The 113,657-nt window shown below is 69.2% G+C and carries 103 protein-coding genes and 5 pseudogenes; 52 read left to right on the top strand and 56 right to left on the bottom strand.

Annotated features, from left to right (window positions below; genetic code table 11):
• The first annotated feature begins 97 nt into the window (after positions 1–97).
• On the top strand, positions 98–619 hold the full coding sequence (locus tag AS594_RS33650; protein WP_069931950.1) for an HAD domain-containing protein: 522 nt from the start codon (positions 98–100) through the stop codon (positions 617–619).
• 167 nt (positions 620–786) lie between these two features.
• Here AS594_RS33650 and AS594_RS33645 read toward each other — a convergent pair whose 3' ends face one another.
• On the bottom strand, positions 787–1,308 hold the full coding sequence (locus AS594_RS33645) for a hypothetical protein (RefSeq protein WP_069931951.1): 522 nt from the start codon (positions 1,306–1,308) through the stop codon (positions 787–789).
• Complete coding sequence (locus tag AS594_RS44890) at positions 1,284–1,559, bottom strand: hypothetical protein (protein WP_167368072.1); 276 nt, start codon at positions 1,557–1,559, stop codon at positions 1,284–1,286. Before AS594_RS44890 ends, AS594_RS33645 begins: the two co-directional genes overlap by 25 nt.
• A gap of 318 nt (positions 1,560–1,877) precedes the next feature.
• On the opposite strand from AS594_RS44890, the gene AS594_RS33640 reads away from it, so the two are divergent.
• Complete coding sequence (locus AS594_RS33640) at positions 1,878–2,381, top strand: hypothetical protein (protein WP_069931952.1); 504 nt, start codon at positions 1,878–1,880, stop codon at positions 2,379–2,381.
• The gene (locus tag AS594_RS41510) at positions 2,378–3,091 is read left to right on the top strand and encodes an excalibur calcium-binding domain-containing protein (RefSeq protein ID WP_240509149.1); all 714 of its coding nucleotides are present in this window, start codon (positions 2,378–2,380) and stop codon (positions 3,089–3,091) included. The genes AS594_RS33640 and AS594_RS41510 overlap by 4 nt, the downstream gene beginning before the upstream one ends.
• Positions 3,092–3,326: 235 nt before the next feature.
• On the opposite strand, the pseudogene AS594_RS33630 reads toward AS594_RS41510, so the two are convergent.
• A pseudogene (locus AS594_RS33630) lies at positions 3,327–3,860 on the bottom strand (hypothetical protein).
• A 173-nt stretch (positions 3,861–4,033) separates the two neighbouring features.
• Between AS594_RS33630 and AS594_RS33625 the strand changes: the two are divergent.
• A complete protein-coding gene (locus AS594_RS33625; RefSeq protein WP_069933751.1) occupies positions 4,034–4,570 on the top strand; it encodes a DUF4240 domain-containing protein in 537 nt (178 codons plus the stop codon).
• Between the two features lie 859 nt (positions 4,571–5,429).
• Positions 5,430–5,945, top strand: coding sequence for a hypothetical protein (locus AS594_RS44035; protein WP_141747190.1), 516 nt, complete (start codon positions 5,430–5,432; stop codon positions 5,943–5,945).
• Between the two features lie 355 nt (positions 5,946–6,300).
• On the opposite strand, the pseudogene AS594_RS46505 reads toward AS594_RS44035, so the two are convergent.
• Positions 6,301–6,456 (bottom strand): annotated as a pseudogene (locus AS594_RS46505) (NF041680 family putative transposase); the annotation flags it as partial.
• Positions 6,457–6,526: 70 nt separating this feature from the next.
• Between AS594_RS46505 and AS594_RS33615 the strand changes: the two are divergent.
• Complete coding sequence (locus AS594_RS33615; RefSeq protein WP_069931954.1) at positions 6,527–7,333, top strand: nucleotidyltransferase domain-containing protein; 807 nt, start codon at positions 6,527–6,529, stop codon at positions 7,331–7,333.
• 907 nt (positions 7,334–8,240) lie between these two features.
• The gene (locus tag AS594_RS33610) at positions 8,241–8,516 is read left to right on the top strand and encodes a hypothetical protein (protein ID WP_069931955.1); all 276 of its coding nucleotides are present in this window, start codon (positions 8,241–8,243) and stop codon (positions 8,514–8,516) included.
• A gap of 450 nt (positions 8,517–8,966) precedes the next feature.
• On the opposite strand, the gene AS594_RS33605 is transcribed toward AS594_RS33610, so the two are convergent.
• Both AS594_RS33605 and AS594_RS33600 read right to left on the bottom strand, forming a co-directional pair.
• Complete coding sequence (locus AS594_RS33605; protein WP_069774839.1) at positions 8,967–9,389, bottom strand: GntR family transcriptional regulator; 423 nt, start codon at positions 9,387–9,389, stop codon at positions 8,967–8,969.
• Positions 9,382–10,176 carry a hypothetical protein gene (locus AS594_RS33600; RefSeq protein ID WP_069774841.1) on the bottom strand — a complete coding sequence of 265 codons (795 nt, stop codon included), beginning with the start codon at positions 10,174–10,176 and terminating at the stop codon, positions 9,382–9,384. Before AS594_RS33600 ends, AS594_RS33605 begins: the two co-directional genes overlap by 8 nt.
• A 732-nt stretch (positions 10,177–10,908) precedes the next feature.
• Here AS594_RS33600 and AS594_RS33595 point away from each other — a divergent pair.
• Positions 10,909–11,319 (top strand): DUF6281 family protein, encoded by a 411-nt coding sequence (locus AS594_RS33595; RefSeq protein ID WP_240509148.1) that lies wholly within the window; start codon positions 10,909–10,911, stop codon positions 11,317–11,319.
• A 1,429-nt stretch (positions 11,320–12,748) separates the two neighbouring features.
• On the opposite strand, the gene AS594_RS33590 is transcribed toward AS594_RS33595, so the two are convergent.
• Positions 12,749–13,306: a TetR/AcrR family transcriptional regulator gene (locus AS594_RS33590; protein ID WP_069774845.1), complete on the bottom strand. Its 558-nt coding sequence runs from the start codon at positions 13,304–13,306 to the stop codon at positions 12,749–12,751.
• Between the two features lie 95 nt (positions 13,307–13,401).
• Here AS594_RS33590 and AS594_RS33585 point away from each other — a divergent pair, with 95 nt between their 5' ends.
• Positions 13,402–14,010: a DUF2867 domain-containing protein gene (locus AS594_RS33585; protein WP_069774846.1), complete on the top strand. Its 609-nt coding sequence runs from the start codon at positions 13,402–13,404 to the stop codon at positions 14,008–14,010.
• Positions 14,011–14,597: 587 nt separating this feature from the next.
• On the opposite strand, the gene AS594_RS44030 is transcribed toward AS594_RS33585, so the two are convergent.
• Positions 14,598–15,008 (bottom strand): hypothetical protein, encoded by a 411-nt coding sequence (locus tag AS594_RS44030; RefSeq protein WP_141747189.1) that lies wholly within the window; start codon positions 15,006–15,008, stop codon positions 14,598–14,600.
• 528 nt (positions 15,009–15,536) lie between these two features.
• Here AS594_RS44030 and AS594_RS33570 point away from each other — a divergent pair.
• Both AS594_RS33570 and AS594_RS33565 read left to right on the top strand, forming a co-directional pair.
• Positions 15,537–16,757, top strand: a complete 1,221-nt coding sequence (locus tag AS594_RS33570; protein ID WP_069931460.1) for an IS256 family transposase — start codon at positions 15,537–15,539, stop codon at positions 16,755–16,757.
• Between the two features lie 379 nt (positions 16,758–17,136).
• Positions 17,137–17,694 (top strand): DUF3291 domain-containing protein, encoded by a 558-nt coding sequence (locus AS594_RS33565; protein WP_069931957.1) that lies wholly within the window; start codon positions 17,137–17,139, stop codon positions 17,692–17,694.
• Between the two features lie 791 nt (positions 17,695–18,485).
• On the opposite strand, the gene AS594_RS33560 is transcribed toward AS594_RS33565, so the two are convergent.
• Both AS594_RS33560 and AS594_RS33555 read right to left on the bottom strand, forming a co-directional pair.
• Complete coding sequence (locus AS594_RS33560; RefSeq protein WP_240509147.1) at positions 18,486–19,262, bottom strand: hypothetical protein; 777 nt, start codon at positions 19,260–19,262, stop codon at positions 18,486–18,488.
• Positions 19,263–19,515: 253 nt separating this feature from the next.
• Positions 19,516–19,713 (bottom strand): hypothetical protein, encoded by a 198-nt coding sequence (locus tag AS594_RS33555; RefSeq protein ID WP_069774851.1) that lies wholly within the window; start codon positions 19,711–19,713, stop codon positions 19,516–19,518.
• 140 nt (positions 19,714–19,853) lie between these two features.
• Here AS594_RS33555 and AS594_RS33550 point away from each other — a divergent pair, with 140 nt between their 5' ends.
• Entirely contained in the window at positions 19,854–20,321 is a 468-nt protein-coding gene (locus AS594_RS33550; RefSeq protein WP_069936032.1) for a hypothetical protein, read from the top strand.
• 397 nt (positions 20,322–20,718) lie between these two features.
• Here AS594_RS33550 and AS594_RS33545 read toward each other — a convergent pair whose 3' ends face one another.
• The 5 genes from AS594_RS33545 to AS594_RS48030 all read right to left on the bottom strand — a co-directional run bounded on the left by AS594_RS33545 (position 20,719) and on the right by AS594_RS48030 (position 27,232).
• A complete protein-coding gene (locus AS594_RS33545) occupies positions 20,719–21,423 on the bottom strand; it encodes a hypothetical protein (protein WP_069930128.1) in 705 nt (234 codons plus the stop codon).
• A gap of 315 nt (positions 21,424–21,738) precedes the next feature.
• Positions 21,739–23,112 carry an MFS transporter gene (locus AS594_RS33540; RefSeq protein ID WP_069935709.1) on the bottom strand — a complete coding sequence of 458 codons (1,374 nt, stop codon included), beginning with the start codon at positions 23,110–23,112 and terminating at the stop codon, positions 21,739–21,741.
• Positions 23,109–23,756, bottom strand: a complete 648-nt coding sequence (locus AS594_RS33535) for an ArsR/SmtB family transcription factor (RefSeq protein WP_069935708.1) — start codon at positions 23,754–23,756, stop codon at positions 23,109–23,111. The genes AS594_RS33540 and AS594_RS33535 overlap by 4 nt, the downstream gene beginning before the upstream one ends.
• A gap of 1,462 nt (positions 23,757–25,218) precedes the next feature.
• The gene (locus AS594_RS33530) at positions 25,219–26,700 is read right to left on the bottom strand and encodes an MFS transporter (RefSeq protein ID WP_069935707.1); all 1,482 of its coding nucleotides are present in this window, start codon (positions 26,698–26,700) and stop codon (positions 25,219–25,221) included.
• 40 nt (positions 26,701–26,740) lie between these two features.
• Positions 26,741–27,232 carry a YxiG-like protein gene (locus AS594_RS48030; RefSeq protein ID WP_079148796.1) on the bottom strand — a complete coding sequence of 164 codons (492 nt, stop codon included), beginning with the start codon at positions 27,230–27,232 and terminating at the stop codon, positions 26,741–26,743.
• A 413-nt stretch (positions 27,233–27,645) separates the two neighbouring features.
• On the opposite strand from AS594_RS48030, the gene AS594_RS33525 reads away from it, so the two are divergent.
• The gene (locus tag AS594_RS33525) at positions 27,646–28,125 is read left to right on the top strand and encodes a DedA family protein (protein ID WP_069935706.1); all 480 of its coding nucleotides are present in this window, start codon (positions 27,646–27,648) and stop codon (positions 28,123–28,125) included.
• A gap of 63 nt (positions 28,126–28,188) precedes the next feature.
• On the opposite strand, the gene AS594_RS33520 is transcribed toward AS594_RS33525, so the two are convergent.
• The 3 genes from AS594_RS33520 to AS594_RS33510 all read right to left on the bottom strand — a co-directional run bounded on the left by AS594_RS33520 (position 28,189) and on the right by AS594_RS33510 (position 33,384).
• Positions 28,189–29,625, bottom strand: coding sequence for an NF041680 family putative transposase (locus tag AS594_RS33520; protein ID WP_069774663.1), 1,437 nt, complete (start codon positions 29,623–29,625; stop codon positions 28,189–28,191).
• A gap of 527 nt (positions 29,626–30,152) precedes the next feature.
• Positions 30,153–31,229, bottom strand: coding sequence for a PP2C family protein-serine/threonine phosphatase (locus AS594_RS33515; protein ID WP_240509146.1), 1,077 nt, complete (start codon positions 31,227–31,229; stop codon positions 30,153–30,155).
• 946 nt (positions 31,230–32,175) lie between these two features.
• Positions 32,176–33,384 (bottom strand): flavin-containing monooxygenase, encoded by a 1,209-nt coding sequence (locus AS594_RS33510; protein ID WP_079148795.1) that lies wholly within the window; start codon positions 33,382–33,384, stop codon positions 32,176–32,178.
• A 136-nt stretch (positions 33,385–33,520) separates the two neighbouring features.
• Between AS594_RS33510 and AS594_RS33505 the strand changes: the two are divergent.
• The 4 genes and pseudogenes from AS594_RS33505 to AS594_RS33495 all read left to right on the top strand — a co-directional run.
• Positions 33,521–33,819, top strand: a pseudogene (locus AS594_RS33505) (transposase); the annotation flags it as partial.
• Positions 33,816–33,989: a hypothetical protein gene (locus tag AS594_RS48025; RefSeq protein WP_176733035.1), complete on the top strand. Its 174-nt coding sequence runs from the start codon at positions 33,816–33,818 to the stop codon at positions 33,987–33,989. The pseudogene AS594_RS33505 and the gene AS594_RS48025, both read left to right, overlap by 4 nt.
• Before the next feature lie 197 nt (positions 33,990–34,186).
• The gene (locus AS594_RS33500; protein WP_069774860.1) at positions 34,187–34,729 is read left to right on the top strand and encodes a DapH/DapD/GlmU-related protein; all 543 of its coding nucleotides are present in this window, start codon (positions 34,187–34,189) and stop codon (positions 34,727–34,729) included.
• A gap of 161 nt (positions 34,730–34,890) precedes the next feature.
• Positions 34,891–35,310: a RidA family protein gene (locus tag AS594_RS33495; RefSeq protein ID WP_069931961.1), complete on the top strand. Its 420-nt coding sequence runs from the start codon at positions 34,891–34,893 to the stop codon at positions 35,308–35,310.
• 125 nt (positions 35,311–35,435) lie between these two features.
• On the opposite strand, the gene AS594_RS33490 is transcribed toward AS594_RS33495, so the two are convergent.
• From AS594_RS33490 to AS594_RS44885, 3 genes are all read right to left on the bottom strand, one after another.
• Complete coding sequence (locus AS594_RS33490; protein WP_069774862.1) at positions 35,436–36,662, bottom strand: DUF418 domain-containing protein; 1,227 nt, start codon at positions 36,660–36,662, stop codon at positions 35,436–35,438.
• Complete coding sequence (locus AS594_RS33485; RefSeq protein ID WP_107357843.1) at positions 36,659–37,720, bottom strand: alpha/beta hydrolase family protein; 1,062 nt, start codon at positions 37,718–37,720, stop codon at positions 36,659–36,661. The genes AS594_RS33490 and AS594_RS33485 overlap by 4 nt, the downstream gene beginning before the upstream one ends.
• A gap of 174 nt (positions 37,721–37,894) precedes the next feature.
• Positions 37,895–38,050 carry a hypothetical protein gene (locus tag AS594_RS44885; RefSeq protein ID WP_167368071.1) on the bottom strand — a complete coding sequence of 52 codons (156 nt, stop codon included), beginning with the start codon at positions 38,048–38,050 and terminating at the stop codon, positions 37,895–37,897.
• A gap of 293 nt (positions 38,051–38,343) precedes the next feature.
• On the opposite strand from AS594_RS44885, the gene AS594_RS33480 reads away from it, so the two are divergent.
• The 4 genes from AS594_RS33480 (at position 38,344) to AS594_RS33465 (ending at position 43,364) form a co-directional block, all read left to right on the top strand.
• Positions 38,344–38,931 carry a pyridoxamine 5'-phosphate oxidase family protein gene (locus AS594_RS33480; RefSeq protein WP_069774864.1) on the top strand — a complete coding sequence of 196 codons (588 nt, stop codon included), beginning with the start codon at positions 38,344–38,346 and terminating at the stop codon, positions 38,929–38,931.
• Positions 38,932–39,107: 176 nt separating this feature from the next.
• Entirely contained in the window at positions 39,108–39,560 is a 453-nt protein-coding gene (locus AS594_RS33475) for a hypothetical protein (RefSeq protein ID WP_141743731.1), read from the top strand.
• Positions 39,557–42,481: a tetratricopeptide repeat protein gene (locus tag AS594_RS47340; protein WP_069935704.1), complete on the top strand. Its 2,925-nt coding sequence runs from the start codon at positions 39,557–39,559 to the stop codon at positions 42,479–42,481. Before AS594_RS33475 ends, AS594_RS47340 begins: the two co-directional genes overlap by 4 nt.
• A 163-nt stretch (positions 42,482–42,644) precedes the next feature.
• Positions 42,645–43,364, top strand: a complete 720-nt coding sequence (locus AS594_RS33465; RefSeq protein WP_141747188.1) for a hypothetical protein — start codon at positions 42,645–42,647, stop codon at positions 43,362–43,364.
• Positions 43,365–43,401: 37 nt separating this feature from the next.
• Here the strand turns inward: AS594_RS33465 and AS594_RS33460 are convergent, their stop codons facing one another.
• The 4 genes from AS594_RS33460 to AS594_RS33445 all read right to left on the bottom strand — a co-directional run bounded on the left by AS594_RS33460 (position 43,402) and on the right by AS594_RS33445 (position 49,194).
• Positions 43,402–44,373 carry a hypothetical protein gene (locus AS594_RS33460; RefSeq protein WP_107393247.1) on the bottom strand — a complete coding sequence of 324 codons (972 nt, stop codon included), beginning with the start codon at positions 44,371–44,373 and terminating at the stop codon, positions 43,402–43,404.
• Positions 44,374–44,820: 447 nt separating this feature from the next.
• Positions 44,821–45,099: a GlsB/YeaQ/YmgE family stress response membrane protein gene (locus AS594_RS33455; RefSeq protein ID WP_069774872.1), complete on the bottom strand. Its 279-nt coding sequence runs from the start codon at positions 45,097–45,099 to the stop codon at positions 44,821–44,823.
• A 299-nt stretch (positions 45,100–45,398) separates the two neighbouring features.
• Entirely contained in the window at positions 45,399–47,819 is a 2,421-nt protein-coding gene (locus AS594_RS47605) for an ABC transporter substrate-binding protein (protein WP_167368070.1), read from the bottom strand.
• A gap of 355 nt (positions 47,820–48,174) precedes the next feature.
• The gene (locus tag AS594_RS33445; RefSeq protein WP_069931965.1) at positions 48,175–49,194 is read right to left on the bottom strand and encodes a helix-turn-helix transcriptional regulator; all 1,020 of its coding nucleotides are present in this window, start codon (positions 49,192–49,194) and stop codon (positions 48,175–48,177) included.
• Between the two features lie 136 nt (positions 49,195–49,330).
• Between AS594_RS33445 and AS594_RS33440 the strand changes: the two genes are divergently transcribed.
• Together AS594_RS33440 and AS594_RS33435 are read left to right on the top strand one after the other, a co-directional pair.
• Positions 49,331–49,726, top strand: coding sequence for a RidA family protein (locus AS594_RS33440; protein ID WP_069774875.1), 396 nt, complete (start codon positions 49,331–49,333; stop codon positions 49,724–49,726).
• 398 nt (positions 49,727–50,124) lie between these two features.
• Positions 50,125–52,401: a serine/threonine-protein kinase gene (locus AS594_RS33435; protein ID WP_069935702.1), complete on the top strand. Its 2,277-nt coding sequence runs from the start codon at positions 50,125–50,127 to the stop codon at positions 52,399–52,401.
• A gap of 499 nt (positions 52,402–52,900) precedes the next feature.
• Here AS594_RS33435 and AS594_RS33430 read toward each other — a convergent pair whose 3' ends face one another.
• Complete coding sequence (locus tag AS594_RS33430) at positions 52,901–53,668, bottom strand: hypothetical protein (RefSeq protein ID WP_069931967.1); 768 nt, start codon at positions 53,666–53,668, stop codon at positions 52,901–52,903.
• 335 nt (positions 53,669–54,003) lie between these two features.
• Here AS594_RS33430 and AS594_RS33425 point away from each other — a divergent pair, with 335 nt between their 5' ends.
• The 4 genes from AS594_RS33425 to AS594_RS33410 all read left to right on the top strand — a co-directional run bounded on the left by AS594_RS33425 (position 54,004) and on the right by AS594_RS33410 (position 56,894).
• Positions 54,004–54,522, top strand: a complete 519-nt coding sequence (locus AS594_RS33425) for a MarR family winged helix-turn-helix transcriptional regulator (protein ID WP_069930961.1) — start codon at positions 54,004–54,006, stop codon at positions 54,520–54,522.
• Positions 54,523–54,669: 147 nt separating this feature from the next.
• Positions 54,670–55,257, top strand: coding sequence for a hypothetical protein (locus tag AS594_RS33420; RefSeq protein ID WP_240509145.1), 588 nt, complete (start codon positions 54,670–54,672; stop codon positions 55,255–55,257).
• On the top strand, positions 55,254–56,120 hold the full coding sequence (locus tag AS594_RS33415) for an SDR family oxidoreductase (RefSeq protein ID WP_069935701.1): 867 nt from the start codon (positions 55,254–55,256) through the stop codon (positions 56,118–56,120). The genes AS594_RS33420 and AS594_RS33415 overlap by 4 nt, the downstream gene beginning before the upstream one ends.
• A gap of 366 nt (positions 56,121–56,486) precedes the next feature.
• Positions 56,487–56,894: a hypothetical protein gene (locus tag AS594_RS33410; protein WP_069774881.1), complete on the top strand. Its 408-nt coding sequence runs from the start codon at positions 56,487–56,489 to the stop codon at positions 56,892–56,894.
• A gap of 115 nt (positions 56,895–57,009) precedes the next feature.
• Here AS594_RS33410 and AS594_RS33405 read toward each other — a convergent pair whose 3' ends face one another.
• On the bottom strand, positions 57,010–57,894 hold the full coding sequence (locus tag AS594_RS33405; RefSeq protein WP_069930125.1) for a hypothetical protein: 885 nt from the start codon (positions 57,892–57,894) through the stop codon (positions 57,010–57,012).
• Positions 57,895–58,131: 237 nt separating this feature from the next.
• On the opposite strand from AS594_RS33405, the gene AS594_RS33400 reads away from it, so the two are divergent.
• From AS594_RS33400 to AS594_RS33380, 5 genes are all read left to right on the top strand, one after another.
• The gene (locus tag AS594_RS33400) at positions 58,132–58,839 is read left to right on the top strand and encodes a class I SAM-dependent methyltransferase (protein WP_069774882.1); all 708 of its coding nucleotides are present in this window, start codon (positions 58,132–58,134) and stop codon (positions 58,837–58,839) included.
• A gap of 186 nt (positions 58,840–59,025) precedes the next feature.
• Positions 59,026–59,694 (top strand): HEAT repeat domain-containing protein, encoded by a 669-nt coding sequence (locus AS594_RS33395; protein WP_069774883.1) that lies wholly within the window; start codon positions 59,026–59,028, stop codon positions 59,692–59,694.
• Positions 59,695–59,700: 6 nt separating this feature from the next.
• Complete coding sequence (locus AS594_RS33390) at positions 59,701–60,699, top strand: MerR family DNA-binding transcriptional regulator (protein ID WP_069774884.1); 999 nt, start codon at positions 59,701–59,703, stop codon at positions 60,697–60,699.
• A gap of 342 nt (positions 60,700–61,041) precedes the next feature.
• Complete coding sequence (locus AS594_RS33385) at positions 61,042–61,455, top strand: hypothetical protein (RefSeq protein ID WP_069774886.1); 414 nt, start codon at positions 61,042–61,044, stop codon at positions 61,453–61,455.
• Positions 61,456–61,677: 222 nt separating this feature from the next.
• Entirely contained in the window at positions 61,678–63,801 is a 2,124-nt protein-coding gene (locus tag AS594_RS33380; protein ID WP_069774887.1) for an ATP-binding SpoIIE family protein phosphatase, read from the top strand.
• A gap of 236 nt (positions 63,802–64,037) precedes the next feature.
• On the opposite strand, the gene AS594_RS33375 is transcribed toward AS594_RS33380, so the two are convergent.
• Positions 64,038–64,520 (bottom strand): cupin domain-containing protein, encoded by a 483-nt coding sequence (locus AS594_RS33375; protein WP_069774889.1) that lies wholly within the window; start codon positions 64,518–64,520, stop codon positions 64,038–64,040.
• A gap of 138 nt (positions 64,521–64,658) precedes the next feature.
• Positions 64,659–68,117: an NACHT domain-containing protein gene (locus AS594_RS33370; protein WP_069774890.1), complete on the bottom strand. Its 3,459-nt coding sequence runs from the start codon at positions 68,115–68,117 to the stop codon at positions 64,659–64,661.
• A 1,171-nt stretch (positions 68,118–69,288) separates the two neighbouring features.
• Between AS594_RS33370 and AS594_RS33365 the strand changes: the two genes are divergently transcribed.
• On the top strand, positions 69,289–71,343 hold the full coding sequence (locus AS594_RS33365; RefSeq protein ID WP_069935700.1) for a pectinesterase family protein: 2,055 nt from the start codon (positions 69,289–69,291) through the stop codon (positions 71,341–71,343).
• Positions 71,344–71,518: 175 nt separating this feature from the next.
• Here AS594_RS33365 and AS594_RS33360 read toward each other — a convergent pair whose 3' ends face one another.
• The gene (locus AS594_RS33360; RefSeq protein ID WP_240509306.1) at positions 71,519–73,078 is read right to left on the bottom strand and encodes a sodium/solute symporter; all 1,560 of its coding nucleotides are present in this window, start codon (positions 73,076–73,078) and stop codon (positions 71,519–71,521) included.
• Positions 72,960–73,550: a DUF485 domain-containing protein gene (locus AS594_RS46470; protein ID WP_240509305.1), complete on the bottom strand. Its 591-nt coding sequence runs from the start codon at positions 73,548–73,550 to the stop codon at positions 72,960–72,962. Before AS594_RS46470 ends, AS594_RS33360 begins: the two co-directional genes overlap by 119 nt.
• 719 nt (positions 73,551–74,269) lie before the next feature.
• On the opposite strand from AS594_RS46470, the gene AS594_RS33350 reads away from it, so the two are divergent.
• From AS594_RS33350 to AS594_RS33340, 3 genes are all read left to right on the top strand, one after another.
• Positions 74,270–75,382, top strand: a complete 1,113-nt coding sequence (locus tag AS594_RS33350; RefSeq protein WP_069774894.1) for an ABC transporter substrate-binding protein — start codon at positions 74,270–74,272, stop codon at positions 75,380–75,382.
• A gap of 327 nt (positions 75,383–75,709) precedes the next feature.
• Positions 75,710–76,327, top strand: a complete 618-nt coding sequence (locus tag AS594_RS33345) for a hypothetical protein (protein WP_141746807.1) — start codon at positions 75,710–75,712, stop codon at positions 76,325–76,327.
• 643 nt (positions 76,328–76,970) lie between these two features.
• Positions 76,971–78,197, top strand: coding sequence for a PP2C family protein-serine/threonine phosphatase (locus tag AS594_RS33340; protein WP_069930960.1), 1,227 nt, complete (start codon positions 76,971–76,973; stop codon positions 78,195–78,197).
• A gap of 381 nt (positions 78,198–78,578) precedes the next feature.
• On the opposite strand, the gene AS594_RS33335 is transcribed toward AS594_RS33340, so the two are convergent.
• Entirely contained in the window at positions 78,579–78,890 is a 312-nt protein-coding gene (locus AS594_RS33335; protein WP_069774896.1) for an NIPSNAP family protein, read from the bottom strand.
• A gap of 156 nt (positions 78,891–79,046) precedes the next feature.
• Here AS594_RS33335 and AS594_RS33330 point away from each other — a divergent pair, with 156 nt between their 5' ends.
• From AS594_RS33330 to AS594_RS46465, 3 genes are all read left to right on the top strand, one after another.
• Positions 79,047–80,783 (top strand): SpoIIE family protein phosphatase, encoded by a 1,737-nt coding sequence (locus tag AS594_RS33330; RefSeq protein ID WP_069774897.1) that lies wholly within the window; start codon positions 79,047–79,049, stop codon positions 80,781–80,783.
• A 265-nt stretch (positions 80,784–81,048) separates the two neighbouring features.
• A complete protein-coding gene (locus AS594_RS33325) occupies positions 81,049–81,342 on the top strand; it encodes a hypothetical protein (protein WP_069774899.1) in 294 nt (97 codons plus the stop codon).
• A 348-nt stretch (positions 81,343–81,690) separates the two neighbouring features.
• Positions 81,691–82,428: a hypothetical protein gene (locus tag AS594_RS46465; protein WP_240509144.1), complete on the top strand. Its 738-nt coding sequence runs from the start codon at positions 81,691–81,693 to the stop codon at positions 82,426–82,428.
• Here the strand turns inward: AS594_RS46465 and AS594_RS46460 are convergent.
• From AS594_RS46460 to AS594_RS33310, 4 genes are all read right to left on the bottom strand, one after another.
• A complete protein-coding gene (locus AS594_RS46460; protein WP_240509143.1) occupies positions 82,423–83,295 on the bottom strand; it encodes a hypothetical protein in 873 nt (290 codons plus the stop codon). The two genes, AS594_RS46465 and AS594_RS46460, sit on opposite strands and share 6 nt — an antisense overlap.
• A complete protein-coding gene (locus tag AS594_RS46455) occupies positions 83,295–83,468 on the bottom strand; it encodes a hypothetical protein (RefSeq protein WP_167368069.1) in 174 nt (57 codons plus the stop codon). The genes AS594_RS46460 and AS594_RS46455 overlap by 1 nt, the downstream gene beginning before the upstream one ends.
• A gap of 343 nt (positions 83,469–83,811) precedes the next feature.
• Positions 83,812–84,972 (bottom strand): alkaline phosphatase PhoX, encoded by a 1,161-nt coding sequence (locus AS594_RS33315; protein ID WP_069774900.1) that lies wholly within the window; start codon positions 84,970–84,972, stop codon positions 83,812–83,814.
• Between the two features lie 490 nt (positions 84,973–85,462).
• Positions 85,463–86,341 carry an aminotransferase class V-fold PLP-dependent enzyme gene (locus AS594_RS33310; RefSeq protein ID WP_240509142.1) on the bottom strand — a complete coding sequence of 293 codons (879 nt, stop codon included), beginning with the start codon at positions 86,339–86,341 and terminating at the stop codon, positions 85,463–85,465.
• On the opposite strand from AS594_RS33310, the gene AS594_RS41465 reads away from it, so the two are divergent.
• Positions 86,322–86,666, top strand: coding sequence for an aminotransferase class I/II-fold pyridoxal phosphate-dependent enzyme (locus AS594_RS41465; RefSeq protein ID WP_240509141.1), 345 nt, complete (start codon positions 86,322–86,324; stop codon positions 86,664–86,666). The two genes, AS594_RS33310 and AS594_RS41465, sit on opposite strands and share 20 nt — an antisense overlap.
• Before the next feature lie 125 nt (positions 86,667–86,791).
• Here AS594_RS41465 and sigJ read toward each other — a convergent pair whose 3' ends face one another.
• On the bottom strand, positions 86,792–87,745 hold the full coding sequence (gene sigJ / locus AS594_RS33300; protein ID WP_069774904.1) for an RNA polymerase sigma factor SigJ: 954 nt from the start codon (positions 87,743–87,745) through the stop codon (positions 86,792–86,794).
• A 171-nt stretch (positions 87,746–87,916) separates the two neighbouring features.
• On the opposite strand from sigJ, the gene AS594_RS33295 reads away from it, so the two are divergent.
• Both AS594_RS33295 and AS594_RS33290 read left to right on the top strand, forming a co-directional pair.
• On the top strand, positions 87,917–88,321 hold the full coding sequence (locus AS594_RS33295) for a hypothetical protein (protein WP_069774905.1): 405 nt from the start codon (positions 87,917–87,919) through the stop codon (positions 88,319–88,321).
• A gap of 64 nt (positions 88,322–88,385) precedes the next feature.
• A complete protein-coding gene (locus tag AS594_RS33290; protein WP_069774906.1) occupies positions 88,386–88,835 on the top strand; it encodes a DUF4267 domain-containing protein in 450 nt (149 codons plus the stop codon).
• 224 nt (positions 88,836–89,059) lie between these two features.
• Here the strand turns inward: AS594_RS33290 and AS594_RS33285 are convergent, their stop codons facing one another.
• From AS594_RS33285 to AS594_RS33275, 3 genes are all read right to left on the bottom strand, one after another.
• Positions 89,060–89,944 carry a GAF and ANTAR domain-containing protein gene (locus AS594_RS33285; protein WP_069935697.1) on the bottom strand — a complete coding sequence of 295 codons (885 nt, stop codon included), beginning with the start codon at positions 89,942–89,944 and terminating at the stop codon, positions 89,060–89,062.
• A gap of 228 nt (positions 89,945–90,172) precedes the next feature.
• Complete coding sequence (locus AS594_RS33280; RefSeq protein ID WP_256097062.1) at positions 90,173–90,421, bottom strand: DUF5133 domain-containing protein; 249 nt, start codon at positions 90,419–90,421, stop codon at positions 90,173–90,175.
• A gap of 208 nt (positions 90,422–90,629) precedes the next feature.
• Positions 90,630–91,409, bottom strand: a complete 780-nt coding sequence (locus tag AS594_RS33275) for an arylamine N-acetyltransferase family protein (RefSeq protein WP_069774909.1) — start codon at positions 91,407–91,409, stop codon at positions 90,630–90,632.
• A 342-nt stretch (positions 91,410–91,751) separates the two neighbouring features.
• On the opposite strand from AS594_RS33275, the gene AS594_RS33270 reads away from it, so the two are divergent.
• The 4 genes and pseudogenes from AS594_RS33270 (at position 91,752) to AS594_RS33260 (ending at position 95,049) form a co-directional block, all read left to right on the top strand.
• On the top strand, positions 91,752–92,270 hold the full coding sequence (locus AS594_RS33270) for a histidine kinase (RefSeq protein ID WP_069774911.1): 519 nt from the start codon (positions 91,752–91,754) through the stop codon (positions 92,268–92,270).
• 82 nt (positions 92,271–92,352) lie between these two features.
• Entirely contained in the window at positions 92,353–93,201 is an 849-nt protein-coding gene (locus AS594_RS33265; RefSeq protein WP_069774912.1) for a DUF4097 family beta strand repeat-containing protein, read from the top strand.
• Positions 93,202–93,282: 81 nt separating this feature from the next.
• Positions 93,283–94,261: pseudogene (locus AS594_RS41460) on the top strand (ATP-binding cassette domain-containing protein).
• On the top strand, positions 94,258–95,049 hold the full coding sequence (locus AS594_RS33260) for an ABC transporter permease (protein ID WP_069931971.1): 792 nt from the start codon (positions 94,258–94,260) through the stop codon (positions 95,047–95,049). Before AS594_RS41460 ends, AS594_RS33260 begins: the two are co-directional and overlap by 4 nt.
• A 204-nt stretch (positions 95,050–95,253) precedes the next feature.
• On the opposite strand, the gene AS594_RS33255 is transcribed toward AS594_RS33260, so the two are convergent.
• The 3 genes from AS594_RS33255 to AS594_RS33245 form a co-directional block, all read right to left on the bottom strand.
• Positions 95,254–96,651: a diacylglycerol/lipid kinase family protein gene (locus AS594_RS33255; RefSeq protein ID WP_079144268.1), complete on the bottom strand. Its 1,398-nt coding sequence runs from the start codon at positions 96,649–96,651 to the stop codon at positions 95,254–95,256.
• A gap of 62 nt (positions 96,652–96,713) precedes the next feature.
• Positions 96,714–97,214, bottom strand: coding sequence for an SHOCT domain-containing protein (locus AS594_RS33250; RefSeq protein WP_069774916.1), 501 nt, complete (start codon positions 97,212–97,214; stop codon positions 96,714–96,716).
• An 80-nt stretch (positions 97,215–97,294) separates the two neighbouring features.
• Positions 97,295–97,540, bottom strand: a complete 246-nt coding sequence (locus AS594_RS33245; RefSeq protein ID WP_069774919.1) for a hypothetical protein — start codon at positions 97,538–97,540, stop codon at positions 97,295–97,297.
• Positions 97,541–97,629: 89 nt separating this feature from the next.
• On the opposite strand from AS594_RS33245, the gene AS594_RS33240 reads away from it, so the two are divergent.
• Both AS594_RS33240 and AS594_RS33235 read left to right on the top strand, forming a co-directional pair.
• Positions 97,630–98,202, top strand: coding sequence for a potassium channel family protein (locus AS594_RS33240; RefSeq protein ID WP_107393277.1), 573 nt, complete (start codon positions 97,630–97,632; stop codon positions 98,200–98,202).
• A gap of 42 nt (positions 98,203–98,244) precedes the next feature.
• Positions 98,245–99,657, top strand: coding sequence for a DUF2252 domain-containing protein (locus AS594_RS33235; protein ID WP_069930956.1), 1,413 nt, complete (start codon positions 98,245–98,247; stop codon positions 99,655–99,657).
• A gap of 101 nt (positions 99,658–99,758) precedes the next feature.
• On the opposite strand, the gene AS594_RS33230 is transcribed toward AS594_RS33235, so the two are convergent.
• The 3 genes and pseudogenes from AS594_RS33230 to AS594_RS33220 form a co-directional block, all read right to left on the bottom strand.
• Complete coding sequence (locus AS594_RS33230; protein ID WP_069774920.1) at positions 99,759–99,956, bottom strand: hypothetical protein; 198 nt, start codon at positions 99,954–99,956, stop codon at positions 99,759–99,761.
• Between the two features lie 156 nt (positions 99,957–100,112).
• Positions 100,113–101,738 (bottom strand): annotated as a pseudogene (locus AS594_RS33225) (MFS transporter).
• 192 nt (positions 101,739–101,930) lie between these two features.
• Complete coding sequence (locus tag AS594_RS33220; RefSeq protein WP_069774922.1) at positions 101,931–104,600, bottom strand: winged helix-turn-helix domain-containing protein; 2,670 nt, start codon at positions 104,598–104,600, stop codon at positions 101,931–101,933.
• 351 nt (positions 104,601–104,951) lie between these two features.
• On the opposite strand from AS594_RS33220, the gene AS594_RS33215 reads away from it, so the two are divergent.
• Positions 104,952–105,419, top strand: a complete 468-nt coding sequence (locus AS594_RS33215) for a site-specific integrase (protein ID WP_069935696.1) — start codon at positions 104,952–104,954, stop codon at positions 105,417–105,419.
• 19 nt (positions 105,420–105,438) lie between these two features.
• Positions 105,439–105,648 carry a hypothetical protein gene (locus AS594_RS44870; RefSeq protein ID WP_069774924.1) on the top strand — a complete coding sequence of 70 codons (210 nt, stop codon included), beginning with the start codon at positions 105,439–105,441 and terminating at the stop codon, positions 105,646–105,648.
• A gap of 276 nt (positions 105,649–105,924) precedes the next feature.
• On the opposite strand, the gene AS594_RS33205 is transcribed toward AS594_RS44870, so the two are convergent.
• The gene (locus tag AS594_RS33205) at positions 105,925–106,287 is read right to left on the bottom strand and encodes a hypothetical protein (protein WP_069774925.1); all 363 of its coding nucleotides are present in this window, start codon (positions 106,285–106,287) and stop codon (positions 105,925–105,927) included.
• A gap of 292 nt (positions 106,288–106,579) precedes the next feature.
• Here AS594_RS33205 and AS594_RS33200 point away from each other — a divergent pair, with 292 nt between their 5' ends.
• Complete coding sequence (locus tag AS594_RS33200) at positions 106,580–106,948, top strand: VOC family protein (RefSeq protein WP_069774926.1); 369 nt, start codon at positions 106,580–106,582, stop codon at positions 106,946–106,948.
• A gap of 46 nt (positions 106,949–106,994) precedes the next feature.
• Here the strand turns inward: AS594_RS33200 and AS594_RS33195 are convergent, their stop codons facing one another.
• The 9 genes from AS594_RS33195 to AS594_RS33160 all read right to left on the bottom strand — a co-directional run bounded on the left by AS594_RS33195 (position 106,995) and on the right by AS594_RS33160 (position 112,401).
• Entirely contained in the window at positions 106,995–107,378 is a 384-nt protein-coding gene (locus AS594_RS33195; RefSeq protein ID WP_069774927.1) for a VOC family protein, read from the bottom strand.
• 210 nt (positions 107,379–107,588) lie between these two features.
• Positions 107,589–108,326: an NIPSNAP family protein gene (locus AS594_RS33190; protein WP_069774929.1), complete on the bottom strand. Its 738-nt coding sequence runs from the start codon at positions 108,324–108,326 to the stop codon at positions 107,589–107,591.
• A gap of 94 nt (positions 108,327–108,420) precedes the next feature.
• Positions 108,421–108,849, bottom strand: coding sequence for an Rrf2 family transcriptional regulator (locus AS594_RS33185; RefSeq protein ID WP_069774930.1), 429 nt, complete (start codon positions 108,847–108,849; stop codon positions 108,421–108,423).
• A gap of 134 nt (positions 108,850–108,983) precedes the next feature.
• Positions 108,984–109,280, bottom strand: coding sequence for an antibiotic biosynthesis monooxygenase family protein (locus tag AS594_RS33180; RefSeq protein ID WP_240509139.1), 297 nt, complete (start codon positions 109,278–109,280; stop codon positions 108,984–108,986).
• A gap of 117 nt (positions 109,281–109,397) precedes the next feature.
• Positions 109,398–109,886 (bottom strand): MSMEG_6728 family protein, encoded by a 489-nt coding sequence (locus AS594_RS33175; protein WP_069774933.1) that lies wholly within the window; start codon positions 109,884–109,886, stop codon positions 109,398–109,400.
• A 61-nt stretch (positions 109,887–109,947) separates the two neighbouring features.
• Positions 109,948–110,709: a hypothetical protein gene (locus AS594_RS33170; protein WP_069774934.1), complete on the bottom strand. Its 762-nt coding sequence runs from the start codon at positions 110,707–110,709 to the stop codon at positions 109,948–109,950.
• A gap of 31 nt (positions 110,710–110,740) precedes the next feature.
• Complete coding sequence (locus tag AS594_RS44865) at positions 110,741–110,890, bottom strand: hypothetical protein (RefSeq protein WP_167368068.1); 150 nt, start codon at positions 110,888–110,890, stop codon at positions 110,741–110,743.
• A 126-nt stretch (positions 110,891–111,016) separates the two neighbouring features.
• On the bottom strand, positions 111,017–111,598 hold the full coding sequence (locus AS594_RS33165; protein ID WP_069930955.1) for a fasciclin domain-containing protein: 582 nt from the start codon (positions 111,596–111,598) through the stop codon (positions 111,017–111,019).
• Between the two features lie 200 nt (positions 111,599–111,798).
• Entirely contained in the window at positions 111,799–112,401 is a 603-nt protein-coding gene (locus tag AS594_RS33160) for an RNA polymerase sigma factor (protein ID WP_069774935.1), read from the bottom strand.
• 169 nt (positions 112,402–112,570) lie between these two features.
• Here AS594_RS33160 and AS594_RS33155 point away from each other — a divergent pair, with 169 nt between their 5' ends.
• Entirely contained in the window at positions 112,571–113,608 is a 1,038-nt protein-coding gene (locus AS594_RS33155; protein WP_069774936.1) for a MerR family transcriptional regulator, read from the top strand.
• Positions 113,609–113,657: the final 49 nt, after the last annotated feature.

The raw sequence follows: 113,657 nt of genomic DNA, 5'->3' as shown, positions 1-113,657 counted from the left end.
TGTCCACGAGGAATAGCAATGGGCGGAGCGGCAGCCGATTGCGGGGCCTTGGTCATCGAGTCGGTCCCCGGCGGGGACCTGTCGCTATCGTGGTCCTGTGACTGGCTCTGTGCAGCGTTCCCTGCTGTTTCTCGATGTCGACGGGCCACTCATCCCGTTCGGCGCGGTGTCCCAGACGTATCCGACCTGTGCGACGGGCCCCGACCTCCTTGACGTCGATGCGAATCCGCTCCTGACCAGGGTCAATCCCGAGCACGGACCCCGGCTGGCGGCGCTCCCGTGCGAGGTGGTCTGGGCGACGACATGGATGGCTGACGCGAACGAGTGCATCGCCCCCCGCATCGGTCTGCCGCAGCTGGCAGTGGTGATCTGGCCGGAGCCGGGCGACCTCGATCACCAGGACGAGCGGAACGGATTGCACTGGAAGACCCGTGCACTCGTTGAATGGGCTGCGGGGCGTCCGTTCGCCTGGGTCGACGACGAGGTCACGGACACCGATCGGGCCTGGGTTGCTGACCATCACCAAGGACACGCCCTGCTCCATCGTGTCGATCCGTGCCAGGGCCTGACTGACGGCGACTATGCGGCTCTCGACTCGTGGCTACGACAGCTGAGCTGATGAGCGGCGGGAGAACGTGAAGGGGCCGCGAGAAGGACCCCCGCCGCATGGGCGTACAAGCTCGCGCATCTTCACACCAGCCGGTGATCACGCCGAATCGCCACCTGCAACTCGACCTTGGACCTCTGCCACATGACCGGGCCCTTCCAAAGCTTGCTGGGTCGCAGTCAGTCCAGATAGGGGCGAAGGAGCCCGTAGTCCGACCGGTCGCCGCGGAGTGCCGGCCTGGGACGATTGTCAGGGTCCAGGGGCTGAGTCGAGTGCCCACTCCTGCGCGGACGGATCTGCGCGAGGATCCTCTCAGCTTCGTCGCGGACGCCGTCGTCGTCATCCGTCTTCAGCTCCCGCAGCTGCTTGATCAGCCGGTCCGCTCCCTCGGTCGTCATCCAGTCGGGGTCGGCATCGAGAGCGGCGCTGATCTGATCTGCCGTGTCGAAGCAGGCGGCGCAGCTCCTGGCCAGCAGCACGTGCCGCAAGCCAACAGTGTCCTTGCGGGCAAGCAACGCGTCGGCGGTGTCCTGGGTCACCCCGGTGTCCTGGGCGTCCAAGAGGAGGCGGAGGAGGACATCCGCGACTTCGTCGATCTTGGCCGATGCCGCGAGCTGTCGACCGGCAGCGGCACGAAGGGACCAGGCCGGCGCATCTGCGTTCACGATTGCCTTGCTCAGGTCTTGGTCGAGGGACTCCATGTCCTCAGCTTGCCAGTGAACGGGACGGCGTTGTCTGCGAGGTCCGGCGGCGGGGAGTAGGGAGCAGAGCTGCCCCTGGTCTTCGCCCACTGGGTGGTGCTCAGCCGGCGGTACACGCGGTATCCGGCGAGGTCCAGCCCATTGGCACCGCGGCGACCCGCAATCTCCGCATCGACGGCACCTGGCGCGACCACCGCCTCCTCCGGCGTGTCCTGCACGACGATCCGCCGCCGCGGGGTTTGGTCAGCCACAACGCGAACCGGGGCTGAGGTGCGTCAGGTTCGGGTGGGCCGTCGGGGTGCTGGGGCTCCACTGGGCAGTAGGTCGCGTCCGCGCGAAACCGTTTCGCACAGCGCCCGGACCAGTACAAACTTCCCTTGCTGGAACCGATTTGGCAGTAAGCAGGGACCTGTTTGAAGCCTGAGATCCCGTCAGCATCCAGCAGAGCGGCGCATGTCCCGGTGTTGTCCGCGGGCTTTCTGCCTCAATCCGGTACGGACAGGCAGCACCTTATGACAATCTGTGCAACTTGAACGCCGATCAAATCTACCGCTCCGCAGGAGAACGCCTTGTCCGTCCCCCCGTACCAGCCTCCGCCCTACCACCCTCCGGCGCCGCCGAACCAGTTCAATGGCAAGCACAAGACCATCCTTGGCTGTGGCGGTCTGCTCTTCATGGTCGTCCTTGTCGGCAGCATCGGCGCCGCGTGCTCACCCCAGGCGAGCGTGAAGACGCGAGCGGTGCCCGGTCCGACCGTTACCGAGACCGTCACTGCCACGGTGACCGACACGCCAAGGCGCGCACCCAAGGAGACAGTTCCAAAGGAGACAGCCTCGGCCGCGGAGAGGACGAAGCTCTCCAATTACGCAGGGCAGCAGCTCCAGGCGGCACAGGACGCCGCCCAGGCCGAGGGCTTCTTCGTCCTCACCTCACACGACGCCACTGGCGCCGGCCGCATGCAGTTGCTGGACCGGAACTGGAAGGTCTGCTCCCAGAAGCCCGGGCCGGGCAAGGTCGACCATTCGACCACGATCGATTTCGCCACCGTCAAGCTGGAAGAGACCTGCCCGTGACTTCGCCGTACGGACCAATTCCGCACACGCCGCCCGCCGACGGGGCACTCAACGCGACGCAGAAGACGGTGTTCGGTTGTGGCGGCATGGCCGCCGTCGCGTTGGTGATGCTGTTGATCGCCGGCGCCTGTTCGCCTGCCCCGCAGGTCAGGACAAAGGCCGTCCCGGGCCCGACCGCCACCGTCACCGCGACTCGGACCGTCACCCCCTCCCCCACGCCGTCGAATAGCCGGGATCCCGAGATGCCCAAGGTCGTCGGCGGAACGTTCGACGAGGCGGAGCGGCGGATCGAGGCGCTGATCGATGGTGAGTTGAGGGCGTACAGCGCCTACGACGACGTCGGACTCCGCAGCGACCACGGCGGCTGGACGGTTTGCTTCCAGGGGCCGGGCAAGGGAACAAAGCTGGTCGCCGCCTACGCCGACCCGAGCGTGCACTTGGTCGCGCCGGGCAGGAAGTGCCCGAAGGTGAAGGGCACCGACCTCCACACGCCTACGCCTACGCCAACGCCCACGCCCACGCGAGACCGTTCCGAGGGCTCCTCCAGTTCCACCGGAGGTGGGAGTGGAGGCGGAGGCGGAGGCGGCAGCGTCCATTACCGGAACTGTGACGCGACCAAGGCCGCCGGCGCGGCTCCGGTTCACCGGGGCGACCCTGGATACGGCCCGCACCTCGACCGGGACGGCGACGGCTCTGCCTGTGAGAGCTGACCCTCCCATCCAGCCCAAGGCGATTTCCTGAAGGGCTCAAGACGCGCGGCGCAGCGTTTCCCGTCGTACGCAATGTTCGGTAGGACTCGCTGTACGCGGTCGTAACTCGGTCGGTCCGTTCGCTCGTACTGGGGTGCTGTCGGCCCATTATGGGGTTCCACTTGCCGGTCGGGCAGCGGATTCTCTTGCTGCGGCGGCGTGTTCCTGAGCGGTGCCTCGGGAACCAGCTGTTCAGTCAGTCCAGGGCGGCCGCCCACGCTGTCAGCGTGGCGAAGTCGTCGAGGGTAAGGCCGTACCGGGGTCGACTCGGTGCAGTAGAGCAGGACCGTCGTGGTGCTGTGTGACCCAGGTGCGGTCCGCCTCGGTGATGTCGTCGTCGATCCGGGCGAAGGCCCGGCCTTTCGCCCAGGCAACGATCTCAGGCGTCTTCCAGTACACGTCTCCCCCGGGGTCGGGCAGCGGCGTAGGCCACGCTATGAAGGGCAGCTCGGGCAATCCGAGCACGGGTGCGACGTAGGCGTTGGCTTCTTCCTCTCACATTGTTGCCCACACCAGGTCGAACGGGAGCGCGTCCATGGCCGGGCCGTGATCCGGGTTGAGCCACACCCGCAGCGGTTTCACCCCCTTCTGCGGAAGGCCCCACGCAGCCAGGCGGCGCTCGGCGGCTTCCCAGCGCGGTGAGAAGCCGATGCGTCTCATAGCCGGCGGGCCTCCGGTGCAGCTTGGCGGCATACGGATTCAACGGTCCGTCCACATCCACCAGCAACATGGGGCGCACCGGCCCACCCTTCCCTCGGGTCCTGGGTCGCACAGTAACGGCCGATAACGACAGGGCCCAGCGGAATTCCGGCAGCCCGGCCGGTGCTCGGCTGTCACGGAGGGCCGGGTACAGGTGACTTCAGGCCGGTCTCGTTGTCCGACCTGGGTGCCATGCTGTGCATCATGCATACCGAACAGTTCTGGAACCTCATCGAACAAGCTCGTATCCAAGCCGTCGACTCTTGCGATGCCGACGAAGTCGCAGCCCAGGCCACCGCGCTGCTGGCCACCCGTGAGCCCCAGCAGATCCTCGACGCCCAGCAGATTCTGTGGGATCTCATGGCCACTTCCTATCAAGCCCCGCTCTGGGCTGCGGCGTACCTCATCAACGGCGGGTGCTCCGACGACGGCTTCGACTACTTCCGCGGCTGGCTGATCGCCCAGGGCCGCACAGCCTTCGAACAGGCCGTCGCAGACGCCGACCGTCTCGCGAAGCTGCCCGCTGTCCACGCGGCAGCAGCCGAAGAAATGGAGCTGGAGGGCGAGCAGTCCCTGAGCATCGCCTGGGACGCCTATGAGAAGGCAACCGGTACGGATATGCCCGACGATGCCTTCACGATCAACTATCCCGCCCTCGATCCCGCCTGGGACTTCGACTTCGGCAACCACGGAGAAGTGGCCGCCCGGCTGCCCCAGCTCGCGGCGCTCTACCCGCAATGACCGGCCAGCCGGGCACCTCGTCCGTCACAGCCCCGTCCGTTCTCGTCGCGGGCAGCGGTGACTGGCTCCACCGTGCGGTGGTCGGTGCCGCCGGACCTGATCCATCGGCGGTCGCCGCCGCTTGAGGTAGGCCGCCAACGGGTCGTTTGGATCCCCACCGACGGCACGGCCCGTGACGGCTAATGCCGTGGTCCTGGTCGGCTGTGCTTGCGGCGCAGCTGATCATCCAAGGTGGGGCCGGGATGATCCGGTCCGTTCGGGGCGCCAACGTGCCAGGGAGCGTGTTCGCGGATGAACACTCCCAAAATTTGGGTGACGTCGGCCGGTCCGCCAGGGAGTTCTTGGCGACACGCTCCAAGGCGTAAATGCCCCCTGACCGAACAGCAAGCGTGTCACTACCCAGATGATCGATGGCCCGCGTGAAGCGTTCCGTTATCTCTCCCTCCCGGGCGAGACGGAGTTGTTGCCAGCCGACCGCTGCACCAGCCACGACCACCAAGCCGGCCCGTGCTTGGAGTAGTTGGCTGCGGAAGCCGTTCTGGACCTTGGACTGCGCTTGTCGCAGCTCCACCCGCTTCTCTCGACTGGCCACCTGACCCAGCTCGTGCGACGTATGTGACGGATAGACCGGGCCAGGGAGCCAGACGACCACAGCCAGAACCTGCTCCGCACAGTGCACCAAGCAATCGTGGACGCAACCGCAGCGATGCCACGTTTCCCTCTGCCGTCCCGGTCGACTGGCCACCTCCCATCGTGCCCATCGACGCGACCGCCCACCCTCGGTTTGGTGACTGCGTTTGGCGGCAGATGCTGACTTGGGGCTGTTGCGAGCAAGCGTGAAGAGCCACACTGCTATGTCATGGGGGACGCAGGGCTGTGGGTGGCGGTGCTTACAGGTGGCACAGCGGTGATCGCCAGCTGGGTGACGAGCCGAGGACACACGCAGGCCGCTCGGTTACAGGCAGAGGTGGCGGCGGCAACGCAGGAAGAGGCACGACGACGCGAGACAAGGCGGGCCTCGTATCTCGCGTTCATCGAGCAGGCTCATCTCATGGGTGTCGAATACCGCAAAACGCCGCCTCTTCTGGAGATCGAAGACCCAGAGCATCGTCGATTACGCCTCGAAGAGCACCGGGAACGGCTTCGAGAAGTCTTCGGGCCCTTTCGGCATCGCTGTCAGGTTGTCGCCCTCGACGGTCCAAGCATGACAGTCGACGCAGGTCACAGAGTGTTCGTCACATCTCGAACGGTGTACATGACGCTCGGAGACATAGCCGCCGGCATTTGTGAGCCGTCGGCGTATTTCCAGGCCATAGATGATTACTGGACAAGCATGAGCGAGTTCGTCGAGGCGGTTCGTCAAGAGGGGGCCTAGCCGCTCCGGCCCTTACCCCTGTCTGCCAGTACGCGATGACCGGTCCTGGATGGTCACTGCCGAGCAAGAGCGATTCCCGCCAGCGGTCGGGTCCCACAACGGTTCGTGCGCCCTTGAACACTCCCGAGTGAGATGAGCAGTACCCAACTCGATAGCCTGCCCAGGGCCGTGCAGAGGTTGTCGCTTGTTTCTCCCACCCAGACCCCAGGCCCAGCGCTGGCTGCCTGCGGGTGAGCCAAGTCATGGCGGGTGACAGCAACCCAGCAGACGGCTGCTCACGGTGGCTCATCGGCGACCGCCCCTGAGACGTATGTAGACATCAATACCCCCTCCGGCGAATGCTGCAACTATGCCCGTTTTTGAACCCTCGACGGACCCGAGCGGGCATGAGTTTGTTCGGCTGGCGCAGCTGGGCATAGGCGGCGAACACCCGTTAGGTCCATCGGTCGGCCGTATCCGAAGTGCGGAGCCGGGGCTTAGCCCACCCGAGCGTCTGCTTGAAAAGGCGAAAGACTCACGGACGGCATACCGTGTCGGAAATCCGCTCGGCAGCACGTAACAGCACGAGGCACAGTAGCCGCATGGATGAACGAGGACTGAACCGCGACGGGACGATCGCACGCGAAGGCGCACTGGACCGAGTGCGGGCAGCGTTCGTTCCCGTCGTCGATGCCGCCCGCGCTCGCATCACCGAGACGTTTGACGGTACGCGCCTGCACAGCGCCTACCTCTACGGCAGCATCCCCCGTGGCACCGCCACCCCTGGAGTCTCCGACCTCGACCTCCAGCTCGCCCTGTACGGTGAGCCCACCGAAGGCGACCGTGCTGACGCCAGAGCCATCGAGGTCGTGCTCGACGGTGCATTCCCGCAGCTTGATGGCGTCGGGATCTTGCTGACCAGTACGCGGTCTCTGCTCAGCGACGTCGACCGGCACGATGGCGGGTTCTTCATTGCGTGCCTCTGTACCCCGTTGCTGGGCCCTGACCTCGCAGAACAACTGCCCCGGTACCGACCTACAGCCCTACTCGCGCGGGAGACCAACGGTGACCTTGCCCGCGTGCTGCCGCGCTGGCGTGCCAAAGCAGCTGAAGCCACGACGGACGCCGACCGCCGGTCCCTCAGCCGTCTTGTTGGTCGTCGCATCGTCCGCACAGGTTTCACCCTGATCATGCCCCGTTGGGGCGGCTGGACCAGCGACCTCGACCAGTCCGCCGAGCTCTTCGGCCGCTACTACCGCGAGCGCGTCGATCAAATGCGTGTCGCCGCGTCCACTGGACGTGTGCCCTCATCCGACCCGGCGGTGTTCGAGATGCTCATCAACGACCTTGGCTCTTGGCTCGCGGCCGAATACACGGCCGTGCATGGTGAGAAAGCCCCGCGTCCCTGACAGGCGCCCCGCGCCGTAATCGACCTTCTCAAAGTGCCCAGGAGTCAGGCGCGGTCTTCATCGGTCAGGGCTGCGGGGTGACGGGTGAGCCAGCCGGTTACCTGCCGCACTGTTGGCTGCAGGGGCTCTACCCGAACGGCCCGCCTCCGGCTTGAGCCGGGGTAGGCCACGGACGAGCAGAGTGCGTGGCCAGCCGGGACGAAGGACACCAACGCGCCTGGGCCCGCCGCATGGCCCAGGACTTCAACGTGTCCGGCTCGTCCGACGAGATGACGGCCCGCTCATGACGGGGCGGCACACCGGGGCTGGACGGCCGCAGCCGGAGCCGGCCGACGCCGCCTGTCCGGCGCTCCCCAGCAAGGTCCGGAGCGGGGACGCACCCGGCGCCCACGGGGACGACGCGGGCCCCGGCGGCTTTGTGAAGAAGCTGGCCCTGTGGGCCGGACTCACCCTCTGCATCGCCTTCATCGCCTGGGTGGCCTGGGGTCCTCCAGTTCGACCACGACGTCGAGCATCCCCGCGAAGGCGGCTTCTCCGGCTAGCAGTGCGGCGCCGGACGCGACTGCCGCTACTGACGACGCGCCGGCCCGGTCCCGGCTACCTGAAGGCAGACCTCCCCGAACCCCTCGCTGGCCCATGCGGGCTACGTGGGGCCAGCCCACGGATGGCCCAATCCACTGCATGGCGCACCCGAAATGTTGCTCTACCGCCCCTTCTCCGTGCTCACCCCGCTGAGGCGAACGATGGCGTCCGCGATGTCGGCTGGCATTCAGGGAGCAAGTCGTTCGGAGTAGCTGAGCTGGACGTCAGCAACCAGCCGCACGAGCCTGGAAGTCAAGTCGGAGCCGGGTGGAAACAGCCGCGTCGACGGCAACGCAATCGATCACTTCGGAGAGAGGACTCGAGGATGGCCGCCCAGAATACGGTTCGGCTCGAAGACAAGGAACTCGAGCACGTGCGCGCGTTGACGCGGGAGGTCGATGCAAAACTCCGGGAGATCCACGAGATCACCATGGGGCATGTGCGGGGCGAGGAGGGCAAGTACCGACCGAAGCAAGCACGGTTTGTTTTCGACAACATCCGGATCATCATGGAGGGTGACGGCACGTGCGGGGTCTACGAAGACCCGCCTGGGATCTGCCGACCGTGCACGCTGGAAGAGACGATTGTGAATGACCGCTGAACGTCAACACTGTCGGATGGCCCCAAGCACCTAGTACTCCAGCAGCGTTTCGCTATCTGGCCTGGTCAGAGGTGTCGTTCGAAATGTAGTGCCCTGAGGGTGCGCCAGGGGCGGTCTTGCCGGACCGTCCTTCCAGCGAGTGGAGGCGTCGCCGGTAGCGGCCGTGGCGGGCGATGGCTTGGTGCCTGCGCTGCCACTGCGACCAGCTCACTGCGTGGATGCGAAGCAGGGCCTTGGGGCAAGACCCCGCCCTTGCCTGCCCCGTGCCCCGAACGCCTGGGCGAACTCGGCATCCGGGAACAGCTCTCCGAGCTCGTCGCGGACCTCCATCGCCAACGGATACGGCCCCTTCGCCGCCGAGGCCGCGCTGCGCGCCCGGTGCACAGCTCAGGAACATGACACGGCGCACCAGGCGCTGTGACTTGCGCCCACGCCTCGGCCTTCTTGGGGTTACCCGTTCCGCTGTCGGCTGTGGCCGAAGGGGGGAGGGCGGGTCCCTGGGTCAAGTGCGTCGCGGACGGCTGTCAGGATGTCCTCGGTGTCGGCGCCGAGCGCTCGGGCGGCTGAGGTGAAGTCTCGTGCGAGAGTGCTGAGTTGGTTGGCATCGGGCGCGTGCGGCTTGGACGGGAGTACGGCGACCCGGGTGCCGGCGCCACGGCGGGTGAGGATCAGTTCCGCGGCCTCCAGCTCGCGGTAGGCGCGGGCCACGGTGCCCGGCGCCAGACCGAGATCGGCGGCGAGTTGGCGCACGGTCGGCAGGCGCTCGCCCTCGACCAGCCGGCCGGTGCGGATCAGCGCGGCCATCTGGGCGCGGATCTGCTCGTACGGAGGTACCTGGCTAGTGGTGTCGACGCGGACGGCGGGGTCACTCATGGTCAAAAGTCCAATCGGCGACTGCCTTGTCGTCAACCGCTCGGGGTGCCACCACGGTGACCAGGGACCATCCGAAGGTGAACAGGCTCAGCAGGCCCAGGGGGCAGATCACCACGACGGTGGCGGCGCCCAGCGGGCCGGCGCAGGCATTCTCAGTAAGCGCGACGAAGATCATGAGAACGACGAGCAGCACCTGGCTCGACACCAGCAGCCCCCAGGCTCCGGTGATCGCCCACGCGCGGTCGCGGCGCTGTTGGTCGTCGCCCGGGCCGTGGGCGATACGGCGCAGGGCCCAGACGCAGACGGGGGTTGCGACCGCGAGGGCGGCGAACATCGGGCCGCTGTAGTACAGGCCGGGCCAGGGACCGAGGGATGCGCCCATCCCTTCGCAGGTGACGGTGATGACACGCCCCGCTCTGCCTGTCCGGTCCGAGCCGGAGGAGGCCGTGACCGCGCAGATCACCAGCAGAGCGACGAGGGACGCCGCCTGCACAATGAGCAGGGGCGCCATACGGGGTGGCACTTGGTCTCGGACCAGACGCGGGGCGAGACTCGCGGTGCGTACCGCTTCCTGGGGGCGCAGGGTCAGGGCGTCGCCGAGCATGACACCGCCCACCGCGCAGAGGCCGAAAGCGGTGATGGCGAACACGAGGGGCATCGTGATGTCGTCGCTCTCCATCGTGACCAACTGCTGTGCGGACACGATGCCGATGGCCAGACCGGACCAACGGGCGTAGTGGTCAGCGTGGTCGAGGAACCGGGACTGGAGCGGGACCGTGTCGAGCATCTGGAGATCCCCTCAGATCGTCTTGTATCAAGTGATGGGTACAAGATGACCTGGTCGCGATCTTGTGTCAAATGATCGATACAAAGCGAAGGCAGGACTGAAGCCACCAGCGCAGAGCTTGCGCCATCCCCCGGCAGAGCTCCCGCAGGACCAGGTGGGGACTGCGAGGGCGGGCGGCGCCTGTCGCCCCTCCATGGGGGTCTTCGTCCCCTCCCCGCAATCGGGTCGGTGACCGGCTGCCTACAGGCCGGGGCGTAAATGTCCCCTCCCTCCTCGGTCAGCACGGCGCGCCCGTCGCCGGGAAGGCGGGTGGCCTGCTCGCTCATCGCGGGACTCCCTGGTCGGCGCGCCGGGCGCCGCAAGGCCCGAAGACGACACCTGGCCGCAGACCGGCCGCGCGGCCGCACAGTGCCGCCGCGCGTCACGCGTTCCGCCGGCGGGAGCGAACAACGCACCCTCGTGATGGACATCCCGCCTGGCGGCAGCACCCCAGCGGAGCGAACAGCCAGGCATGGCCGTGTCCTGAGGCTCGGACGCGCGGCTTCGCCGTCTATGGCGGCAGCCTCGGACCAGCGGCCCGTCCCGCGCCGCGTCGTGGCGGGCGCGGCGCGGACGGGCCGACGACTGGTGGACTCCCCGGCGGCGCAAACTAGAACCGCCGGCAAGGGTTACGCCCTTAGCCTTCGCAGCAACTACTGAGCCGGAGCTGATGCTCCTGGAGGAGTTGAACCAATGAAACCGGTACTTCTATTCGGCAATGCCAAGTCTGCGTGGATGCTGGTGGCGGCAGCCATCACCACGTTGTCCGTGGGCTGCGCGTCCTCGTCGGGCGGCGGCGGTGAATCCGCGTCGACCTGCGCGTTCATGGTCGAGTACGACAAGCGTAGGTACATTGCCGACAACACCGATATCTCTGTCGGGGACGAGCTCGGCGCCGCTTCCCGTCCGCCGTGCGACGACACGCCGAACGACAATTCCGATGGCAAAACCACGGCCTCGTCGACTACCGCCTACACAGTCGAGGGCGTAGACCCTGCCCTCGCCATCGCGGTGGGCGACTCGCCAGACGACGTCCGCCTGGTCGTTATCGACTCCGGCAAGGAGCTGCCTCCCGAGATCAAAAAAATGATCAACCGCTCCTGACGACAAGCGACGCGGGACGTCGGTGCCGCACGGACGGTCGGCCGCGGCCGCGTCGTACGCATCCGTTCGGAGGCTCGCAGTTCACCAGGCGTGCACTCGCGCAGTTAACGGCCGTGCGTGCCGATGATGGCGAGCTGGCCCTGCCCGTAGTCCAGTTGGAGCGCCGGCCGCGCCGGGCATCCTCCTCGCCCAGGCGGAGCTCTTGAGGGCCAGGTGGGGACTGCCGGCGCCGGTGCGGGGGCGGTGCCCGTCTCTCTCACCAAGGGGGCCTGTCTTGAGTCGACAGCTCCAAGGGCTTGCGCCGTACCGCGAGCATCCACGAGCCGCCGCTGCACCTCTGACACCAGATGTTGCAGTCGTCCGGACCGCAACCTCTCGCTCTCCATCCGCTGGTCCAGGCGCGGACGCATATACCGCACCATGCCTGGTCCGTGGCGACGCAGCACAGCGCGGCGACGTCGACCGCCAGTACGGGTGCTGGCCAGCTCCTTAGAATGGGCCGCCCACGAAAGAGCAAGCTGCCGTGGTGGCGCGGGCGGCCGCCTCGTTCGTGGGCCGCGTCGGAGCGGTCGGCGGGGGTTGAGCGCCGAGCGAGGTCTCGGAGGGGCGTCAGCCCCGCCGGCACAACGTCCCGGTTGCCCGCGGACTTCATCCAGGCCGGCAGCCTGGCGAATAACTCCCTCGTCGTAGGGCCACAGGCTCCATCCAACGCAGCGGTCCCCATGGAGGCGACTCTGCCTCGGGCTGGGGCGGTGCTGGCGGTGGGTGCGCTCATGCGGCCCGCCTCGGTGGGCACCCAGCGGCGCGCCTGCTGAGGCGAGTCGGGGCACGACGCTGACCGCCGGGCAGCCATTTGCCGGTCGCTTCCCGTGTGTAGGTGCTGTACCGGGACCAAGCCGGGGCGTCGCCCCCGGCGGCGGTCTCAACTGCTCCTGGGGGCTTCGCTGTGGTGCAGGCGCCGAATGTCCGGATCGCCAACTTCCGCCACCGGCGCGCAGTTCGGACGGCGACTGCGGCGCCTTGCGCTTCGGCGGGCGCGTCTGGTCAGCGGCCTGCCGGTCCAGTGCGCAGGCGGCCCGCTCCCCCGGCGGTTACCCGCGGACCTCTTCGTAGTCGGCCACGAAGACGGGCAGCGCGTCCGCGATCTACTGTCGGCGGGTCGGCTGCCGGCCGATGAGCCGCCGGTCGACCCCGGCGAATGCCCGTCCTGCGAGGGGACTTCATCCTTGAGCGTTCCGTCTCGGTGATGCTCCGCTTGCGGCCCTGTCCCCCATGGGCTTCCAGCTCGTCCGGGCCCAAGCTGATGGAGCCGTGCAACCAGCGGCGGACCGTCTTGGGGCCGTGGCTTTGTCGAACAGTTCCCGGAAATCAACATAGCCAGAAGTCCGAGTCGCCCGGGCCGGATGCGTGCCGCTGTGAGTCAGATCGTTCAGCTCAACAACCTGTTCCTGACCGCGGCGAGGACTTCCGCGCGGCTGCGCGGGCCGTTGTCGGCCGCGATGAGGTGGTCGCCGATGCGCAGTGAAAAGGTGATCAGGCAGCGGGCCTCGACATCGTCCTCGTCGGGGCAGAAGGCCCCGTACAGCTCGCGCAGGTAGTCCATGCGCCGGTTGTCGGCGCGGCGCAGGCAACCCGCGGCGCCTTCGTCGCGCCGGGCCCAGTCGCGGATCGCGAGTTCGACCCCGGCACTGGTCACAGGAGTCTCACCTGACCCCACGAAGTCGAAGAGACGCCCGAGCCGCTCGCGGGCGTCGCCCCCGTCGAGCTCGACCCGCTCGATGACATCATCGGTGACCCCGCGCTCCCAGGTGTCGAGCATCTCCTCCAGGAGGGCGGCGCGGTTACGGAAGTAGCCGTAGAAACCGCCCTTGCTGACGCCGAGCGCCTGGGCGAGGACCTCGATCCGGACAGCCTCCGGGCCGCCGACGGCGAGCGCCCGCAGCCCCTCCTCGATCCACTTGTCCCGCGGCGTACGGATCGCGCCCATCCCGTGTCTCTCCTTACGTGCCCACCCAACTATACGGAGCCGTATAGACGGGTCTATGCTCTGTCTATACGACACCGTACAGACAGGGGTCTGCGATGAGCGATCTGCGCCTTTCCTCAACCGACCACACGTTCCGCCCATGGCGGATACACGATGTGGCCGACGACTTCCGGCTCGAGGACGTGTGGGTGCTGCCGACGCCGGGTGGCCCGGACGACCTGCACCACCTGGTCCAGCAGATGGCGGACGGCGATGACGGCCCGCACGGCGGCAACCCCGTGGGCCGCTTCCTCTTCGCGGTGCGCTGGAAGCTGGGCGCGCTGCTCGGCTGGGACAAGCAGGACTCGGGCGTCGGCGGGCGGGTGGCGACGCTGCGCGACCGACTGCCGGACGACCTGCGCGAGGGGCCACAGGGGCCCGACCTCGTCGGGGCGCCTTTCACCTCGGTCTTCCAGACGCACGACGAGTGGGCCGCCGAGTACGCGAACAAGACCATGCACGGGGTGATGCACATCGGCTGGGTCGCCGACGGGGAAGGCGGCTACCGCGGCCAGATGGCCGTCCTGGTGAAGCCCAACGGACGCCTCGGCTCCCTGTACATGCTCGCCATCAAGCCTTTCCGGTACCTGGGGGTCTACCCCGCCCTGATGCGGTCGATCGGCCGGGAGTGGCGAGAGAACACGGCGCGCCGAACGGCATGCTGACGCCTACGGAGAAAGCGCGGGTCAGGCTGGCGGACTCCGACAGCTCAGGTGCGGCGAAGTTGCGCGGGGTCGCGGTCGTGAACAGGCGGCGATCCGCGCGGAGGGCCGCACTGGGCTGAGGGACGGATGACCGGTCCGTGCCGAGGAGCTGCTCACGGGGGGCCCGGCTTCGATCTCCCGGAGTGGTTCCCCGTCATCGCTGTAGAGCTCAAAGCCTGAACCGCAGGCCGAATCGGGTCAGGAGTGCTGCCAGATCCACGAGCCGTTGCGGATCGACAACTGCGTTCAGGAGCGTGACCCTGTCAGTCGGGTCGACCTCAAAACGAAATCCTGGCCGGGCTATGGCGCACCGGCACACCTCTGGCGAGTCACCACTGGGACGGGTGCGAAGCCGACCTGGTCATCCTGCCCAAAGGCCTGGGTGCCGGCCAACGTCGGTGTCGGCGCGGTGCTGATGTCGCCGGAGATCGCGCCGCTGCTGCGGCACGAGGACGTGGACCCGCTGCCCGCCATGGGCACCTTGGCCACCCGCCTCATCGAGGGTCCCATCACCAAGACCGGTCTCGACTTTCCGCCGCCGTCCGCCGCTAAAGATCTCTGGTCAGAATGCAGTGGGGATCGTCGTTGTCTTCGTCGCCCACGCGAGTCCAGAGCATCAGCGTCTTTCCATGCCGCAGAGCGCTAAGGACGTCTCCCACCTCATCCCCCTTGGGGCCTTTGGCGTCGAACGACCGCCACACGGCGGTCCCTGTCTTGCTGGACTCGTCTTTCCAGGTGCCCGATCCTGACCGGGGTTCTGTCCAGTTCCAGTCCGAGGCGCCCATCCAGTCGCCGCATACGTTGTTGGCGGTGAATGTTCCATCTGGCTTCAGCGTCAGAGTGCCGCCATCGGCGTCGGTCCATGTGGTCGTGAGTTCAGTTGGCTTCAGCGCGACGGATTCACCCTCGGGCGGCGGCCGGTTCCAGATCCTGCCGCAGGCCGTGAGTGCGAGAGCCATGGCAAGGAGGACCAGCGAGGTCCGGCAGGAACGCAACACACTCCACCTCCAGCGGTCTTTACAGGTCGCGTGCGCGACCGGGGAGATCAAGGACGTGTGCCGCAGCCTGGCATAGAATTTGAACACGTTCAAGTCTGAGTTGGAGGGGGCGGAGCCCCACGGGTCGTCACGGCCGTACCGGAACGAAGTACCGCAACCGCAGCGGCTGATGACGGTCGACCTAGACCCTGGCCGGCGATAGAGCCGGGTCACCGCCCTAACCGCGTCGGACCCTTGGCTGGAGTAGCCACCCGAACCCCGACGCCAAGATTTCCCCTTTGGCAGCGCGGACCCAGTCGCTGCGTCATCCAATCCAGTCGACGCCGCCGGATGGCGTCCCGCTGTGTGGTGTAGGGGATCTCCGCGGTTGAGTGCGCGGGTTCTGCTCCCTCGGGTGCACCGTCTGCCGGTGACTGCTCCCTGCTCAACTGGCAGGCCACCGTGCAACTGTCCTGAGTGAACGGGCAGTTCGACCCCAGGGGGTGCACGGTGGCCTTGTCCCAGCATGACCTACTTCGCCTGCTTGAGTCACTACGTTCGGCCGATGGTCTTGAACTTGTCCGAGAGGTCGCCGAGCGGCTGCTTCAGGAACTGATCGAGGCCGAGGCCACCACAAAGATCGGCGCCGAGTGGGGCGAACACACCGGAACCCGCACCACCTGGCGCAACGGGCACCGGGAGAAGACGGTGACCACGCAGGCCGGCGACCTGGAACTCGCCATCCCGAAACTGCGGGCCGGAAGCTTCTTCCCCAGCCTCCTCGAGCGTCGGCGACGCATCGACCAGGCCCTCTACGCGGTCATCATGGAGGCATACGTCCACGGCGTCTCCACCCGCTCCGTCGACGACCTGGTCAAAGCCCTCGGCTCGGACACCGGGATATCCAAGAGCGAGGTCTCCCGGATCTGCGCTGAGCTGGACGAACAGCTCGACGCTTTCCGGACCCGTCCGCTGGACCACATCCGGTTCCCCTACCTGTTCCTCGACGCCACCTACGTCAAGGCCCGTGTCGACCACCGCATCGTGTCCCAGGCGATCGTCATCGCCACCGGCGTCACCCAGGACGGCGGCCGGGAAGTCGTCGGGGTCATGGTCGGCGACAGCGAGACCGAAGTGTTCTGGGCCCAGTTCCTGCGCTCCCTGCGAGAACGCGGTCTGACCGGCGTCCGCCTGGTCATCTCCGACAGCCACAGCGGCCTGGTCAAGGCGATCCGCAAGGTCATGCTCGGCGCCGCCTGGCAGCGCTGTCGTGTCCACTTCGTCCGCAACGTTTTCGCAGTGATCCCGAAAGGGTCGGCGGAGATGGTCGCGGCGACGATCCGCACCGTCTTCGCCCAGCCCACCGCGGACGCGGTCCGCACCCAGCTCGACACCGTCGCTGACATGCTCGGCCGACAGTTCCCCAAGGTCAGAAAGATGCTGCTGGAAGCCAAGGAAGACCTGACCGCGTTCGCGGACTTCCCCCACCAGCACTGGAAGAAGATCCAGTCCACGAACCCGCTGGAACGGCTGAACCGGGAGATCAAACGCCGCACCGACGTCGTCCAGGTCTTCCCGAACCCAGCCGCCGTCCTCCGCCTTGCCACCGCAGTCCTCGCCGAACTCCACGACGAATGGATCGCCTTCCCCCGCCGCTACCTCTCCAACGAGAGCATGGACGCCCTCTACACCGACACCCCGACCGTCCTACCCGCCACGTCAAACGACTGATCGCCTACACCACGAGAAGGGGACATGACCCGCCGCCGGCGTAGCCCCGACCCACCAGCCTGAGGGGAGACGCCGATGCTGCTCCTCCGCAGTTGCTGGGCCGATGCGGACTTCCATGAGGGCAGGCAGCGCCGCCGTCACAGCCCCCGCAAGGACCTGTGCAGGAGGCCACTTGGACAGGCAAAACGCAACTTCGACATGGCCCTCAGAGGCAGCTACCTTCACCTGGTCTTCGGCGATCGCCCACGGTCGCGCAGGGGTTTCTTCAGGCTGAGCCGCCCGCGACGCGGTGAGTTCGTCACGCCCCAGGAATCCTCGCCCCCATGCCCAAGCCACCGATCCGGGTCCACACCAGGCACCCCCAACCAGGGAGAGACGCATGCCCCATCTTGCGCTGTACACATTCGGCGTCCTGAAGTCACCTCTCGCCGATCCCGCACCTCTCATGCGTGAGTTCTACGACCGTGGCGAGGCCGTCTACCGGAAGATCGGCCAGCATCCCGGATACCTCGCGCGTGCTGAAGCGGCAGACGGTGAGCGGGGCATGCTCTTCGAGGCGGACTGGGGTGCGTGGGGAGAGTTCGCCGTACCGACTTGGTACGGCAAGGGCCGTACTGTGGAAACCACCGCCCTGGCCGCGACCCTCTCGCTCTGGACCGACGTGCGCCCCGCCTTCGACGCCGTTTACGCAGGTCTGCACCGTGAGGCGCTCAACAGGCGCTATGACTGGTTCGAGCGGACAGGGCACCCGAGTTACGTGTTCTGGTGGGTCTCCGACGGCGTGATACCCACTTGGCAGGACGGGGTTTCCAGGCTGGAACACCTCCACGACCACGGCTCCGCGCCGCACGCCTTCACCTTCCACCACTCGTTCGCTCCGGACGGCACTCCGACCCGGATTGAAGGCATCGGGCCGAAGAACGACCAGGTTCGCTGACAAGGAAGCCTGAACGACTGGGTTCGCTGTCAAGCACCGCGGCTGAATGACGGCGAGCAGATGCGTCTGCGCTGAGGCGGATCCGCCAGTACCTGGGGCTTCGCCGTCTACCTCGCGAGCACCAACGATTGCCAAGACGCCATCCTGCCCACCAGCGGCTTCGCCGGACCCCCGAAGACGCCCTCGACTGCGCCTGCGGCCATGGTGGAGTCCACCGACATGTCCCATGTCGATCTCACCCGCCACGTCGGCGGCGGCCTGAACCTGCCGCAGCAGAAGTTCCCACGTCCCGTCGCCAGACCACAGCCGAAGACGTTCATACACGGTCTTCCACGAGCCCGAACCGTTCCGCCAGGGACGCCACTGCACACCGGTCCGCACCCGGTGGCAGAATCCCGTCGATCACCTGCCGGTGGTTCCCGCCACCGGCCACAACGCCTGTTGCTGACCGGTGGGAACGGCCGCAGCCGTTCCCATTCAGCATCACTCAGATCACCTCGCCCCTGCCCAGATCAACGACGTGGGCCCGAAGCACTCACGTGATCGTCCGGACAAGAGCTGATTGGCAAGAGCGCTGACCCCTATTTGGCGAACCACGGTCCCGGAAGAAGCTCCTGCGGATTTGCGGGTAGTGCCTCGCGCTGCCGGTCACAGCTGGCCTGCCTGATACCGCTGGGTGTCCGCCGCGTCGGGCTGGCGGCGCGGCGGTAGAGGGCCGTCCGGCCCCAACGAGTAGGAACTGGAATGCACTCAGCTCCAGGGCTGCGAAAGGGAGCCAAGGCGGCTCGTCATCAGTGCGCCCAGGGCAGACGAATCGCCTCGATTTCAGAGTCGTTCAGCAACGCGTTGACGAGGGCTGGGGAACCGGCGATCTTGGTGCCCCACAGGTCGTAATCGGTGCACAGCACCCAGGAGCGGTCGTCGGCCCAGAGGTCGGACGGGCTGAAGTCTGCTTCGGATTGGTCGTAGAGGATCTCGGCATCACCGAGTCGGCCCGCACGTACGTGAAGGTTGTCGAAGTCGGCGGCTCCAAGCGTCAGCGGGTTGTAGTAGGCCAAGCAGCGGGTGTCGGGGCCCGCGGGACTGTACTGAGTGAGGATGGCGATCAGCTGGTTCCAGGTCTCACGGTCCAGGCTCCCTTCGGTCGGCGGAACCGCGCCCAGCGGCCAGCTTCCCTCGTTCTTGGCTGAGGGGAAGCAGCGATAGGAGGGCATCAGCCCGTCAGGCACGATTAGGTCACCGGTCCGCCGGGCAAGCTCGGTCCAGAGCAGCCGCCGCCAGCCGGGGCCGGGATGCCGGGCGCGGCCCAGACCTCCTCCCGTAGTGATGCTCACGGCGAGATCGACGCCCTCGACAACGTGCGGCTGGGCGCTCCCGTCGGCAAGACATGCCTGGCTGTGCTCGTGGTACGACACATCGACCGGCCCCTGCTCGTACTCGTACATGGCGTTGAGCACCCACACCGCGTCAGGCATCGCCGGAGGCATGAACCCGGTCAGGCCGTCGCCGCACAGCTCCAGCAGCCAGGTGGTGGCCCTGGAGGGCACGAGCGGCCACAGGCTAGACATCGGTTTCGGTTCCTCGGACATCCGCTCATGGTCTTAGGTGCGAATCCGCCTCACTGCGAGGGGCCGACATGACGCCGCCCCGGACCCCGCCGCCCGAGCCCGTCTCCAGGTACCTGGCCGGGACCTTTCCGGCGCCTGCGCCGGCCCCGCACGCTGGATCTCGACGACATCCAGGCGACCTTGCTGCGGGCCCGGCCCGAGCCCTACTAGCGCACGTGCTCGGTTGGTTCATTCTGAGCCGCGTCGCGCTGGTTCATGCGGCCTGCTCCTCCCGCTCGACCAGGACGCCGTTCTCGAACCTGGCGCCGCCGCGAACCAGGGGGACAAGGTGAACGCCGCTGATCGCACGCCAGAGGCACGAACTGGCGATCACCGTATGGGACACCTTCGCCGACGAACCGACGGCGAGGAAGGTCGAGGCGCGAGCTACCGCATCGTAGGGCTCGTCCACTGGTAGAGAGCCCACCAGTCCGAGCTCAACACGAGTTACTGGCCCTTACCGCAGATCGCATTCTGGCATTCTGGCATTCTGGCATTCTGGCATTCTGGCATTCTGGTGAGAGTCATGTCCGCTGAGTCGAAAGGGTGCTCGTGGCGCAGGTTGTCCGGCGGCAGCGCGTGAATGCGTACCTTGGGTACTTCGCGTTCGGGTTGCAGGATTCCGACGATGCGGCCTTGCCGGTTTCGTTCCCCGACGACTTTGCTCGCGGTGTTTTCGTCGGCAGCCATCCGGGGCGTCTGGACATCACCAGTGGCGGCCACACGCACACCGCTACGGTGGACGTCGAGGTATGGGACGCGGCTCCCCCGCCGCAGGACCCAGCCGGCTGGGACGAGCAGGCCGAAGCCGATCTCGAGTCGACGAGCGGGCAGTTGGTGGTCTGGTCCATGCACACGGGCCGTACGGACGACGTCATCACGCTGGCGGAGTCCGGCGGTTCCTGGCAGGTGCGGGTCAGCTGCAGCGGCCGGGCCGAGGCAGCCGCCTTGTCTGAGGGTGAAGGAACCGGGGTCGGGGTGGAACGCTACCTCCTACAGTTCTGGCCGGCCGACGCGTAGAACCTCGACGGCCTGCGCCCGAAGTGCGCCCCGTAGCCCCGGCAGCACAAATGTCCGGCCGTTTCCCCGCCCCACAGCAACGTGTGGGTCGAATGCCCGGGCCTCCAAGAGCTCGGTCGGAGCGGTGTCGAGGCCGTCCCTACGCCCCGCGGCATAGGTGTGGATGCCGTCACTGACAGCGCAAGCCCCGAGTCGTTCCTTGTGGCCCCACTGCGGGCCGCTTCAGGTTCGGAAGCCGTGGTCTAGTTTCGGTGGAAATAGTCGGGGGCAGCCGACATCCGCGTCATTCGGTCGGACACATACACCGGTACGCGGCCATTCCGGTACGGCGCTACGTCCTCACCTTGAATGCCACGGTGGGCGCGCACCGGCACCGCATGCGATGGCCCTTGATCGGTCAAGTTCCGGGCGTGAGGCAGCGCTCCAGGGCGGCCCGTTGGGTGCCGGGCAGGCCCTCGCCCAGGGGGTCCGATCGGGGACTGTGTTCACCGTTGCAGGTCCAGCTGCGCTCGTCGTGGTCGTACGACCATGACGAGGTACCCCACATGGGATGGGCTCCCAACAGATGCCGGGCCAAGGCCTCGCAGTCGTCCGGCGCACCCACCGTCCTGAGCGCGTTCACCAGCATAGTGACGGCCTGGGCCGGGACGTTGGCGTCGCCCAGCACCGGTAGGAGCAGGAGCAGCCGTTGATGCGTATCGGTGACGCCGACGGCTCCGGGCGGGCTCTGGAGGAGTGCTGCGAGCTCCGGCCAGCAAAGGCCGGGGCCGATGCGGTCTTGGTCGGTGCTGGCCAGGACCAGGTCCCAGCGCCAGTCGGGATGGACGAGGAAGTAATCCGTGGACGAGTACTCCTCAGCGTTGTTGTAGTGCACGATGATGCTGTGGCCCTGGGCCAGCGGCACCGTGAGCACCGGCCAGGCCGCCTTGCTCTCCAGGCGCTCCAGCACAGCACCGGCGTCCGCGGCATCAACGCCGAAGCCCTCCACCGGCAATCCCTCGCACAGCTCCGCCAGGTGTGCGGCCCAGAAGCCCGGTTCGTTCAGCAGCGGCAGACCGTCCACGACGGGCGCTGAGGCATACAGGTGTCGTGCCATGACCATGCCGTGATTATCGCTGCACCCGTCCCCCACTGTTCGACTGCCTCCGGCGTTCTGGCGGCCGCCGAAGGGGGTGATGCTACATACCCCGGCTGGGGGCACAAGCGTGTACGCCGACACCCGCGTTCGAAGGGCAGGAGGTTGGTGGTCGGTGCGGCGTGTTTCCGGCTGGGACTGGGCGTTCAGGATGAGGTGGGACGTAGGAGGGTGCCCGGGCGGCGGCGGTGCGTGCCCATATGTGCTCGAGGCGGCGTGCGCGCCAGGGTCGTCAGCACCCACGGCGTCTGAAGCCGAGGCCCTCCTCGTTTGGTCTTCGGTTCACTGGTGGGTCTTTGGACAATGCGAGTCGGAGCCGCCGGCGCTCGGGGAAGGCGACACGGCGTGCGGCTGACGCGTTGCTGCCGCAGCGATGGAGGCAGTTCCGCTGCGGTGAATCCACAGAGCAGCTCCTGCCAGCAATACGGTGCCTCCCAACAGCCAGGGCAGTCGGCCTGGCGGAAGAACACCAATGATCAAGCCGGTGAGCGCTCCTGCCAGTTGCAGAGCGAGAGACTGGACGGACAGCGCGGTGGCCCGACCGGAACTGGAGACACGGCGGTGCAGAAGGTCGTTCTCGTTCGGCCCCGCCGCACCGATTCCGAGGTAGACCAGGCCATACCCCATGGCAGCGAGGGCCATGGAACCCGCTCCTGTGAACGCTGCGGTGGCACCGAGCATAAGCAGGCCGCCGGAGCTGATGCTGAGGCTCACCATGACGGCACGCTCGCCACTGCCTGCAAGACGGGCAGTCAGTGTTGCAAGGTGGCTGCCGACACCGGAGCAGATGAATCCGGCGCAGGCGAGTACGGCAACGAGCACCGCCCCCAACTCTGGTGCGCCCGAGAGGGCCGCGGCTCGGCCCGGCGTGAGCAGTTCGATCACTGCCATGGCGCTGCCAGCGGCGCCTGCGCTGAGGAACACTCGGCGGACCAGCGCATCGCGGCCCCCCAGCCGTAGTCCGCCCCCGATGGTCGCCGGGATACCTCGCAGTACGTTGCGCAATGTGGCCACCGGCCGCGCCGGCTCCCGCAGAGAGGTAAAAACGTACATCACAAAGACGATCTCGACCGCTGCTCCCAACAGCATCGGAACAGAAAGGGGCAGCACCAGCTCGGACGTTGCCTCGCTCAGTCGGGCGCCGAGGTCAGGACCGAGTCCGAGCAGCCAAGGAAGGGTGCCGCCGAGCAGGGTGCCCGTGGCGAGCGCGGCGGAGGTCGCGGAGGAGCCGCGGGCCAGGCCGGTGCGCAGGTCGGCGTCGGGGCCGGCGTGTGCCTGGACGGTGTCGACGTACCAGGCTTCGGCCGGTCCGCTGGACAGTGCGCGGCCTGCGCCCATGAGGGCCATGCCGAAGCCGAGCAGCCAGGGAGCACTACCCAGGGCCACGATGGTTAAGGCGGCCAGGTTCAGCAGTCCTGCGGCGGCCAGAACAGCGCGGCGCCCCAGGGCGTCGGACAGCCCTCCGGTGGGCAGTTCCAGCGCGGCGGCGGTCAGGGAGTGCACGGCGAAGAAGCCCGCGATGGCCGCCATGGCCATGCCGCGCTCGGTGAACAGCAGGATCAGGGGAGCGATACTCAGTCCCAGTGGCAGCCAGAACAGAACGCAGAGCGTGACATAGCGGCGGCGTGCGGTGCGTATGTCCAGCGTCCCGGTCATGACGCGTCCTTGGAATCTGTTCCCACGGGGGCGGAGCCGCCGCCGGCCCCAGCGGCGGGGTCGCGCGGTGCCAGGGGGAGCCCTGCGGTGAGGAGTACGACCTGCGCTGCGCGCGGATCTTCTGCGTCGCGGGTAGTCAGCTCTGCCAGCTTCCGGTCGAGCACGTCCCAGAGTTCGGTGAGCGACTCGGGGGTCAGGCGGGGCATCAAGTCGTTGATCCCCGACGGCTCCATCCACTCCCGGGCCAGCCGCCCGTCGGCGATGTCGGCCTCGTACCGGGCGAGAGACACCTCCAGGTGTTCGATCTGGGCCCTGCGGGACAAGCGCACATAGGCACGGTTGCCTGGTTCGGCTTCCATTGCCTTGTTGCTCCAAGAGGTTACGGAGTGCACCGCCTGCCAGCGGCGCTCCCGCCCGTCACGATGCTCGGCCTCAGCGACGAACGCGTACTTCGCCAGCACGCGCAGGTGATAGCTCGTGGAAGCGGATGACTCCCCTGTCCTGACCGCGAGTTCACTCGCGGTGGCTGGGCCGTCCTGCCGCAGCATCCCCAGCAGCCGGATGCGCAGAGGGTGCGTGAGGGCCTTCAGTGCTGCAGCGTCCCGCTCGGGATCGAGTACGCGTTTCTGCTCTTCGCTGACCATGATCGAGAGAGTAGAGCGACCCGGATGTTTTCCAAAAGTACTTTTGCAGAATTTATTTTGGAATCTGTCAGGGCTCTGCGTCACCGACGACCCCGGCAGAACCGGCAGCCGACACACACTCTGGTGGCGTTCACCGACGAGTGACAGGAGGGCGGCCCGGGCGGCGGTGGTGCGGGCCCGGATCTGTTCCAAGCAGATTGCGACCGGCACGCCTGCCCGGGGGCACAACCGCCGGCTCGCTCCCAGCCCACATGTGAAACACCCGCCCGTTCCCCCTAGACGCAGCAGACCCTCTCCGGCGAATGTGCTCTGCCGATCGCAGTGCTACAAACCGCCAGTGCAGCCTCCGCAGGCGTATGGCCGATGCGCTACGCGCGACGCCGTGACCGAGACCCGGCCTTCCACACCAACGCCCGACACGGCAGTGGCACTTCCCCCAGGGAATGTGGTGCGTATCTACTGAGGCGAGTCGGCGAACGAGGCCGACCGCCAGGGAGCCATTTGCCCGTCGCTACCCGGGTACAGGTGCTGTACCGAGATGACACCGCAACACCAGGCGTCCGCAGCCACCCTTGATGCCGCAGCCTGGATCGCATCCTCGACTATCTGGGTCGGGCACAAGAACGACCCAAACCAATCCATATCTCGTACGCGCGCTCCGGGGTGGCGGTGCGCCCGGAGCTCCGGCATCTACATAACTGGCCAGCCTCACAAGGCAGCCGCCCCGCACCTTGCATGGTTCGGGGCAGCTGCGGCGCTATCCGGGAGGCGGGCTGTGCCACGTCTGCTCCTGGCGCCTACTTGGGAGTGCTGGTGGACCCTGGGGGGCGCCATAGTCGGCAGGTGCGGTATGCACTGGCAGCGGTTCCTTCCCCTCTTACGTGGCGCTCGTGCCAGACGGCCGACGCCTGGCACGAGTTGGTCGTCAGCGACGCTTGAGCCAGGCCCGCAGTCCAACGCCTGCAGCGACGACGGCTATGAGAGCGAGCACGAGGGTGATGACGGGTCCTGGTCCCATGGTCTGGAACATGCGCGTTCTCCTTGAGTGAAGTCGCGTTGGCCTGATGGGTGCCGCAGATAGGTGCGGCGACTGCGGGAGCTCGAACTGGCTGCTTGAGACGGACGGTTGCACTGGATGCGACGCTGTCGAGAAGGAGCCCGGACGGGCAGTCCATCCTCGCAGTGGCCTCGTAAATGACTATTGGACGCATGCCCATTTTGCGGTGGAACATGAGGGCTCCGGGACGTTGGCACGTCTGCTGGCCGCCGGGACTGATCCCATATCCGGCCAATGGTCCAGCGCGGTTTCGCCGACAGCCGAGAGCTCCCAGGCCCGGTCGACCACCAGGCCCGTGGGTACGGCTGCGAACCCGCTCGGCTCCCGCCCATCGCGCCGCACGACGCTGTGATGACGGCGGCGCGGAGTGCGGGAAGCCTTCTTTGGGGTATGCACGAGGGTGGTTCAGTCGGCCTGACTGTTCGCTTGCTTGGGCAGGCAGAACATCAGGACCCACATCACAGCGAGCGTGCCGCCGACCCACCAGAGAACACCGGTGAAAGCGGTGCGGTTGATTGCACCGTCGGGTGAGCCGCCTGTGGCGGAGAAGAACACGAGGGCAGTCAGCGCGGTGCCGAGGGCGATGCCCAGATGCATTGCGGTGTTGTACAGGCCCGAGGCGGAACCTGCGTTCTCGTGCGGGACCTTGGCGAGCGACATGTCGGCGAGCGGGCCGCCAACCATGCCTAGGCCGAAGCCCAGCAGTACGACCGGGACGGTCATCGCGAGGAGGGCCAGGTCGGCCTGTCGGCTGCTGACCTGGAGCCCGTAGGCCGCCATCGAGGCGAGGGCGATCAGAGCTCCCGCCTGGGGCAGGCGGCGCCCGAAGCGCCCGGCGGTCTTCATCGCGGTCGTCGCACCGGCCAGTTCTCCGAGCGCGAGCAGCACGAAGGCCGCGGCCGCCATCAGCGGACTCATTCCCAGGCCGCGCTGGAGGTACAGCGTCCAGGTCATGAAGAACAGGCCGCAGAGCAGGCCGAGCATCAGCTGCGCGGACAGGCCGCCGGAGAACTGCTTGCCCCGGAAGAGGGACAGCGCCACGAGCGGGGCGTCGTCCTGCCCGCGCTGCTGGTGGCGCAGGAAGACACATAGCACGAGGAGACCAGCGGCCAGCATGGCGAAGCACCACAGAGGCCAGTGGTGGGTGTGGCCCTCGGTGAGCGGAAAGATGATCAGGACGAGGGCCAGTGCGGACAGCAGCATGCCGGCGAGGTCGAGCCCGCCGGCCTTCTTCGCGGCTGACTCGGGGATGAACTTGCGTCCGAGGATGATCACGGCGAGGCCGACGGGCACGTTGATCAGGAAGATCGGCCGCCAGGACAGTCCGAACAGGTCCGCCTCGGTGAGCGCGCCGCCCAGCACCGGCCCCAGGACGTTGGCGAGCGACAGGACGGCCCCGTACAGGCCGAAGGCCCTGCTGCGGTTCTCGCCGTCGAAGGTGACGTGGAGGGTGGCCAGGACCTGCGGGATCATCACGGCGGCTCCGGCTCCCTGGAGAACGCGGGCGGCAATCAGCACACCGGGGCCGTTGGCGATGCCGCACAGCAGCGAGGCCACGGTGAACACGGCGGTGCCGACGAGGAGCATCTTGCGTCGGCCGTGGATGTCGCCGAGCCGCCCGCCGGTGATCAGCCCGACAGCGACGGCCAGCGAGTAGCCGGCGGTCAGCCACTGCACCGCGGCCGGTCCGGCGCCGGTCGACTCCTGGATGGCGGGCAGGGCGGTGAGAACGACCGACTGGTCGAGGATGTCCATGAGCTCGGCGATCAGGAGCACCACGAGGGCGATCCGGGCGGCCCGGCTCACCTTCGACGACCGGCCGGGTACGTCGTGAGCCGAGGGCTCGGCGGTGTGCTGCGGCTCGTTGCCGAGCGCGGGAGAAGGCACTGTGGATCTCCTGATTCAAGGAATCGGGGGAGCCTTGCCGTCAGCCGCGCCGGGGCCGGAAAGCACCAAACCCGAGGCAGTCGGCAGAGCTGCACCCGGGAAAAGACAGGAAACTGCGGAGGTGGGTGACGCGACTCAGGCCAATGCGATGTCCGCCCCCGGACACGTTCGAAGACTCAGAACGTGGGGAAATGCGGACCGCTACAGGGCCTGGGGGATGCGAAGTCACCTCAAGATCGCCACAGAAGGAACGGGAAGAGTCACGCTGCCGCCGATGTCTGCGGCGGAGCAACTGGTCACGGTACGACACCCCCAGCCCCCTCCGCACATCAGCTAATGCCTCCGCCCCCACCCGACCCTCCCGGCACAAGGCGACGCCCACCTCACTGTCTGAGACGGTCCTTGGCCCGAGCAGAATCAAAAGAGACCGCCAGGTCTCAGCCTGCACTGACGTTTCGCACCGCGCCTCAAGGCAGTACCTGAAGAGATACCGCAGGTGGACAAGCGGCCCTGCCGACGCTGAGTTGAGCATCAAAGCTGTCCATCCGGGCCAGGTACCGCGCTCGTCACAGGTGTGGTCGTGGCTGAGCACGCCAGATGGCCCGGCTGAGCAACTTTGATATTCAAAGGTCGCTGCCCCTGGGGCGGCGAGGGGGCGATCAGCCAGAGCGAGACCTGCCCCACCGGCAGGGGCCTGCGACGTTGGCTGATCTCGCCTGTCGTTCCTACGGCGCCCTGCACCCCGTATGCGCGTTCGGTTAGGCTGACCTTGCCTAGCTGCAGTTCCGATGCCGCAGGTGGCAACCCAGGACGGACGGGCAGAGGCAGGGACGCAAATGAGAGACGGTGACTGGGCTAGTACGCCGTCGTGGGCCCGCTGGGGCGGGACGCCCCTACGGGTGACGAGCGTCCAGGGTTCCGGCCCGGAGCTCGGGACGAGGCATCGTGGATAGGATCGCGCTCACGGCCGGAGCCCTGTATGCCATTGTCCTGCTCCGCGCCGGAGGGACGTTCGCCGTCGGGTGGCTCGCCGGCGCCGGTGCCCGGCGCAGCAGGTTCGCCAAGCGGATCTCCTCGGCGAAGTTCCGGCGCGCTGAGCGGGCGATCCAGCGGTGGGGCGCGCCGGTGGTGGCCGTCTCCTTCCTGACCGTCGGCTTCCAGACCGCCGCCAACTTCCTCGCGGGCAGCATGCGCATGTCGTTGCCGCGCTACCTCCCCGCCCTGCTCGTGGGCGGAGCGGCCTGGGCGCTGATCTACGCCACCGCAGGGCTAGGCATGCTCAAAGTGATGGGAAGGCTCTTCGCCGAGCCGGCCCTCGGGGTGTCCGCCGTGGCCGTCCTCCTCCTCGCGGTGTGCGGGGTAGTGGTGTACCGCAGAAGGAGGGCGGCCCTGTCCTCCGGTGACACCGTGGCCGAGGAATCCTGACCCCATCCAGCGAAGGCGGGTGCCGCGGCGTGCGAAATTGGACGCACGCCCTAAGCTTGACGTTTATCCAGCTCTGCTGCTTGTGATGGTTGTCGTGAGGTCCGGTTGGCCCTGTTTCCCGACGGTGCGTTCGCGTGCACGGTGCTTGTTCTTCGTGCCGATTGGTCGGCCTGGGCCTGCGGTGCTGGGTTTCGGTGCACCGGCCGGTTGAGGGGCCTTGCCGTGGAGGCGGCGAAATCCTCGGCGGACCCGTGCAGGGGTGAGACGTCCTTGGCGTGCGGGCCGCTCCCAGGGTCTGCGAAGGTCCTCGGCAAGGGGCCGGGCCAGGCGGAGTTGGGTGTGGGCGGCGATGACCAGCCAGGTCCAACGGTCAGCGGCGGCCGGCTCGCGGAGTTTGGGAGCCGTCCAGCCCAGCGTCTGCTTGAACATCCTGAAGGTGTGTTCCAGGTCGAATCTGCGCAGGAACGCCTGCCAGAGCCGGTCCACGTCCCCGGCGGTGGCATCGGTGGCCGACCACCACAGCCAGATCGGCCGGGGGTGGCGGTCGCCGCGAAGGTGGTCGACCCGCAGACGGATGACGGTGCCTTCGATGATCGGCAACTCTCCGGGATGGTCGGCCCAGGCCGAGCGCCGGGTCAGCAGTGGATGCAGGCGGTCCCACGCCGTGGCGACGGCCTGCCCGTAGTGAGTGGTGTCGGTCACCGTGGTGATGGACGGGACCGGCAGGGTGGCCGGGTACTCGAAGGTGAACTCTGCCCCGTGCTTGGGTTTACGCCCGCGCTTGCCCGCCGGCTGGGGCGTAGGCGGAAAGTACAGGACTCGGTCCGAACGCATCCGGCCCAGTAACTCCACGGGCAGGTCCGCGAGCAGGAAGGCCAGGCGGGTCACGTCGTAGCCGGCATCAAAGACGACGAGGACGGGCGGGTCGCCGATCTGCCACTGGCCTGCCACATACAACCGCTGGAACACCTCTCGGACCTGGCCGGCGGTGACGGCGATCGCGTCGTCCCAGGGCCGCAGCCGGAGCACGTCCAACACGGCCGTCCACGAGGTCCGGCCCGGCTCCACAGCGGCAACGAAGGAGTAGGGCCAACCGGGGATCATCTGGGCCGAGCCTCTGCCTCGCCCGTATGTGTGGCAGAACATCCGGTCCGGGCTGGTATTCGCGTCCGGCCGCAACCAGTTGCTCACATCGACCGCCAGGACCAGCCGCCCCGACGCCGTGCGGGGAAGCGGCAGCCCTGCCAGCGTCCTGCGCAGGCGTGCCACATCCAGATCCCCGCAGTTCAGGCCGCCGTACAAGGCGCCATGCCCACGCCGGTGCTCAGGCTCCAACGACAGCTCGACCAACGTCCTCACCGGACCATCCGCGCACAGCAGGGCATCACTCAGCTCGAACAGCGCATCGCGCCGCCCGGTCAGACAGGCATAGAGCTCCGTCCGGAAGCATGACAGTTCGGCAAACGCATCCCGCGGGACGCCGTGTTGCAGCACACTCATATCTACGGCCTTCGTGTTGATCCCATGCCTCTGTGACGGAGCACAGGATCAGGCGAAGGCCGCTCTTACGTCCGGAACTCAGGCAAACCCATCAGCAAGTTCGAGGCCGTGTTCGACGGCAGACCATAAACGCCAAGCTAAGCTCCCGTCGAACGGCGTCCGAGGCGGACGGAGTGCTGGAGCCGGCCCTGGGCACGCCGAAGCAGGGGCACCCAGGTCCTCTTCACCGAGGAGCAGGAGCCGCAACAACGACAACGCCCGTGCCGACGTGTCGGCTTCAGGTATCGGGTTATCGGCTTGGTGGGCACGGTGACTGACCGCAGCTGTGGAGCTTCGTGAAGCGGCACTTCGTGACCTGGTGGAGCAGGTTGATCACGACGGGCCCCAGCGCTGCCGAGAACGCGTCATCCGGCCGTGAAGCCCTGTTGAACCGCAGCACATCGGCGGTCGACCGCGACGACACCTACGCCTCCCTCCATCACTCCCCCGCACTCTTCGCCGGCTGCCCAAGCTTCTGGTCCGGGCGGCTAGGGCAATTCGCTTTGTTCGCCGGCTTCTTCCGCGAGCCGGTCAACGAGGAGCATCGCCACATCGTCCGCCAGGTGGCCGTCAGTGTGCCGGATCAGTCCTTGGTGAAGTTGTTCCAGGAACTCGTGCGGAGTACGGGTGTACAGCGCCTCCACGGCCTCCGGCAGAGAGAAAAAGTCGCCGTGACGATTGCGCGCTTCGATCACACCGTCGGTGTGTAGCAGCAGACGGTCGCCGGGTACGAACGGATAGCTGTCCGTCTTGCCCGAAGGACCGATGATGAGCTCTTCCAAGCCCAGTGGCGGGAGCGGTGAGCTGGGCATCAGGGCCTGAACCGTGCCCTGGCGCAGCACCAGCGGAGGGGGATGGCCGCGGTTGACCAATTGAATCTCGTGGGTGTCAGGTACCTGGGCCACGAGAGCGGTGACGAAACCCTCCAGCACAACAATCTGATCCACCGCCCCGCGCAGGGCGACCTCCCGTCGCAGTGCGGCCGCGCAGTGGTTGATGACTTCCACGAGATCATCCTCGTAGTGCACGGCTTCCCGGAACGCACCCAGCACTGCTGCGGCCGCGCGCACGGCCGGCAGACCCTTTCCCCGGACATCCCCCACGATCATGCGGACCCCATACCGGGTCTGCACAGCCTCGTACAGATCACCGCCGATCTGCGCCCCCGTCTCCGCCGCGAGGTACATGCTGGCCGCCCGCACCGGGCCGAGCCGAGCGGGCACAGGCCGCAGCAGGACCTCCTGTGCTGCCACGGCGATGCGTCGGACCTGGTGGAGTTCCTTCTCCCTGAGCGTGCGCACGGCACTGCTTCCCATGACAGCGGCCACGGACACCACGAGAACCGCCAGGAAGTTGGTGTAGACCAGTTGGGTACCCCATGCCTGGTTGTAGGTCGCGGTGGTCACACTGACCGCCAACGCGAAAGCGGCTGCCGCGGTGGTGCCTTTTGGGCCCATCGTCACCGCGGCCAGCGCCGGCGTCGCCGTGAGCATGGGGCCCGTATACAGAAAGTGCAGGGGCGAGAGCTCGATACCCACCACGACCAGCGTGATCGCGAAAGGCACACACTTCGCGAGCGTGAGGGCGACCCCGCTATGGCCGCCCGCCCCCGACCGAAGAGAGCGGAAGAGCGACCGCATGGCTACAAGCCTGCCCCGCGGACGCTCAACGTTCCACTCGGCTCGCATTCGGCCGGTCCCGCGAAGATCGCCGTCTCGGAGTCGAAGTTCGGCGTCACTTCGACCCTTGATCAGCAGATGTCTCACTCCACCGGCACCGACGGCGTTCCCCTACGGGCGGTCATGCTGCGCTCCGATCATGGCCGGCACAGTGTCCGACGTCAGGCCGCGCTACCGCCGGATTGTCGAAGGCCGACGAGCATCTCAGCGGGCCCGAGCGGACGGCCCACCGCGCCGCCCTCCCAACCCTTCAGACCTCCGTACGCGCCCGCGACGAGCGGCGTCCGGCGTCCGCCGACGACTCCGTAGTGCCGAGCCATCCGAGGAGCACGGCAGCCGGACCGAGACCGGCCTCGGGCGGGAACGGATACCAGTCGAAGGCCTCGTATGGCCACAGCGCATACGCGGTCCGGTGAGGACGGTGCAGAGCGTCAGCCAGGTCGCCGCGACGCCCAGCGAGGAGGTGACCAGGAACTCGACTTGACAGCTGCGGGCGGCCGCCGACAGCGTCACCCCGCCCACGCACAGGACGGCGACAGCGGTACGAAGGGTCCCCGCCTGTTCCGTCTCGGTGAGGGGGCGCTTGGTCGGGGCCGCCTGACCCGTTCGCGTCGACCGCACCGATCCTCTCGCCGCCGACGACGACGGCGGCCGCCGCGAATCCGGTCGTGATCGGCAGGAGGCAGAAGGCGCCCGTCAGCCCCACGGCGATGCTCGTGGACCGTCGGGCAGCCCGCCCGCTCCGTGACGCGGCGACGCGGCGACGCGGAGGATCAGGTGCGGCATCATCGCCATGCCCAGGATCACGACCCGATGCGATCGCTGATCGTGTTCAGCGGTCCGAGGCCCCCCGGTCGCCCACGCGGGGGGCGGGAAGGGGTGCCCGCGCCGTCTCGCGTCGGAGCGCGTGGGCGATGGCGCGCGCTTCGATGCCCGCCTGGCGAAGGACACCTGTGAGGGGATTGGTGTAGCCGGCGAAGTACAAGCGCGAGGCTTCGGGATGGGTCTGTGCCCCTACGGCGAGAGGTTGCCCGGCCTCGTCGAGTACGCCCAGGGCCCCGACCAGGCCGTGCAGGTTGGGTCGGTACCCGGTGGCGGCAATGACCGTGTCGGGCCGCAGTCGGGTGCCGTCGGCCAACAACACGTCGGGGCCTTCGAACGCCTGGACGGCCGCGACCGGCTCCACCCGCCCGGACCGGACAGCATCCACGAAGCCATGGTCGAGCACCGGGTTGACCCCTTCGCGGATATTGCGGGTGTACAGCCCCGTGCGGGGCCGCGGCAGTCCCCGTGACGTCAGATCGGACACCGCGAAACGTTGTGTGAGCAGGGAGGTGCGGTCGCGCCACGCGAGCGGGAGGACTTCTGTCATCCGGCCGACTGCGTGCCATCGGGCGCTGGAGCGGGGCAGGATGTTGGGTGGGGTACGGACCGCGATCCGTATCCGCTTGGCCCCGGCCCCGGCCAGGACGCTGGCGATCTCGGTCCCGCTGTTGCCGGCGCCGACCACCAGGACGTGCTGACCGCGGTAGCGGGCGGGAGACCGGTAGTGGGCCGAGTGCAGCAGCGTGCCCGTGAAGGTCGAACGCCCTGGCCACTGGGGGAGGTTCGGCGTATGGCAGCGGCCGGTGGCCACCACGACCGCACCAGCAGGCACTGGGCCGTCGGGGGTGTGGACCAGCCAGTGTGCTCCCGAGCCGGGGTCAGCCCGTTCGATGCGCTGCACCGGGGTGGTCACCCGGACGTCGAGTCGGTGATGGGCGACGTAACGCTCCAGGTATCGCACATAGTCGTCCCGGCTCACCCACGGGCCCGCCCGGCGCGGCACCGGCAGGCCGGGGAGTTTCGAGGCGCCCGGAGTGGTGTGCAGGCTCAGATGGTCATAGCGCTGCGCCCAGGTGGCTCCTACTCGGTCCGACCGTTCCAGGATCACGGTCGGCGCGCCGGAGCGGCGCAGTAGGGCGGCGGCCGCCAGGCCGTGGGGACCGGCTCCGATCACGATCGTGGGAGCGCTGAAGTCTCGCTGTGGTGTCAGGGGCATCACCTCCTACAACGGCAGACCGCGGCCCACGTCACGCTCAACGTGGAGGCGCCCGTAGAGTGGCGATACTGACATGTTCACCAGAACAGCGGTGGCTTGCCGTTACACCGGCGGCACGCACTCGTCCTTGTCCGTCGCGGGCCCGCTCCGCAGACGGCCGGCGAAGCTGCATGCGGACAAGGGCTACGACTACGACCACCTGCGGCGATGGCTGTGTTCACGCGGTATACGCAACCGCATCGCCCGCCGGGGAGTCGTCCTCCACCCGGCTCGGCCGCCACCGCCGGGTCGTCGAACGAACCGTGTCCTGGCCGGCCGGCTGCCGACGCCTGAACCACCGCTACGAACGCAAGCCCGAGCATTTCCTTGCCTTCGTCTGCACGGCGGCCCCTGCGCATCTGCTTCCGGCGGTGTCGCTCAACCGGGTCACCATGACCCCCACTACGGTCGACACCAAGAACATCCCCTTGCAGCTCACCGAGCCCGGGGCCACGGCCTTCACCCACACCTTCGGCACCAGCCCCACCGAAGCGGGCAAGCCCTTGTTCCTCTTCGACGCCCACGCGGAAGTCATCAACCCCTTCAGCGACCTGCCCCAGCTGTAACCACCCACCGGTGATGCTGCGGGGCCTCCTCCCCCGCAGCATCACCAGCACATGGCCAACTGGCGCGTCAGCGGCCTACCCTGGCCGGCAGGGCGGTCGGGAATGGCGCAGCTGGCGGGAACAGCCGCGGGCACGGCGGCCGGGAGGTGGGTGACTGGATCTTGTCCGGTTACTCGTACACGCGACAGGATCGTGGCATGCCCAGCGACCGTTTGATGCGCATCCACAGCGCCGAGTTCCAGGCGATGGCCGAGAGGGTCCTGCGGGTGACCGAGCTCACCTCCCGCCTCAACGTCCTGCCGTTCGAGGACGAAGCAGGTAAGGCCGAACTGTTGGAACAGATCCTCGGCAGGCCACTGCCGTCGAGAGTCACGATCTATCCGCCCTTCTACACGGACCATGGTCTGCACCTCGACCTGGCTGAGCGCGTGTTCATCAACCAGAACTGCACGTTCCTGGACTACGCCGGTATCCGGCTCGGCGAGCGCGTGATGGTCGGCCCGAAGGTCACCTTCATCACCAGCGGCCACCCGGTCGATCCCGAGGAGCGGCGGCTGTACCTCACCGGCGCGCCGATCGACGTTGCGGAGAACGTGTGGATCGGTGCCGGTGCCACGATCCTGCCCGGCGTCACCATTGGCCGTGATGCCGTGATCGCTGCCGGCGCGGTCGTGGCCGATGACGTTCCACCGGCAAGCCTCGTGACCGGCGCGAAAGCCACCGTGCACCGACGGTGGTGATGACCTTTCGGAAGCCCTGCCAACCGCAGGGATTGAGGTATAAAGCACCGGGCAGAAGTGGCTGCGCTGTTGTGGGCCGGTGAAGAAATGGGAAGCCGGGAACGGGAGGGCGTTGGCAGGATGTCCGGGCCCAACACTCGACGGAAAAGGACCCGATAACCGTGGCTCGAGCCATCACTTTGATCCGCTCCACCTCTCTGTCCGACATCGCCGAGTACGCCTACGCGGCCACGGCGCCCGCCGAGTCACGTCTGATCTTCCTCGCCGGGGCGTGTCCGCTGAACGATGACGGCTCCACGGCAGCGATCGGAGACTACGCGGGTCAGGCAGTGAAAGCCGTCGAGAACATGCAGGCTGCTCTCGCCGCGTCGGGTGCGTCGCTCCAGGACGTCATCAGTACCAGGGTTCTCGTCGCGTCGGTACGGCGCAAGGACCTGGTGGCCGCCTGGGAGGTAGTCCGGGACGCGTTCGCCGACCATGACGTCCCCAGCACCTTGATGGGCGTCACCGTGCTCGGCTACGAGGATCAACTTGTCGAAATCGAGGCAGTCGCCGCCGTGCTCGATTCTGGAGACCGTTGACATGCTCGGCAGCCGAACACGGCTGTGGGCCGGAAGTGCCTCAGCGAATGACGACAAGCCCTTGCGAGCCCTGGCGAAGCACTGCGGCCCCTGCGCGCCCGAAAAGTGTTGAGCCGGGGTAGCGGTCAGCGCGGGGCGGCCCCGCCTCGACGGAGGGGCGGCCAGGTCAGAGTGGTCCAGGCGCGCAGCAGCCATTCCAGCGGGCCGTAACGGTACCGGCGCAGCCACCAGCGGCTCACGACGGCCTGCGCCGTGAAGAGCACGAGGGCGATGGCCAGGACACCCAAGGGAGGCACATCGCCGACCAGGGCTGCGCCGTAGCCGGTGAACAACAGGGCGCAGACGAGGGACTGGGTGAGGTAATTGGTCAGGGTCATGCGGCCCGCCGGGGCGAACAACGCGATCAGCCGGTCCGCGTGCCGGCCGCTGGCGAGCCGGAGGACCGTTGCGGCGTAGGCGGCGGCCAGCAGCGGGGCGGTGACGACGTCGATGCCCATGGCGAGGATCTGGTACGCGCCGCCCGGGTGCTCCAGACTCGCGTGGGCGTAGACGACACCGCCGAGCAGCCCCAGGGTGAAACCCGTCCACTGGAGCATGCCCAGCGTTCTGCGATGGCGGGCGATGTCCCCGAGGGCCTGGTGCCTTCCTGCCGCGAGGCCGAGAAGGAAGGCTGCCAGGGCGGCCGGGGCCTGGAAGAAGACGAGCAGGATCAGCACGTCGGGCAGCTGTTCCAGGTGGGCGGCGACCACTGACGCCGGGCCGCCGCGCAGCGCCTCGGCGGCCTGCTCGGCACCGGCCGCCGTGGCCGGGTCCACTCCGTAGCCGCCTGCCGCGTGGGCGGAGAGCGCGAGCACGACGTACGCGGCGGCGGTGAGGACGAAGAGGGCGACGGCGGTGCGCATGGCGATACGGGGTCGCAGGTGACGGGCGGCGAGGAGGATCAGGCCGAGCACCGCGTACGTGGTGAGGATGTCTCCGGGGAACAGCAGGACCGCGTGCAGGGTGCCCAGGACGAACAGGCCGGCCAGACGCCGCATGAAGCGGGAGGCGAAGCGTGCCCCGTGCCGCTCGGCGGAGGAGAGTTGGAGGGTGAAGCTGTAGCCGAACAGGAACGAGAACAGCAGGAAGAACTTGGCCTCGAAGAACACCGCGACGAACCATCGGACCGCGTTGTCGAGCGGCGAGGCGAAGCCGGGGTCCTCCAGGCCCGTGCCGTGGTAGGTGGAGGCGAGGTAGCCGATGTTGACGATGAGGATGCCCAGCAGCGCGAAGCCGCGCAGGGCGTCGACGTGGGCGAGGCGGCCGGCCGTCCGGGACGGGGGCGCGGTGGTTGCGGTGGTTGCGGTGTTCACTCGGTTCCCTTGCGGTCGGTGATCTGCTCGAGGAAGTTGCGCTGGTCGGCGAGGAATCCGGCGGCGTACAGGCGCCGGGGGGCGAAGACGGCTGTGAGGGTGAGTCGCGGCTCGGAGTTTTCGACGGCGTTGTCGACCAGTGAGTGGGTGGCGTCGGCGTAGTGCCGCACCGTCAGGGAGGCGGGCGGCAGGATGCGGCGGTAGGCGGCCTCGGTGTCGGCGACGTCGACGTTGATGTCGTGCCCGGCCAGCACCAGGAGCGTGGGTGTGCCGCGCATGGCGCGCAGGTCCTCGCTCGCGTTGGAGCGGTAGTTCTTGGCGATGAACCGCCAGCGTTCGGCGGTCATGCCGTCGGTGTCGCCGACTGCGGTGCGGTACTGCTCGAAGGTCGCGCCCTGCCGCAGCAGGCGCAGGGTCGTTTCGCGCCGTCGCAGCGCCGTGTGTGTGTCGTCCTGGGAGGCGCCGTCCCTGCGCAGTCCGGCGAGGAGGTTGTAGCGCCCTTGCTGTTGCCAGTCGACGGCCGGTGAGACCGCGATGACGAACTGGACAGCGCGGTCGCGGGCCGTGACCTTGGGCAGCACCCACCCGGCCTGGCTGGCCCCCCACAGGCCGATGCGCCGGTCGTCGATGTCGGGACGCGTACGGGCCCAGGTGATCGTGGCGAGGGTCTCGTCCGCGCGGTCGTCCATGCTCTGGTCCTGCCAGTTCCCCTCGGAGGCGCCGACGCCGGGCTTGCTCAGGGAGAGCGAGGCGTAACCGGCCTTCGCGAACGACTCCCACAGGGGCCGGTAAAAGGTGTCGTGCGTGGCGTCGACGGGGCCGTCGCCGTGGACGAATACCACCAGGCCGAAAGGGCCGTCGCCGGTCTGCGGCCGCGCCAGGACACCGTCCAGCAGCCGCCCGCCGTGCCGCATGGTGATGCGCTCCTCCCGTAGCGCGTAGGTGTTCTGCCAGACCGCGACACCGCCGAGCCCCGCGCCCAGCAGCAGCACGGCGACCAGTGACCACACGAGGACGCGCCAGCGACGCCGCGCAGGCGGCACCATCTGTCGGCTCATCTCTCCCCCAGAAACTATCGATCTCAATACGTTCGTATCTAATATGAGCGTAGTGAAGTCGATAGTGCAAGCAGGCGGGCGCCTCGGCCCACCGCGCGGAAGGAACCCCGAGGGAGCCGACGGAGCCGATGGGCACCCCAAGGAAGGGGACGCAGGCCGGAGAGTGGGACACCCTCATACGGGGACTGCGCCTGCCGCGGCGCGGACGCGGGGCAACTCGTCGGCGTGAACGGTGAGATCGATGAGTTTGGTCAGTTGCCGGAACGTGTCGGCTTCGTACGGGCTGACGGGCCGGATCGCGACGTCGCGGTACTGGGCTCCCGTGGCCATGGCGGGGTGTTTCTCATTGCCGGGTGGGCGAGTTGGGCATGAAAGCTCGCCCGCGACCGCGGGACTGCAAATGCCGGACCGCGCGCGGCACCGCGAAGAATGGGGTGTGCGTCGCGCGGCCCGGTGGTGGCCGGTCGCCGCACGCGAGTCCAGGGGGTCTCCTCGCCGCACAGGGAATGCTCCCGCAACCGCGCTCCCCGCAAGCCCTGTTGCGGGCCACGATGCCAAGGTCCGCGACCGGGCCGGCCGAGTTCGTTAGACAGGCGAAGAGTTTCCCTCCATAATCCTTAGGCATGGGAAAGACTTACGAACGCATCGACGGCCGGCTGCGCGCCTTCATAGAGCAGCAGCCAATATTCTTCACCGCGACCGCCCCGCTGGCCGGCGACGGTACGGTCAACCTCTCCCCCAAGGGCCTCAAGGGCTCCTTCGCGGTGCTCGACGAGGAGCGGATCGCCTATCTCGACTTCGCCGGCAGTACTGCCGAGACCGTCGCGCACCTGCGGGAGAACGGCCGGATCACGGTGATGTGGTGCGCCTTCCAGGGACCGCCCAACATCGTTCGGGTGCACGGCCGCGGCGAGCCCGTCTTCCGTGACGACCCGCGCTTCAAGGAACTGCTCGCCCATTTCCCGGGCATCGACCCGTCCCAGCACGGACTGCGCGCGATCATCGTGGTGACGGCCGAACTCGTCCGCGACTCATGCGGATACGGCGTGCCCTTCATGTCGTACGACGAAGATCGCGACCTGCACGGCAAGCGCTTCTCGCGTGAGGACGACGCCTCGCTGAGCGCGTACTTCACCAAGAAGGACCACATCGCACAGAGCATCGACGGCCTGCCCGGGCTGCCTCTTCCGCTGCCGCCCAGTAACTTCTGAGCAACCGCCCCTCCCCCCTTCGAGGCTCGCCGACGTGGCCCTCACACCTGCCGATGTCGCGCTCTTCGGGGCGTCCCCGCCTGGGCGCTGCATCACCGACCAGAAACCCGGCTCGCCGAGATGCAAGTTGTCCCGAACTCGGCGCGCATCGGCGCGAGTCCGGTCATCATGGGCAAGTGAACGGATCGATGCGCGTGTGGGCGTGGGCCGGAGCCGTAGCCGGTATTTGCGTCGCGGTGGCCCTGGTGCTGGTCGCCGTTCTGGTGGATCTCGACACTGGCGACCGAGTGGCGAGCGTCGTGGGGGCGGTGGCCGGTCTCGCCGGATGCGCGGTGGCCTTGGTCGCCCTCCTCCGGGAACCCGCGGCCGACGCCGAGCCCGGCATCGACGCGTCGGGCGAACGGGCCGTGGGCGTCGGCGGCGGCGTACGGGGAATCGTGTCCACCGGGGACAACGCCGCGTTGCGCGCGCCGGATGCAGGCCCGCCCCCACCACCGGCCGGCACACCGAGCCCGGGGCCGAGCCCGAGCCCGGGGCCGGTCAGCGCGCCCGGCGACCGCGCGATCGCGATCGGGGGCGACCTGGATGGCATCGCGTCGACCGGCGACGCCGCCACGACACCCCCGTGATCGAGGCGTCGCCCCCCGTACCGGAGCGCGGCAGGGAGCTTGACGCCGAAGACGGCCGCACCGAAGCCCACTGCTCCCAGGCCCGCAACTCAGGGGCCGCCGCGGCGACGACGGGCTCGGGGCCCGTCCAGGTCACTGCCTCGGGCCGGCGTGCGGTCGCCATCGGCGGCGACAACTTGGGCATCGTGTCGACCGGCGACGGGGCCACGATCCACCTGGAGATCCACCCTTACGGACCCGCTCCCATGGCACTGGCCTCCCTGCCCCCGGTACCGGCCGGCTTCACGGGCCGGGACGAGGAGCTGGCCGTCCTCAGGGACCTGCTCCGGCCGGCCACCGGTTCCGGATGCGCTCAGGTGACCGCCCCCCGTGACGGGAGGGCTGCCGACGACGACGTACCCGAGCCCGTTGCCGTGGTGGTCGCGGCGGTGACAGGCACGGCGGGCGTCGGAAAGACGTCGCTCGCCGTGGCCGCCGGCCACCTCGCCGCGCAGCGGGGGTACTTCGACGCCTTCCTCTTCATCGACCTGCACGGGTACGACACCGCGCCGGTCCTGCCGACCCAGGCCCTGGACGCGCTGCTGCGCTCCCTCGGCGTCGAGGACGCGTACATTCCGCCCACGCTGGAGGAACGTGCCGCCTTGTACCGTTCCCAGCTCGATGCGATGGCCGCCGGTGACTCGTCCGTGCTGGTGATCGCCGACAACGCCTCGACGCCCGAGCAGGTCCGCCCCCTCCTGCCGGGCAGCGGGTCGCACCGGCTCCTGGTGACGTCCCGGCACACGCTGCCGACCCTGGGCGCCCGCCTCCTGGACCTCGACGTCCTCACCCCTTCCAGCGCCCTGCGGCTGCTCGATACCGCCCTGCGCATCGCCGACCCGGCCGACACACGCGCCCTTCGCCAGGAAGCGGACGCCCTGGACGTCGCACGCCGCTGTGGGCACCTGCCTCTGGCTCTTCAGATCGCCGCGGCTCTCCTCATCGCCGACCCGCAGCAGCACTTCGCCGAGCTCGCCGCCGAGCTCGGCCGCACCACCGGCCCCCTGGATTACCTGGACGACGGCGAGCGCGCTCTGCGTTCGTCGTTCGATCTGTCCTTCCAGTCGCTGACCGAGCCGCAGGCCGACACTTTCCGGCGACTGGCGCTCAGTCCCGGGCCCGACATCTCCACCGCCGACGCCGCGCTTCTGCTGGAACGTGACGACCGGGAAACCCGCGCGCTACTGGCCGCCCTCACGCGGGCACACCTCCTCGTCCGGGGGGCGGTGAGGGACCGGTGGCACATGCTCGACCTCATCCGTGCCTACGCCCAGGAACTGGCCGCCGGTCACTCCACGACAACGGCCACGACAACGGACGTCTACCGCCGGGTCCAGCGCCTGCTGTTCGACCATCGCGCCGCCACCGCGAAAGCGGCCGACGACCACCTCAAAGCGCTTACCGGACAGCCCGTGCCGGACGCCTTCGCCGGAGAGCGGGAGGCAATGGACTGGCTGGGCGCCGAGCGGACCAACCTCCTCGCCACCCTCGAAGCGGCCCACCTGCTCGGCCACCACGACGTCGCCTGCCGTCTCCCGCGGCTGCTCGCCGAGTACCTCGAACGGGGCCGGTACGTCGACGACTGGGTGGCCGCGGCCACCACCGCGCTCGCTTCCGCACGCGTCCTCGCGGACCGGCGGGGCGAGGCAACGGCCTGGATCTGTCTGGGGGCGGCCCTCGACGCAGCACGACGGTTCCACGAGGCGGCCGAGGCCCACCGGCAAGGTCTGCGCATCAGTCAGGAGGCGGACGACCGGGAGCTCGAAGGCGTGGCCTTGAGCAACCTCGGCTGTGCGCTGCTCGAACTGGGCGAATACGAGGAGGCGGCCGACGTACACCGGCGGGACCTGGCGATCTGCCAGGAATTCGACGACCTGCACGGGGAGGGCAAGGCATGGCACAACCTCGGCAATGTGCTACGCCACCTGAGACGGTTCGACGAGGCCCTCTACGGCCACCGGCATGACCTGCGCATCTGCCAGTCCCTCGGCGACCGGCGCGGTGAGGGGGCGGCGTGGCAATGCCTCGGCGTCGTCCTCTCCGAAGTCCGCAGGTTCGACGAGGCGGTCGACGCCCTTGAGGAGGCCCTGGCGCTCTTCGTGGCGACCGAGGACAGATTCGCCGAAGCCGGTGCGCTGACCGACCTCGGTATCGTGTTCCGCGAGATGAGACGGTACGAGGAGGCGGCCGAGGTCCACCGTCAAGTCCGGGCGATCTACGAGGAGTTCGAGGACGATCACGGTGTGTCCTGCGCATGGGGCAACCTCGGCAGAGCTCTCACGGGACTGGGTGAGTTCGAGGAGGCGCTGGACGCACACCGACGTGACCTGAACATGCGTAAGGAAGCGGGTGACCGGCTGGGCGAGGCGCAGGCATGGTGCAACCTCGGCGTCACGCATGCCGCGGCCGGACAGTACCCCGAAGCCGTCGAGGCGCATCTGCGCGATCTGGCTCTCTGCTTGCAGGGTGAGGACCGGCCGGGCGAAGGCGCCGCCTGGAACGGGCTTGGCATCGCCTACGCCGGAGTCGGGAGGTTCGACGAGGCCGTTGAGGCCCACCGGCGTGACATCGCCATCTGCCAGGAGGCCGGAGACCAGTACGGCGAGGGCGTGACCTGGAACGACCTCGGCGCTTCCCTCACCGCGTCGGGGAAGTACGACGAAGCGGAACAGGCCCACCGGCGCGCCATCGGGCTCTTCCGGAGAACGAACGCTCCGTACGAGGAGGGCGAGGCGTTCGCGAGCCTCGCGGCGGCGCTGGCCGCGGACGGGCGCGACCAGGGCGCGGTCCGTGCCGCCTGGGAGGCGTCGGCCGCGGCCTTCACCACAGCGGGCGCCGCATCTGAGGCTGCCGCATCGCGGGACGCCGCCGCAGTGGCCTGAGCGGAGTTCCGCCAGCGCCAGGACCGAGGCCCGGCCCCGGTCCCGTCCGCGCCGCAGATCACCGCCCGGAACCGGGGTTCCTCAGGGGTGGAATCCGCTGGTGTCGGTGATCGCGGCCAAGTAGCCTCCGCCTGATCATCCGCACCGTTCCGAGGGACAGGCCATGCCGATACATGCTGTACGACGAGTCTTTGGCCTGCCGGCCCTGGTGGCGGTCGGCGCGCTGGCCGTCGTCGGCTGCGGGGCGGATCCCGGGAGGCCGGCGTCCGCGCCCGCCGCCGCGTCCCCCTCCGCTCCGGCTCCCGCGGGCCGCCCTCTGACCGCCGAGCAGTTGGTGGCGGCCGCACTGCCGGGCGAGGAGAGCCCGGACGCGTACGGGCACCCGGTCTTTGAACGCAAGTCCCGGGTCAACGACCCGAGATTCCAGCCGTCCGACCCAGCCTGCGGACCGACGCTCGCAGCCGCCCGTGCCTGGCAGAACTCCAGCCCGGCCCCGGCGGTGGCCCAGCAGACGTTCAACTGGAAGGGCGACATCTACGGCGGCATGTCGATCCTGGCGTCGTACAGGGGCATCGGTGCGAAGGAGGCGTTCGCGCAGGTCAGCGAGGGACTGAAAACCTGCCGGTACTACGAGATCGCCGCCACGAGGTACAAGGGCACGGTCACTGTCGCCCCAGCCCCGCGGCACGGGGACGAAGCGGTGCAGTTCGAGGTCACTGCCCCCACCGATTTGGGTCCGCACGTGAACCAGTTCACGGTGGTCCGTGTCGGGAGCGTCGTAGTCACGTTCACCAAACTGTCGGTCGGCGGCCACGTCGTACGCGCCTTTCCGCCTGCCCTGATCGACCAGCAGGTCTCACTCCTCCAGCAGGCACAAAACTGAGGCCCACCCATGCCGTCAGCAGTTCAAGGCCGGTCTCTCAGCGGCGCCGGTGGCGGCTCCAGTACCAGAGCCCGCCGACCGCTGCGGATGCCGCGGCGAGGGTGATGCCGAGGACCGGCCAGCGGCTGTCGGCGATCCGCAGGCCGGTCAGGAAGACCATGGCGATCAGAACCAACGGCATGAGGAGAGAAAGGAGCGCGCGGAGTGCGGCCGCCGATGCTCCGGGTTCGGCTCGGAAGGTCCGACGGTGGGGGGCGGGTGCGGTCTCGGCAAAGTAGTAGGCGAGGACACGGTCCGCCAGGCGGGCGTCGGCGCGCCGGTAACTCACCGCCATGTACGGGAGCCAGACAAGGGGGGCGACCATCCCGACCAGGAACACCACACCGAGGAGCAGCCAACGCCAGGCGTGGACGACTGCCCGGCGTACGCCCCGGCCTTCATCCTGACTCTCTTCGCCCGGCGTGAGCACGCCAAGGAGGCGGGCCATGCGCAGGGTCACGTCCCACAGGGCCACCCATCGCCTCCAGCGGGCGATTGCGCGGGCGGCCCGTCCTCCGGCCGTCCGGACGAGCGCGTCCTGCGTCTGCCGGGTGTCCTCGTACACGCCCTGGAGGACGAGAAGCTCTCCGGCTCGGGCGCTCGCCGTAGGGTCGCGGCCGTCGAGGGCGGCCAGCTCCAGGACCGTACGAGTCTGGGTGAGGAGCGCCGCGCAGAACGCGACGGGAATGAGCACGAGGAACGGGCCGCCTACGAAGGCCCCCTCCGATACGACGGCCCGTCGGCCGCGGGCGACCACCCGGTCCCGGAGCTCCGCCTCGGAGGCGTCGGGGTGCTTCTGCCGCAGGCCGGCGATTGTTGCGGGCACGGCCGGACCGATCCGGCGGACGGCGAATTCGGCGAGGACTTCGGGGAGGTGCCCCGGATCGGCGACGACCGACGCCAGCAGCGAGCGTTGTGGCGAGGGATCCTTGGGGGAGCCCGCAGTGTTCGGAATCTCCAGGTGCGACACAGCCCGTATCTACCACGAATCACCACTAACTGGGCCATACGGGCGGTTCTCGTATCTTTCGTCGAGGTGCGACGCGCCCCCTGTCGCACTCATGCGCTGCGAGACGCTGTGGGCGGCCGGTGGGGCAGGAGGACGGTCGGTGGACGCCGGCCATGGCAGCACCCACCGCGCTGTCCGGACCGGCCGGGGCACAGGAGGGCAGGACGCTCGCGATGTGGGTGCGGTCCCTTTGAGCTGGTTACGTTGGGGTGGCGGCAGTCGGTGGCAGCAGAGAAGGATCGTCGGTTCATCCAGTCCACACCGCTGCTCGCCGCCGCAGCTTGACGCGGCCGTGGCCGTGGCCGGTGTTCCTTCACTTGGTGTCCGGCGGGCCTGATGCGCGCAGCGACGGAACGGCTCCGCCCTCGGAGAGGGGGAGCCGTTCCGCCCGGCGTATGAATTTGTCGCTCAGGCGTGGCTGTGGCGGCGCTTGTTGCCGGTGATCAGACGGTAGAGGGCGAGGAGGATGACGGAGCCGATGATGGCGGCGATCCAGGTAGACAGGTCGAAGAAACCGTCGATGGAGTCGACGCCGAAGATGACCTTGCCCAGCCAACCGCCGAGCAGGCCGCCCGCGATACCGATGAGCATGGTGATGATGATGCCGCCCGGGTCCTTGCCCGGCATCAGCGCCTTGGCGATGAGGCCCGCGAAAAGCCCGATGAGAATCCAAGCAAGAATGCCCATGACGCGTCTCCTACCTCGATGAATAAAGTCGGTGTTAACAACCGTCTTCACCGCGCGGAGGTTTCCAAACGTCCCCATCGCTTGATCATTTCACTTGCGGAAGGTGCTGGACGGGCAGCAGGTGGACCGGTCGGCAACGGTCGAAGAAAACGTGCGGGCGGGCCGGGACCCGACCCGCGATGACGAGGAGACCAGCCACGTCACCTCCGAGCTGTTGCGACGATCCCGCGCAGGCGGTCAGGCGAGTCATGGCGCCCCTGTGCCGAAGCTGCTGCCGGGCCGCGTCACCCCGGCGGGCGTCAGCGAGTGGCGGGTCCGCTCGTCACTGTCGCCCAGCTGCCATCGTTCACCGCGTACACCGTCAGCCGGCGGTTGACGGTGTCGCCGGCCTCGTCGAAGGCGACGCGGCCCGTGACACCGTCGAAGGCCACCCGCGCCACGGCTTGCGGCAGTTTCGCCCGGGTGTCGCGGGGAAGGGTGCCGCCGTTGGCCGCCACGACTGCCTTCACCGCCTCGATGAGGGTCCAGGTGGCGTCGTACGCGTGGGGGCCGTACCAGCCGGCCGCCTCCGGGTACCCCGCCTTCCGGTACCGGGCGAGGAAGTCGCGCCCAGCCGCCGACTCCTCGGCGGGTACGCCGATGTTGGTCGCGAGGTCGCCCTCGGCCTTCGGGTTCACCGTGAGGTACTGCTGGTCGAAGATGCCGTCGCCGCCCATCAGGGGGACGTCCACCCCCGCCTGCTTGAGCTGCTCGGAGAGCGGCGCTGCGGTGTCGTAGTAGCCGCCGAAGTAGACGGCGTCGGCGCCGGAGGACCGTACCCTCGCCGCGAGGCCGGCGAACGCGCGTTCCGCAGGGTCGACCTGCTCGGTACCGACGACGGTCCCGCCGAGCTTCGTGAACTCGGCCGTGAAACCGGAGGTGAGGGCGATGCCGTGGGCGCTCGCGTCGTCGACCACGTAGACCTTGGTTTTCTTCGCCTTGCCGTGCAGGTACCTGGCGGCGAACGGCCCCTGGTCGACGTCCGTGGCGACGGTGCGGAAGTAGGTGGAGTACGGACGGGACTTGGTGCCCGCAGCCCAGTCGGGGCCCAGCGTCAGCTCGGGGTCCGTGTTGCCCGGTGACACGTTGACCACGTCCGCCCGCGCGAGCGGTGCCACCAGGGTCCGGGCGACACCGGAGTTGAGGGGGCCGACGACCCCCAGCACCTTCTCGTCGGACACGAACCGGGCGGCGTTGGTCTCGCCCCTGGCGGGGTCGGCTCCGTCGTCCAGGGCCTTGATCTCGAATTTCACGCCGGGGACGTGACGGGTCTTGTTGGCGGTCCTGGCCGCCAGGTCGGCGGAGTTCCTGATGCCGACGCCCATCGAGGACAGCCCGCCGCTGAGCGGTGCGTCCACCCCGATCAGCACCGTGACGGAGGAGGCCCCCGAACCGCTGCCGGCCGCCCCGCCACCGCCGGGTGCGTCATCGTCACGGGTGAGGGTCCAGGTCAGAACGGAGCCCGCGGCCAGCGTGGCCAACGCCGTGCCCAGGACCGCGAGGCGCCAGGTGAGGGCCCGCCGCCGGGAGGACGCCCGCTCGCCGTGCTCAGTTTCGGCCGTCGCCCCGAGTGTGACCGGGTCCTCGGCCGGGGGTACGGGCTCGGGCGGGCCGGTCGGCCGGTCCGGCACGGGGAGCTGCGGGGTGCCGGCGGCGGACCCGGGGTCCAGGACCGTGGGGGTCTGCGGTGACGGCGTCGTCGGAGCGGAAGCGTGCTCCGTAGCCGCGTCCGGTGCCGGTACGGGGGTCGCTCTCGGATCGGGCTCGGGCTCGGGTTCGGGTTCGGGAGTGGGTTCGGGTTCGGGCGCGGGCTGGTGCCCTGGCCCGTGCCCGGCGGACGCGTCGGCCCGGGGCAGGCAGGACCGCAGCACGGACGCCAGCATGTCGGCCGCTTCCGCGGCGCCCACGCGCTGCGCCGGGTCCTTGGTGAGCAGCGCGTCCAGCACGGGCGCCAGCGGACCCGCGTGAACCGGCGGCCGGTGCGGGCGCGTGAACACGGCCACGGCGAGGGCGTGGAGCCCTTCCGCATCGAACGGCGGGCGCCCCTCGACGGCGTGGTAGAGCGTGGCGCCGAGCGCCCACAGGTCGTTGGCGGGGGTCGGGCGCTTGCCCTCCAACTGCTCCGGCGGCATGTACTGCGGCGTGCCGATGACCATGCCGCTGTGGCTCAGCTTGGTCGTGGCGTCCGCGAGGTGGGCGATGCCGAAGTCGGTGAGGACGACGCGGTCCTTGGTCAGGAGCACGTTGTCCGGCTTGATGTCGCGGTGGATGATCCGCGCCCCGTGCGCTTCGGCCAGCGCGTCGAGCACGGCGGCGCCGATTTCGGCCACCCGCCGCACGGGCAGCCGGCCCCGGCTGCGGATGGCGGCGGCCAGGGACTGCCCGCGGATCAACTCCATGACAATGACTGGGGCGCCGTGGTGCTCCACGACGTCATGGATGGTGATGATCCCGGGGTGGCTGAGAGTGACCGCTGCGCGGGCCTCGCCGGTGAACCGCCGGAGCAGGGCGGCGCGGTCGCCGTCGTCCATACCTGGCGGGAAGAGGATCTCCTTGACGGCGACCTCACGTCCGAAGAGCTGCTGGTCGACGCCACGCCAGACCCGGCCCATACCGCCCTGGCCGATGCGTTCGACGAGCTGGTACCGGCCGGCGACGAGCTCGGGATTTTGCGCGGTCACGCGCACACTCTAAGTCCCGCCGAGCCGATCAGGTGACGGAACGATGACTTGATCACGCCCATGGTGACGAGGGCACGGTGGCCTGGGGTCCGCAGATCCACACGGAGCGGCGATAGGGCGCGAGGCCGGGTTCCGTACGACGATGCCGAGCCTGGCCCGGGGGTGTGATGGCTGATCCCCCGGAGCCCGTACCGTGCTCGACTCGGGGTCAGGTACCCCGGGCTGCCGGGTCGGTGGCCAGGTTCCCGCAGCTCATCAGGCAGCTCATCATGCACAAGATCACCCGACACCCGCAGCCCCTGCCAGTGGCAACTTCTGCCATCGGCGACCTCGACCGCCAACCCCTGCACGCCACTCATTCCGAAATGACTGGCTGGTCCGCTGAGTTGGCTTCTCGCTCTCGGGACGCGTCTTCGTAGCGAGTGACAATCGCGGCGGCGCGGCTGCGCAGGGAGGTGCGCAACGACTGCGGGGACAGGGCTTCCGCGTCCGTGCTGAGCTGCCACAGCGCCCATTCGGCATGCCGGCAATCTTGGAAGGTCGCCTCCAGCCGCAGCCAGCCGTCTGCGTCGGATTCCTCTGCCCGGACGGCCAGCGCGGTGTCCAGCAGGTCCTCCCGCCGCGCCGGGTTCACCCGTACCAGCACGGTCATGTAGTCGCCGCCGGAGAGGAACCGCGCGGAGCGTTCCCGCCAGATCCGGTCCAAATCGACATGGCCCGGCCGCTGCGCGGCTTCAGGGAGCTCCTCGGCGGCCAGCACCCGCGAAAGCCGGTAGGTGCGGTCGGAGCCCGATCTCGTGGCCAGCAAGTAGCCCTGGTCGCGTACGGTGACGAGGCCGATCGGGTCCACTGTGCGCCACTGTGGTGTCCGACCTGTGGCCGCGTAGTGGATGCGCAGCTTGTGTCCGGCGAGCACCGCGCGCCTGACCTCGATCATTGTGGTGTCGGGTACCTGCTCAGTGACCAGCCGGCGTGAGAGCAGGTCGGTCTCCGGGTCGACGAGGAATCGCTGGGCGGCGTCGCTCGCGGTGGCCCGGTGGCTTTCAGGCAGCGCGTCGACCACCTTCCGCATCGCCGAAGCGAGCGCCGAGCCGAGGCCGAATACCTGCTCGCCGCGCGTCGATCCGGCGGTCAGCAGGGCGAGGGCCTCGTCGTGGTTCAGTCCGGTGAGCTCGGTCCGGAAACCGGGCGACAGCACGAAACCGCCGTGCCGGCCGCGTTCGGCGTAGACCGGGACGCCGGCCGCGGACAGCGCCTCGATGTCGCGGAGCACCGTGCGGGTGGATACCTCCAACTCGCGGGCCAGCGTATCCGCAGTCAACCGACCGCGCTGGCGCAGCAGTAGCACGAGTGAGACCAACCGGTCGGCGCGCATGCACGAACTTTATCGAAATACATGACTGAGGGTGTCGTGAATTGTTGGGAGGCTCGTTGCCGCGACGTCAAAGCCGGCAGTTGCCGAGCCGATGGACGCACGTAATCCCGATGAATCGAATGGAGCTGTTGTGGCAGTGGAACGAACGGCGGTCAACCCCGTTACGTGGTCGGTGGAGATGGGGTTCAACCAGGGAGAGGTCGTCTCCGGGCACACCCGGACCCTGTACATCTCCGGGCAGACCGCCATGAACGCCGATGGCAAGCCCCAGCATGACGGCGACATGCCGGCGCAGTTGGCGCTGAGCGTCGGCAATCTGGAGGCCGTGCTCGGCGAGGCCGGCATGTCTCTCGCGCATCTCGTCCGGCTCAACGTCTACACGACCGATGTCGATCTAGTCTTCCAGCACTACGGCGTGCTGGCGGCGCGGTTGGGCGCCGCCGGGGTGGCGCCGACCACCACGATGCTCGGGGTGACGCGGCTGGCGATCCCCGGCCAGATGGTCGAGCTTGAGGGAACCGCCGTCGCGTGATGCGACTCGCCGCCCTCCTGCTGACCGGGATTCGCACACAACGCCCTGGTCGTCGGCAGGTACAACCTGCTGCCCGACGACGACCAGGGCGGTCGCGCTGCTGCGGACATGGCAGCGCCGCCCATACCCCTGGCCGAAGAAGTCGACCCCGTACGTGGGCGTGGTTACGGGTCCCTGGCGGGACGGCTTTCCGGTGCCCGCACCGCCGGCGGCTCCCTGCGAAGCCTGGACAGCAGAGGAAGGGCCCACCGGGTCCTCCCCCCAACCTCCCAACCCCACCAGCTCACATCACCCCCACCAGCCCCACCAACATCACCTGTTCAAGGCTCCCCTACTGTTGGCTGCCGACAACGGCAACAGCAAAACGCGCAGCGTGCGCGAACGGGGTGAGGGCGGCCATGGAGCCACTACAGTCGGACGATCCGCGGGAACTGGGAACCTACCGACTGCTGGCGAGACTCGGCGCCGGTGGCATGGGCCGGGTGTATCTGGCGCGCTCTCCCGGTGGTCGTACCGTCGCGGTGAAGGTCGTACGTCAGGACCTCGCCACCGACCAGGCGTTCAGGCAGCGGTTCCGGCACGAGGTCGACATAGCCAGGGCCGTGTCCGGCCGCTACACCGCGCCCGTGGTCGACGCCGCGCCCGACGCCCCGCTGCCGTGGCTCGCGACGGCGTACGTCCTGGGGCGCGACCTCACCGACGTCGTCGCCTCGCACGGCGCCCTGCCCGAACCGACGGTGCGCGCGCTGGGCGCGGGGCTCGCGGCCGCGTTGCAGGAGATACACGCCGCCGGGCTGATCCACCGCGACCTGAAGCCGTCGAACGTCCTGCTCGCGGCCGACGGCCCGAGGGTCATCGACTTCGGCATCGCGCGGGCGGTCGACGGAAGCCGTATGACCCAGACGGGAGTTGTGGTCGGTTCGCCCGGCTACATGCCGCCGGAGCAGGCGCTCGGCAGGGACGTCGGGACGGCGGGCGACGTGTTCTCGCTCGGCGCGGTGCTGGCCTTCGCCGCGACCGGCCGCAGTGCGTTCGGTGACCTGGCCCCGGCCGCGATGCTCTACCAGGTCGTCCACGAGGAGCCCGACCTCGCCGGTGTGCCGCCGATGCTCACGGGCCTGATCCGTGCCTGCCTGGCCAAGAACCCGGCGGCCCGGCCGAGCCCGGCGGAGATCCTCCAGTCGTTGGCACCGGGCGGTACGGGCGAAGTCCTCGCCGACTGGCTCCCCTCGGCGGTCTCTTCGACGATCGCGACGCACGCCTCCCGCATCCTCGACCTGGACACCCCGGCACAGGGCACCACCCCCGCCGCCTACGGCCCGCCCCCGACAGTCCTGGACGCCTCGTCCCGGAACCACCCGGCCCAGCAGCCGACATCCACCCAGGACGCCGCAGCCCCTCAGGCTCCGACGACCCCACAGGCGCCCACTTCCACCGGGTTCCCTGCCCCCTCCCGCCGCCGCTTCCTCGGCCTGGCCGCAGGCGGCGTCGCAGGCGTGGCCGTCGCCGGCACGGGCGGTACGTGGTGGCTCACCCGCGACGGGAGCAAGAAGAAGCCGAAGGCCGACGGCAAGGACGGCGAGGCCACGAACAACGCCGAGCCCGAGGTCTTCAAGACCCCGCCGAACGGCGTCGCCCCGCAGCCCCTGTGGCACAACCAGGCGGCGAGCCTCTCCCGCAACTACGACGTGCCGCCCCGGGTGTTCGGCGACTCCTTCCTGGTGCTCGGTGACACCACTGCGGCGTACGACGTCAGGACGGGCAAGCGGAAGTGGGCCCGCAAGGAGATCAGCGGGCCCGCCGACACGCTCACCGTCTCCGGCAACACGCTCTTCCTGCCCGGCCCCGACTACGACGGCACGGTCATCGGCTACGACATCCGCACCGGCAAGGAATCCTGGCGCACCAGGCTCGGCGGCAAGATGGACGGGGAGGTCCAGGTCGCCGCGGTCGACGACAAGCGGGTGTACGTCGTCGCCGTGCTCACGGACGACGACATCGACAAGCGCCTGAACGCCATCGCGGCCATCGACATCCGCACCCGCGAGATCGTCTGGCAGGAACAGCGCGACGAGGGTACACAGGACGACATCGCGCTCACGGTCGGCGACGGTCACCTCATCTACACTCACGGCGCGATCGACGACGACCTGAAGAACCTCACCGTCCGCGACGCGCGCACGGGCACACAGCGCTGGAACCGCAGGATCGCCGACGACGAGGTCCAGCCCACCATCTTCGGCGGCATGGTCTTCCTCGGCGGCGAAAACCTCCTGCGCGCCGTCGACCTGAAGACCGGCCGCGACGTGTGGAAGCTCTCGCCCAACGGCCGTCGCGGCTTCCACCGGCCGTCCGTGCTACGGGGAGTGCTGTACGTCATGGACTACGACCGGGGGGTCTGGGCGATCGAGCCGAAGACGAGCAAGAAGATCTGGATGAGCGAGGAACTGGGCAGCCGGGAGTTCGGCGAGTGGATGGTCCGTACGGACGACTCGCTCTACATCGCCTCGTACTTCGAGCAGGGCGGCGTCTACGCCCTTTCGGCCAAGGACGGCTCGTACCGCTGGAACTACAACGACGGCGTCAAGGACGACGGCGAATGGCAGATCACCGAGGCGGGCAGCCGCCTCCTGGTCTCCCACGCCGACCACCTGTACACGCTTCCGGCGGTCTGACGTGCCTGTGAACTGACTGCCGCGTCAGTTGGGTTGGGGCTGACGCGATCACACCGCACTGCCGGCCGGGGGCGTCGTCCTGCGGCGGGCGGGCGTCACCGAGGTCGGCGAGGGTGGCGTGGACATCTCGCTCGCACGAGCAACCGGCGCAGGAATTCCGGAGCCGTACCCCGCCCGCGCCCCCGTCGGCCACGCACGGCCCGGGACCTTGCGTGACAAACAGATGCCGCTAATGTCTCCGCAGGGTACTCGGAATGAGCGTCGGGCCTGGTGAGTGGGGTGTTACGCTTCGAAGCGCCTTCCCCTTCTCTTGCTGACACTTGTGAAGGTTGATGCAACGGCCCCTGCTTCGGCGGGGCCGTTTGCTTGTCCGCCGGCACATACCCGCGCGCCGGGAACAGCCGACCCGGCGAACCGCCCTGCCGTGAAGTCGCGCGCCGCGTGATCCGAGGTCGCCGCTTGCAGCCCCGTCACGGCGGGGCCGCAAGCGGTCGAGTCGTCAGCGCACGTCGACGTAGTCGCCGGCGGCATTGGCCGTCGACGTGGTGGACGTGCCCGCGAAGGACCAGCGCCAGTAACCGTCGGCCGAGGCGGTGACCGTCGTCGACAGGTTGCCGAAGCTATTGGTGTAGGCGGTCTTGACGGTCGTGTAGGTACTGGTGCCCGCCTTGCGGAACTGGAGCTTCACCGGCTTGTCGGCGTAGCCCGCGTAGGTGCGCTTGTCCCAGTTGGCGCGGGTCAGCTTGCCTGTGACCTTGAGCGTCTTGCCCTTGTACACCGGCTCCGGCGAAGCGTTGACGGTGAGCTTGCCGCGCCGCAGGACGGGGTGCTTGGGCTCGCCGCCGTTGTTGTAGAGGTCGCCGTCCTTGGCCTGGAGCTGGACGGTCACATCCCAAGGGCCCGCGAGGGCGTTACGGGGCACGCCCCAGCCCGCGTCGAGCTTGACGGTGAGCTTGCAGGTGGAGGTGGTGGCGCTGACCGGGGTGCACGTCGGGCGGCCGTGGTACGACCAGTACTCGTCCCCGACCTCGCGGTCGATCTGTAGGAACGCCATGTTGCTGCTGATGCCCGAGTCGTCCGAGGCGGTCACCGAGAGGGTGACCGACTCGGTCTGGGAGGTGCCGAGGACGAGGGGCTTGCCACCGTTCACGGACAGCTTCTGGATCACCACGCCGGTCTCCGTCGCGTACGCGGCAGGGGCGGTGACGGCGGAGGCGGAGAAGACCAGGGCGCCGGCCAGAACGGCATGTATGGAGGTTGCGCGCATCAATTTCCAAACGGCTGGAGCCTGCCGCACACTGGGGGTCTCACCGGTCGCGGGCATGGCAGGTGGCGCGAGGATACGTCACCCGCACGGCTCACCCGTCGGCGGCCGGCCCGCCGAGCCCCGCGTCCAGTGCATCGCGTCGGCGCCCTGCGCCACCAGCCGCCTCCGCAAGGGAGCGACGGAACGTGGAGCCGGTCCCCCGCCGGGATGACACACGGTCACCTGCGCATGAGGCTTCTCGGTGCCTGGTGGAAGTTGGATGCGTGAGCCACCTGTACGAGGCCGGACATCGGGGCGCCTTGACAGCCGAAGTGATTAGCCACCATATTACTTACATGACAAGGGACGGCATCGACGGCGAGGCGCCCACGCTGGACCAGGCCAGGCGACAGGTCGAGCACTACGGCCTGGAGGTCGATCCACAGGCGGTGCTGGTCGCGGTGCGGCTGATCTCGGCGGGCGCGCGGGTCGGCCGGGCGGCCGAGGCGCACTTCGCCAGGTTCGGCCTGTCGACGGGGCGCTACCGCCTGCTCGCCGATCTCGAAGACCAAGGCGGGGAGAAATCCCCTTCGCGTCTCGCACTCGACCTCGATGTGTCCAGAGCCACGGTCACCGGCCTTCTGGACGGCCTTGAGCGCGAGGGCTTGATCGCCCGCCGCCCATCCACAGAGGACGGCCGGGGCACGGTTGCCGTCCTGACCGCGCGTGGGGCGCAGCGCCTGCGCGACATGGCGTCCGAGCATTTCGGGCGGCTGGAGGCGATGGTGAGCGGGCTTTCCGTCGAGGAGCGTGCGGTGTTCCTGGATCTGCTCGCCCGCGTCGTGCACGGCAGTGCGGCCCTAGCCGCCGACTGATCCGACACTCAGTCAGCTTGGCCCCGCCCTCCGGGTAGGGCCCTTTTTATGAAGTAATAGTTAGCCACCTAATCATGTCGCCCAGAGCAGGGCCCGACGCTCACCGCACACCTTCACTTCCCGCTTGCGAACGAGAAAGAGGCCAGCATGCCCGCTACACACCACAGAACCAGCCCGAACCGGGCAGCCTCCCGGCCGTCCCGGCCGTTCACCCTGTGGCGCGAGGTGCTCACCGCCTACGCCGCCCCCGCGCTGATGGCCGGTACCGCTGGAGTCGTCACCGGGCAGCAGGATCTGGCCGTGGCCGCCTGCACCTCCATCGCCGGAACCTCCGCCGTGGTGGCGTTCCTGGTCGGCACCTGGCTGCGGCACGGCGGGCGGCCCCGGCGGTGGACCACCACCACACCGACCGTCGCCCTGACCGCCGTACTCGTCATCAGCGCCGCCGGCGCGGCGGCCCTGCTGGGATGGTTCACCGCCCAATGGCTACCCGCCCACACCCCGATCCCCGCCACCCCGTGGCTTGAGCGCCTGGGCATCGACCTGCCCGTCTCCGCGGCCCTCGCCACCGCCATCGTCACCCTGCGCTGGCGCAGCACCACCACCACAGCATCCCGGCGTAGGCCACCCCGTCACCGGGCCCCCCGCCCACGAGCCCGAGCCCGAGCCCGACCGAGCCCGCCTCCCGGCCGCACCCGCCGCCGGGAAAGTCACCAAGGAGTGAGCACACAATGATCGTTGTCATGGGAGCGACCGGAGCAACCGGGAACGCCCTGGTCCACAGCCTCCTCGCACTCGGCACGCCCGTCCGCGCACTGACCCGCACCCCGCACAGGCCGATCCCCGGCACAACCGGCGCACACCAGCCGCCCGTCGAGGTTCAGTACGCCGACGCCACCGACCCCCACTCCCTGCGCACGGCCTTCAAGGGCGCCGACCAGCTCTTCCTCGCCATGGCCAACAGCCCCGCACAGGTCGAACTCGAAACCCGCGTCATCGACATCGCCGCCCAGACCGGCATCGGACACATCGTCAAGATCTCCGCTCCCGCCGCCGAACCCGACTCCCCGGTCGCCATCTCGCGCGGGCACCACGCCGTCGAGGAACACCTGCGCGCCAGCGGGCTCGCCCACACCGTCCTGCGCCCCTATGCGTTCATGCCGAACGTCCTGCGCCTGGCCCCCACCGTCGCCCGGGGCGTGATCCTCGGCACGACGGGCGACGCGCCCTGCAACTACGTCGACTGCCGCGACATCGGCGACGTCGCCGCCGCTGTCCTCACCAGGCCCGACATCGCCGGCGGTACCTACGCCCTGACCGGCCCCGAAGCCGTCTCCTACCCCGAACTCGCCTCCAGGCTGACCGCACTGACCGGCAATCGGATCCGCTACGTCAACCTCACACCGGAAGAGCTGCGCGACAACCTCTTCCTCAGCGCCGGCATGCCCACCTGGCTCGCCGACCACGTGACGGAGATCCAGCAACTCGCCATTACCCGTCCCGAAACACCCACCACCACTGTCATCGACATACTCGGGCGCCCGCCCCGCACTCTCGACGCCTTCCTGCACGAACACCACTCCCACTTCCGCCGGTAGGGTCCCGGCCTCAAGCCCGGCCGCGAGACTGCGAACCGTCCCGCCGCACAGCAGAGAGCAGATGATCAGTCGTCGCCCGGGCAGTGGGCCCACCCGTACCAGGGCCGTCGAGGCAGGTGGGTTCATGCAAACTGACGGGTGCCTCGCAGGAGTCCGGGGATGCGGGTGCAGGCGAGCACGTGGGGTGGGTGCCGAGCGGACCGTCCCCTGGGTGCATGCCCTGGGCACGGCACTGACACCGCAGGAGTCATGGGAGCAGAAAGAACGGCGCCGGAACCGGAAGCCCTCGCGCAGCGTGGGCGCACGCCTCTGGGGGAGGTGGCGTGCCGTTATCAGGCGGACGAGATACGTCCAGAGGACCTGCCGATGATCGCTGCTGAGGCACTCGCGGCCGGTCTGGGCACCCCGACGCTGTGCGAACTCGCCGGTTGGCCCTGTAATGCGGATGCCCGCGAGATCCGCGAGGCGTTCGAGCAAGCACTCGCCGAGTCCGGAATCGAGTTGCCTGATCCGCGCCTGGCACAGCGCCACGCTCTGCGCCGGCTGGCCGCGAGACTCGCCGACGGAGAAATCGCTCCCGCCGACCTGGCGACGGACAACTGGGGAGAGACGGAGGTGGAGACCGCGGCGGAGCGATCGTTCGTGGCGCTGCTCCCGCAGTGCTGGTGCTGCATCGAGTACACGTCGGGGCTGGATCAGCAGACGTGGACGGCCCAGTTGTGGAGCGCCGGCCTCGCCCTGACATCGTCTCCCCCGATCGGTCCCGGGTGCTGACTCTGCTCGGCGTGGACCGGTCGACGACGGCGTGGACCGGTCGAGCAGACCGGGAACCGGTTCACGCGAGTGGCCGCGCCCCACCCTGCGGCCGGCAGCGCCGACGGGCTGTCACTCACTTCTCCTTGAAGACGATGTCCCTGGCGTGGCGGGTCATCTTCACGGTGTTGTCAGCGGTGACCTCGACGATGTGGTGCAGGCCCCTGTGAAGCGTCTTGGAATCCGGAAGGAGGCGGTACTCGTCGTCCGAGGCTCCGGCCAGGAAGGCGGGGAAGCAGGCCAGTGACGAGTCGGTGCCCATGAAGTCCAGGTAGTCCTTCAGGCGGCGGAACAGCTTCGGCAGGATCACCGCGCCGGTCTTGTCGTCCGTGATCGAGGCCATTCCGGTGATCTTCGCCCCGTCGAGGGTCTTGTCGACCTTCCACACGCCCTTCTCGGACGCCCTCGCCTTTTCCGAGGCGTCGGTGAGGAGCTCGCGCAGGTACGCGGGCAAACCCGAGTAGAAGGTCGGGTAGGCCAGGCCGAGGAGGAGCAGGCGGTGGTTGGCGGTCCGCTTCAGCAGGTCGTCGTCGATGCCCGTCCAGTAGCCGCTGTACACGGGCGGGGTGCCCTTGCCGACGAAGGCCACGCAGCGGCCGAAGGCGTCGGCGCCCCGGGTGAGGATCCAGCCGGGGACGCTGTCCGGCGTGGTCGCGACGGTCTCGTCGTCGTCCCGGAGCACGGTGTCGAAGCCGAGGAACTTCAGCAGCTCGTCCGCGGCCGCGTGGGCCAGGCCCCGCGGCTGGTGCTGCACATGCTGCTTCTCGCCGTAGTGCGTCTCCAGGGCGTCGATTCCTTCGAGCCGGATGCTCGCGCGGCCGTCCGCCTTGGGCACGATCTTTCCGTCCCCGGGCACGAGCTTCCAGTCGGCCACGTTGTCCGGGATGAACGGGAGGGTGTCGCCATCCGGTTTGGCGCCTCCCTCCACCTTGAATTTTCCCCTGATCAGCAGCATGGACATGACGGCTCCCATTGTCACTGTAGGTGTGCAGTGATTACTCACGGTACACACTCGTGCGGTCGGTAGGGCCCTTTCGCGCCCGTCGGGCCGGGGAGTGTCAGCAGCGGGGCAGGGTCCGTCGGGTGGCGGGTTCGCACTCCGGGCGAGGACGAACGCATGATCGCGCACGAGATCGGGCGGGAGGAAAGATCGTGATTGTCTCGGCTCGTCTCGCGGCCAGGACCTACTGTCGCGAGCATGGTCGAACACGATGCCTTCAGTGCCGCCCGCGAGGCATACGACGCCGCTGCCCCCACCTATGCGCAGCTGTTCCGCGACTCGCTGCGTGACCGGCCCCTGGACCGCGCGATATTGAGTGCCTTCGCCGAGGTCGTACGTGCGGGTGGGGACGGCCAGGTCGCGGACCTGGGATGTGGGCCTGGCCATATCACTGCCCATTTGGAGCAGCTGGGGCTGACGGCGTTTGGTGTTGACGCCTCTCCGGCGATGATCGAGTTGGCGCGACAGGGCTACCCGGGCGTGCGGTTCGAGGTGGGCTCGATGGCCGCTTTGGACATCGCTGACGGCGTGCTGGGGGGCGTACTCTCGCGTTGGTCGATCATCCACACTCCCCCGCGAGAACTCCCTGTCATCCTGGCGGAGTTCCACCGTGTGCTGGCCCCTGGAGGCCACCTTCTGATCGGCTTTTCGTCAAGCGATGATCCGTCTCACCCGACGCAGATCTTCGATCACGCAGTGGCGCCGGCCTATCGGTGGGCGCCTGATCACCTCGCCGCGGTACTTCGCAAGTCCGGGTTGGCCGAGGTTGGCCGGATGGTTCGCGAGCCTCAGCCCACCGACCGTCGGCAGTTCCAGGAGGTTCAACTTCTCGCCCGTAAACCCCAGGCCGGGCCCTTGGCGCCGGATTCCGCTCTCTCGGGCGGGCGGTCGACGTTTTACGCGTAGGGGCGTAAATGGGGGTCCCAGGACTGGGCAAAGCCCTGCCGCACGGCGTATGACGGGGCAGCAAGCACCCTTTGATGACCGACGCCACACGCTCGGGACACACCAAGTGCGGGCGATCGCCCTGCGGGCCTGTTTGACCTTGACACAGTGGCAGGGGCTTCACTGCTTGCCAAGGAGGTGGTCCAGATGACGATCACGGGACAGGACACGGATGCGGTACGAGCGCTCCAGGGGCTGGAGGACGGCCGTTCGTCCGTACGACTGCGGGCTGCTCTGGCGATCGGCACGGCGCCTGACCCGCGCTTCGTCGACAAGCTCGTCGAGCGATGCGCGACCGAGCCCGAGTTCTTCGTCCGCGACATGCTGACGTGGGCACTCACCCGCCACCCGGTGTCCATGACGCTCCCGGAGCTGGTCCGCGAAGTCTGCTCGGAGCGTGTGCAGGCGCGGAGCCAGGCGCTGCACACGCTGTCCAAGATCGGGAATCGGCAGGCGTGGCCGGCGATCACACGGACGCTGCTGTCCGACGCCGAGGACGAAGTGGCGCGGAGCGCCTGGCGGGCCGCGGTCGTGCTCGTACCGGAAGGCGAGGAGTCCGCCTTGGCCGAGGTGCTGGCGACGCAATTCGGACGCGGTGAGCGGGAGACGCAGCTGAGTCTGAGCCGGGCACTGGTCGCACTGGGTGAAGTGATCGTGCCTGCTGTGCGTGCTGCCACCACGGTCCCCGACCCGCGCGTGCGCGCGCACGCGCTCGCCACACAACGGTTGCTGCGCGACCCGGACGCCGGATTCGAGTTGGCCATCGAGGAGGCCAAGCGCGTCGTGGCCCTCGGCGGGTCCGGCCAGGAGGGATGATAGGACGTGTTGATCGGTGAGGTGGCGAGACGGTCCGGGGTCAGTGCGCGCATGCTGCGGCACTACGAGTCGCTCGGCCTGGTACGGCCTTCCGGTCGTACGGACTCCGGTTATCGGGAGTACTCCGGTCAGGACATCCGGCGGATCTTCCACGTCGAGAGCCTGCGGTCGCTGGGGCTGTCGCTGCGTGAGGTCGGGCGCGCGCTCGACGATCCCGGCTTCACGCCATCGGCGCTCGTCGGAAACCTCGTGCGTGAGACACGCGAACGCATCGCGGCCGAGACCGAGTTGCTCACGCGGCTCCGCCGGATCCATGCCACGGAACCCGCCGGCTGGGAGGACGTCCTCCAAGTCGTTGCGCTCCTTCAGTCGCTGGGCTCGAAGAGCGCCGACGCCCGCCAGCGCGCGGCCCTTTCCTCGGTCGACGAGGTGCCGGTGGAGGCCCTGGTCGAGGCGGCACTGAGCGAAACGGAGCCGAACGTCGCCGGCGCCCTCCGATGGGCGTTGGCGCGATCGGGCGACGGCGGCCCCGCACTGCTGGCGGAGGGCCTGGGCTCACCGGTGGCGGCGGTGCGCGAACGTGCCGTTCGATCCCTCGCCGAGATTCCCGGAGGCGAGGCCACCGCGCGGCTGCGACACGCCCTGACGAACCCCGACCTCGTGGTCCGCGGGTATGCGGCTCTGGCGCTCGGGACGCGTGGAGTGGCCGATGCGGTCCCGACGCTCATCGACATGATCGTGGAAGGGACGAACGACGTCGACGCAGCCGACGCACTGAACGTGCTGGCGAGCGACACCGCGACGGCGGATCGGATCGCGACCAGGCTCGTCGACCGCCTCACCCACGACACCACTGCGGCCCCTGCACGCGGCCGGCTGACTCAGGCGCTGGCCGCCGTCCCGGGTGAGGCGGCGTCACGTGCCCTCGTAGAGCTGTCGTACGACGAGGACCGAGCCGTCGCGCTGACTGCGGCGTACCTTCTTCAGCTGCGCGACGCACGGTGACGCACCGCTCCTGGGGGGGGACCCGTACCGGCCGCGGGGCGGAGCGGTCCCGGACATGTCGCCGGTCGCCGAAGGGGACAGCAGATACTTGGCCGAGTTACCGCAAGGCGACCTCGACACCCCTGCGAACGCCCCGGTCACGGCCCTCCCCTTCCGGGTGCTGCTCCGGCACGGTCAGACCGCCCCGCAGGGCGTGTACCTCCGCCCTGATTACCGGCATGCAGGCGGCCAACGGATGGGTCCTGCCGTACTGAACAGCGGTATGCACGGCGAGGAATCCGTTCGCCGTACGCGCCGGCCACGGGTGAGAATGAGCGCCGCTCCCCCTCGACCAGGAGATTCATGTACAAGCGCCTGCCCATACTCGTCCTGTGCCTGACGGTTGCCTGCCTCGGCACCTCGGCGTGCGACGACTCCGGCGACAACCGCCCCGGCACCCCGGCCCCCGCGACATCAGCCAACGGCGCGCCCTCAAAAACCACTCGGGAAGCCACTCCGGCCGGTTCCTCCGCGGACCGCGCCGAGCCGCGACAGCTGACAGGCGTTCTGGCCAAGCTCTATCTCAAGACCGTCCGGGACCACTATCCCGACATGGCGCACATCAGCGACGAAGCGCTCCTCATCCACGGCAACGCCTTCTGTGCCGCCCAGGGCGTGGCGCTCGCCGACCAGGCGAAGAAGACGATGAAGGAACTCGGCACCACCTCCAAGCAGACCGCCCGGATCATGGGCAGCGCACACGGGTACTGCCGCTAGCCGGCCGAGCCACATCGGCGGGACGGCGACGAACGGGGCGTACACCCGGCCAGGCCGCCGCCCTGACTCGCGGGCCACCACGACACACCTGCGGCCCCGGGGGCGAGGCTGGCGACGCGGGCGCGGCCGCGCGCCGCCCGCCACCGGCGCGCGCACGCCGCGCACGAGGTGTGTAATGAGATCAGGAAGGAGCGCCCTCGATCCTGCCGGAGTGAGACACGAGTGAGCGGCAACGGCACGGGAGAACCCGTCGCAGCAGCGGGCTTCCCCACGGCTGTTCTGGTACTCGACGCCGCCGGCATGGTCATGACGGGCACACGTTCGGCAGCGACGCTCCTGGGCGTTCCCGAGGCCATCGGCGGCCGTGGCCCCGGCGACGAGCCGCTGGATGCGGAAACGCTCTTCGAGGATCCCGGCCTGTGGGCCCGCCTCGTCGCCGGAGCCGTCGGGGGTGCCAGGCGCAGCGCGCGTGCCCGACTGCTGCGGCCGGACGGCGGACGGCTGGAGGCCGACGTCGACATCATCACCCTGATGGAGGGCTCGTCGGCACGGTTCCTGCTGCGCCTGCGCCCCGCCGACCCGGACCACCCCGTACCGGTCGCCGTCGCCGGTGACGTCCGCCGGCCCCCACCCCTGCCACCGGCCGACCAGCGCTCCGCCGAGCGGCTGGCGCTCCTCAACGCGGCCGCCGCCCAGATCGGCAGCTCCCTCGACATGGTGCGCGACGCCGAGCAGCTGACGGAAGTGCTCGTACCCGCGTTCGCCGACCTCATGGCCGTCGATCTCACCGAACCCGTGCTGCGCGGCGAAGAACCGGGGGAGCTGGTCACCGGAGCGCCGATGCGACGCGTCGCCGTGAGGGCCGCCGACGGCCAGTGGCCGGCGGAGAGCTACTCCGTGGGCGACACCATCCGGCTGCGGAGCGTCGAGAGCATCCATCTGCGCGTGGACTCGGCGATGTTCATCCCCGACCTGAGCGAGCTCCGCACGGTGCTGGCGGGCGAGGAGGAGCGCGTACGGCTGATCCTCCCGCCGCAGGCCGCCTCCCTCATGCTGGTCCCGTTGCAGGCCCGCGGCACGGTCCTCGGGGCCCTGGTCCTGTGGCGCACCGCGGAGCGCCGCCCGTTCGACCAGGAGGACGCGGTCCTCGCCGAGGAAATCGGCTCCCGGTCCTCACTCAGCATGGACAACGCCCGCCGGTACACCCGTGAGCGCCGTACCGCGGAGGCCCTCCAGCGCAGCCTCCTACCGAGGCCCGTCATGGACGTCACCGGCGCGGAGACCTCCGGGATCTACGTGCCCGCCACCAACACCGCGGCCATCGGCGGCAGCTGGTTCGACGTCATCCAACTCCCCTCCACACGGCTGGCGTTCGTCATGGGAACGGTGGCCGGACACGGTCTCAACGCCACGGCCGCCATGGGTCGTCTGCGGTCGGCCGTGCAGACCCTGGCCGATCTCGACCTCAGTCCGGACGAACTGCTGGCTCACCTCGACGACCTCGTGGTGCGCTTCGTCGAGGACGACGACCGCCAGGAACCGGACGCGGACGCGCCGAGCGCGCTGACCGGTGCCACCTGTCTCTACGCCACCTACGACCCGGTGTCCCGTACCTGCGTGCTGGCCGGCGCCGGCCACCCGCCGCCCGTGCTGGCCGGCAGGGGAAGGACAGGGAGCGGCACGGTGACGTACCGCCCGGGTCCGGTGCTGGGCACCGGCGGGCAGCCGTTCGAACCGGTGGAACTGAGCCTGGGTTCCGGCGACGTACTGGCTTTCTACGGCGGAGCACTCGCCAAGGGCACCGACCGGTCGGAGCGGCAGCTGGAGGCGGTCCGGGCGGGTGTGCGGGACGGTGCGGACAGCGGGCGGCATGTCACCGAGATCGGGCGCGGCATCCTGGGCGCCCTGTTGCACGAGCCGCCGGACGACGACCTGGCACTGCTCGTGGTGCGGGTCAGGGAGGTGTCCGCCGGTGACACCGCCGTGTGGGAGTTGGCCGCCGCGCCCTCTCTCGTCGGGCGGGCCCGCGAGCTCGTGGCGGAGCAGCTGACCGCCTGGGGACTGGAGGAACTGATCTTCACCACGGAGCTGATCGTCAGCGAGCTGGTCACGAACTCCATCCGGTACGCGGGCGGGCCGGTCGGCCTGCGGCTGATCAAGGACCGGGTGCTGATCTGCGAGGTCTCCGACCCGAGCCAAACACAGCCGCATCTGCGCAGGGCACAGCTCACCGACGAGGGCGGCCGCGGCCTGTTCCTCGTCGCACAGCTCACCCACCGCTGGGGCAGCCGGTACACGGCGGCCGGCAAGACCATCTGGACGGAACAGCTCCTGACGGGCGGTTGAGGCCGCGCGTCTCCGCAGCTCTGCCTCCAGCAGCTTTGCGACTGCTTCGGCCGGCCGCTCCCAACCGCGGTGCTCCGCGGCTCTTCGCACCTCGGCCTCGTACTGGCCGGCGTCGAACCGCAGCTCCGGCAGGTCGGCGGTCACAAACGCTGCTGACCGGAGCGGTCCCGTTCGCGAAGCCGTCGCCGTGACCGGTTCGCGAACGGGTGCCGCTGCTGCGGAATTGGCGGCTTGCTCTACTCGACGAAGTACGAGTCGTGCTTGATGAAGAACTCGGTGCGCTCTTCGTCACTCGCGTCGGCGAGCTGCGACAGCCCTTCGAAATACTCTTCGCGCGGTGCCCCCGGCGCGAACAGCATCAGCATCTCCGCCGGGGCGTCGGAATCGTTTCGGAAGGCATGCAAGCCGCCCTGCGGAACGAACAGGAAGTCGCCCTTCTTCGCATCGACCCAGTCGGCACCGTTGAACAGCCGCACCGTCCCGTCGAGGATGAAGAACGACTCCGAGATGGTCTTGTGGAAGTGTGTCTTCGGACCGCCGGCCCCAGCACTCATCTCCACCCGGTAGAGACCGAACTCCCCGTTCGTGGATGCCTTCGTAGCGAGATAGTGCGTGGCGTCGCCCTTCGGCGACGACAGCTCGGCCGGCGTGTCCACGGGCCTGAACACCGCGCTGACCTCACCCCTGTCCCCGGAATATCTGGCCTCCGGATACGACATGCCTTTCCCCTCCCCTGTCTCTTCTGCACGTACATGCGCAGACTCAGACGTGACAACCCGCCGACCGGTGCCGATCTTCCCCGAAGCGTCTACGACGGCGCCACCGGACACGAGTCCCCCTGCGGGTCCGGCACGGCGTCAGCGAGGTCGTGGGTTGTCCTGTGCCCGCTGCCCCATCCGCTCCCAGAACCGGCGCAGCTCGGCGACGTCCGTACGTCGCTGCCAGGGTGCCTGGGGGCGGAGGAAGGACCGGGACAGCAGGGTGGACTGCGCCCGGCAGAACGCCTCGCTCAGCTCGACCCGGTGACCGTCGAGGCCCTTGGGCGGGTACGGGCACAGCTCGAACGCGCAGTCGTCACGACAGTTGGAGCCGGCCTGGGAGGCGGCCGTACGGACGACCGTACGCGTCGGGTCGAGCGGGCCGCGGTCCCGGGTCAGGCACGGCGGCAGGTCCGGTCGAGCCGTGTGCCTGAGGCGCCGGAGGCGGTCCTTGGGCCAGTCGCCCCGCTCGGCGAGGTTGAGGAGCAGCAGCACGTCCGCGAGGAGCTGCTGGGCGCGCGGGTGCAGGGTGCTCCAGCCGGTGGAGGGCGGGATCCACAGCTGGTGCTTGCGTGCCTCGCCCCGCGGTGCCGTCTGCGAGCCGACGTGGGCCGCGACACCGGATTCGTCGATCCAGAGAAACCGCTCCGGCTGCCCGGTCTCCAGGGTCCAGGCGCAGAGCTGGGCGGCTTCCTCGACGAACGGGTGCTGCTCCTCGCCGTCCGGGAGGGCCAGCCACTGACGGATCTGTTCCTCGGGGTCGGAACCCTGTCCGTGCGCGGGGCGCGTCACCGTGACCCCGTCGGGCAGGTCCCACAAGGTCAACGCGTGCAGGAGGGTGAGGCGGGTGAACCAGAACCGGGTGCGCTTGAGCATGTCCCATGCCTGCCCGCTGAGGTACTCGCGGGCCTCGGCGCGGGCATGCGGATGGCGGTGGCGGCGGTTCGCCGCGTACTTGAAGCCCTGGGCGAGGGCGACCTCCACCGTCAGGTCGAGTGCGGGCGCGCCCGACCCGTCCGGCGCGCCGACCCGGCGCACCCAGCTTTCCAAGAACTCGTAGGGCGTGTTCTGGTGGCGCTGTGTCGTGACGGAGCCGACCAGCAGGGGGACCAGCCAGGCGCACATGGTGTTGTCACGCCACTGTTGTTCCTCCCCCTCGCGTTCGGACTCCTCCTGTCTGCGCTCCTCGCGCTGCCGTTGCTCACGTTCGCGCATCTCCCACGGGGTGCGCGCCCCGTCGCGCTCCACCGGTCGGTGTCCTCGGTGCTCCCCCTCCGCGTCGTTCTCCGGTGCCTGGGCCTCCCACAGATCGAGCATCCAGTCCGGGTCGCGTTCCATCGTCCCGTCGCGGTCGAGTTCCGGGCCGCGCAACCGGGCCCGCAACAGCTCGAAGGCGCTGTCACCGCCCGCGCCGATCTCCTGTGCGATGGCGACGCGGATGGGGTACGACGGCTCCAGACGAGCGATCTCGAAGAGTTCCAGGTAGGCGGGGACCAGCGTGCGCCTCCGTGCGACGCCGCGCATGGCATCGCCGAAGCGGGAGACCAGCAGCCCTTTCGCTACGCGCAGCGTGTGCGGATCGCGGGCACGCAGGTCCGGCCAGGCCGTGGCCAGCCGCATGGCGATGAGGTGCTGTTGCGGTTCGGCGTCCACGCTGTCGATCTCCAGGGCGGCGGCGTACAGCTCGAGTGCCTTGGCATGCAGCGTGCGTATTGATAACTGCCGCGCGTCAGGGACCCTGTGCAGTTCTGCGGACCGGCCTTGCGGTTGCGGGACATCCGGCAGCTCCGGGGTCCGTCCTTGCGGGTCCGGGCAGCCGGGGGCATCGGCTGCGTCCTCCCCGGTCGCCATCTGCGCTTTGCCGGCCGCCCGTACCAGGAGATCGCGCGAGGCGGACACGGCGCACCACGGCTGTCCGCCGCCGTGCGCCTCCGACGCCTCGTCACCGTGCTCCTCCTCCGCGTGGCGGCATGAGCCCTCTGGCGTACGGGAGTAGAGCACCATGGCGATCAGCAGTTCCCGGCCCGGCCTCTCCAGCGCCGCGGGGAAGAAGTGTCCCTCCCTGGAGTTGGCGGGCACTTCCGGATGGATCACGGCATTCATGAACCGCGCTCCGAGGTGGGCCTGGATCACGCTGTGCTGGAAGCGGACCTTGTCACCGCTGACCTCCACCAGGCCCATACGCGCCCCCCAGTGTGCGGCGAGGCGAATGTCCAGCTTGCTGTCCTCCACCCTTCGCACCAGCTCCGCCAGGATCTCGGGATAGCGGGGCCGCAAGGGGTTCTGTTCGTCCAGCACGTCGGTGAAGTGCACCTCGCAGGAGTCCGAGGCCAGGCCGGCGCACGCGAGCGCGGACAGGTAGTGGACGGCCGCGCGCCGCTCATCGCGACCGAGTGGCAGTTCGGGCCGGAAGCGTCCGCTGATCAGGGCGGCGAACCACGTGTCGAGCAGGTGGTAGCGCAGTGCCGCCCGATCCCCGCCGCGCGTCTCCACCGCCTCCTCCTCGGAACGGGTGGTCACGGCCCGCTCCAGCAGGCCCTCCTCGTGGAGTTCGCCGGCGATCTGCAAATACGTGGGCGCCTCCGCGATGCCGGCCTTCTCCACGATCCAGTCCAGCCGCTGCCGGTCCTCCCAGGCGCTGCCGGAGGAGATGTACGTGAGTGCGGCCTCCTCACTCAGCGGTTCCAGGTCCGTCACGGAGGCTTCCATCCCGCGCAGCGAGTCGTGCGGACGGGAGGTGATGATGAGCGGCAGCCGCTCTTCGGTGGCCCGTCGGACGGCCAGCCGGATGACGCTGTCGCGCTCCTCCGCCATGTCCTCACCGGCCAGCGCCTCCTCCAGGCCGTCCGCGAGGACGACGATCCGTCCCTGCTGGCACAGCCGGCGCCACACCTTCTCCGCCTCGGCGTCGGAACGGATGTAACCCTGCACCTCCCGGCAGAACCGTTCGAAGGCCAGCTTGCGGAAATCCAGGTCTTTGTCGGCGTTCCGCAGGCGCAGCGGCACGGGAAGGGCCTTGCGCCGGGCGAGCTGCTCCGTCAACAGCACGATCAGCGCCGTCTTGCCCGTACCGACGCCGCCGACGACGACATGCGTACGGCGGAACCGGCTGTCCCGCTGGTCCTCCATGAGGACCTCGCACAGCTGGTCACGGCCCACAACCCTTCCGAGGATGCCACCCGCCGTCTCCACCAGCTCGTGCGGCTCTTCGCGGGCCTTCCTCAGATATGCCCTGCGCACCCGGGTGAACCGGAAGGAGAGGTACGCGACGGTGGCCAGGGAGAGAGTGAGGAACGGCATGATCAGCGACTGGAGGACGTTGCAGGCATGGCTGCTCTTCGCGCAGTGCTGGTCGAGCCACCGGACGGGCGTCCAGAACGTCCTGTCATTCACCAGCGTGACCAACGCCGCCACTGCCAGGAACACCAGGACCAGCGCGCCCAGAACCGTCGCCGCGAGCGACAGGTAGTACCACCCGCTCTTGCGAACCCGCCACGGCCGGGCCTTGCCGTAGCTCTGCTGCATCAGCCGGCGCGAGGAACCCCTTCCAACGTTCACGTGGTAAGTGCTTCCGTGTCAGGTGGGTGGCCCACCCTCATTCACCCGACCAGCGCAGTCCCGGTCTGTGCCCCCGGCCGCGCGTCCGGTCGTCCAGCCGTCTGCGGTCATCAGCCCTCCGCGGAACGCATGGAGGGGCCCTGGTGCCGTATGGCACCAGGGCCCCGAAGGAACTGCTACACCATCTGCCGGCCCTGCTACTGCGCCGGCCTTCTGTGTCCGCCGACCCGACCGAGACGCTGTCGGGGGTGCGGGGATCGCGGTTGCTTGACCGGAGACCACCTCACTGTCGATGTCCTGCGGTACCCGGGCTCAAGACTTCCGCCCGGGCGATCCTGATGGCGCTCGGTCCCTCCGTTCCTTCCCTCGGTGATCAACTGCTTACCACGCGGGTACTGCGTACTGCTGTACTGCTGGTGATGCGAACTGCTCAGTGGCCTGCCAGAGCGCCACTTCTTCGGCAGCCAGCCCCGTTGCCCGTCCTGCGTCTGCTCTGGCTTGGAACCCCACTGCCGAACCTCCCGGTGCGCGCGTCCGCAGCCGACGCCTTCACCGAGGTGCTGCTCACTGTTTTCGCTGCTGGGTACTGCGAACTGCACTTGCGGGTCATGCCACTGCGGTACTGCTCACGGCAGCCCCTGATCACTACGGGCCACCCGGTCCGGTCGTCAGTCGCGTCGCCGTCCTGCAACAACCCTGGCTTCGAAACTCCACCACCGCACCGCTATGCACACTGCAACTGCGGTACTACTGCCCGCCAGTTCGTCTCTGCCGGGCCCTGCGGTCTCTCTGCGGTACGAGAGAAACCATAACCACACCACTGACCAATGTCTACTCCAGCCGACATAGATTTTCGCGTGTTCGACGGTGAGCTAATCGAACGTCGACAGCAATGGAGGGCGGAAGCAAGCCGGGTCAACGGGCCGAGCCGGGGCACAAGCCCTCGGCAGCAGCCAGGGCAGGGCTTCGACGATCCGAGACCGGCGGCGTACCGGGCGGGAGCGCCCGGATTCGGCTGCCCACACCCCCGGCCGCCCAGCCGGGCCCCCGGGCAGCGCCTCCGCACGCCCCGCGGACAACCATTCCGTGTTTTTCGGCGAGCGCGGCAACCCCTTCGCCCCCGGCGGCGACCTCACATCGATCGTCCCCTCTTCACGGAACGGAACTCCACATGCGTTCGACCCCCCGCACAGCCCGTCACCGCAGACCGCAACGGGTCCTGGCAATCGGCGTACCGCTGGCCCTGGCCGCTTCCGGGGTTCTGGCGTACGGGTCCGTGTTCGGACTGGGACCGGGCGACGAGGAAAGGGCCGCGGCGGCGGAGGCTCCGGCTGGGGCGACTGTCGCCGCCGACGGGTTCGCCTCGGTCAACGCCCTCGGTCAGAACGGTACGTACGGCGGTCGGGGCGGCAGGACCGTCACCGTCAAGACGCTCGCCGACCTCGAGAAGTACGCCGCCGCCTCGGAGCCGTACGTCATCGTCGTCGCCGGCGAGATCAGCATGGCCCCGGTCGGCAAGGAGATCAAGGTCGCCTCGGACAAGACGATCATCGGCTCGGGGACCTTGGGGCACATCGTCGGCGGCGGCTTCTTCCTCGGCCAGGGCGTTCACAACGTGATCATCCGAAACCTGACGATCAGGGACTCGTACCAGGGCGTGTGGAACGACAAGGAGCACGACTTCGACGCCATCCAGATGGACGGCGCCCATCATGTGTGGATCGACCACAACGACCTGCGGCGCACCGCCGACGGACTGATCGACGTCCGCAAGGACAGCACGTACGTGACGGTGTCCTGGAACCGGCTGAGCAACGCCAACAAGGCGTTCGGTATCGGCTGGACGCCGAATCTCGTCACCGACATCACGATCCATCACAACTGGATCCGCGAGACCGAGCAGCGCAACCCGTCCACCGACAACGCCGCTCACGCGCACCTCTACAACAACTTCATGGAGGACGCCGCGGGCACGTCCATCAAGTCCTCCTACAGCAACTACGCACGCGGCAGGACGCGGATGCTGCTGGAGAACTCCTACTTCCAGGGCATGAACAACCCCGTGATCAGGGACGCCACCGCCGCTCTCGTCCAGCGCGGCAACATCTTCTCCGGCACGAGCGGACGCAACGAGAACGGCGGCGGTGCGGCCTTCGACCCGAAGCAGTACTACGGCTACACCCTGGACGCAGCCGGCAACGTGCCGGCGCTGGTCAAGTCCAAAGCGGGTCCAAGAGGTTCCGTGGGTACGGCGGCCGCGAGCACCGCTGCCGCCACCAGGACCCTCACCGTCGCCAAGGACGGCAGCGGCCAGTACAAGACGGTCCAGGCCGCGGTGGACGCCGTGCCCGCCGACAACCCCTCCCGCGTGGTCATCTCCGTGAAGCCGGGTACGTACCGCGAGACGGTGAACGTTCCGGCGAGCAAGCCGCACATCACCATCCAGGGCTCGGGCGCGAGCCGCAAGGACACGGTGATCGTGTACGGCAACGCGGCCGGTATGCGGAAGCCGGACGGTTCGGGCACGTACGGCACTCCGGGCAGCGCCACGGTCGCCATCCGGTCCGACGACTCCCAGCTCCGCAACCTCACCGTCTCCAACGACTTCGACGAGGCCGCGAACCAGTCCCTGAACGGCCACCAGGCGGTCGCCCTGCTCACGACCGCGGACAAGGTCGTGCTGCACGGCCTCATCGTCACCGGCGACCAGGACACCCTGGAGCTGGAAAGCGCGGCGAAGGACAAGCCCGGCCGCGTCTACGTCACCAACTCCTACATCGTGGGCAACGTCGACTTCATCTTCGGCCGCGCGACCGCCGTGATCGACCGGTCGGTCATCACTCTCAAGAAGCGCTGGAACGGTACTTCGGCCGGCTACATCACCGCCCCAAGCACCCAGGCGGGCCGCAACGGCATCCTCATCAACCGCTCCACGATCAACGGTGACGTGAGCGCGTCCTCCTTCTACCTCGGCCGGAACTGGCATCCCGGCGGGGACACGGCGGCCGACCCTCAGGCCACCGTCCGCGATTCCACCCTGAGCGCCGCGATCAAGCGCACTCCATGGACCGACATGGGCGGCTTCTCCTGGAAGGGTGACCGCTTCGCCGAGTACATGAACACCGGTCCGGGTGCCGGTCCGAAGAGCACCGACCGGCCCCACCTGACCGAACCCCAAGCCGCGTCCCAGGAGGTATCGGACTGGCTGGGCAACTGGACCCCGTAAGCGGTGAAAGAACGGGGCCCGGGAGATACGTCGTCGCGCAGCTCCCGGGCCCCGGTCGGCGCGGACGCCGGCGGTGTGGTCAGCCGCGGGGTGAGCATGCGTGACGCGTGGCCGGAGCCCGGGCGCCCGGCCTTCCGACGTGCCGGGCGCCGCATGTGCGGTGGGGCGAACGAGCTCAGTTCGTGTTGCCGCCCGCCGTCGCCGGTGTGCCGGCCAGGATCTTCGGTTCCAGCTCCGCGTAGCGGCGGTTCTGTTCGGCTGCGTCGCGGTCGTAGAGGACTGTGGTGAGCCAGCCGGCCAGGAAGCCGAGCGGGACGGAGACGATGCCGCTCGTCGTGAACGGGAACCAGTTGAAGTCGTGGTCGGGGAAGATGGACTGCGGTGATCCGGACACCAGGTTGCTGCCGATCATCAGAGTGACGCTGGCCGTGGTGCCCACGATGAGGGTGGCGAGCAGCCCTGCTGGGGTGTAGCGGCGCCAGAAGAGGCTGTAGACGAGCGCCGGAGCGATCGCGGACGCGCCGACGCAGAAGGACAGGGTCAGCAGTGCCTGCAGGTTCAGGTGCCGGGCACCGGCCGCGAATGTGATCGTGACGAGCCCGACTCCGGCCGCGGCGGCCCTGGCGATGGCCATTTCGGTGGAGTGCTTCAGGGCGGTCTTGCGAAACCCGTGAGCGATGAGGTCGTGCGCCAGCGTGTTGGCGCACGCGAGGGTGATTCCGGCGACCGAGGCGAGCAGGGTGAGGAAGACCGCCGTGGCCACCGCCGTGAACAGCAGCGTCTCGACAGTGCTCGGGTCCGCCCCGATGAGGGCCTGGCTGACCACGAGGAACGCCGTCTGACCCTGCGGGTCACTGGCGACGAGACCGGCGTGCCCGACGATCGCGGCCGCGCCGAAGCCGATCACGGCGAGCAGCAGGCAGGTGACGACGACGGTGGAAACGGCCCAGGACAGCGAGCGCCGCACGGCTGTCGCGCTGCGCGAGCTGAACATGCGCATCGTGATGTGCGGCAGCACCGCCGCGCCCATCACGATCGTCAGCTGCGTACCGATCATGTCGATGTCGTCGCCGGCGAACTGCAACCCGGAGGCGAGATAGGCGTCTCCCGCCCCGCTGCCCTTCTTGGCGGCGTCCAGGAGCGCGGGCAGACTGAAGTCGAAGCGATTGAGGACCAGCACCGCGATGGCGGTGGCGGCGCCGAGCAGTACGACGGTCTTGACGATCTGGATGAACGCGGTGCCTTTCATCCCGCCGATCGCCGCGTACGCGATCATCAGCAGACCGAGGAACACGATCGCTCCGGTCTTGAACCCGTCCGAGTGGAAGCCGAGGACGACCGCGAGCAGATCGCCCGCGCCGGCGAGCTGGAAGATCACCAGTGGCAGCAGCGCGGCCAGGGTGACCATGCACGCGGTGATCCGTACGAAGGAACCGGGGGCCCGGTGGGTGAAGACATCGCCCATCGTGAACCGGCTGGCGTTTCGCAGAGGTTCGGCGAGCAGGAACATCATCAGGACCAGCGACAGCACGGTACTGAGGGTGAGTGTGATGCCGTCGAAGCCGAGGAGCGCGATGATGCCGATGGTGCCGAGCACGGTGCCGGCCGAAATGTAGTCACCGGCGATGGCGAGGCCGCTCTGTATGGGCGACAACGAGCGGTAGCCGGTGTAGAACTCGCCCAGGTCCTCGTGATCGGGGCCGGTCGTCACGCAGACCAGCAGCGTGACCGTGATGACCGCGATGAACGCGATCAGCGACATGGTCTGGGCGTCGGAGCTGAATTCGGTCATGACCGGCCACCTCCGACGGACCCGTCCGGCCACTGCCACTGCTGCTGCTCCTGCTCCTGCTCCTGCCACTGCTCCTGCCCAACGGGGTACGCGGGGACAGACGCGCGGGGACGTGGCGGCGCCGAGGGCTGCGGGAGTCCTGCGCCGCTTGCAGGGTCTGCTCCTGGATGGTGGCGGACAGCGGGTCGATGCGGTTGCGTGCGATGCGCTCGTACAGGGCGATCGCCGCGAGCGCCACTGGTAGTTGGCAGAGCCCGAGTACCAGGCCGATGTTGAGCCCGCCGGTGATCTCGCTGGTCATCATGTCGGGCGTAAAGGCCGAGAAGATGAGGAAGAGGACGAAGTACGCGAGTGCGGTGAACGTCGAGACGCGGCGCAGCTTGCGGTATCCGGAGCGAAGCGCGTCGAGGTCCATGTGAAGGCTGTGCGGGTGCGGCTGCTCGCGATGTTCTTCATGCCGCGTCGGGGCGTCCCAGGCATGTACAGCCCCGCCCGCCCAGGCGTTGCGGGAGGGGGGTGGGTCCGGGAAGGGACGTTGGTAAGACATCGACTTGCTCCTTGCCGCCCGAGGGGAGGCGGTGTGTGGTGCCGGGTGGTGCGCGCATGTTACTCATCGGTAGGGCGGTGGGGTAAGACGCATCCCAAGGACTGGATGGCAGGGGCGAGGGAGGTCGAGGGGCCGGCTGGGAGCGGGCCTGAGGTGGTCCCGCACCCGGCTCACGCTCTCCGGATGCCCGGCCCGGACCACCCGCCGCGGCCAGCCGGATCACCCGGCCGACCGGCCGGCGAGACCGTCGACCGGCGCGACAGCACCAGAGAGCCTCGCTCCGGGTACTCGCCCTCCGCGCGGTGCCCTCCCACTCGCACTCCGGCCCCCATGCCACCTGCTGCACAAGCGTCCGAAGGCGCCGGCCCGGGCGGCGCGTCCAGGTGACCGTCGCGCGCGGGAGGAGGTCTTGGAGCTCAGCGCACACATAATCGGTTGCCTATCGGCAACGGCGGTGGGTCCAATGACCGGCATGATCACCCGGGCGCGCCTGCCGCGGCGAACGTGATGAAGACGAACCGCCGACCCCGGCAGGAACGCGATCCGGGCGGACCGCGACCGCACAGTCCCAGGGGAGACGCCACCCGATGAACACGCCACCATCACCGTCCGGAGCGGAACACGCAGAAGGGTCACCCGTCCTTCTGGGCGCTCTCGTCCCGCTGACGCGGCCCGGCTGGGCCGAAGCGGGCCGCCACCTGCTCGCAGGACTCGATCTGGCCGTCAGCGAGGTCAACGACGCCGGCGGGATCGACGGCAGACCGCTGGAGTTGGTGGTCCGGGACACCGCGGCCGCCCCCGAGCGGGCCGCGGCGGCCGTGGACGAACTGGCGGGCCTGGGCGTGGCCGCCGTGGCGGGCGAGTACCACAGTGTCGTCGCCCGCGCCGCGGCCGCCCGGGCCGACGCCCTCGGCGTGCCGTTCCTCTGCTCGTCCACGGTGCTCGACACGCTCACCGACGAGCCGACGGAGTGGGTCGCGCGCCTGGCCCCGGCCCAGTCCCACGGCTGGCGGATCTACGCGGACTTCCTCCTCGGCGCGGGCCGGCGTCGGATCGCCGTGGCCACCGAGCCGAGCGTCTACTGGGCGTCCGGGACCCGCGTCCTGCGGGACCACCTCGCTCCCCGCGGCGGCACCGTCGTAGAACTCGACACGAACGCGCTCACCCCCGCGGCCCTGTGCGACGCGCTGGTCGACCACGGCGCGACGGCGCTCCTCCTGCTGGTCGGCCATCCGGAGCCGGCGGCGTCGATCGTCCGGGCCGTCCGGGGCGACCGGCGGCTCGCGAAGATCCTTATCGGCGCTCCGGCCGGACAACCGGAGTTCGCCGAATGGGCCACGGCACTGGGTGAGGACGGCGCCGGGATCCCGTTCCTGCGCTACCTGCCCGAGCACCTCGGACCGCTCGGTGAACGCGTCGGAAAGGAGCTCCGCGAGCGGCTGGGCGAAGCGCCCTCGTTCGTCGCCTTCGAGGGCTGGGACACCGTCGCCGTCCTCGCCGAGGTGCTGCGTTCCCACGGCACGGACCGGACGGCCATCGCCGAGTCATGGCCGCGCGTGGCGGTCGAGGGCACCCGCGGGCCGATCCGTTTCTCCCGCACGCCGGGCATCAGCGTGTGGCAATGGGCCTGGTCACCGGTCCAGGTAGTCGATCGGGACCCGGCGGAACCCGATCACTGTCGGATCCTCCACGCCGGCTGAGAGAACACGGAGGTCCGACAGCCCAGATCTGTCGCTTCAGCAGGAAGCAAGCTGGTTACTGAAGGGCACCCTCGGTCGGATGGGGGGCCAGAGCAGTTGGGGCATTCCACCGTGGGCCGGGGCGAATTGACGGACCCCAACGCGCCCCGCTATTGCTGTCGTGACCGCGCGGCGGAGCAGTCGCGGGAGGGAGAGCACATGACAGCCGTCTGGTGGGTGGCCATGCTGGGGGCCCTGGGTGTGTGTTGGACGATCTCGCGGCTCATTCGGTACCCGGGTGGCTGGGCGTATGCGTTCCATGAAGAGCATCAGGAGGAGCGGCAGGCTTTGGCTGATGCCCGAAAATTCGTGCGAGAGCTACAGAGCACGGCCCGCCGCGAGACATGGCAGGCGCGGACCGAGGTGAAGCGGGCGGAGTGGGCCTACCGTCGCCGGGTCCGCCGGGCGGAGTTCGAGCTGGAGCAGCTGCGCACACCGCACCGCGGGCCCCGAGTCGAGCGGTTGGGTAGGATCACCCTGCACGAGCACACGGTCCTCGTCGCCGATGAGGAACTGCGACTGCCTCACGTGCAAGTCCGGTTCGAACTCGCCCGATCCAAACACGTCTCCTACGTGTACCTGAAGGAGCCTGACGGGCGGGAGTGCATGGAGCGTTACGAGGGTGAGGAGTACCCCGAGGAGGCGGTGCGCCGGTTCACTGTGCGGATCCAGAACGCGGCCGTGGCGGCGCAGCGCCTACGGGAAAGGCGAGCCGGGACCATCCGGGCGCTCGAAGCGGGGCTGCGTGAGGCCGAGAAGGCGACCGAGCCGATAGCGGTGGCGCAAGAGCGGTTGGAGAAGACGCGGGCCCGCCACAGTGCCGATCGCGAGCTCCCGCGAGCACGAGCGGCTCTTGATGACGCCCGGAAGGGGTGGCAGGACCTGACCGGACGCCGCCCGCTCTGACCCGGCACGGGCGAACGCCGGAGAGACGCACGGCCGCCACCCGGTCTGCCGCCGCTGGACATGGCCCTGAAGCCCACGGCGGGATCCGGCATGCGGAACGGCACGCCCCGGGGCCGGTGACGTACGGCGGTGCGGGCCTGATCCTCGGCGGATACAGCATCCCCCTCTCGCTGCCGGGGCCCGAGCCTCCGCGAGTCGACGTCGGCGCGGCCGCGACGTACGGCGCGGACACGGATCGCCTCTCAGGGGTGGCTTCCGCTGGGTGGCAGCCCCGATCGGGTGGAACAAACCCGTCGCTTCCCCGAAGGAGGTTCGTCGATCCGCAACCTGGTGCGAAGTCTCACTGGCGTGCACCTCAAGAGAGAACTAAGTTCGGGCAATCACTGGCATTTCGGTCGGTAAGTGGAGCTTCTCGAGCTACAACGGTCCAGGCGGGCCCTAGGGTGGCAGACTGCCGGGGCGGTCCGGTGGGCGCATGGCCGCATCATGGCCACCGCCCTTGTCGGCCCCCTCGTCCTCGCCGGCGCGGTGGGTCAGGGCGGTCAGACAACGGGAGAGTCATCAGGTGAGTGCACATCCGCCCGACCATGACGATGGGGTCGGCTCCGGCCTGCCCCTGGACGCCGACGCGCACACCAGGTCCATGGGGCTCGCCGGGGCACTTGCCGCAGCAGAAGCCGCAGCACCGGTGGAATCGCTCGACGTCGTCGCCCGCATGCTCAGGCAGCGCCTCGCCGCCACCATGGTTTCCTTCCTCATCACGGACTTCACCGGTGCCTCGGTGGTGCGCCTCGGTGCTGCCGGAAGCGTCGAGACCGACGAGCCGGCCCGGCGTATAGGTTTGCCAGGTACCTTGTACGACGAGGTGATCCGCACCCAGAGGCTGGCCTCGGAAGTCAGGGACGACGGGCGCACCGTACGGGTCATCGCTCCGGTCACCAACCGGGGAGACGCCATAGGACTGCTGGAACTCGTCCTGCCCGTGGCGCCCGACGCGGCCGCGACGCGCGAGATCAGCGAGACCGCGCACGCGCTGGCCTACATCGTCATCGCGAACCGGTCCTTTACCGACGTGTACCAGTGGGGCCGCCGGACCACTCCGCTGAGCCTGGCCGCCGAGATCCAGCACCGGTTGCTTCCCGCGTCGCTCGCCTGCGAGGCTGCCCAGTTCACGGTTGCCGGGGCACTTGAACCGGCCGACCATGTCGGAGGCGACACGTTCGATTACGTGATCGACCGCGACACCGTACAACTGTCCGTCACCGACGCCATGGGGCATGACGTCGACGCCGCACTGCTCGCCACTCTCGCTGTGGGTGCGCTGCGCCGGGCCAGGCGGGCGGGCGCCGATCTTGCCGAACAAGCCCGGCAGGCACATCAGGCGATGCTCGACCACGGCCGGCAGAGCTACGTCACCGGTCAACTCCTGCGCATCAGCCTGCTCGACGGTAGCAGCGAGTTCATCAACGCGGGTCATCCCTGGCCGCTGCGGTTGCGAGAGGGGAGAGTGGAGGAGCTCAGCGTCGAGGTCGACATGCCTTTCGGTTTCCAGTTCCCGCACAGCTACCGTGTCCAGCGCTTGGATCTGCGGCGCGGCGACCGGCTGGTCATGCTCACCGACGGCATGCTGGAGCACAGCGCGAGCGGTATGGACCTGAAAGGCATGATCGAACACACCAGCGACCTGCATCCGCGAGAGGCCGCCCGCACACTGATCGCGAAGGTCATCGCCTCGAACGAGGGGCACCTCCAGGACGATGCCACCATCATGTGCCTGGACTGGCACGGCGTCGCAGGGCACTCCAGAATGCATGCCGCCACCGGGGCAGACCTCGCCGGCGCCTCTCCCCCACCGACGCCGCCGGTCTGACGAAGGCCCGGTGCGGAGGGCGGGACCGTGCGTCGGGTGTATCGACCCGGAGCGTGGTGACGTCGTAGCGAGTGGCAGGGCTCGGCGACCAGGGCCGGTGCCGAGGTTGATGACCCTTGCTCGGACAGCGGTATCACCATGTGCCCGAAACCGTTCCCACGGCATCGACGTCTCGCCGCTGCTCGACGATCCGCTGCTCGTCGTCACCATCGACCCCGCCGCACCGGGAATCCGCACCGGACTCATCGAGGGTCTCCCGGTCCTGCGCTGCTGTTCGCCGCGACGCGTCACAGCGAGACCGCGAACCCGACGACCACGGCCGTCGTCTCAGCGCTGCGGACAGCAGCGCGGCAGGGGCGGCACCACGCACCTGCCGGCGGCCTAGGACAGGGCGTCGAGCGGCCGGAGGAAGCGGCGCTCGTACCGCTTGATGCAGCGGGTGACGCGAGCCAGCTCGAACGCTTCCTGGCACTCCGCGTCGGACATGCTGTCCGTGCGGTACTGCTCGTACGCTGCCAGGCTGGGAAACGAGAAGAGCGCGTAGGCGATGTCGCTGTCGCCCTCACTCGGCAGGAAGTAGCCGTGGTGCGTCCCGCCGAAACGGTTGACGAGCCGGACCCAGCGGCGACCGTATTCTTCGAAGTCCGCAAGCTTGTCAGCGTCGACCTCGTACCTCAGATGAACAGTGATCATGCCTGCATGATGCCGTGTGACTCAAAGGCAGCGGCCACGAACGCCCGACCTGGCCCGGATTCCCGGTGTCAGGTGGCCGCCGCGAGGGATGCCGGTGTGCTTGTAACGGCGCGGCTGGGGTAAGCGAGTAGTTTCGCGTCCAGATGAAGGAGAGACATGGACGACGTCGCCGCTCCCGGCACGGCAGATTTCCCCATGTCCGGGCACCAGGCGCTGTCTGATGCCCTGCTGGACAAGAAGCTGGACAACATGGCGGCGGCCGCCATAGTGGTCGATGACGCTGGTCTCATCGTCGCGGCCAACAGCGCTGCCCAGAGTCTGCTGGACAGAGACGCCATGGACCTCATCGGTCAGGACTCGCACGACCTGCTGCACCGGGACCAGCACGGACATCCCATGCCGCGCACCCGCTGCCAGATGAGGAAGGCGCTCCTCACCAGGCGCACCAGGCATGGCGACGCCGAGTGGTTCGCCCGCGGGGACGGCACTCTCGTCCAGTTGTCCTGGTTGGTCACGCCCTACACACCGGACTCGGGCGTGACGGGCGCGCTGGCGCTGTTGTACGAGCGGCAAGAGGAGGACTCGCACCAGAGCGAGGACGGGTACTCCGCACCGCTGACGGAACTTGATCGCCTGACCCTGCTGGCGGAGACGACCACGCAGCTCACGTCCACCCTGGATGTGGACGAGGCGCTGCACCGGCTTGCGGCCCTGACCGTGCCCCGGCTGGCGGACTGGGCGGTGTTCGACCTCCTCACCGAACACGACGAAGTACGACGTGTCCTGGTGATGCACCACAAGGACGGCATACTGGTCGAGCGGGACGACTTGCAGGGCCCGATGCCCCCAGTTCCAGAAGAGTCCCCGATGCCTCTGTCGCGGGCTCTGCGGGGCGCCGCTTCCGCCCTTGCCGGCCCCGCCACCTATCAGGGCCCGCCCGATTCGGGCATCGCGGTCGAGCAGCAGCGTTTGTTCACAGAGACGGGCATGCACTCCGCTGTCATCGCGCCCATCCGAGGTCTGCGCGACGTACTCGGCGCCCTGACTCTGGGCCGGGCCCAGCGTCATGACGCCTTCACCCCTGCCGACCTGCCGCTGCTGGAGGACCTCACCCGCCGGGCAGGCTTGGCGCTGGACAACGCGCGCCTGTACCAGCGCCAGCGCAAAGTCGCCGAAACCATGCAACGCCACCTGCTGCCCCAACTGCCCACCCTGCCCGGGCTCCAGATGACCGCGCGGTACGTGCCCGCTCCGGACGCCTCCTCCGTGGGCGGTGACTGGTACGACGCCTTCGCCCTGGCCGCCCACACCCACGCACTGGCCATCGGCGATGTCGTCGGGCACGACCTCGACGCCGCAGCCGGTATGGCACAAGTCCGCAACATGCTGCGCGCCTTCGCCTGGTCCCGTCCCGAGGCCGCCCCCAGCGCCGTCGTCACACGGCTCGACGAGGCCGTGATGCACATCGCCGAGGTGCCCATGGCAACCATGATCCTCGCCAGGCTCACACTCGGTGACGACGCCCTGTGGCGCCTGCGCTGGACGAACGCCGGCCACCCGCCGCCCCTGCTCGTCACCCATGACGGTCAGGCCCGCTACCTCGACGAAGCTCACGGCATGCTGCTCGGGACCGGAGTCAACAGACCTCGGCCCGACGCCGTGGCTGTCCTGCCGCCCCAAGCCACGCTCCTGCTCTACACCGACGGACTGATCGAGTCTCCGCAACACTCCCTCGACCGCGGACTGGACCGGCTGCGCCGACACGCGGCCTCCCTCGCCCACCGCCCCCTGGGCTCCTTCTGCGACGCCCTGTTGGAACAGGTCCGCCCCGACGACAACGACGACGACGTCGCCATGATCGCGCTGCGCACACCCGGTCCCCCTCAGGGGTAGCGGCGCGGGCCGCCTCACGCGGGTGCCGAGGATACGAAGGCTGACTGATGCTGTCTGCTGAGCTGTTCCCCTTACCCGAAAGACACACGAACCGCTCTGCGTACGGGACGTAGGAGCGCCGCTCAGCACGGCAACACGACGCGGAGTGCAGCGCACTGGATGTCCCGTGCGGCTTGGTTATGCCCGGGGTATGGGCAAGGTCGCGATTGGGTGTCGACGGGCGCAGTCGCATTGCCCAAGTCCCGCTCGCCGGGTTGAAGCAGGCATGCGGACCCCTCAATACGCGGTACGGGACGGCGCCTACTGGCTCGATGCCGGCCAAGCGCCCTGCTCGCTCTGCACCGACCTGCTCTCCCCCGACGCGCCGCGCGGCGAGTTGGAGGAGCAGGTGCCCGCACCACGGCAGCGGTTGGGCGAGCTGTTCACGGGTGAGACCACGTCGGCGTCCGCCGTGCGGGCCGTCATGATCATCTGGTTCACCGCGACCACCGCGCTGGCGGTTGTCCTGGCCCTTCCTCGCTGCTCTCCGCCGGCGAGCAGCTCAGCGGCCCGGACCTGAGCCGATCCGCGACGGCGCCTCCCCCCGCCACGCGCCCGACGAGATCATCGCCGTACACAGGGAATCCCGTTCACCCCGGCCTGATCGCCTACCTCACCCGCCTGGTCGCGGAGCGGAACGGGAGGTCACCGCAGCGCACATGACCACCTCAGCCGCCGACGTGGATGCCCGGACGGCGGTCGGGGTCCGGTTCGTGCTTGCGGATGATCTCGCGGGTGACGGGAGCGGTGTCGCCGCGACCGATCAGGAAGTAGCGGAACATGTGCATGAGGGGGCTGCCTTCGGCCCAGGCGAAGTAGCAGTGCGGCTGCACCGGTGTTGTCGCGCAGCGCGAGCAGGATCGCCGCGATGGCGTTCGGCGCGGCCGGGGCCTCGGCGCGCAGGATCCGGTATCCGTCGACTTCGACGCCGCGGACGGTGAGCGATTCGCTGAAGTCGGAGGGGTCGACGACGTCGATTTCCAGGAACAGGACGTCGGCGGGGCCGGGTACCGGGTTGGTGCCGCGCTGTTCGCGCTCCTTGTCGGAGTACTCCGCCAGATCGCCGGCCTGTCGGCGGTTGGCGATGATGTTGATCGAGTTGTCGTGGGCGAGGGTGTCGGTGATGAACCGGCGGGCCGCCGGGTCGAACGATGCGGTCGGCGCGCAGTTCGGTGGTGCGCGAGACCCGGGAGATCAGCGACACGGCGATGATGCCTGCGATGAACATGCCGGAGATGGTGATGCCGTCGGGCTTGTCGACGATGTTGGCGACCAGGGCGTAGAGCAGCACCGCGGTGAGCGCGGCGAATCCCGCGGTGGCGACCCGCTGGTGCCGGCGAAGGGCGGAGACGGTGACGGCGAAGGCACCGGAGACCATCATGGCCAGGATGCCGGTGGCGTAGGCGCCGGCCTGGGCGTCGACGTCGGCGTCGAACGCGATGGTGATGACGATGCACAGCGCGGTGTAGACGAGTACGACGGGGCGTACGGCGCGTCCCCACTCGGGGGCCATGCCGTAGTCGGGCAGGTAGCGGGCACGATGTTGACCAGCCGCCATCGCGGACGCGCCGCGAACCACAGGATCAGAATGGTGCTGATGTCATAAGCGGTGCCGAACGCCTCCCGACATGCTCATGGGCCAGCCAGGCCAGGGCGCGGCCGTTGGCCGCCCCGCCGGGCTCGAACTCCTCGTGCGGATGAGGACGGTGGTGACGAAGCTTGCGGCCAGCAGGTAGACGCTCATGATGAGGGCGGCGGTGGTCAGGAGCCTGCGGGTGTTGCGGATCCGCGAGCGCAGCCGCTGTTCCGGGGTCTCTCCGTCGGCGGCCACGAGCGGCATCATGCTGACGCCGTCTCGAACCCGGAGAGTCCCAGCACCAGCAGCGGAACGCCAGCAGAGCGGGACCCATGAGATCGCCGAAGCCGCCCCGCTGTCGATGAGAGCGTCCGTCCAGGCCGACCATGCCCCCGGTGTGGTGAACACGTGCACCAGGCCGACGGCGATGACCACCGCGTTGAGTACGAGGAAGACAGCGACGAGCGGGATGGCGACGCTGACCGCTTCGCTGAACCCGAGGAGGAACACGCCTCCGAGCACCAGCAGCAACGCGACCGTCAGCGCGACCTCGTGACCGTGCAGGGCCGCGGGGAAGAACGGGTTCTCCACTACGTGCACGGAGGCGTCCGCCGTGGACAGAGTGATGGTGATGATCCACGACGTGGCCACGAAGCCGAGCAGGACCAGCACGAACAGCTTGCCCCACCAGAACGGCAGCAGATCCTCAAGCATCGCCACCGACCCGGCCCCGTGCGGGCTCTCCTTGGTCACCCGCCGGTACATCGGCAGCATTCCCAGCAAGGTCAGGGCCACGATCACGAGTGTCGCCAGCGGCGAGACCGCCCCCGCCGCCAGGGCGGCGATCGCCGGTACATAGGCCAAGCTGGAGAAGTAGTCGACCCCGGTCAGGCACATCACCTCCACCAGGCGTGCGGCTCGCCATGGCCCTCACCGGCCGCCGGCCCGATCGGCTGCACCTGGTGGCGCAACAACCACCGCGCAAACCCTCCCGTGGGCTGCTTCCGCACGGCGGGGCTCTCCACCACTTCCGGCACGGCCAGTTCGTCCGAGTCGTCCATATCCCCCATCAGCCTTTCCTCCGCCCGGCGCACGCGGCCCGGCAGTCATCGCACTAAACGATCACCAAGTATCCGACCCGCCAGTAGTACTCGCTTGACGCGGGGTACGAGTCGACCGCCCCCGCCGCCGGGCAGGCCGCAGGTGAGCCCGGCGATCGCCGCACGGACGGGCTCAACCGCTTGAGTCTCAGCAGGAGGAGGCAGAGGTGGAGGAGAGCGGGAATCCGGCCGAAGTCGCGGATCGTCAGATGCCGCGGAGGGGGTGCGCGGCTGTTGGCCTGCGGTTCCGGGAACGGACGGGCCCCGTGACGTGAGGCCCGCCCGTCGTGTGCCGCTCGTGACGGTGGGCCGGTCAGCTGCGGAAGGGGCCCGTGACTTCGTAGGTGATGCCGCCGGACGAGCTGCCGCTCGTACCGCGCTGGCTGGAGAAGTACAGGCGCCTGCCGTCCGGCGAGAAGGCCGGGCCGCAGATCTCCGAGGAGGACTGGCCGGTGATCCGCAGGAATGTGGCGACCACGTCGTCCGGCGTGATGATGCAGATCTCCATGTTGCCGCCGTCCTCCGCGACGTACAGGTCACCGGAGGACGAGCCGGTGACGTTGTCGACGCCGGTCAGCGGGGCTCCGCCACCGACGACCAGGTTGTCGTCGTAGGCCAGCTCGTAGGTGCCGGCGGCCAGGTTGAGCTGCCAGACGCGGTTGTCGCCCTTGGTGGTGAACCAGACGGTGTCGTTGGCGTAGTGGCAGCCCTCGCCGCCGTTGAACAGCTTGGCGCCGGTGACCTGGTCGCGGGTGGGGGTGGGCGAGCCGTCCGGGTCGGGGACGGTGGCCCAGGTGAAGCTGCCGGAGGTTGCCGTTCCGGCCTTGAGGACCTGGAGGGTGCCCGCCGACAGGTTGCCCCACGTGGACGGGACGAACCGGTAGAAGCAGCCGTCCGTCGCGTCCTCGGTCAGGTAGATCACTTTGCGGACGGGGTCGGCGGCGGCCGCCTCGTGGTTGAAGCGACCCATGGCGTCGCGGCGCACGGCGGCGTTCACGCCCCACGGGTCGGTCTCGTAGACGTAGCCGGTGGTGACCTCCTCGCAGGACAGCCAGGTGTTCCAGGGGGTCGCCCCGCCGGCGCAGTTGCGGTTGGTGTTGGACAGGATCCGGTACGAACCGGTGATGGACCCTGTCGAGTTGAACTTGATCGCGCTCGCGCCGCCGGTGGAGGAGATCTCCGAGTTGGAGACGTAGATCCAGCCCGTGCCGTCGGCGAAACAGGCGCCGCCGTCGGGGGCGTTGTGCCAGGTGTAGGCGGTGGAGCCGACCCTCTGGCCGGACCGGGCTATCACCCGGCTGGTGAAGCCGCTGGGCAGCTGGATGCCGTTGGCGTCCGCCGTGCCGAGCGCTCCGTACGGGCCCAAGCCTTTCTGGGCGGGCGCCGCGTAGGCCGCGCCCTGCATGAGGGTGTAGCCGAATGCCGCTGCTGTGCCGCCGACGACCGCTCCACGCAGGAAACTACGACGTTCCACTTGATCACTCCAGGGGATCGTGACCTCCCTGCCGCACCGGTCGGGCGGCAGGGTCGCGGGGGGTGCGCTTGTGGAACCTAGGGGTCCCGGATTGACGGCGCATCAACGACCGATGAAGCGGAAGCGTCTGCTGTCGGCCTGTTGCGCGCGACCCTTTGGCCAGAACCTGCGCGCCCTCGCATCGGCCACCGCACAGGCACCGTCCCGGCCGGAAGTGGAGGGGCCGAGCGCCATGACCAGAGCCGGCCGGCCCTGGTCATGGCGCACATTGCAGGTGAGGCCGTCGTCACGGGCCACGGTCGTCCAACTTTTCAGTGTCGGCGCGGAGGAACGGTTCGGTGAGGAAGAGGACGGGCCGGGTGGCTCGGGCGGAGACCTCCTGCGGCTGTACGGCGCAGCGTCGCTCCGGGCCGAAGGAGAGGGAAGTCGCGGTTGTGCCACAGGTCGCCGCTGCTCTCCTCTGTCTCGGCGCGCCGCTGCGTGGCCGCCATTACCTTTCCTGCCGGAGGAGTTCGGCGACCGCGTCGGCGACGTGGTCCACTTCCTCCTCGGTGTTGTAGTAGTGCGGCGACAGGCGTAGGCACCAGTCGACGTCCTTGTCCCCGAAGTCGAACTGGGCGAACTCGCGGAGGCTGAGCGACGAATTGATGTTGCGGGCGTCCATCGCCTCCTTGAACGGCTGCGGCTGCCAGCCTCCGCCGACGGCGAAGGTAACGAGGGCGGCCAGCTGCGGGCCGCGGTCGAGCAAGCGCACTCCGGGGACGGTTTCGAGCCGGCTCCGCAGCCTCGCCGCGAGCGCCGGAGTGCGCTGGGCGATCGCTTCCAGGCCGACGTCGCGGGCGTAGCGGGTCGCGGCGGCGCTGCCGAGCACGGTGGCGTACGGGAACTCCCACTCCTCGAACCGGGCCGCCGTCCCGACGGGCCGGTAAGTGCCGGGCGCGGTCCAGCGGGCGCCGTGCATGTCGATGAACAGGGGCTCGTAGCCCGCGCGCAGGACGCGGTCGCTGACGTAGAGGAATCCGGAGCCACGCGGGCCGCGCAGGAACTTCCGGCAGGTGGCAGTGAGCAGGTCGCAGCCGATCTCCTCGACGTCGAGGGGGTACTGGCCCACGGACTGGCAGGCGTCGACCAGGTAGAGCAGGTCCAGTTCGCGGCAGTGCCGGCCGCTTTCGGCGACCGGCGTGACCAGGCCGGAGTTGGTGGGGACGTGGGTGGCGGACACCAGGCGGGGGCGGTGGGTCCGCATCAGCTCGGCCATCGCGGGCACGTCCACCCCGCCCTCCGGGGTGTTGGGCGCGTGCACGATCCGTACGCCGAACCGCTTGCGCAGGGACAGGAAGGCGATCTGGTTGGAGAAGCACGTCCGCACGCTCGGCGCCGACCTGCGCGAGCGACGCTCACGGCTGACTGCCGCACTCGCCCACGAGATGCCGGCAGCGACCCTCACCAGCGCGCCCGCCGGCGGACTGCACCTGTGGCTCCGGCTGCCGCCCGGCGTGGACGACAAGGCACTCACCGCCGCCGCCCGGCAGCGGGGCGTGGCGGTGAGCGCAGGCAGCCGTTACTTCGCCACCGAACCGCCGGCAGCCCACCTCCGCCTCGGCTTCGCCGCCACCGCCGACCTCACGGAACTGGACGAGGGAGCACGCCGGCTCGGGTCCGTGCTGCGAGACCTCGACCCGCGGCAGCAGTAGGACGCTTGGGCAGTGGGGCTCGGGCAGCAGACCTCGGGCAGTAGGGCGATGCCTTACTGCCCGAAGGGCCGGCACATGGGCGGCCGGGCTGCGGGCCTTCGCCGGCCTCCACGCCTGACTTCGCGTCAACTCTGCCCGTTCTCGGTCCACGGCCGAAGCTTCTCCGGGTTGCGGACCGCCCAGATACGGGTGATGCGGCCACCGGTGAGGCTGAACGCCGCCACGGTCACCGTGACGCCGGTGTGCTGGGCGACCAGGCCGGGCCGGCCGTTGACCGTCCGCTCCAGGAGCACCAGCCCAGGGGCTATGTCGGCGATGTGAATCAGGTACTGGGCGATGCGCTCGCCGCCCTCGACCGGGCGCAGGACGGTGCCGACCATGCCCCCGCCGTCGGCGATCATCGTGGCGTCGGGGTCGAGGAGGTCGACGAGGGCCTCGATGTCCTTGGCCTCCCACGCCTCTTTGAAGTGCCGCACCAGACCGGCCTGGCCGGCCGGTACAACGGCCGGAGCCTGCGTGGCGCGAATACGCCGACGGGCCGAGGACGCCAGTTGCCGGCAGGCCGCCGGTGTCCGGCCGACGATGTCGGCGATCTCGGCGAAGGGGTACCGGAAGACGTCGTGCAGGATGAACGCCACGCGTTCGGCCGGCGTCATCGACTCCAGTACGACGAGGAAGGCCATGTTCACCGACTCGTCCAGGGTGACCTGGTCGGCGGGGTCGGCCCGCTCCGATCCGCCGCCGCCCGCCGGCCCGCCGGGCCATTCCGTACGGTCGGGCAGCGGCTCGGGTATCCATTCGCCGACGTAACGCTCCCGCCGGACCCGCGCCGAGCCCAGCACGTCCAGGCAGATGCGACCGGCCACCGTCGTCAGCCAGGCGCCGGGCGACTCGATGGCGTCCTGCTGCGTTCGCGACAGCGCGTACCAGCGGGTGTAGGTCTCCTGCACGGCATCCTCGGCCTCGGCCAGCGAACCGAGCAGCCGGTAGGCGAGATTGATCAGATGTCGTCGCTCCCCGACGATCTCGCTCAGGGCCGGCTCGGTCCGGTCCCGCCCAGGTTCGGTTGGGGTGCTCATGCTCGCGACGGCTCCCTGATTCTTCTCGTCCGCTTCCGCTCTCGCCGCTTCGACGAGACACCGCACCAAAACGTGAGGTCGGCGCTCGGCCTCACATTTCGCGGGCCCACGTCGTCGGAGTACCAAGACACTACCGATCCACCGCCGCGAGGCAGAAGAGGAGGCCGCGTCATGGCCACACAGACGGCAGCGGTTCAGGGCAGACTCACGTTCATGCAGGTCGCGATCGCCGTGCAGACTGCGTCCCTCTTCTTCCAGGCGGTCACCGCCGGAATGCTGCTGTCCTCGTCCCACGGTGCGGTGCTGCACGACGTCGGATCGCGTGTGATGTACGGCGCGTCCATGGTGTACGTGCTCGCCGCTGTGCTGGCCTGGAGACCGGGCGGCGGTGCGCCCCGCCCCATCCTGTACGCGTCGGGCTTCCTCGTCCTCGCCTCGGTGCAGGTGGTGCTGGGCATCGCGCACATGCCGTCGCTCCATGTCCCTCTGGGTGTCCTGATGTTCGGCCTGAGCGTACTGGCGCTGGTCCACGGGTGGTCCCGGCGCGTGTCGGAGCGCTCGGGCACCCGGTCATGACCACCCGCGCGAACCGCTGACGCGACCGACGCCGCCACCGCGGCAACCCTTCGAAGGAGAGCTTGTGACCAAGCAGCGCATTACTACCGTTCTGGCCCTCGTCACCGGCCTGGCACCCTTGTTCTTCGGGCTGAACTTCCTCCTCAACCCGGCCGGAGCGCCGGACGGCTTCGGCATCGAACCGTGGCCCTCGGGGAACGCCTCGGGCTACTTCATGGTCAAGGGCATACGCGATGTCTCCACCGCCACGATCGTCTTCATCCTGCTCGCCCTGGGACAACGACGGGCGCTCGGCTGGGTGGTGCTCACCACCGCCGTCATTCCCCTCGGTGACGCACTCGCCGTGGTCACCCACGGCGGCACCCTCGCCACAGCCGTGGGCGTGCACGTATCGGCGGCGGCGCTCGTCGCTGTGACCGCTGTACTGCTGCTCACCGAGAGCCGGGACCACCACCCTGCCGAGCGCATCCGGACGGCCGCGTACCCAAGGCCCCGCGCATCACAGACCCGCTGAGCGCCTGCACAAGCACGAATGGCAGGTCACCCCCCGGCCCCCTCCGCGAAGGGCCGGCACGGCGGTGCCCACGATCACGGCGGTCACGGTACCGGCGGCCAGTGACAATGGGGGACGACATTGGCTGTCGGGTACTCGTCGCGGAACCCGAAGCGCGCGGGTGGGTGGCCGCTGCCGAACGACGCCTCGCTTCACCGACCCCGAGGTCGGGGCGACGTCCGACCTCACCTTGTCGTACGGGCGAGTCCGTGCAGCTCCTCAAGGGCGTCATGGATAACGGTGTCGTGGTGCCAGGTCAGCCACCGCCCGACCGCCTGACCGGTTGCTTCCAGTGCCTGGAGTTGCGGCCGGGAGAAGCCGGCCAAGGGCCGCGCGTGATGGGAGGAGACCATGCCTCTTACCGACTGCCCGTCGATGATCGGCACGCTGTGACATGCGCGGCTGCCGGCCTCCAGGATCGTGCGACGGGAATCCTCGTCGAACACCTCGGCTGTGGCCACGTCGCGGACGGTGACCTGTTCCTGGTCCGCGGCGGCCTGCGAACACGATGTGGTCGGCCCGTCGACGAATGCGAAGAAGTCGGTGAACTCCCGCGTAAGACCTGTGTGCTTCTCCATGCGCAGCCCCGAACGGTCGGCCAACTGCACGTTGCCCATGTCGGTCCCGGCGATCGTGAGGACCCGTCTCAACGCCGCCCCCAGTACCGCGCCCTGGTTGGCGCCGCCGTCCAGCTCCATGTCGACGTCGTGCAGCGGCGGAGGCGTGGCAGGGACCCGACGCGGGAACCAGAGCCTCGCGTCCGTATCGGGTCCGGGTATGTGGTTGAGCGCGTCGGCAAGCTGGTGCAGCTTGATGTTGGCGCGTTGCGACACGTGCCGCATGAGGGCGAACGCCTGGTCGGGCTCAGGCAGGCCGTACCGCTCGATGAGGATGCCCTGGGCCAGCGCGATCGCGGGATGGGTGCGCAGGCGCCCCTGAAGATCCGAGTTCTGCCGACGCAGGCACTCCACCTCGGCGCGCAGCGCCTCAACGTCGTCCTCCGTCCGCGCGGCCGTTGCCGTACTGCCGGCCTTACGCCCGTAAGGCAGAACAGTGCTGCTCTGCGTCATGCGTGCCCTCCTGGCACCGGCTCCGGTGCCCGCGGCGCACACCGGAGCCGGGCACCCACCTGACACCACTGAGCGACACATGTCACCCGCTCCACCGCCCTACGGGGCGTGCCTGCTTGTCAAGCACTCACCCAGACCCTAACCACACCGCCCAACCACCGCGTCACCCCGCCAACCAGCGCCGGAGGGGTGGCAAGCCTTACCGACACGTGATGGTGTGCGGGGGTCTCAGGCCGCGAGGGCCGTCTGCGAAGCGAGTGCGTCACGAGGCTTGGTCGCACACGGCCCGGCACCCGCCAGGATGTCGTCCGCAGCGGCGAGCGCGTCGGCGACGAGCCGGGTTCCGGTCACTACACACAGGGTGTAGCTGACGTCGTCCAGCTCACGTTGCCACTTCGGCTCGTACTTCTCCGCGAGCGCGATGCGTGCGCTCGCGTATCGAGCAAGGAGGTTTCTCACATAACGCGGTTCCGGCATCAACACGGGTACATTCTCTCCAACCGTCCGTCACTGTGTGCCGTACATGTGCCCGCCTGAACCGCACTCATTCCCGCACTTTCGCAGACGTATCCGCCTGGACCGCGAAGACGGGTTCCCCCTGTGGTCGCGACCGGTGAGGGTGAAAGTCACGGCTACTCCTGCCGGCGCCACCTTCTCGAAGGACGGGCGGGCCGAACAGCGTTCTTCAGGACAGCGGCGGCTCAGGAGTGCGGTCGAGGGCGATGTCGAAGTGTTCGCGGTAGGCGGCGAGCACTTCCGCCTCCGTGGTCAGTTCCCGCTCGTGACGGCTCCCGGAGACCGTGGTCACCAGTTTGCGGCCGGTCAGGGTGATGCGCCCCTCGGACGTGAGCCGGGAGCAGACCAGGGACCGCGTGAACTTCGACTGGGGCGAGGTGCTGTGCCACCAGCAGCCCGCCCTGAAGTCGGCAAGCACACGCGGACGCAGGTTCAGCCGGAACGCGGGATCGCCGTTCCTGAAGACGTCCAGGTCTCCGTACGGCGCTTCGGCGATGCGGAAGACCCCACCCGGCTCGGCCTGGTCACCGCGTACGGTCAGGTCGAGCGGGTAGTGGCTGTGATCGCCGAAACCCACGTCGACGAGCCAGGAAGCGGTGCTGTCGGCCGTGGTGACGCGAAGCGCCAAGTGATCGTACGGAATACCGGGCTGCCCGGCGCCGAGCACGCGGGCCTCCAGCAGCTGAACGTCGAAGCCCAATGCGGTCAGCAGGGAGGCGAAGACGCCGTTGGCTTCATAGCAGAAGCCTCCCCGGCGAGACGCGACGATCTTGTCGAACAGCGCCTTCTCCTCCAGCACGATGTCCTCGCCGAGATGGATGGAGACGTTCTCGAAGGGGACGGAGTGCAGATGCCGCAGGTGAAGCTCCCGCAACGCCTCCAGGGTCGGGCGTTCGGGCCGTGCCGCGCCGATGCGGCCGAGATAGGAATCGACTTGAGTGGTGTCCATGCCACAGTCTCGCCCGAGAGCCACCTGGTCGTGGCCATGGGTGCGCCGACCGCTCTCGGCTGACCGGGTCGGGTAGCGGATTCGGCCGACCGCAGGACTCGACATGCGGGTGCCATTGCGTCGGTTCGGTTCCTGCTGGCGCCTGCTGGCACGTGCTGGTGCCACGCGGTGCCGCCGGGGTGCCAAGTCGTGCAGCTAACGGCGCATGAGCGCGCGTGGCACCGGTACCACCCCTCGGGCGCCATTACATTTCCGCAGGTCAGAGCGATTTCTTCAGCAGCCGACTTAAAGCCGAGCCCACATGGCTTGCACATGGCGCCATAATGGTGCCATGATGGCGTCATGGACCTCACCCCGTACGTCGAAACCCTCCGCCGCGAACTTGCGGTGGCAGCCGAAGCCGGCGGCGACGAAGCCCGCGCGCTGGCCGAGAGACTCACCGCTCCCCTGGAGTCGGCGACCCGGCTGACCATGCTCAACGTGCTTTCCGCCGCGGCAGCCGAGATCACCCGCGACCTCGCTCCCGGCTCGGTCGACGTACGACTGCGGGGGCTGGAGCCCGACTTCGTGGTGACACCACCGCCCACCGACGGCGGCGCCCCAGCAGAGCCGGCGGCGCAGGCCGAAGCGGTGAAGACCCCGGCCCCGACCGACGGCGACGAGGGCGGCACCGCCCGCGTCAACCTGCGGATGCCCGCCCACCTCAAGGCCCGCGCCGAGGAGGCCGCGAGCCGCGAGGGCCTGTCGGTCAACGCGTGGCTGGTACGCGCCGTGTCGGCCGCGGTCGACGGCGGCGCCGGGCCGCGTACGACGGAGAAGGCCCGGACCGTCGGACAGAGCTTCACAGGCTGGGTGCGCTAGCCGCGCCGCCGCCCGCACCACTCCACCCACACCACGTCCCACCAGCGGGGACGTCCAGAAGACCCAAGAGGACGGGACAGCCATGCCTTCTTTCGACACTCCCGAACCGATCTCGGCCACGGCGCACGTGGAGGCCGGTTCCATTCAGTTCACCGCGGGCGACCGTCTCGACACCGTCGTCGAGGTACGCCCCCGTGACCCGAAGCGGGACCTGGACGTACGGGCCGCCGACCAGACCGAAGTCACATGTGCGAGCGGCGTACTGACCGTCAGGACGCCCAAGGCCAATCTGCTCGGCCTCGGCCGCACCGGCACCGTCGACGTGACGGTCGAACTGCCCACGGGCTCGCGTGTCGACATGACCGGCGCCTGGGCCCAGGTACTCGGCGAGGGCCGGCTCGGCGAGGTCCGCGTGAAGACCTCGTCCGGCGACGTGCGCCTCGACACGACCGGCCCCCTGAAGCTGACCGCGTCGCACGGCTCGATCACCGTCGACCGGGTCGAGGGCACAGCCGAGATCACCACCAGCTCCGGCAGCCTGCGCGTCGGCCTCGTCGACGGTCCCGCCGTACTGAAGAACTCGCACGGCACCACGACCGTCGGCGCCGCGACCGGCGAGCTGCGGGTGAGCGGCTCCAACGGTGACATCGAGATCCGGCGCGCCGAGGACTCGGTCATCGCCACCACCGCCCACGGCACACTGCGCGTGAGCGAAGTAGCCCGCGGCACCATCCAGTTGGAGACCTCGTACGGCGCCATCGAGGTCGGCGTCCGCGAAGGCACGGCCGCCTGGCTCGACGTCAGCTCGGGCTCCGGCCAGGTGCGCAACACGCTCACCGCGTCCGAGACACCGGAGCAGACCGAGGACACCGTCAAGGTCCGCGCCCGCACCCGGTACGGCAACATCGACGTCCGGCGTGCCAAGGTCTGACCCAGAGGAACCGGTCACAACTCACCCATTCCCCCAGCCACTTGAGCCTTTGAACCGGAGGGCCACATGCCTTCATCTGTCATGCCCACGTCCAGCAAGGGTGACGGTACGCAGTCGCCCGCCGCCGTCTCCGCCAACGGTCTGCGCAAGTCGTACGGCGACAAGACCGTCCTCGACGGCATCGATCTGCACATCCCGGCCGGGACCGTGTTCGCGCTGCTCGGACCGAACGGCGCCGGCAAGACAACCGCCGTGAAGATCCTCTCCACGCTCATCTCCGCCGACGGCGGTCAGGCCCAGGTCGCGGGCCACGACGTCACCACGTCACCCGACGGGGTGCGTTCCGCGATCGGTGTCACCGGTCAGTTCTCCGCGGTCGACGGTCTGATCACCGGCGAGGAGAACATGCTCCTCATGGCGGACCTGCACCACCTGTCCAAGCGCGAGGGGCGGCGGGTCGCGGCCGAACTGCTGGAGCGCTTCGATCTGGTCGAGGCGGCTAAGAAGCCCGCCTCCACCTACTCCGGCGGCATGAAGCGCCGCCTGGACATCGCGATGACGCTGGTCGGCAACCCGCGGATCATCTTCCTCGACGAACCCACCACCGGCCTCGACCCCCGCAGCCGCCACAACATGTGGCAGATCATCCGCGAACTCGTCACGGGCGGCGTCACCGTCTTCCTCACCACCCAGTACCTGGAGAGCCGACGAACTCGCCGACCGTATCGCCGTGCTCAACGACGGCAGATCGCCGCCCAGGGCACAGCCGAGGAGCTGAAGCGGCTCATCCCCGGCGGACACGTGCGGCTGCGCTTCTCCGACCCGGCCGCCTACCGAGCGCCGCCTCCGCGCTCCGCGAGGTCACCCGCGACGACGAGGCACTCGCGCTACAGATCCCCAGCGACGGCAGCCAGCGCGAACTGCGCTCCATCCTCGACCGGCTGGACTCGGCCGGCATCGAGGCGACGAGCTGACCGTCCACACCCCCGACCTCGACGACGTGTTCTTCGCCCTCACCGGCTCCAGCGTCCCCAGCCAGCCCAAGGAGACCGTCCGATGAGCACCCTCTCCCTCGCGATGCGCGACTCGTCCACCATGCTGCGCCGCAACCTCCTGCACGCCCGGCGCTACCCGTCCCTGACGCTCAATCTGCTGCTCACACCGATCATGCTGCTGCTGCTCTTCGTCTACATCTTCGGCGACGCGATGAGCGCGGGCATCGGCGGCGGCGGGGCGGACCGCTCCGCGTACATCGCGTACGTCGTCCCGGGCTTGCTGCTGATGACCATCGGCAGCACCACGATCGGAACCGCGGTCTCCGTCTCCAACGACATGACCGAGGGCATCATCGCCCGCTTCCGGACGATGGCGATCCACCGCCCTGCGGTACTGGTCGGGCACGTCGTCGGGAGCGTCCTCCAGTCGGTCGCCAGCGTGGTCCTGGTGGGCGCCGTCGCGGTGGCCATCGGCTTCCGGTCCACGGATGCAACCGCCCTGGAGTGGCTGGCGGCGTTCGGGCTGCTCGTGCTCTTCGCCCTGGCGCTCACCTGGATCGCGGTCGGCATGGGTCTGATCAGCCCGAACGCCGAAGCGGCCAGCAACAACGCGATGCCGCTGATCCTGCTGCCGCTCCTGTCCAGCGCCTTCACCCCGGTCGACTCCATGCCCGGCTGGTTCCAGCCCATCGCCGAGTACCAGCCGTTCACGCCCGCCATCGAGACCCTGCGGGGCCTGCTGCTCGGCACGGAGATCGGCCACAACGGATGGCTGGCCGTCGCCTGGTGCCTGGGACTGGCCGTGCTCGGCTACTTCTGGTCCAAGTCACTGTTCATCCGCGACCCGAAGTAGCGGGAAAAGGACCGGTCGGCAGCCGAGGGGGGCCGCGGCCGTCGCTGGTCCCACTCCCCGGGCGGCGTACTCCGACACCACGGCGGCGTACGCCGCCCCGACCGCGTTCTCCGCCGCTGCGCAAACGGCACAGGTCGGCCCGAGGCGACGGGGCGGCTCTCCGCGACATCGACCGGCGCCGCGCCTGGCCGGGGACTCCCCGTGTCAAGAGCGCGGTGGGGCGGTCATGCCGCTGCTCGACACCTCAGCGACCCGTACCCGCGGACCCAGCGCGAGCCGAGCGACGCGGGGCCAGTCGGCGGCCGGTCTGCTCAGCGGCGCCTTCGGGCGGTTGCGTGGCACTCGGACTCGCAGCGCCCCGGGGGCGGTCCGGCACACCACGGGCGCCCGCAGCAGTACGTGTTCGCCGTCGATGCCGGCCGGGACAGTGGCCGTGTCCGCTTCGACGACCACCGTCTCCGCTGTGAGCCGCAGAAGGCTGCCGGAACGGGAGCCGCGTACCATGCGTGCCGCTTGGGCTGTGTTGGCGACGCGCACGCAGACCACACCGAGGAGACCCGAGTCCAGCCTTTCCCTGCGCCCGGGGTGGGCCAGGTCGACGGCTCGCTGGTACGGGTTGTTGCTGATGAGCAGCGCTTGCAGCCCGTCGGCGTGCGTGGTGCCGGCCCGCATCCTCAGCGTCGGCGCATCGGGACCCGTGAGCAGTCCGGGCAACGCCTGGAGGGCCGTCTGCACCTTTTCGCCGCGGTAGGCGGGGTCACCGACGACGGCCGCGTACGTCCCGAACGAGGCGTTGTTCACGAACACCCGGTCGGCGGCGAACCCGAGGTCGACGCGGAGTTCGAGGCCGTCGGTGAGGGCGTCGAGGCTCGCGGCCGGGTCGTCGCGGTCGAGACCGAGGTCGAGGGCGAAGTGGTTGCGGGTGCCTGCTGGAATCACCATGAAGGGCAGGTCGTGCTTCGCCGCCACCTCGGCCACCAGCGCCTGGGTACCGTCTCCACCCGCTACGGCCAGCAGGTCGGCTCCCTCGGCCGCGGCCTGGCGGGCCAGTTCGGCGGCGTCCCGGTTGCCGGTTCCGAGCATGACGACCTGGGCGCCCGCTGCCCGCGCCTTGTCCACCAGGTGGAAGCGTTCCACCTTGCCGCCTCCCGAGTGCGGGTTCATGAGGATCCAGGGGTGGCGGGGGGCCTCGGCGGGCTCGGGCTCGCGGCGGGAGGCGGCGGGTTCCCGCGCGATGGCGTTGCGGGCCGCCACCACCGCCATCATCCACAGTGCCAGGGAGCACAGAGCCGGTACGAGCATGTCGGCGGTGGCGTACAGGGCCAGGACCGTGACCGGTGCGATCACGGACAGGGCCAGTCCTGCCACCCTGAGCACGCCGGTGTGGGCCAGAGCCCACCAGACTCCGACGGCGGCGAGCGCCAGTCCGGCGAGGCCGGCCAGCACCCAGAACACGCTCCGCAGGCCGGCGCTGATGAGCGCCACCAGCACGCTGGCCAGCAGGGCGAGCAGAGCCAGGCGCGCCCACCCCGCAGGGCCTTTGCCGCCGGTCGCCGTGGAGCGTCCGGTCGGCTCGCCCGCCTCAGTGCGATGTCGGCCCATCCGCCACATCTCCGTTCCGCGGCTTGGTGTTCGCGGCGTTCACCGCTGGTTCACAAGCGATGTCATGTCGCTGTCTCGCTTCGGTCTCGTGCGGCGCCTTCGGCCGTGGAAGGTGAGCCACCCGCCCGTTCCGACGCCCATGAGCCGCTCAGGACGAGTTCCTTCGCCCGGCGGAACTCCTCGTCCGTGATGTCGCCCCGAGAGCGGATCTCCGAGAGCCTGGCGAGTTCGTCGACGCTGGTGCGCCCGCCATGGCCGCCCATGGCCGTCTCGCGGATGTAGTCGTCCAAGGCGTCCTGCCTGGCTCGCGCCTGCGCCATCTCCCGGCGGCCCATGTTCCTGCCCCGGGTGATCACGTAGACGAACACGCCCAGGAAGGGGAGGACGAGGACGAGGACCAGCCAGCCGGTCTTGGCCCAGCCGCTCAGTGTGTCGTCGCGGAAGATGTCGCTGATGATCCGGAAGAGCAGGATGAACCACGCGATCCACAGGAAGAACACGAGCATGGTCCAGAAGACGCTCAGCAGCGGAAAATCGTACGCGAGGTGCACCTGCTCGTTCATGGTTTACCTCCGTCCCGGGCGTCGGCCCGGCAGCCGTTCTGTGCCGTTTCCAGCCTGTCCCCGGCCAGGATTCGCGGTCTTCACCCGAGACGGGTGAGACCACCGGCCGTGGCGACGGTCCGCAACGGGTTCCTCGGGCACACCCCGTCGGCCAGGACGTACAGCACCGCGGGGACGTACAGCACCGCGGGCAGCCGTTCGGGCAGCCGCTCGCCGGACTTCCGGCGGGCGAAGAACCCCACGAACCGGACGGGCGAGCCGCCGACGCGGCCGTGCGGGGGTCCCGCCCGGCCAGTGCCCGGCCCGGCGCCTGCGACCGGGGTCACCCCCGGCGGGTGATCCGCGCGCACCGCCCCGGGCGGTGAGGTGGATGCCTGGAGACGTGCGACGGCACATCGGAACGGACGAACCCGACATGGACGAACCAGAGACCGTCCCGCCGGGCCCCGGCGGGTCGCCGCGGGCCCCACATCGCTGGCGGCGGGCCGCGGCGGCGTCCGTCGGCCGAGCGCTGAGCGTCTCGGCGGGCCTGGTGACCGCTTACTACCTGCTGCCTCTGGACGGGCGCACGACGAGCGCGACCTGGGCCATTCTGGTGTGCGGTCTGCTGGCGGTCGTCCTCGTCTTCACATGGGAGGCGCGGGCCATCGTACGGTCGCCCCATCCCCGTCTCAGAGGTGCCGAAGCCCTGGCCGCCACTCTGGCGGTGTATCTGGTGCTCTTCGCCTGCGCCTACTACTTGCTGGAGCGTTCCGCCCCCGGGTCCTTCAGCGAACCCCTGACCAGGACGGACGCGCTGTACTTCACGCTCACCACCTTCTCCACCGTCGGGTTCGGCGACATCACCGCCGATTCCCAGACGGGACGAGTGGTGACGATGGTCCAGATGACCGGCGGTCTGCTGCTGGTGGGCGTCGCCGCGCGCGTCCTGGCGAGCACGGTACAGGCGGCGCTGCGGCGACAGGGCCGCGAGGCACCGCCGGAGTAAGGGAACTCCGGCCCGAGGACCGCGGTCCGGGAGGTGTGGATCATGACTGTTGCCCATGCCGTGGCGGCCTGGCCGTCACCGGCCGAGAGGGCGGCGTACGGCAGGAACGCGCGCAGGCGTGTCCCGCGTTCGGCACACAGCCGGCTCGAAGCGGATACGACACGGCCCGATCCCGTGCTGGTGATCGAGCGGCAGTCGGCCGCACGGCTGCCGGAGCTGGTGCCCATCCGATACGGACGCATGATCGAGTCCCCGTTCCGCTTCTACCGGGGCGCGGCGGCCATCATGGCGAACGACCTCGGCCCCCTGCCGGACACCGGCCTGACGGTGCAGCTCTGCGGCGACGCCCACCTCCTGAACTTCCGGCTGCTGGCCTCGCCCGAACGCCGTCTGGTCTTCGACATCAATGACTTCGACGAGACCATGGCCGGGCCGTTCGAGTGGGACGTCAAGCGGCTGGCAGCCAGTTTCGCGATCGCGGGCCGGGCCAACGGCTTCTCGGTCAAGGAGCAGAACAGCGCGGTGGGCGCGTGTGTGAACGCCTACCGGCAGCGGATGCGGGAGTTCGCCGGCATGCGTGCCCTGGACGTCTGGTACGCGCAGGACGACGCCGACCGGCTGCGGGAACTGCTGGTCTCGTCGATGGGCAAGAGGGCCAGGCGCCGCACCGCCGACGCGACGGCACGGGCCCGTACGCGCACGCACCTCCAGGCGTTCGCACAGCTCACGCGCGACACCGCGGAGGGCCGGCGGATCGCTCCGGACCCCCCGCTGGTCACTCCGCTGCGGGACCTGGTGACCGATGCCTCCCATGGCCAGGGCGAACAGGGACGTGTCGAAGCCCTCCTGGACGGTTACGCGGCGAACCTGTCGTCCGAGCGCCGGCACCTGTTGCGCCAGTACCACTTGGCCGACGTGGCCCGGAAGGTGGTGGGCGTCGGCAGCGTCGGAACGCGCTGCTGGATCCTGCTGCTGCTCGGCAGGGACGACGACGATCCCCTGCTGCTCCAGGCCAAGGAGGCTCAGGAGTCGGTGCTCGCGGAGCACACGGACGGCGACCGCTACGACAACCAGGGACGCCGGGTGGTGGCGGGGCAGCGGCTGATCCAGACCACCAGCGACATCTTCCTGGGCTGGACCCACGGGGTGGGCCTCGACGGGCAGGCCAGGGACTTCTACGTGCGCCAGCTGCGGGACTGGAAGGGCATCGCCCGTCCGGACACCATGGATTCCGGCCTGCTGCGCCTGTTCGGGCAGCTGTGCGGGGCCTGCCTGGCGCGGGCCCATGCCCGCTCCGGGGACCCCGTCGCCATCGCCGCCTACCTGGGCGGAAGCGACCGCTTCGACCGGGCGCTCACCACGTTCGCCCAGTCCTACGCCGACCGCAACGAGCGGGACTACGAGGCGCTGCGTTCCGCCGTTCGCTCGGGCAGGATCCGCGCCAAGAGCCTCTGACCGTCCGGGGCGCCGTGTCCGCCCCGTTCGCCGTCCCCGCCCCACGGTGTGCGTGGGGCGGGAACGGCATGCCGCCGCGCCCCGGTGGTCACGTCGTCACGTCACTCCGGCAGCTGGCGCATCTCCAGGACCCGCAGCCCCAGAGACTGGCAGCGGGCCAGCAGTCCGTACAGGTGTGCCTCGTCGACGACGTCCCCGAACATGATGGTCTGACCGGACATCACCACGTGCTCCAGCTCTGGAAAGGCGCTGGTCAGCGGCTCCGACATGTGTCCTTCGACGCGGATCTCGTAGCGCATGAGCGGCTCTCCCGAGGGCAGCCCGGGGTGTGTGGGTGGCGTGTGGGGTGCGCGCCTCCCTCCCATCGTCGGCCGCTGTACGGCGTGCGGCTTCACCCTGTGCAGGTGACCGTGGCCGGCACGCGGGCTCCTGGCGTCAACGACCTTCCCCGGGGCTCAGCGCGCGGGGCCGGGCGCGTGGGCCCCGGTGTCCTGGTCGGGTTGCTTCGTACGGCCCGTCTGCCCGGCGGGCAGGTGCCGTGTCACCAGGAAGCTGGCGAGCGTGATGCCCCCGGTGGCCAGGATCGCCGCCTTCAGACCGTCGAGCTGCGCCGACGCGTACGAGTCGGCCAGGGCGTCGATCTCCGACGGCGGAAGTCCCGCGCGCTCGGCCGCCGTGCGCACCTGCTCGGTGGGAACGAAGCTGATCCCGGCCTGGAGGGCCACACTGGTCTGTTGTCGTGCTTCGTCCGACAGCCGCGGGTTGTCCTGCACCTGCGTGGTGAAGGCGTGGGCCAGCGCCCCGATGAGCATCGACCCGATGAGCGCCGTACCCAGCGCGGATCCCAGGTTCTGAGCCGTGTACTGCAACCCCCCGACCTCACTGCGCCCCTCCTCGCCGACGCTGGACTGGACGACGTTGCCCAGTTGCGAGGCGAGCAGGCCCATGCCCACACCCAGCAGTGCCATGGCCCCGGCGAATTGCGCGTCGTCGATGACCGGATCGATGGTGGCCAGCAGCCACACGACGGCACCGGCCAGGGTCAGCAGGGCCAGCCGGACCACCCGGCGTGGGCCTGCCGCCCGTCCCAGCCGGGCGGCGAGCAGCGATGCCGCGAGCATGGTGACGGAGACGGGGAGCAGCCGCAGGCCCGTCTGGAACGCGTCGAAGCCCTGAACGACCTGCAAGTACAGCGGGATGGTGAAGAACAGTCCCAGCAGGATGAGGTTTTGGCTGAGCAGCGCCATCAAGCCGGAGCGCAGTGCGGGTTTGGCAGCAGGGACAGGTGCACCAGCGGATCGGCGCCGCGGGCTTCCCGGCGCCGCTCCCAGTGCGCGAAGAGGGCCAGCACGGCAGCGCCGGCGCCGATGACGAACAGTGTCGGCGCGAAGCCCAGCACGGTGAACGGCGCATTGCGGGGCTGCACCCATCCCCAGGTGCTGCTCTGGAGCACTCCCAACACGCCCAGCGCCAGACCGGTCGCCGAGAGCACCGCGCCGACGGCGTCCAGCCGGGAGCGGCGCCCGGTCCTGGGGGCTTCCGTGATCACCCGGTGGAAGCACAGGACGACGACGACCACGACCTCACCGGCGAAGACCAGCCGCCAGGTCAGGTACGTCGTCACCCAGCCGCCCAGCAGCGGGCCGATCGCGATGCCCGCGCCGGCCAGCCCCCCCGATGACACCGTAGGCGACGGCCCGGTCCCGCCCGCGGTAGGACTCGGCGACCAGTGCCGCCATGGCAGGCAGCACCATCGCGGCTCCGAGTCCTTCGATGACCGACCAGCCCAGCGTGAGAACCCACAGGGTGGGAGCCGCGGCGGTCAGGGCGGATCCCGTGCCGTAGACGACGAGACCGGCGAGGAAGAGACGGCGTCGTCCGACGAAGTCTCCGAACCTGCCTCCGATGATCATTAAAGCGGCCATGACCAGCGCGTACAGCGTGATGACGGCCTGGACCGCGGTGACGTCGGTGTCGAAGTCCTCGACCAGTTGGCTGATGGAGACGTTCATGACGGACGTGTCCAGGACCATCAGGAACTGGGCGGTGCCCAGGACGATCAGCGCCCGCCAGTGCTTCAACGTGATCACCTCTCCGAGCCCGCGTTGCGGCAGTCGGCACGTGCCTGGCCGCTACGGCCATCCCAGCTCAGGAAGTCGGGCGGCGCTTCACCCCCGGTAGGCGAGTCGGAAAAAGCACCGGAACGCCGGGGCGCCGCACCGGGCTCCCCCGCCGCCGCTGGTGACACGTACGGCTGGACTGCCGGATTCGGGTCACAGCAACCGCAGCTCGCGGGCGCGGCGCACCGCGTCGGTGCGCCGACTGACCGCCAGCTTCCGGTAGACGCCTTTCAGGTGGGTCTTGACGGTGTTCACCGACACGTGGAGGTCGTCGGCGATCTCCTCCGTGGACATCATCTGGGCCAGCCGCCGCAGTACGTCGTGCTCGCGTCCGCTCAGTTCCTCCACGACCGGCGGCGGCTGGTCCGGGGAGCGCGGCGTCCCACCGGGCGGTACGGAGCGGGGAGCGAGCCACCCCTCGGCCAGCTCCCGCAGGGGCGACGCGCTCAACAGGGGGTGGAGCCACGCTCCGGCGTCCAGGAAGGGCCGCCGCAGTTTCTCGCGCCGCGCCTCCCGCAGGGCCTGGGCAAGTTGCCGGCGCGCTGCCGCGGGGTCCCCCGCCCGGTCCGCTGCCTGTGCCCTCACCAGCATGGCCCGGACGGTCAGTCCAGGGCCGGTGCGGGCTTCGGGGCGCACGGTGTCGAGCAGGGCGATCGCCGCGCCGGGCTCCCCCGCGGCGAGGTGGGCCCGCGCGGCCTCCACGGCACACGCCACCTGATCGCCGGGCACGGCGCGCAGCAGCCGGGCCGCTGTCTCGGGCCGGCCTTCGGCCAGGTGTGCCGCGGAGGTGATGAGCGCCGTGTGCCCCGACGCCCAGGGAGAGGCCACCTCGGCGGAGACGGCCGGTTCCGCCGCCTCGACGGCGGCGCGCGTCTTGCCGCGGGCCAGCAGCAGACGCGCGGTGGCGATGGCCCGGCCCGCTTCGGTCACCGGGTCCCGCATCGGCGCGGGAGACAGGGGCACCGAATCCAGAAGCGTCTGGGCCCGGTCCAGTTCGTCGCGGTCGACGGCCACTGCTGCCAGGACCAGCCGCCCGATGCCGCAACCGGACGGCTGCGGCACGCCGAACCGTTGTGTCGCGGTGATGGCTTCCTGGGCCTTGCGCTCCGCCCGGCCGAGCCGGCCGTCCAGGTAGTCGATGAGGGCCAGGCGGCCCAGGGAGTCCCCGCGCGGGAGCGCTGTCGAAACTCCGCCGGGGGCGCCGGCCGCCGGGACGAGGGCGGCGCGGGCGTCGTCGAAGCGCCCGGCCCACAGCCGTGTCGAGCCCAGATGGGTCAGCAGGAGGGCGGTGAGTTCTGGATGCCTGTCCAGGAGGCCGGAGGGGACATCGGTACGTACGTGCCGGGCCATCGCGGCGGCCATCTCCGCCCGGTCCGGCGAGCCGGTCAGACGTGCCACGAGGGCTTCCAGCAGGGCGCAGCTCAGCCGCGCCGCGGACTGGTCGCCGGCATCCTCTCGGCCCAGATTCGATTCGGCGCGGTGCAGATGGTTCAGGCCGCGGTCGAGGTCGCTCCCGGCCAGCTCACGAGCCGCGCGGACGATGTCCGCCGCGGGGCTCGCGGCGTCGGGCCCCATCCCGGCGAACAGTTCGGCCAGGTCGTCGGAGCGCCGGCCGGTGAAGAGCTGGCCGATGGCGAGATCGTCCACGAGTGCGCCGGCGGTGAACTCCCAGTCGCCGGCGGCGGCGCCGTGGCCGAGCGTCTGCTCGAGGGATCCGGACCGCCGCAGCCAGTGCGCGGCCCGAAGGTGGAGTTCGGGCCGCAGGCCGGGAGAGCGTACGCGCAAGTGGGCCTGGAGGATTTCCTTGAACAACGGGTGGAGGCGGTACCAGGCGTGCCCGAGGTGCTCGACGAACGCGTTGTCGCGGTGCAGTCCGACCAGGACGGCCTCGGCGTCGGTGCGCCCGGTCAGCGCGTTCACCAGGTCGGGGCAGAAGCGGTCGAGGACGCTGATCCGCAGCAGGAGATCTTGCGTTTCGGGGGGCTGGCGCTTGAGCACCTCGGCGAGCAGGAAGTCCGCGACCGTGGTGCGGTCGCTCTCGAACTCCTTGAGATAGCGCTCCGCGTCCGGGCGCTCCTGCGCCGCCAGTGCGCACAGCCGCAGGCCGGCGGCCCACCCCTGGGTGCGCTCCACGAGTGCGCGTGCGGCGTCCACCGGAAGACTCAGTCCGTGCAGCTCCAGCAGGGCGGCCGCCTCCTCGGGGGTGAAGGCCAGCTCAGCGCCCCTGATCTCGGTCATCTCGCCCGCCGCCCGGTATCGGTGCAGGGGCAGCAGCGGCTCGGTACGGGTGACGAGGACCAGGCGCATGCCCCGCCCCGCGTGGTGCAGAACGAACTCCAGTTGTTCCGCGATCCGCGGGTCGGTCACACGGTCGTACTCGTCCAGTACCACGATCACGGGTTCGGTCCGGGCACCGAGATGGGCCGCGACGCGCGCCAGCAACGTACGGTCGACGCGATTCGCGTCGGCCGGGCAACCGATGTCCGGGGGCATCTGGACACCCGCGACCCCGAGGGCCTGGAGCAGGTACGCCCAGAGGATTCCGGGGCCCCGGCCCGTCCCCTCGGCCGTCAGCCAGGCGACCGGCTCGTCCCTGCCGGCCACCCAGTCGGCGACGAGCAGGGTCTTGCCGGCGCCGGCGGCTCCGTTGACCATGGTCAAGGAAGTCAGGAGTGCCTGGTCGAGATGGCGGGTCAGTCGCCGGCGCGGCAGGAACGTCGCGGGGCGTGTGGGGACGGCGAACCGGGTGAGCAGGAACGGCTCGCCCTGCGGATCGGCGTCCGGGGATGTGGGGCGCTCCGCGTTCTGCATGTGCCCGGCCATGGCCGCCCACCACCACCCTTCGTCAGGCTAAGGGCAACGCTCTCCCCTCAGGGTGGCAGAATCCCCGTCCATCGGCGCGCGGCGAGGCACCCCCGCGGTCCGTCGGGCAGCAGCCCCCTCTCGGCCGCCCCGTCCGAGGACCGGCATCCTTTCGCGACCCTGATACGACCGGCCACGTCGCGGCAGGCGCCGGCTCAGTGGGCGGCGTCCCTCTGTGTCGTCCGGACCCCACACCGCGCGCCCTTGTCCGCCGCCGTCGCCACCCGGCGCCCGAGGCCCTGCGCCACCGCCGTTCGGCGGCGAGGGCACGACCGACAAAGCGGGAAGCCGGCCGGGCTGCGGGACGCTGCGATGCTCGCCTTCGGTTACTCCTTTATGGGCCGGTCGATCGAGGACACCAACCTCGACGTCGAGGACCTCACCATCCTGTCCGACCGCATTCTCGTCTGGGTTGCAGAGGACAAGTCCCACAAGGACGAGGACCAGACCATCCCGCTGCGGGACCGGCGTGACGTTCAGCTCGGCGCCCGGATGAACCGATGGCTTGCCTACCTTGCTGAGCAGGGAATCACCGACGGGCCGGTGTTCCGCCACCTGCGCAAGAACGGGAAGGTCGCGACGGCCGAAACCCGGGCGAAGAAGGCACCCGTGCGCGGGGAGCACCTGCGCGGCCACGTCGTCAACGAGCGCGTGAAGTTCTGGTTCGCCAAGGCCGGCCTGGTGGGCGACGGGCGACCGATCACCCTACTCGCCCCCGGGCGATTCGCATGCGGTCGGGCAGAGGTGGGAATAGCCTGGATACTCATGTCCGCAGAGTGAGCAATCCTCGGGGGGAATCATGACGGGTGACAGTCTCGGTGCGGCCAGCCCAGCTCGCCGCACCCGGCGCCAGAAGATAACGGCTTGGTTTCGCCTCCATCCGATATCGATCGTCATATGGGGCTTTTTGCTGCTGCTGGTGGTGCTCGGCGTGATTGTTGCGCACACCTACCACGGCACTGGCGAGCCGTGCATGGGCGACGTCGGGGCCTGCTATCCCATCCGTTGAGCTTGCCGAACTGGCCAAACTCCCACCGGACGTCGTCCAGGTCGAGCATCCGTGCCTCGTTGATCCGCAGTCCCAACGGCCTGCGGTCACCCGAACCCGGAATAACACGCCGTCACATCGGCTACAGAGAGCTACTTGTCACTTCGCTGTAGCTACCCGAGCGCAGGGCCGTCTACAACCGGCCTGACGGCACGATCGACGTCAGGAAGCAGGACCCACTGGACGCCGTACCGCTCTTCGGCCAGTCGCCGTGAAGGCGAAAGGACACCCCTGCGCTCAGCGGTTGATCAGCGGCCTGCCCATTGGTGCAGCGTGGGTTGGCGACCCACTGATGACCTGTTCCTCGGTGTCCAGCCATACATACTGCCCGTCATGAGTGACGGAGATGCCGGCACGGTCGCGGTCCGGCCGGCCCATCTGGTCCCAGACTCGGTATGCGGCCTCGGCTTCGTCCCACAGCTTGCGTGGGCCGTACTGAGTGACGAGGTAGGTGTCTTGATCGGGTGTGTAGTCGGCAGCTGCCCAGGACGAGCGGTCGTCAGCAAGAATCCACAGAGTGACCTCCCCGCTGTCGTCGTTGGCGTTGACGGCGAGATGCCAGGCGTCGGGTAGCGCCAAGCCGACATAGAAGAGGGCCACTGCGTGGTGCGCGAGGTCCAGGGGTGCTCATGGGCGCGGTTGCCGTGCCGGCATGGCAGTCGGCAGTGGGCCCCCGGCCATCCGGAAGTCCTTGCGCGACGCGCGCCACGCCGGAGCTCCGCCCTCTTGGAGTGGGCTGCTCAGCGGGGTGGCATGACTTCGTTCCGGGGTGCTCGTGCCGCCCGTGGGCGGCGGTCCGTGGGACAGCGCGTCCGGCGGGGTGTTTCGGCCGATGAGTTCACCGTCCTCGAACGGTCTACCCAGCGACACGACCGTTCTCGACAGGAGGACCATGTCCACCGTCCAGCCAGTGATCCTTACTGCCGACCAGGACGTTCTGCTCGGCTTCTATACGAAATTGTTCGGCGCTGAGGAGATCTTCCGGGTACCGGCGGAAGGCCCGGCCTTCTATCGCGGCCTGCGCATCGGCGACACCGACCTCGGGCTGGTGACCAAGGCCGCCCCGGGGACCGGGGCGGCGCCGCGGATCCTGCTCAGCATCGGTGTCGACGACGTCGACGAGACGCTCGGCCGGGTGGAGGCGCTGGGCGGCTCGGTGAGCGGCGGCGCCAACGACATGCCGTGGGGACAGCGCGTCGCCCACATCCAGGACCCCGACGGCAACCCGGTGAACCTCACTCAGCCGATCCCGCCCCGGTGACACAGTTTTGTGGGCATGTACTGGTCGCCTGCCAGACGGTCCGAGGTCACAGGGGCTGGAGCCGGGTGTGCAGGAGGCAGAATTCGTTGCCTTCCGGGTCGCACAGGACGTGCCAGTTCTCGGTGCCGGTCTGGCCGACGTCGACGGGCCTGGCGCCGAGGGCGAGCAGCCGCTCCAGCTCGGCGTCCTGGTCGCGGTCGGTGGCGTTGACGTCGATGTGCAGTCGGAGCTTCCCGGCCCGCGGGGCGCTGCTGGGGCTGAGCACGAGGGTCGGCTGCGGACCGCCGGAACCGACGTCGGGCGGCCCGATCTCGACGCTTCCGTCGTCCTCCCGGCCGAGTTCCACGTAGCCGAGGACGTCGCTCCAGAATGCGGCGAGCCGCTCGGGGTCGGCGGCGTCGATGACCAGCTCACTGATGCGGCATGCCATGCCCGTGAGTGTACGTAGACAAATCGAATGACGCATGGTGCAGCAGAAGTTGAGGCGATACGAGGGCGCTCCGCCACCTCGACCCCGACGACGCCGGCCGCCGGCCCGGCTGTTGGGGGATCCCTGCTCCTCCTGGAGTCGCCGTCGTGCTGGGCCGGAGTCCGGCTGCGCGGCGTGAAGTTGCCTGCCATCACCGGCTACGTTCAGTACTCATCGCAGCATTGACCGCTCCGTGGGCGCCAGCCGTAGCCGTTGTGGGGTCCGGGCCAGCGTTTTCGAGAGGGTCGGCAGCACCTCATCGTGCCAGCGCTCGGAATGCTGCAAGCGGTTCAGGTGGTCGTCCATGTGGCCTTCGTCGGTGAAGCGTGCGAACCACACGAAGACCTCCTCGTTCGTCCGCACGGGCAGCGCCGGAAAGGTGTTGGGGGCGTGTTCGGACTGTAGGTACGCCAGTGGCTCGGCGCCGGTCCCGGCCAGTACGGGCCGCACCCGCCGCTCGAAGAACTCTACGAAGGCAGCGTCGAAGGGGGCGTTGCCGTGCCAGATCGTGGCGAGCATCAGCGACGGTGGCGAGGCCGCCCGCTCACCGTGGGGCCGCCGAGCGCCAACCGGTGCCGGGAACCCGCCGCGTGCCGAGGCCGGCCGTAGGAGCAGGACGTCGTCGGAGTCGGCCATCGTCGCGTTCGCCCGGTCACGGTGCGCCTGCCAGACCGGCCCGCCGTAGAAGCTCTGCAACGCCTCGGCACGGCGCGGCATGTCTTCGAAGCCGCGGAGCCAGACGAACCGGTCGGGGTCGTCCAGATCGCGGAACTGCCCCAAGACGGGCATCCCCACTGCCTCTTGGGGTTCGACGAGCTCCCGGTCGAACAGATCGATCAGTACGTCCCGTTGTCCTGCGTGCAATGTGTACTGCCGCAGCTCGACGACCGGACACCGTAGGGCGTTCAACAGCTTTGCTCCTTGTCAGTCACTGGAACTGTCTTGGTCACAACAAGCGGTACGGTCCCCCATGGCCCGTCGTTCCGGCTCGGGGCCCTTTCGGCTAGTTCGTCAGCGTCTCGCGAAGCACATCGGCGATCGACATGTCCGCCAGTTCCCGCCGCATGGCCTGCTCGACCCGACCGTAGGCACCGCCCAGGGCGGGCCGGATGCCCCGACCGACCGGACACTCCGGATTGGGCTCGGTGTGGTGCAGACCGAACGGTGGTTGCGCACCGACGGCGTCGTACACCTCAAGCAGGGTGATGTCCTCCGGCCCACGGGCCAGACTCCAGCCCGCACCAGCGCCGTGGCGCACGTCCACCAGGCCGGCTCGCCGCAAGTCGCCCAGACTGCGCCGGATGATCACGGGGTTGGTGTTGACGCTGGCCGCGACCTGGTCCGAAGTAAGAACCTCCTGGCCTCGGCGTTTCGCCAACGCCAGCCAGGTCAACGCATGCGTCGCAATGGTCAATCGACTGTTCGCCGCCATCACTTCCCCCTTGTTGCAACAGCTTCTGTTACAGGCGCGCTCACGGTCAAGCCATGTTCCGGAACTCCGCACAGTTCGACGTGTCTGGCTGGCTTGGGCGCACCACAGCCCGCGCGCGTCGGCGCGCCCAGACATCAGCTCAGAGACGCGAGCGTGAAGTGCCGCACCTGAAGCGGTGCGACGAGGTACTCGTCCTCGCCCGGCAGAACCACGGGCTGGTCACGCCAGTGCTCACCGGCGTAGCCGACCAGGTCCTGCTCGCTGCGCCAGCGACTGACGTACAGCAGCGAGTCGGGCGGCGCGAGCAGTACTTCGTGGTCCACCAGCCCTGGGTAGCGGCTCGGAAACTCGCGTACCGCGGAGACGATCATGTCGCGAAATGCCTCGAACCGTTCAGGACGTACGCGCGCCTCACTCACCCTGATGATCACGCCGCCAGCGTGTCACGCGAAAAGACGCGGCGCCAGCCTCGTGCCGCGTGCTCCGTGCTCCCGCCGGGCGAGCGAACTCTCAACGAACCACTCGTCCGCCCGCGCGCGGGAGGCGCATCACACCGGACCCGGCCCCGGTTCCGGGTCGCGGTCCGACCTCGGCCAGACGTACGGCAGATCGTCCGGCACGCCGGGAAATCGATCGCGGTAAAAGTCCGGCTCCTTGCGCAGCAACGCCGACTGGTGACTGCGGTGAAATGCCGAGGCGCCGAACCACGGCGGGAGGTCGCCGTCGGACGCCAGTCGGTCCTGAGCGCGGACGGTCACACCCGGCGTCCAGCCCAGGAAGTCGCTCATCAGCGTGGCGGCGCACGTATCGGCGCGCCCTTCCAGCGTCCACGTCCGGCACATTTCCAGCCCGTACCGGACCAGCGCCTCCTCGTAGCCGGCCCACATGCGGACCGCCGGATGCCTGCGCCAGCCGTAGCCCGGAACGATGAGACCACGGAGTACTTGCAGCGCTTCGACCCGCTGCTTGCCGAGCCGCCTCGGGTCGAGCACGGCGGCCGATTCAGCGAAACTGGCAAAGGGGAGAAAAGTCTGCATAGGTGTTGTTTACCCGCAGACGTTTCCCTGCGCCGCCCGATCGTCCATCGTCGCCGTTCGGTCAGGGGTAGTTGGGCCAGTGGGGGTCCTCCCAGCGATCGGTTCCGGTGAGACCGATCAGCCGAACCCGGTGGAGAAATTCCTCGGGAGCGTTCCGCGCTCGTAGCCGGGCAGAGGCGTGGCGGGCCAGCCAGGCCGCCAGCTCGGAGCACAGCTCCTCCTCGTTGCCGCGCCACACCTCCCATGGGTGTTCGTCCATCAGCAAGTCGTACTCCCAGTGGGCGACTGCTTCGGCCAGGTGCCGGTCCGCCATGGGATGTGCCAGTGCCTCCCAGGTGGCGAGCCAGGGAGTGAGCGTGGCGGACGCCTCGGCACACAGCGCGAGGACCTCGTGCACGGGCACGGAGGGCCTCGTTTCGGTGAGCGTACGAGCCCACCATGCACGCAGGAATTCCCACACCGCCGCACTCTGCTGTGGCGGCCACTGCTGCCAGCGGCCGCAAGCGAAGGAGTGTCCCACCTCGTCCATGCCGGAGAAAGGCTCCACGAGTCCGCTGACAAGAGCCCGGGCGAACTGGGGCAGGATGCGGCGCAGCACCGCGCCGTGGTCGTCCCAGTCGCCGGCCTGCCAGGTGCGACGCAGAAGGTCAGGGTCCAGTTCCAGGTCCGGCACCTTCAACCGCGCGAGCTCCTCAGCGCTGCCCCAGTGGCAGGCACACTGGTTCTCGTCGGAGCGGGCCGTCATACCGCGGAAGGTGTCGGCCAGGGTGCCCAGTGCACCGTCGAGCCGAAGTCGTGCGCGAGTGGCGTCGTGGTTCGTCATCGTAGGCGCGGCCTTAAGGAGACTCCGGCGGCTACCGCCCACCGAAGATCGCTACCTTACCGGCACAACCGGTTATGGCGTACAGGCACGGCCTGATCAGGCCGAGGGGTACGCCCTCGTCGTAGTAGGCGCTCCAGAGGTTGTGCCGGCGGTCCGCCATGAACTCCACCTCAGTGCCCATGGCGAACCGCCGACGGGGACGGCCGTCGCGACCGTAGGTCTGCCCATGAGATACGTACGGCGCTCCGGTCTCACGCAACCACGCGCTCGGCGAGCGCAGTTGCCGCCTGTGTGTGGCGGTGCCACGTCAGGACTTCGGCATCAGCACGGTGTCGATGACGTGGACGCTCGCGTTGTCGGTGGCGACATCGCCGCAGACGATCTTCGCAGAGTCGTTCACCGTGAACGCATCGCCGGATCCGGAGGTCGTCAGCCGGCCGCCCTGGAGGGTCTCGAACGAACCGGCGGGCAGCTTGTCCACCGTCACCGTCTCGTTGACCACGTGGTATTCGAGGAGATCTCTCAGTTGCTCCTTGTCGTTGAGTATCTTGTCGAGGTCGGCCTTCGGGATCTTCTTGAAGGCGTCGTTCGTGGGTGCGAAGACCGTGATGTCCTGCGCGTTGTTCAGCGTGTCGGCCAGTCCGGCCTTCTGGACGGCGCTTGCCAGGGTGGACAGAGCAGGGTTATTGGACGCCGCGGTGGCGACCGGGTCGTCGGCCATGCCCGCGGCGCTTCCCTCACCGCTGGTCGGCAGAGAGGCACACGCGGGGCCGAACGGTTCCGCCATCGGCCCCGCCTGGGCCGCGGGGGCCAGGACTACCAGGGCGGCGGGGAGAAGGAACGCACCGGCTCCGGTGAGGGCGACAGCCCTGAAGCGGTTGGTGGTCATGAGCTTCACCTTCGCTGGGAGGAGGGACGGGCTCCGGTGTCCTGCCCGTCACATCAATCTCTTCCTGAAACCCGCCCCCGCCGGATGAGTTTCGGCGCACATTTTTTCGCGGATTCCCGGCGGAGGTCCGGTCGGAGCATCCTCGGCCGAGCACGGTGGCACGCTGATACGGCGCACCGGCCGGCGGTAGGAGCGTGGGGTCAGTGGACCTGGGCTTCCTCGATGTGGTGGCGCAGCAGGTGTATCCCGCGGCGCGCGTGGCTCTTCACGGTGCCCAGCGGGAGGCCCGTGCGCTCGGCGATCTGCGCGTGGGTGAGGTCGCCGTAGTAGGCGAGGGCGAGAACCTCGCGCTGAGCCGGCGGAAGCCTGCGCAGCTCGTCCGCGACGAGTACGCGGTCGAGCACGGCTTCGGGGGCCTGACCGGCCTGACCGTACGCCGGGATGCCGGCCGCGGCGGCACCGGCGATCTCCGCCCTGCGGGTTCGCGCCGCCAGGGCGTCGACGATCTTGCGCCGGGTGATGCCGACCAGCCAGGCGCCCAGGGGGCCGCGCTGTGGGCGGAACCCGGCGCGCCCACGCCATGCCGCCATGAACACCTGCTGCGTGACGTCCTCGGCCTCTTTCGCGTCGCCGAGCGAGCGCGTGGCCATGGTGTACACGAGGGCGCCCCACTGGTGGTAGACCGCCGCGAACTCCTGCTCGTCGTCGAGGAGCGGTACGCCTGCCGGAGCGCTCGAGTCCCGTGTGGCGTCGACGGGTGCGTGCGGGGCGCTGATTGCGGTCTTCACCTGCGTGGTACTCATGCTTCGCTCCTTTCTGCGTCGGCGGACCGGAAGTCCTGAGGGCGGCCGGTCTCCCGGGCCGGTGCTCGGGGCGGCCCGGTGGTGCGCGATGGCCTCAGTCTCGGCCGGGTAAAACGACGCAGGCAACATGCGTCGGTTCTGCGTCGTATCGCGGGCGTATGGTGGGCGTATGGACGAGACCGAGGGGTCGCGCCCGGAGACGGGCGGTCTCACCACAGGGGCGGTGGCGCGCCGCTTCGGCGTGGCACCGACCACGTTGCGCTCCTGGGACCGGCGGTACGGCATCGGGCCCGCCGCGCGCGAGGACGGCAAGCACCGGCGCTGGACCGCCGCGGACCTCGCCGTACTGGAGCGCATGCGCGCCCTCACCCATGACGGCGTGCCGCCGGCCGAAGCCGCCCGCGTCGCCCGTGCGCAGCCGCGTCCGGAACGGGAGCCGACGGACTCGTCCTCCGGCCGCACGCCAGGGACCGCGGCGGCGAGACGGCGGGGAAGTCCGACCACGCGGCCCGTCCCGCGCGGCCATCCGGGCGGCGGGCTCCAGTTGAAGGACGCCCGAGTGGAGTGCAGGGGTCTCGCACGCGCGGCGCTGCGCCTCGACGCGTTCGCCGTCGACCGTCTGCTGGAAGCCGTGATCGCCGAGCACGGACTCGTGACGGCCTGGGCGGAGATCATCGTCCCGACCCTCAGGGCAGTCGGCCGTAAATGGCAGACCTCCGGGGAGAAGTACGTCGAGGTCGAGCATCTCCTGTCCTGGCACGTCTCCAGCGCCCTGCACCGCCGACAGCGCGCTCCGGCCGAGGTCTCCACCGCGGACTTCGCCGTCCTCGCCTGCGTCCCCGGTGAAACGCACACCCTGCCACTCGAGGCTCTCGCCGCCGCCCTGCACGAGCGGAACCTGCCGGTGCGCATGTTCGGCGCGGCGTTGCCTGCGGAGGCGCTGGTCGAAGCGGTGCGCAGGACAGGGCCGGGAGCTGTGGCGCTGTGGGCCCAGTCCCGGACGACGGCGAGCCGGCCGCTCGCCCAGCACGTGGCACGGATGACGTGGGGCGTCCGGGGCGCGCGCCGCCGGCCCACGGTGCTCACTGTGGGACCGGGATGGACCGCTCCGGTCGTGCCCGGCGCTCTGCGCCCCTCCGGCCTGGCGGAGGCGGTGGACGCGGTGGTGTCGGTCCTCACCGGCAGGCCCGGCGGACCGTCCGCGTAACGGCGGGGACCGTCCGCGCAACGGCGGGGGCGCGGGCGGAGAGTTCGCC

This window comes from Streptomyces agglomeratus (assembly GCF_001746415.1).
GTDB classification, from domain to species: domain Bacteria; phylum Actinomycetota; class Actinomycetes; order Streptomycetales; family Streptomycetaceae; genus Streptomyces; species Streptomyces agglomeratus.
Note: the sequence above shows the minus strand (reverse complement) of the source record. Positions and strands in the feature narration are given on the sequence as shown.

Coding starts and splice junctions, on each gene's coding strand:
- AS594_RS33265 (WP_069774912.1), top strand. CDS start 92,353: ATGCCTTCTTTCGACACTCCCGAACCGATCTCGGCCACGGCGCACGTG.
- AS594_RS33185 (WP_069774930.1), bottom strand. CDS start 108,849: ATGGCGGCGAACAGTCGATTGACCATTGCGACGCATGCGTTGACCTGG.
- AS594_RS33330 (WP_069774897.1), top strand. CDS start 79,047: ATGGACGACGTCGCCGCTCCCGGCACGGCAGATTTCCCCATGTCCGGG.
- AS594_RS46465 (WP_240509144.1), top strand. CDS start 81,691: ATGGCGTTCGGCGCGGCCGGGGCCTCGGCGCGCAGGATCCGGTATCCG.
- AS594_RS33510 (WP_079148795.1), bottom strand. CDS start 33,384: ATGCCCCTGACACCACAGCGAGACTTCAGCGCTCCCACGATCGTGATC.
- AS594_RS33260 (WP_069931971.1), top strand. CDS start 94,258: ATGAGCACCCTCTCCCTCGCGATGCGCGACTCGTCCACCATGCTGCGC.
- AS594_RS33605 (WP_069774839.1), bottom strand. CDS start 9,389: ATGAGTGACCCCGCCGTCCGCGTCGACACCACTAGCCAGGTACCTCCG.
- AS594_RS33645 (WP_069931951.1), bottom strand. CDS start 1,308: ATGGAGTCCCTCGACCAAGACCTGAGCAAGGCAATCGTGAACGCAGAT.
- AS594_RS33325 (WP_069774899.1), top strand. CDS start 81,049: ATGCGGACCCCTCAATACGCGGTACGGGACGGCGCCTACTGGCTCGAT.
- AS594_RS33420 (WP_240509145.1), top strand. CDS start 54,670: ATGCCCGCTACACACCACAGAACCAGCCCGAACCGGGCAGCCTCCCGG.
- AS594_RS33160 (WP_069774935.1), bottom strand. CDS start 112,401: ATGAGTACCACGCAGGTGAAGACCGCAATCAGCGCCCCGCACGCACCC.
- AS594_RS33395 (WP_069774883.1), top strand. CDS start 59,026: ATGACGATCACGGGACAGGACACGGATGCGGTACGAGCGCTCCAGGGG.
- AS594_RS33435 (WP_069935702.1), top strand. CDS start 50,125: ATGGAGCCACTACAGTCGGACGATCCGCGGGAACTGGGAACCTACCGA.
- AS594_RS44870 (WP_069774924.1), top strand. CDS start 105,439: ATGACGGGTGACAGTCTCGGTGCGGCCAGCCCAGCTCGCCGCACCCGG.
- AS594_RS33275 (WP_069774909.1), bottom strand. CDS start 91,409: ATGGACACCACTCAAGTCGATTCCTATCTCGGCCGCATCGGCGCGGCA.
- AS594_RS33165 (WP_069930955.1), bottom strand. CDS start 111,598: ATGACCACCAACCGCTTCAGGGCTGTCGCCCTCACCGGAGCCGGTGCG.
- AS594_RS33600 (WP_069774841.1), bottom strand. CDS start 10,176: ATGCTCGACACGGTCCCGCTCCAGTCCCGGTTCCTCGACCACGCTGAC.
- AS594_RS33385 (WP_069774886.1), top strand. CDS start 61,042: ATGTACAAGCGCCTGCCCATACTCGTCCTGTGCCTGACGGTTGCCTGC.
- AS594_RS33200 (WP_069774926.1), top strand. CDS start 106,580: ATGTCCACCGTCCAGCCAGTGATCCTTACTGCCGACCAGGACGTTCTG.
- AS594_RS33270 (WP_069774911.1), top strand. CDS start 91,752: ATGGACCTCACCCCGTACGTCGAAACCCTCCGCCGCGAACTTGCGGTG.
- AS594_RS33625 (WP_069933751.1), top strand. CDS start 4,034: ATGCATACCGAACAGTTCTGGAACCTCATCGAACAAGCTCGTATCCAA.
- AS594_RS33400 (WP_069774882.1), top strand. CDS start 58,132: ATGGTCGAACACGATGCCTTCAGTGCCGCCCGCGAGGCATACGACGCC.
- AS594_RS33295 (WP_069774905.1), top strand. CDS start 87,917: ATGGCCACACAGACGGCAGCGGTTCAGGGCAGACTCACGTTCATGCAG.
- AS594_RS33535 (WP_069935708.1), bottom strand. CDS start 23,756: ATGGTCAGCGAAGAGCAGAAACGCGTACTCGATCCCGAGCGGGACGCT.
- AS594_RS33480 (WP_069774864.1), top strand. CDS start 38,344: ATGGGAAAGACTTACGAACGCATCGACGGCCGGCTGCGCGCCTTCATA.
- AS594_RS33415 (WP_069935701.1), top strand. CDS start 55,254: ATGATCGTTGTCATGGGAGCGACCGGAGCAACCGGGAACGCCCTGGTC.
- AS594_RS33425 (WP_069930961.1), top strand. CDS start 54,004: ATGACAAGGGACGGCATCGACGGCGAGGCGCCCACGCTGGACCAGGCC.
- AS594_RS33235 (WP_069930956.1), top strand. CDS start 98,245: ATGACTGTTGCCCATGCCGTGGCGGCCTGGCCGTCACCGGCCGAGAGG.
- AS594_RS33585 (WP_069774846.1), top strand. CDS start 13,402: ATGAGCGATCTGCGCCTTTCCTCAACCGACCACACGTTCCGCCCATGG.
- AS594_RS33565 (WP_069931957.1), top strand. CDS start 17,137: ATGCCCCATCTTGCGCTGTACACATTCGGCGTCCTGAAGTCACCTCTC.
- AS594_RS33170 (WP_069774934.1), bottom strand. CDS start 110,709: ATGACGAACCACGACGCCACTCGCGCACGACTTCGGCTCGACGGTGCA.
- AS594_RS33610 (WP_069931955.1), top strand. CDS start 8,241: ATGGCCGCCCAGAATACGGTTCGGCTCGAAGACAAGGAACTCGAGCAC.
- AS594_RS33365 (WP_069935700.1), top strand. CDS start 69,289: ATGCGTTCGACCCCCCGCACAGCCCGTCACCGCAGACCGCAACGGGTC.
- AS594_RS33520 (WP_069774663.1), bottom strand. CDS start 29,625: ATGAGTGTGCTGCAACACGGCGTCCCGCGGGATGCGTTTGCCGAACTG.
- AS594_RS33340 (WP_069930960.1), top strand. CDS start 76,971: ATGGGGCTCGCCGGGGCACTTGCCGCAGCAGAAGCCGCAGCACCGGTG.
- AS594_RS33615 (WP_069931954.1), top strand. CDS start 6,527: ATGGATGAACGAGGACTGAACCGCGACGGGACGATCGCACGCGAAGGC.
- AS594_RS33240 (WP_107393277.1), top strand. CDS start 97,630: ATGGACGAACCAGAGACCGTCCCGCCGGGCCCCGGCGGGTCGCCGCGG.
- AS594_RS33375 (WP_069774889.1), bottom strand. CDS start 64,520: ATGTCGTATCCGGAGGCCAGATATTCCGGGGACAGGGGTGAGGTCAGC.
- AS594_RS46460 (WP_240509143.1), bottom strand. CDS start 83,295: ATGTGCCTGACCGGGGTCGACTACTTCTCCAGCTTGGCCTATGTACCG.
- AS594_RS33155 (WP_069774936.1), top strand. CDS start 112,571: ATGGACGAGACCGAGGGGTCGCGCCCGGAGACGGGCGGTCTCACCACA.
- AS594_RS33255 (WP_079144268.1), bottom strand. CDS start 96,651: ATGGGCCGACATCGCACTGAGGCGGGCGAGCCGACCGGACGCTCCACG.
- AS594_RS44035 (WP_141747190.1), top strand. CDS start 5,430: ATGGGGGACGCAGGGCTGTGGGTGGCGGTGCTTACAGGTGGCACAGCG.
- AS594_RS33405 (WP_069930125.1), bottom strand. CDS start 57,894: ATGTCCATGCTGCTGATCAGGGGAAAATTCAAGGTGGAGGGAGGCGCC.
- AS594_RS33465 (WP_141747188.1), top strand. CDS start 42,645: ATGCCGATACATGCTGTACGACGAGTCTTTGGCCTGCCGGCCCTGGTG.
- AS594_RS33280 (WP_256097062.1), bottom strand. CDS start 90,421: ATGCCGGAACCGCGTTATGTGAGAAACCTCCTTGCTCGATACGCGAGC.
- AS594_RS44030 (WP_141747189.1), bottom strand. CDS start 15,008: ATGGCTCTCGCACTCACGGCCTGCGGCAGGATCTGGAACCGGCCGCCG.
- AS594_RS33595 (WP_240509148.1), top strand. CDS start 10,909: ATGAAACCGGTACTTCTATTCGGCAATGCCAAGTCTGCGTGGATGCTG.
- AS594_RS48030 (WP_079148796.1), bottom strand. CDS start 27,232: ATGCTCAACTCAGCGTCGGCAGGGCCGCTTGTCCACCTGCGGTATCTC.
- AS594_RS33485 (WP_107357843.1), bottom strand. CDS start 37,720: ATGAGCCGACAGATGGTGCCGCCTGCGCGGCGTCGCTGGCGCGTCCTC.
- AS594_RS33455 (WP_069774872.1), bottom strand. CDS start 45,099: ATGGGCATTCTTGCTTGGATTCTCATCGGGCTTTTCGCGGGCCTCATC.
- AS594_RS33545 (WP_069930128.1), bottom strand. CDS start 21,423: ATGGTCATGGCACGACACCTGTATGCCTCAGCGCCCGTCGTGGACGGT.
- AS594_RS33445 (WP_069931965.1), bottom strand. CDS start 49,194: ATGCGCGCCGACCGGTTGGTCTCACTCGTGCTACTGCTGCGCCAGCGC.
- sigJ (WP_069774904.1), bottom strand. CDS start 87,745: ATGAGCACCCCAACCGAACCTGGGCGGGACCGGACCGAGCCGGCCCTG.
- AS594_RS33215 (WP_069935696.1), top strand. CDS start 104,952: ATGCTCGCCTTCGGTTACTCCTTTATGGGCCGGTCGATCGAGGACACC.
- AS594_RS33220 (WP_069774922.1), bottom strand. CDS start 104,600: ATGGCCGGGCACATGCAGAACGCGGAGCGCCCCACATCCCCGGACGCC.
- AS594_RS46470 (WP_240509305.1), bottom strand. CDS start 73,550: ATGGACCTCGACGCGCTTCGCTCCGGATACCGCAAGCTGCGCCGCGTC.
- AS594_RS33335 (WP_069774896.1), bottom strand. CDS start 78,890: ATGATCACTGTTCATCTGAGGTACGAGGTCGACGCTGACAAGCTTGCG.
- AS594_RS33430 (WP_069931967.1), bottom strand. CDS start 53,668: ATGCGCGCAACCTCCATACATGCCGTTCTGGCCGGCGCCCTGGTCTTC.
- AS594_RS33410 (WP_069774881.1), top strand. CDS start 56,487: ATGATCGCTGCTGAGGCACTCGCGGCCGGTCTGGGCACCCCGACGCTG.
- AS594_RS33195 (WP_069774927.1), bottom strand. CDS start 107,378: ATGGCATGCCGCATCAGTGAGCTGGTCATCGACGCCGCCGACCCCGAG.
- AS594_RS33230 (WP_069774920.1), bottom strand. CDS start 99,956: ATGCGCTACGAGATCCGCGTCGAAGGACACATGTCGGAGCCGCTGACC.
- AS594_RS46455 (WP_167368069.1), bottom strand. CDS start 83,468: ATGGGGGATATGGACGACTCGGACGAACTGGCCGTGCCGGAAGTGGTG.
- AS594_RS33590 (WP_069774845.1), bottom strand. CDS start 13,306: ATGGGCGCGATCCGTACGCCGCGGGACAAGTGGATCGAGGAGGGGCTG.
- AS594_RS44865 (WP_167368068.1), bottom strand. CDS start 110,890: ATGGGCACTGAGGTGGAGTTCATGGCGGACCGCCGGCACAACCTCTGG.
- AS594_RS48025 (WP_176733035.1), top strand. CDS start 33,816: ATGACCCCCACTACGGTCGACACCAAGAACATCCCCTTGCAGCTCACC.
- AS594_RS44885 (WP_167368071.1), bottom strand. CDS start 38,050: ATGGCCACGGGAGCCCAGTACCGCGACGTCGCGATCCGGCCCGTCAGC.
- AS594_RS33250 (WP_069774916.1), bottom strand. CDS start 97,214: ATGAACGAGCAGGTGCACCTCGCGTACGATTTTCCGCTGCTGAGCGTC.
- AS594_RS33285 (WP_069935697.1), bottom strand. CDS start 89,944: ATGACGCAGAGCAGCACTGTTCTGCCTTACGGGCGTAAGGCCGGCAGT.
- AS594_RS33540 (WP_069935709.1), bottom strand. CDS start 23,112: ATGACCGGGACGCTGGACATACGCACCGCACGCCGCCGCTATGTCACG.
- AS594_RS33175 (WP_069774933.1), bottom strand. CDS start 109,886: ATGCAGACTTTTCTCCCCTTTGCCAGTTTCGCTGAATCGGCCGCCGTG.
- AS594_RS33350 (WP_069774894.1), top strand. CDS start 74,270: ATGAACACGCCACCATCACCGTCCGGAGCGGAACACGCAGAAGGGTCA.
- AS594_RS33500 (WP_069774860.1), top strand. CDS start 34,187: ATGCCCAGCGACCGTTTGATGCGCATCCACAGCGCCGAGTTCCAGGCG.
- AS594_RS33560 (WP_240509147.1), bottom strand. CDS start 19,262: ATGTCTAGCCTGTGGCCGCTCGTGCCCTCCAGGGCCACCACCTGGCTG.